Source organism: Flaviflexus huanghaiensis (assembly GCF_014118685.1).
GTDB lineage: Bacteria > Actinomycetota > Actinomycetes > Actinomycetales > Actinomycetaceae > Flaviflexus > Flaviflexus huanghaiensis.
In genome coordinates, this window is the sequence record NZ_JACFAK010000004.1 from 1 (window position 1) to 114,418 (window position 114,418).

Consider the following 114,418-nt stretch of genomic DNA (forward strand, 5'->3'; position numbering starts at 1 on the left):
ATAGGGTAACAGGATCGAGAAGATTGAGCCTGGAGGGGAGCCCACGGTTCGACCGATCTCGCTGATTGATGCCCCTGTCTTCCACATGTCCCACACTTGCTGCCGTCGATCCGACGGGAGTCCTGGTCTACCGATCTTTGCCACATCACACCTCTGAGTACATTTTCGATGGTGTTGCGTTGACCGGTTGAATCCACCCGTTCAAAGTCATGCAGGCGAAAAGAGTACGCGCCAGCACCCAGCGATGAGGACTGCGGAGTCCAAAGCAAACATGCTCACCAGCCGTACGCGGCTGAAAGTCGACAGGAAGAACGAGCCGACGAGAGCTCAAATTCGATATGGCAGAGGGCCTGGGTCGCAGGCGCAAATGCACAGGAACGCCATCTAGAGCTCTGAAAAGTGATCTACTGGATCGCAGGGGTGTTTCACGTGAAACGCCGACTGAGCCGAAAATGGGTTCACAAACAACCGAAGACAGATCGACCAAACACAGGGGATCCTTCGCTACTCGACGAGTGCAAAATCCACAGCTATACGACCGAGAAACAGTAATGCAAGAGCTACTGTCGGAGCCGGAAACAAACTTCTCGACCAAGATGAGTAGCGGGCATTCTAGTACAACTGTACTATATCAGGCACATAACTACTTCTTTTGTGCTACGACAACACGCGTGGCTTCGGAGGTTCCGGGAACGTCGACTACGTGCATATCCACCCATGCGACCTTGTTCTTTTTGAATGTCGGGCGTGCGTCGTCGATTTCGGCGTCCGCGCGTTCACCCTTAAGAGCGACCAGGAATCCACCGCTTTTCAGGACAGGAAAGGCCATGGGCACTAGCTTTTTAAGTGCCGCGACCGCGCGTGCGGTAACCACCTGCACCTGGAACTCACCGTGCAGGTCTTGAATCCGATTCCGATGAATGGTCACGTTAGACAGCTCTAGCGCTTCGGTGACTTCGTCCAGCCAGAAGACCCGACGCTCCATGGATTCAACGAGATGGACATGAACGTCAGGTCGGGTGGCTGCGAGCACGATCCCGGGCAACCCACTTCCCGACCCGATGTCGATTGTCACTGCACGACGAGGAATGAACTCGTTGATCGCCATTGAGTTGAGGATGTGACGGGACCAAAGCCTTGGGAGCTCCCGCGGTCCGATAAGCCCCCGCTCTTCGCCCTCGTCCCACAACATCTGCGCGTAAGCGTCGAGCTTCGTCCAGCTGTCCCCTAAAAGCTCTGGACCATTAGCTGGAGTGTCATCGTTTCGCATCGCGACTACTCGTTTTCTTCGAGGTCTTCGCTTTCGATATTCTTATCGTCGTCGTCAACGTCAATGTCATCATCGTCGGCTGCAATATCGATGACAACGTGACGCTCTGGCCCAACGCCCTCGGAGTCAGACGCGAGGCCGGCGGCCGCGACAGCATCATGCACGACTTTGCGTTCAAATGGGTTCATCGGCTCCAGATGCTTCGCTTCACCAGTCTCGAGAACCTCTTCAATCGCGTCCTTGGCAACGACGAGAACTCGTTCGCGATGATGTGCCCGATAGCCGTCAATGTCGAGCATGAGACGTGAGCGTTCGCCTGTCGCTGTCTGAACCGCGAGCCTCGTGAGCTCCTGAAGAGCGTCGAGAACCTCGCCATTCTTCCCAACGAGACGCTTGAGTCGTGGGTCGGGTCCATCGTCAGTGACGATAGCGAGACTCGCTCTGTCTGCTTCAACGGAGATTTCGATGTCTCCGTCGAGATCAGCGAGGTCGAGAAGCTCTTCCAGGTAGTCTGCGGCGATGTCACCCTCCGCGTCGAGGCGCTTGAACAAACCCTCGCGGTCGTTCGATTCAGGCATGATGTCCCTATCTGTGTCGGTGAAGCGGAGAGCGCTTCAAAGTCTGTTGTGTCTATTTGCCTTTGCGCTTGTCGCGCTGGTTGCGACGCTGCTCAGCCCGCCGAGCCGCCCTCACTGCAGCCCTTTCGGCTGGCGTGAGCCCTCCCTTGTCGACGTCCTCACGTAAGTCTTCGGCGGTATGTTCCACCGCTTCGTCGACGATGTCTTCTGGCGTCAGCTCATCCTGAGCTTTCGCAGCCTCCACCTTGCGTTGCTTCTTTGACTTCTTCTTAGAACGAGCGGCCGGGCTCGCTTCGCTCGTCGACGGAGGCACCTTTTCCGCCTCAGCAGCGGCTTTGGCCTCTTCGGCAGCGACCTTTTTCGCTTCTTCACGGTCCAGTCCGAGCTTCTTGGCTCGACCTTTGCCGACGGGCTGCTGGCGCTGGCCTTTAGGCTCTTCCACTGCGACGGCCGTATCGGTCACTTCTTCAGGCGGAAGACCCTTCTTAATCCGACGCTCACGGTCACGCTTCTGCTTCGCCCTGTATGCATCAGAGCCAGGCGCAGGAGCGTTCGTGATCATGTAGAGCTGCTGTCCGAACGACCACACGTTCGACACAACCCAGTAGATGAGAACGCCGACGGGGAAGGCGATGCCGGAAATAAGGAAAATGACGGGGAACAGCCAGATCATGATCTGCTGCGTCCGGTACATGGGGTTGTCGGAGCTCTTAGCCTCCTCCGGCATGTTCTTCGAGATCATCATGCGCTGGGAGATGAACATCGTCGTTGACATGATGATGACAAGAATCATCGCGACGATGCGGACGGTTAGTTCGTCGCCGCCGCCCAAAGTCGGCTGATTGAACGAAGCTGCGAGCGGCGCCCCAAACACCTGTGAGGATTCGATCTCCATCGCGGCCGCCCGATCGATCGGGCCAATGGCTCCACGACTTCCTTCAGCGATCGGAACGAGGTTGTTGAGCATTCGGAACAGGGCGAGGAAGATCGGGGTTTGAATAAGAAGCGGCATGCACGCAGCAAAGGGAGATGTGCCCGCGTCCTTGTAGATCGCCTGCATCTCCGCCTGCATTCGCTGCTGAGAGTACGTGTCCTTTTTGTTCTTGTACTTCTTCTGCAGCTTCTTCAGTTCCGGCTGTATGAGCTGCTGGGCGCGAGAGGAATTGATCTGCTTCTTGAACAGCGGAAGGATAAGAATCCTGACGACGACCGTGAGGCCGACGATCGACCACACCCACGCCGAGCCGGAGCCGTCGGCGAGGCCGATGGCAGTGAGGCCAGTGTGGATGATATCCATGATCCACGCGATGACCCACATGATGGGGGAGAGAATGGTATCCAAGGCTCAGTTTTTCCTTGTCTCGCTGTCATGCCGCTCTCGCGGCGCTTCTATATTGGTGTCCTGCTGTGCCGGGGGTGGCACGCTGTCCTCGCCTGAGTTGTTCTCTCCGGACGCGGCAGGACGTTTGGCTTCTTCTTCATCCCACAGATTGAGGAGCTCGCCATGGCCGAGCGGCTTGCCGGGCCAGGCCCCTTTCTCAGGGACATAGTCGGCTCCACCTTTGGACCACGGGTTACAACGGAGAATACGCCACGTGGCTACCAGTGTACCCTTGCTCGCACCGTGAACCTGAACCGCTTCCATCGCATACGAGGAACAGCTTGGGTAGTACCGACAGCGAGGGGCAAACCGGGGGGAAATGCTCCGCTGATAGAAGCTAATGACGGCCGAGATCCCGCGGGCGACAGGTGTCATCGCAGTCGCCTTTTCGCCTTGGCCAACGCACTGTCAAGATCTTCCGCAAGCTCATCCGACGGACGTCCCGCGGCGCCCGGGTACACCCGGATGACGAGAGCCGATCCCGGATCCAGGTTATTGAGCCGCTCGCGCATGAGATGCCGTAGCTGTCGGCGTACTCTATTGCGTTGGACAGCATTACCGACGGTTTTGGGTACGACGAAGCCGACCAGGGCAGAATCCCAGTCGGCTATGTCTGCTCTGTCCGGTGACCGGAGGTGAATCATGAGGCTCTGTGCTTTGCCTCGAACCCCTTCTCTGGTCGTGGCCCGAAAGTCTCCGGACGAACGCATGCGGTTATGCGCCGGAAGCACGAGCCCTCAGCAAATCAGGCAGAGAGCTTGGCGCGGCCCTTGCGACGGCGGCCCGAAAGGATTGAGCGGCCGGCGCGGGTGGACATGCGCTTGCGGAAGCCGTGCACCTTCGCGCGCTTGCGATTGTTGGGCTGGAAAGTCCGCTTCACCATGATGATCTCCACTCGGTAGTCGGCTATCGAGTCGATCGATAGTCACATAACCAGAAAAGCCTAGGCAATCGGGAGCGATGGGTCAATAACAGTGCAGGTGAGGTGAGGAGTCTCACCGCACCAGCAGGCACCTGAAAAATTGTCGCCGATCGAATTCACATAGGGTGAAAAACGTCCGTCCACAGCTGTGTAACCACACAGTTGTAGTTCCCCAGTTTACGTTCAGCTGGGGCCAAAAATCCACTCCTCGCTTTGTCCACAACTGTGGATAAGGCTGTGGAGAGAGGGACGTTAATCGCGCGGCGTTCCGGCGAATCTGGCCTACGATGAGGCGAGTGCCTGCGCCCAGCGGTCATCTTTCACAGAAGGAGTTCCTCAATGTCAGATCCTCGCGTTGCCCTTGATGCTTGGACCGCTGCCATTGAACTTCTTCGAGCTGAGGATGAACTTACGGATTCGCAGACGGCTTTCGTCCGCATGGCGCACCCTCTCGCGACTGTCGATGACATCTTCGTTGTCGCGGTGAGCTCGGACTTCATCAAGTCGTGGATTGAAGAAAATGCCGCTCCAGCGATGGAAGGAAAGCTCACTGACATCCTCGGCCGCGAGAAGCGCATTCTCATCTCGGTCGATTCCTCGCTGGGCGAGGCCCCGCTTCAGCAAACTGCACCTGAACCCATCCATTCGCGCGGCTTTTCCCCAGAGACCGTGAGCGGAGGGTCAACCGACTACGTAGAAACCGCCTTTCCCGCGGCCATGTCGTTCGACCCGCACGAGGATGCGCTGTCGGTGGCCTCTGCGGCGGATGCGGCTGCAGATATGCCCCGACGAGGCCCCGGAGCATCGGAGACAGCATTGCGGACCGCGGGTCTCAATCCGCGCTATACCTTCGATTCCTTCGTCATCGGGGAATCCAACCGGTTCGCTCATGGAACGTCGTTCGCTGTCGCTGAGGCGCCCGGACAGACATACAACCCGCTCTTCATCTATGGCGACTCTGGCATGGGCAAGACCCACCTCATGCACGCGATCGGTAATTACGCTCTCAACCTGTATCCGGAGCTCAAGGTCAAGTATGTCTCCGCAGAGGAATTCACGAACGATTTCGTTAATTCTCTCGACAAGAACACGAAGCACCGGTTCAAGGAGCGCTACCGCTCGATCGACATTTTGCTCATCGATGACATTCAGTTCTTCGGCGACAAGGAGGGCACAGTGGAGGAGTTCTTCCACACATTCAATGCCCTTTCCAATGCGAACAAGCAGATCGTCATCTCCTCCGATGTGGCCCCGCATCTGCTGCGCGACTTCGAGGACCGCATGATCTCGCGGTTTGCCTCCGGTCTGACAGCGAACATTCGGCCGCCCGACCTCGAGACCCGCATGGCAATCATCAACCGCAAAGCGGCGAGCGAAGGTCTCTCGGTGCCCCCGGAGGTGTCCGAGTACATTGCGACGAAGATCGTGACGAACGTTCGCGAGACCGAGGGCGCTCTCCGCCGTGTAACCGCCTACTGCGATCTGTCCAAACAGAAACTGACCGTCGCACTTGCGGAGACCGTTCTCAAAGACATCATCGCTGACCCCGATTCCCTCGAGATTACGGCTGGCCTCATCATGGCTCAGACAGCGAGCTACTTTCGTATCAGCATCGACGATCTTGGCTCCCCGGACCGCACGCGGATGATGGTGACCGCACGCCAGATTGCCATGTACCTATGCCGGGAACTAACGGACCTCTCACTACCGAAAATTGGTGACCTCTTCGGCGGCCGCGACCATACGACCGTCATGCACGCCTATCGGAAGATCTCAAACCAGATGGCGCAGAAAGAACAGGTCTTCAGTGATGTGTCGGCGCTAACAGCTCAGATCAAACAGGCCGCCACAAAGAATGCTCGCGGCTAAGACCTCAGCTCTTGTCCACAGATTCTGTGGACAATTTTGGAAAACCAAGCGAAATCTGTGGATAAGTCACGGCAACTGTGGATCTTCACAAAGCTCGAATGGCTCAATCCACAGCTTCCCCGTTTTATCCACCGGACTGTCCAGAAAGTTCCCACAGGAGGAACGTGGCAACCGCAAGCGTAAAGTGGGTTTTCAACATGTTCCACAGGGCCTACTACTACTGCTGAATTTACATATTGATTGAAAATCTGAGCCAACAGACGGCTCAAGAGGCTCACGTCGCAGAATCGCCCACTCACCATCCACGCCTCTGAGAAGTCGCGTAAGGTAATGCTCGTTACCGGTCTTACAGGAAGGACTCTAGGGTGGAGCTGAGGGTCGAACGCGACGTGCTTGCGGATGCTGTCACTTGGGCGGCTAAGACAATTCCAAGTCGTCCAGCCATACCCGTCCTCGCGGGTATCAAGCTTGTCGCTGACAGTGCGGGCACGCTGCAAGTCTCGGCTTACGACCCGGAGACGACTGCTCTGGTCGAGACCGAGGCGAGCGTCGACAGCTCGGGAGAATGCCTGGTGAATGGGCGCATTCTCGCCGAAATTTGTCGTAGTCTGCCGGCTCGACCAGTTGATCTCAAACTCGACGGAACGAAGCTGGATGTCGTGTGTGGCAACGCTCGCTTCTCGCTCCACTCAATGGCACTCGACGAGTACCCGTCGCTCCCATCGACCGATGATGTCATCGGCACTGTCGATGGAGCGGAGTGGTTGGAAGCTGTCACGCAGGTCTCATCCGCTGCCTCTCACGACGAGACGTTGCCATTGCTCGTATCGGTCTGCATTGAAATCGACGGCGAGACCATGACGCTCATGGCGACGGACCGCTACCGTCTCGCAGTACGCGAACTCCCGTGGTCACCGTCGAAGACTGACGTATCGGATCGAATTCTCGTGAAAGCGTCGCGGCTCCTTGAGATCGCGAAGTCTTACGGCTCTGCAGGTCCAATCACTTTTGCTCTTGATGAGGCTGGGGTAGCGAAGATGATCGGCTTTGACGCGGTCGGCCGGCACAGCACGTCCCGACTCATCGACGGCGACTACCCACAGGTCCGTTCACTCTTCCCGAAAGATATCAACGGCTATGCGGTCGTCTCGCGCGCTGACCTCCTCGACGCCATCAAGCGCTCCCGCATCGTCGTCGAGCGCAATTCCGCCGTTCGTCTGACGTTCACAGAAGGCCAGGTGACGGTTGAAGCCGGGCAGGGCGGGGATTCAGCACAGGCCAAGGAAATTCTCCAAGCCAGCCTCAATGGTGAAGACATCACCATGGCATTCAACCCCTCCTACCTCCTCGACGCACTGACGGTGACGAACGCTCCGTACGTACGGCTCTCTTTCACCCATGCGACGAAGCCTGCTGTTGTGTCGCCGCAGGAAGAGCTCGGCGGTGACGACTCTCTCGACTTCCGCGTGTTGCTTATGCCGATTCGCGCATTCGGCGTGAACTGACCTGCGTGCACGAAAGGGTGGAGGGCTGAACAGAGGAGGTTGAGGATAGCGTGTGGATTTCAAATCTGGCGCTCAACGACTTCCGCTCCTACCCGAGTGCGGTGCTCGAATTCGAACCGGGAGTCACTGTCTTCGTCGGAGAGAATGGCCAGGGCAAGACGAACATTGTTGAGGCAATCGCGTACCTGGCAACGTTTTCATCTCACCGCGTCGCAGCCGATGCTGCGCTCGTGCGGCAGGGTGGCCCCGCTGCGGTCATTCGCGCCAAGGCGCATGACGGCGAGAGGGAGACCCTGCTCGAGATCGAGATCATCGCCGGTAGAGCGAACCGGGCCCGGCTGAACCGAGGAACGGTGAAACCACGAGAACTGCTCGGTATTCTTCGGGCCGTTGTCTTTGCGCCAGAGGACTTGCAACTCGTCTCGGGAGATCCCGGGGTGCGGCGACGCTTCCTTGACGATGCTGCCATCCAGCAGCGACCCCGTATGGCGGGGTTGCGGGCCGAATACGACAAGGTTCTTCGCCAGCGAACGGCCCTGCTCAAGTCGTCAGCCGCGGCACGCCGCAGGGGGCACGAGATAGACAAGATCAGTTTCGCGGTGTGGGATGAGAGACTTGCAGAGCTCGGCGCTCAGATCATTGCCCATCGGGCCGAGCTTGTTCGTGATCTTCGGCCGCACGTGAGAGCGATGTACGAGAAAATCGCCCCGGGCCGTGGCGTGCCTCATCTTGCCTATGAGGCGAACGTTGATGAGGCCTCGAAAGCCCTCCTCGCTCCGCACGACGTCGATCGGGGTGAGGGCGACCTGGAACGGGAGGAGAGCCTGCGTGATATTGCAGCCGTGAGGGATCGGCTGCAGGTGTCGATTGCGGCGCTTAAGGATCGTGAAATTGACCGTGGAGTCAACCTCGTTGGCCCTCATCGAGATGATCTCGTCCTCGGGCTTGGCACGCTGCCAGCTAAGGGCTTCGCATCCCACGGCGAGACGTGGTCGTATGCCCTTTCCCTCCGGCTGGCGGAGTGGGCTCTCCTGCGTGAGAGCGACGACTCGGATCCCATTCTCATCCTCGACGATGTCTTTGCCGAACTGGATGTGCGGCGCAGGTCCGCCCTTGCGGAGTTCGTCGTGGGTACGGAACAGGTCTTCATCACCTCAGCGGTCGGAGATGCCATTCCGCCGCAGCTTGACGGTAGCCGATTTCGTGTCCATGAAGGGGTGGTGAGCCGTGATCGTTGAGGAGGCTCGCACTCGTGCACGAGAGGCGACCGGCGATGACGTGTGTCTTGCCGCGCTGGAGCGGGCGAGAGACATGCAGGGGAGACACGGCTATCGCCGGATCGGCAAACCGAAGCCATTCGTTGGCAAGGGTGCTCGCCAGGCTGATCCGGGAGTAAGTCTGGAGATACAGACCCCGGGCCCGGGCTGGGGCGACGTTGGCTCCGGGCCCCGACCATCATGGCGCGACCCGCGCCCCATCGGCGAGACACTCGGTAGCTTGACTGTGGGGGCGGGATGGTCCAGGCAACTCGCGGTTGCGAAGCTTCGCAACTCATGGGAAGAGATCGTTGGGCCAACAGTGGCGAAGCACGCGGTCCTCGAGGATTTTGAGGATGGGGTGCTCACGATTGTGGCGTCCTCCCACTCATGGGCGGTCAACCTAAGGTCGCTCTTGCCACAGGTCGACAAGGCAATTGTCGATGCGATCGGGGAGGGAATCGTCGAGTCCATCACCGTGCGTCATGTGCAACAGGTCTCTTGGAAACATGGTCGACTCTCTGTCCCCGGACGGGGTCCTCGCGACACCTATGACCAGTGATCTTCTGAATAGGCCATTTCGAAAAATAGCGATAGAATGAGACGGGCTCTGATTACGGGCTGACCTACTGGTATCGGGTCCCGGGCCGTGAGAAACGATTCTAAGGACGTTTTCGACGACATCGGACCGCATTGATCTTAACTGAGGAGAATCCTGCACGTGGATGACGAACGCTCGCCCGAGACCCGCCGGCCCGGCACTGTCGATGAGAATCAGGCTTACGATGCTGCCGACATCACGGTTCTTGAAGGCCTCGAAGCGGTCCGAAAAAGACCCGGTATGTACATCGGCTCGACAGGAGAGCGTGGCCTCCACCATCTCGTGTACGAGGTCGTCGACAACTCTGTTGACGAGGCTCTCGCCGGCTACTGCGACCACATCGAAGTGACTCTTCTCGAAGACGGCGGCGTTCAGGTTGTTGACAACGGCCGTGGTATTCCCGTCGCAATGCATCCGACAGAAGGAAAGCCTGCTGTCGAAGTTGTCATGACGGTGCTGCACGCTGGCGGTAAGTTCGGTAACGGTGGCTACGCCGTGTCGGGTGGTCTTCACGGAGTCGGCGTCTCGGTTGTCAACGCGCTGTCCACCCGCATGGAGACGGAGATTAAGCGTGACGGTTCGTACTGGTCGATTAGCTACGAGAGCGGCGCTACGGTCGAGCCGTTGTCGCAGGGCATCCCAACCGACGAGACCGGCACGACTCAGACGTTCTGGCCGAACTCCAACATCTTTGAGACGGTCGACTTCGACTTCGAGACCCTGCGCAAGCGCTTCCACCAGATGGCGTTCCTCAACAAGGGTCTGAGGATTACCCTCATGGATCACCGTCCCGAGGCGGTGCCGGAGGGCGATGAGGTCACCGGCGACAACGAGGGAACGTCCAACGACCCGATCATGGGTCACCGCGAGGTCTCTTACCGGTACGAGGGCGGTCTTCTCGACTACGTCAAGTTCCTCAACGGGATGAAGAAGGTTGAGCTCGTCCATCCCGACCCGATCTATTTCGAATCTGAGGATACGGAAAAGCAGATCTCGCTCGAGATCGCGATGCAGTGGACCGGAGCCTATTCAGAGGCCATCCACACCTTCGCAAACACGATCAACACGACAGAGGGCGGCACTCACGAGGAGGGCTTCCGATCGGCTCTGACAACGATCATCAACAAGTATGCGCGTGAGAAGAGCTTGCTCAAAGACAAAGACCCGAACCTCTCGGGTGAAGATGTCCGCGAGGGTCTGACAGCCGTGATCTCCGTCAAACTTGGTGAGCCGCAGTTCGAAGGTCAGACGAAGACGAAGCTTGGCAACACGGAAGCTCGTACGTTCGTTCAGCAGCAGACGTACCAGCAGCTAGCAGACTGGTTTGATTCCCACCCGAGCGAAGCCAGAGACATCATCCGCAAGGCCACCCAGGCCTACCAGGCGAGGCTGGCAGCAAGGAAGGCGAGGGAGGCGACGCGGCGCAAGTCCGTACTCGAGTCAGCATCGATGCCGGGCAAGCTCAAGGACTGCACTTCTCGCAATCCCGAAGAGTGCGAGATCTACATTGTCGAGGGTGACTCGGCAGGCGGGTCGGCGGTCAACGGTCGCGACCCCAAGCACCAGGCGATCCTTCCGATCAGGGGTAAAATCCTCAACGTTGAGAAGGCACGGCTCGATCGGGCACTCTCATCCGATACGATCCAGTCCCTCGTCACGGCCTTCGGTACCGGTGTCGGTGAAGAGTTCGACCTCAGCCGGTTGCGGTACCACAAGATCATCTTTATGGCCGACGCTGATGTCGACGGTCAGCACATCGCGACGCTCTTACTCACGCTCGTCTACCGCTACATGCGCCCACTCATCGAGGAGGGGCACGTCTATTTGGCGATGCCGCCGCTATACAGGATCAAGTGGACGAACGCCCCGCACGACTACGTCTTCTCCGACAAGGAAAAGGATGAGGCTCTTGAGGCTGGCCGGGCGGCGGGAAAGCGGCTCCCGAAGGACAAGACGGTCGGCGCCGTCCAACGGTACAAGGGCCTGGGCGAGATGAATGACAGCGAACTGTGGGACACAACGATGAACCCAGAGACACGCACCCTCAAACAGGTGGAGATCGGCGAAGCAGCCGCGACGGATGAGACGTTCTCAATCCTCATGGGCGAGGATGTCGAATCCCGCAGGAGCTTCATCCAGCGCAACGCGCACGACGTGCGCTTCCTCGATATTTAAGGGCAGCAGTGAGCGAAGAAAACGAAGTCTACAACCACGGCGCAATCGTCGAGGTCGATCTCCAACGGGAGATGGAGAAGTCATACCTGGACTACTCGATGTCCGTCATCGTGGGCCGAGCACTGCCTGACGTTCGAGACGGGATGAAGCCGGTCCACCGGCGCGTCATCTACGCGATGTGGGATGGCGGCTACCGGCCCACATCGTCGTTCTCGAAGTCGGCAAAGATTGTCGGCGACGTCATGGGCCACTACCATCCGCACGGCGACTCGGCGATCTACGACACGATGGTTCGTCTCGTTCAACCGTGGTCGATGAGGTACCCGCTCGTCGCGGGCCAGGGCAACTTCGGTACGGCGGGTGACCTCGGAGCGGCAGCTCCGCGGTACACGGAGGCGCGGTTGGCGCCGCTCGCAGTCGAGATGGTCCGAGACATCGAGCAGGAGACGGTCGACTTCGAGCCGAACTACGACGGTTCGCTCATGGAGCCAACGGTCCTCACCGCTCGGTTCCCGAACCTGCTCGTCAACGGCTCCGAGGGCATCGCTGTCGGCATGGCGACACGTATTCCGCCCCACAACCTCCGCGAGGTTGCCGCGGGTGCACAGTGGTTCCTTGAGAATCCGGATGTGTCGAAGGAGGAGCTACTCGCCCAGCTCATGCTCCGCGTTAAGGGTCCAGATTTCCCGAGCGGTGCAACAATCCTCGGTAAGAAGGGCATCGAAGACACGTACCGGACCGGCCGCGGCTCGATCCCCCAGCGGGCGGTCGTCGAGGTCGATGAGATCAATGGCCGCCAGTGCCTCGTCGTCACCGATCTGCCCTATCAGGTCAATCCTGACCGACTGCTCGAGAAGATGGTCGAGGGGATCAAAGAGGGGCGGCTACCCGGCATTGCCGACATCCGCGATGAGACGTCGGGTCGAGCTGGCCAGCGCATTGTCATTGTCCTTAAGAGGGATGCAGTAGCAAAAGTCGTTCTCAACAACCTGTACAAGCACACGCAGCTACAGAACAACTTCCCGGCCAACATGCTGGCCCTTGTCGACGGTGTCCCGCGCACTCTGTCACTCGACGGCTTCATCCGGCATTGGGTGAACCACCAGACCGAGGTCATCCAGCGACGAACGATCTTCCGCTTGCGCAAGGCGAAAGAGCTTCTCCATATTCTTACCGCCTACCTCAAAGCGCTCGACAATCTCGACGAGGTCATCGCCCTCATTCGGCGCTCGCCCACGGCCGATGTGGCGCGCGAGGGTCTCATCGAGCTACTGGATATCGATGCTGAGCAGGCGAACGCGATTCTCTCTCTCCAGCTTCGCCGGCTTGCAGCGCTCGAACGCCAGAAGATCCTCGACGACTACGCGAAGGCGGAGGCCGAGGTGCTCGACTACGAGGACATCCTTGCCCGCCCCGAGCGGCAGCGATCGATCGTGTCTGGAGAGCTCGCGGAGATTGTCGACAAATATGGCGATGAGCGGCGAACGAAGATCCTTCCGTTTGATGGTGAGATGTCGGTCGAGGACCTCATCCCGGAAGAGGATGTCGTCGTCACTGTCACCCGCGGCGGATTCACGAAGCGCACGAAGGTGTCTGAGTATCGCGCGCAACATCGTGGTGGCAAGGGCGTCCGCGGCGCCTCGCTTCGCGGCGATGACGTCATCGACCGCTTCGGTGTCGCCTCAACCCATGATTGGCATCTGTTCTTCACGAACCTCGGCCGTGTCTATCGGATCAAGGGGTACGAGATTCCGGAAGGCGGCCGTGACTCGAAGGGCCAGCATGTTGCTAATCTCCTGGCGTTCCAGCCAGGCGAGCACATCGTCACCGCTCTCAACATTTCGTCCTACACGGATGCGGAGTACCTCGTCCTCGCCACTCAGGACGGACTCGTGAAAAAGACGAAGCTTGCCGAGTTCGACTCGCCGCGCGCGGGCGGTCTCATCGCTATCAAGTTGCGTGATCACGTCGATGGTTCGACCGACCAGGTCGTTGCGGCACGTCTCGTTGACGACACCGATGAAGTGCTTCTTGTGTCGAAGAAGGGTCAGTCCATTCGCTTCAGCGCGGACGACGAGAGCCTCCGTCCGATGGGTCGAGCGACCTCCGGCGTGCGTGGCATGAGGTTCAGGGATGACGATTCCCTGCTGTCGATGGATGTCGTCCGCGATGACTGTGAAGTGTTTGTCGTCACCGAGGGCGGGTTTGCGAAGCGGACGTGCGTGTCCGAGTACCGCAGCCAGGGTCGCGGTGGTTTTGGCATCAAGGTCGCGAACCTCGTTGAAGAGCGCGGTGACCTCGTCGGCGCTCTCATCACGCAGCCAACGGATGAAGTGCTTGTCATTATGAACTCCGGCAAGATCGTCCGCTCCGCTGTGTCAGAGGTGTCGTTGACGGGCCGCAATACGCAAGGCGTTATGTTTGCCAGGCCGGACGCGACCGACAAGATCGTCGCCATCGCACGAAATGTCGAGAGCGTCGATCGGCTACCTGGTGACAGTGCGGAATCAGCTCCGTCAGCATCCGATGCGGCGCCGGATCCGCAGATTCGGCCCGAACAGGACGTCGAGCCGGAAGATGGTGCGGTACCGTCTGACGTAGACCAAGCCGACGACGAGGACTGAGAGTGATGAGCATCGACGTAACGAAGAAGCCCGAGGGACGCGAAGCCGACCCGGACCGGACCCGCCCCGGCATCCGCCGCGCTCACATGACGATCTCGAGGATCGACCCATGGTCGGCCCTCAAGGTTTCTTTCCTCCTCGCGGTGGGGCTCGGCATCATGATCGTGGTTTCCGCGATCGTCCTGTGGATGGTCTTCGACGCGATGAATGTCTTCGCCTCGGTTCGTGATCTTCTTGAGACACTCGGTTCGGAACCGCTGCTCGAGCTCATGCAGTACCTGGAGTTCGGACGGGTCGTCTCTTTCTCCATCATCGTGGCTGTCATCGACATCGTTCTTTTCACGTTCCTTGGCGGAATTATGGCGATCCTTTACAACGTCATCGCCATGCTCGTCGGCGGCACTCACATCACCATCACCGATGAGTGAGTGCTCATCACCGCTCTCCGAGGAAAGTTGTTCTGCGAGAAGAATCACGGTATGATAACGGAAGAGCCGTGGCCGTCAGTTGAATTTATCCTGGCGGCCACGATGCATGTAAGTGTCGGGAGGCTCACGGCCTGGCGGTTTTGTTGCTAAGCGGGGCTTGAGTTAACCTTATTTGGCACGCTCCCGGAGCGTACAGAGGGCCTATAGCTCAGTCGGTTAGAGCGCTTCCCTGATAAGGAAGAGGTCGCTGGTTCGAGTCCAGCTAGGCCCACACCCAACTGATTGGTAGATATGAAGAAGTTCATCATCGTCCTCCTCGCAAGTGGTCTCGGCTACGTGGCATGGCTGAAGATTGCGGCGGACCGTGCCAATCAGGCAATATGGGAACAGGTCGCGGATCCAGTTCCGACGATCTAGGGGCTATGGCGCAATTGGTAGCGCATCTGCTTTGCAAGCAGAGGGTTCGGGGTTCGAGTCCCCGTGGCTCCACAATGGGCGCGGCACTTCGGTGCCGCGCTTCGTCGTATTCGCGTTCCCTTGCCCAGCAGCGTGTTGGCCGGCAATTGTGGCCGCATATTCGAGGCGCGCAAGAGATTGTTTTGTCGGCACCGTGGGGCGTGTGGAGGCGTTGGCGCGGGTCCTCATCGCAACTGCGACCCGGCGTCCACGTGACGGACGTTATAGTCGGAGTCTAGTTTGCCGCTAAAGTTGGTATTACCGAACCTAGTGAGGTCCGCGCATGATCGAGTTCCGTAACGTGGGGAAGACGTACCCCGATGGCACTGTTGCCGTCGACAGTTTTACCTACACGGTCGGAGATGGCCGCGTTGTCGCCCTCGTGGGGTCGTCTGGCTCCGGTAAAACGACTCTCCTTCGTATGGTCAACCGCATGGTTGAGCCCACGAAGGGCCAGGTGCTTGTTGATGGTGAGGACGTTGCAACGGTCGGCCGGGTCGCGCTGCGGCGGTCCATTGGCTACGTGCTCCAAGCTGGGGGTCTCCTGCCGCACCGTACGGTCATCGACAACGTCGCGACCGTGCCGGTTCTTCAAGGCGTGAACAAAAAAGAGGCCCGGGCGGCGGCAGCTGAGCTCCTCGAGCGCGTGGGTCTGAGTGTCGCAATGGGACGGCGCTATCCAGCCCAGCTGTCAGGTGGTCAGCAGCAGCGGGTCGGAGTCGCCCGCGCGCTCGCTGGTGATCCGAAGCTCCTTCTCATGGACGAGCCATTCGGCGCCGTCGATCCGATTGTGCGCCGCGACCTTCAGGACGAGCTAAGGCGGCTTCAGCGCGAGATCGGCAAAACAATCGTCCTCGTTACCCATGACATCGACGAAGCATTTAACGTCGCTCACGAGGTGGTTCTCCTGCGGCAGGGCGGCGTCATCGCCCAGTCAGGAACGCCCCAAGAGATCTTTGCGAAGCCGAAGGACGACTACGTCCGGGACTTTATCGGTGCCGACCGAGCTGACCGGAAATTCTCGGTCCATGAGGTTAATGGCAGCAGGATCATCGTCGATGGAGATGGTCGACCGGCGGGGCTGTTGCAATGACATGGCTGTCACACTCGTGGGGACGAATTGGCGAGCTCCTGCTCACCCACCTATCGATTGCCATCCCGCCAATTTTCTTCTCCATTCTCATCGCCGTGCCGATCGGCCGTTTGGCGTTCCGTCACCCGCGAATAGGCGGGCCGCTTCTCTCAGCGGCGACGCTCCTGTACGCGATCCCAGCTTTGCCTCTCCTCATCGTCATCCCTGTCATCTTCGGCACGAGCCTTCGGTCACCCTCGACTATCATCATCGCGCTCACCGCATACGGGGTCGCCCTGCTCGTGCGTAGCGCTGCAGATGGCTTTGCATCGGTGGAGCCGACTGTTCGGGAATCAGCAACGGCAGTGGGGTACTCGACGAGGCAAATGCTGTGGATGGTTGACTTGCCGCTCGCTACCCCCGTTATCGTCTCCGGTATTCGAGTTGTCACAGTCAGCACCATGGGCTTGACGACGATCGGAGCGCTCGTTGGCATCTCGAGCCTCGGAAGCCTCTTTACGGATGGGTTTCAGCGTGCCATTCCCGCTTCTGTCGTCACCGGTATCGTCCTGACCGTGGCAGTCGCCCTCGTCCTCGATGGTCTCGTTCAATTTGTTGGGCAACGAATCACCCCGTGGACTAAAGTCATGGCGGCGAAGGCATGATCGTCGAGGACACGTTCGCGTGGCTGGCCGACGCCAGCCGCTGGTCGGGACCGGGGAGCATCCCCCAACGCCTCGTCGAACACATCGGTATCACGTTCCTCGTCGTTCTCATTGCCGCCCTCATCGCCATCCCCATCGGCATCCTTGTCGGCCACGCACGGAAAGGCAGGGCCGTCGTTGTTAGTACCGCCGGCGCACTCCGCGCTATCCCGTCTCTTGGCCTGCTGACGCTTGCTGGCCTCTATCTGGGGATCGGGCTCAAGGCGCCGATTATTGCCCTCATCGTCCTTGCCATTCCGTCCCTTCTCGCTGGGGCTTATGCCGGGGTCGAGTCCGTCGAGCAGGGGACGGTCGATGCGGCACGGGCGATCGGGATGAGTGAACGCCAAATCATCACGCGGGTCGAGCTCCCGCTCGCATCCCCCGTGATCATCGGCGGGATTAGGGCAGCGACGCTCCAGGTCGTCGCGACCGCGACACTGGCCGCTTATGTCTCCGACTACGGGCTGGGAAGATACGTCTTCGCCGGCCTGAAAGGAGGCGACTATTCGCCAATGCTTGGGGGCGCTATTCTCGTCTCCATCCTCGCCATCCTCCTAGAAGTGATCCTCGCAGGTGTGCATTATGCCTCCCGCAGGCTCTCTGATCCGGCAAGTACAGCAACCGCAAAGGGAATATTATGAGACGCATCATCGCCATGGCAGCAGCACTAGGGCTTGGCCTCGCCGCCTGTTCGGACGACGACCCTCTGGACTCCGGGGAGGAGCAGCAGTCCGCTGCCATTGTCATTGGCTCCCAGGATTATTACTCGAACGAAATCATCGCCGAAATCTACGCCCAGGCTCTCGAGGCCGAAGGCTTTGACGTGGAGCGTGACTTCCGAATTGGCCAGCGGGAGGCCTATATCCCCGACATCGAATCTGGTGCCATCGATCTGTTCCCCGAGTATTCAGGACCGCTCTTGCGTCACTGGGAGGGGGAAACCGATGTTCGGCAGGCCGACGAGGTGCATGACGCACTGAAGAGCGCCGCGCCCGATGGCATCCGCATTCTCGACTACTCTGCCGCAACCGATCAGGACGCGTACTTCGTGACCTCCGAGTTCGCAGAGGAATGGGATCTTGAGTCGCTGGCCGACCTCGCAAACGTTGACGAGCAGGTCATCATCGGCGGCAACTCTGAGCTTGAGACGAGGCCAAACGGGCCCCAGGGACTCAAGGAGTTCTACGGCATCGACGTCGGTTTTACTCCGATTGAAGATGGTGGGGGTCAGCTGACCGTCAACGCGCTGGAAGCAGGCGACATTCAGATGGCGCTGATCTACACGGCAGACCCGAAGATCGCCGATCTCGACATCGTCATGCTTGAGGACACGGAGAACATGTTCCTCGCCTCCCATGTCGTCCCGATCGCGTCAGAGAATGTCGATGAACGAGCGGAGGAGATCATCAACAAGATCAGCGCTGCTATGGATACGGATGCTCTCGTTGCGCTCAACGCCCGGTCCGTCAACGAGCAGTTGCCCGCCTCGACGATCGCGGCCGACTGGCTAGCAGAGCAGGACTTCTAAGACCTAGCGAAGAGTGCAAAAGAGGAGACCCGAACAATCGGGTCTCCTCTTTTGTTCTGCTTATCGGTTGTCCGGCTTGCCGAGATCCGACTCGCGATCGGCGTCAGATAGTCCTGCCTGAGCCGCGGCCTCTGCCTCGCTCAGTGGGGGAGTATCAACGTTCTCGCCCTGAACTGGATCGTTAACGGCGGCCTGTGCCTCGGCCACCGGGTCAACTGGAGCTGGCGGCGTCTGAGGCGCGGCCGCACGAGTTGCGGCATCTTCAGCGGCGATGTCCTCCCAGTAGGCCTCCGCCCACGGGTCCTCGACAGGCTGGCTCCGCTTCCACACGACGTAGCCGATTCCGGCCGCGGAGGCGGCGACGATGACCCAGCCGAAGCGCATGCGGCGCTTCTTCTTTGGTTCGGGAGTGGTCGTCAGTGCCTTCGTCGAGGCTGCTGAGATCGCCTGTGCCCGACTCATGAGATCGCCGTCTTTAGCGGCCTCCTCGCGGGCCGCTTCAGCTGCTGCTCGTAGTCGGGGAAGGTATTCGTGCTCCCACATGTCACCCGCGTGATGGGTAGCGTCCTGCGCCTTGCGGGAGGCGGTCTCAATCTTCGGTGCAGCCCATTTCGCGCCGCGGTCTGCGTAACGCTTAGCCTGCTTGCTCGCCCGCGTTGCGTACACGTTTGCTTCGCTACCGGCCTTCTCAGCGACATGCTTCGCGTGCTCGCCGAGGCTTCCCGCACGAGTGCCGAGCAACTCAGCCCACTCGCTCGCCTGGCGGCTGATCACTTCTCCCAATTCCCCAGTCTGGGATTTCGCCAGCTCTGGAGCGCTCTTCTTCTTGCCGAACATTCGACACCTCCATGTGGATGGTACTAACTCAATGAAGTCTATCTCTCATCAAACACCTCTGCTGGCCTTGCGGAAAGTTGGGTGGCAAATACGCCGCTGGCGCAAGGAGATGTTGGGCGCGGGGCCTGTTCAATGGGAAGATAGTCGACATGAAAGCAACACTGCATACGAATCACGGCGACATCGTCGTCGAACTGTTCCCGAACCACGCCCCCGCGACAGTCGCCAACTTCACCGAGCTCGCCACGGGTGAGCGCGAATGGCAGGACCCGAAGACAGGCGAGCGCACCTCGACACCGCTATACAACGGAGTCGTCTTCCATCGCATCATCCCGGGTTTTATGATCCAGGGCGGTGACCCGCTCGGCACAGGTACCGGTGGACCTGGCTACAACTTCGACGACGAGATCCACCCGGAGCTCACCTTCACCGAGCCCTACATGCTGGCGATGGCGAACGCTGGAAAGATTGGTGGTCGGGGCACGAACGGCTCCCAGTTCTTCATTACGGTCGCGCCGACGACATGGCTCCAGGGCAACCACACGATCTTCGGCCGCGTTGAAGATGCGGAGTCGCGCGAGGTTGTCGACGCTATCGCAGCCGTCCCGACCAACGCTCAGGACCGCCCCCTGGAAGACGTCGTCATCGATTCCATTTCTGTCTCTTCATGACCGATCATCCGGATCCGGTGCCGGCTGACCGCACGCCGGATCCGGATCGACGCCCCCGCCACAGGCGGCCCCTTCCTCTCGTCACGTTGACGCTTATCGCGATCTGCGTGGCGCTGTACGGAGCGGGCCGCCTGTGGTCGGAGATCGACTCCACTCTCGTTTTCGCGCCGTGGCTGGGCGAGTCCCAGCCGTACCGCTTCATTGGCTCCGCTTTCATTCACGCGGACTTCTGGCATCTCATTTTCAACATGTACGCCCTGTGGCTCGTTGGCCAGGCAATCGAGCCGGTCCTCGGTCGGTGGCGTTTCAGCGCTCTCTACCTGCTCTCGGCGATCGCCGGTAACGTTGCGGTTCTCGCGCTGGCCGACCCCACGGGGATGAGCTACTACACCTTCGTCGTTGGGGCCTCCGGCGCCGTTTTCGGGCTTTTTGGAGCCCTCTTTGTTATCGCCCGTGGGCTCTCCCGAAACACGACACCGCTACTCATTTTGCTCGCCATCAACCTCGTCTTCGGGTTCATCGTCGAGGGCATCTCCTGGCAGTCCCACATCGGCGGTCTTCTTATCGGTATGCTGCTTGCCTTCTTCTACACGAAGTCCCAGAACACGTGGACAAATATCGCAGCTGGAGGGGCAGTCGCGGTCATGCTTGCCTTGACGACGTACTTCATTTACGCCTGATAGGACCTACCTCCCACGTCCACCCAATAGGGCGGATTATTTTTTTCCTCAGCGAGAACACGTTTTCTCACAGTCGTCTCTTGTTATCCACAGAGTTGTGCACAGCTGGGGATAGTTTCCTTCCGACACTACATCGGAAACCCTGCAATGACGGGGAACCACATGAATGTAGTTATCCACCTGTGGAGGGAATCTGTGGATAACTCATGTCGGCTTCCACAAGGGTGGATGAGTTTGTAGGGAAAAGTGGTGTGTGATAGTGCCCTTAGTGGGTGTTCGCTACTCTTTGCTCATCGTGAGCCGCCGAGGACGATCCACTTATCACCCCGGGTGCGGATAAAGAGTGTGATACTGCGTAGTCCCATGAAGATGCCGACATAGCCAGCCCACAGGAGCACGAGACCGAGGCGGCCAAGGTCGTTGCCCGGGCTGGCGAGGACGAGAGGAACCGGGACGTACGCAAGAAGCGCGACAAGCATCATTTTTGCGAGGTGAACCATGTCGCCGGCGCCAATAAGCACTCCGTCGAGCATGTAGGCGAGCGCCGCCACCGGCAGACCTATCGCGCACACGATGAGGCCCGCCTGCGCCCAGTCGACAACTGTGAGTGATTCCGTGAACAGGCGGGGGATGAGGGGGGCGCCGAGCGCGAGAACGAGCCCAAAAAGGCCCCCAACCCCGACCCCCCATTGCAAGCACCTCGCAAGTACGGCTCGAACACGGTTTTCGTTGCTTGCTCCCATGGCCTGCCCGACGAGCGCCTGTGCGGCGATCGCCAGCGCATCCAAACCATAGGCAGCGAAGTTCCACACGGAATTGATGATCTGATGAGCTGCGAGGGCGGTCGTGCCGAGCGCGACAGCAGCGGTCACCGTCAGCAGGATTGAGGCCCGGAGGATGAGCGTCCGAATGATGAGGGGTACCGAGTCTCGAAGAGCGAGGAGGACGCCCGCACCAGAGGGAAGGAGCGACGCGCCCACCCTCGTCGCTTCTGAGATGACGACCGAGGAGAGCGCGACCCCCATGAGGGTTTGTGCGATCGCGGTGCCGTAGCCAGCTCCCGCAATTCCGAGACCAGCTGGGTAGATGAGGACGTAGGACAGGGGAACGTTCGCCAGCGCACCGACTGTAGCGACAACGAGGGGCGTGCGAGTGTCGAGCATTCCGCGCACCGTGCCCGTTGCGGCGAGCACGGCGAGCATGCCTGGCAGACCCCACGCACTCGCAGATAGATAGTTTCGGCCCTCGACAAGCACCGCCTCGTCCGGGGCGAACCATCCAAGAATCGTCTCCCCACCAAGGAGAAGGGTTAGTCCGAGGAGAAGCCCAAGGCCGACCGCAAGCCAAATCCCGTCCATCCCCAGCCGCAAAGCGTCTCTGCGCTGGCCCGCACCGAGGTGGCGCGCAGTTGAGGCGGTGGTCGCATAGGCGAGGAATATGCAGACCCCGACGATGGTCGTGAGAATAGTTGACGCAAGTGAGAGGCCCGCTAGTGGATCAACACCCAGCCGCCCGACAAGGGCGGTGTCGACGAGGATGAGGGTCGGTTCAGCGAGGAGGGTCGCGAACGTGGGCAAGGCTAGTCCGAGGATCTGGCGGTCCAGGCGGTTCATCACGACCCCAACTCTAGGACGACCTCAACCTCGGCTTGAAGGCATGGAAGGTCCTGGAGTGTTGGTCAACCCGGTCACCTTCCGTTATCCACAGGTGTGGAGAAAACTGGGGATGATTCTCGCGGGATACCGGCCTCTTCCACGCTTGACATTCTGACGACCATCATTTCTGTGGACAACACGTCATTCTGTCCCCACGTTGTCCACTGATAGATTGGCGTGTCTCCACGGAAAACGTGCAATTGTCCACAGGTTATCCACAGGTTGAATCTGGGTATAGTCCACGTAGACGGAAAAGGAGACATATGAGCGAATCTGGCGGCTTCGAGCGCACCCCGCCGCAGAACGTCGAAGCCGAGATGTCGGTTCTGGGCGGCATGTTGCTGTCCAAGGACGCTGTCGCGGACGTGACGGAGATTCTTAAGTCCGACGATTTCTACCGGCCGTCTCACGGCCTTATTTTTGAGATCATCATGCAGTTCTTCGGCGACGGGCAACCCGCCGACGCTGTGACAGTCGGTAACGAGCTGCAACGCCGTGGAGAGCTCGAGCGAGTGGGCGGCCTACCCTACCTTCACTCTCTCGTTGCCTCTGTGCCGACTGCGGCAAACGCCTCCTACTATGCGACGATCGTCCGCGAGCAGTCGCAGCTGAGAAGCCTCGTTGAGGCGGGGACGCGGATCGTGCAGCTCGGTTATTCAACCGACGGTGCGGAGGTCGACCAGCTCGTCAACATGGCGCAGGCTGAGGTGTATTCGCTCACCGACACCGCTGAGAATCGCGAATATGCAGCGATGGACACGATTGTTAACGAGCTCGTCGAAACTCTCGAGCACAACGAGTCGAAGGGTGGAGAGCTCGACGGTATTCCCTCTGGATTCCGCTCTGTCGACGACATGCTCAACGGCTTCCGTGGGGGGCAGATGATTATTGTCGCGGCTCGCCCGGGCGCAGGAAAGTCGACGTTCGCGATGGACGTGTGCAGGGCGGCCTCGGTTCACAACAACATGCCATCCGTCTACTTCTCGCTCGAGATGAACAGAACAGAGCTGTCGATGCGCGTCCTCGCGGCGGAATCAAGCGTTTTCCTCGACAGAATGATCAAGGGCAACATGACGGCCGACGACTGGGGTCGAGTCGTTCACGGTCTCGAGCGGATCTCGAAGGCCCCCCTCATCGTCGACGACTCACCGAACCTCACGATGGCGGAGATCAGGGCCAAGTGCCGCCGACTCAAGCAGCAGCACGGCATCCAGCTCATCGTCATCGACTACCTTCAGCTCATGACGTCGGGTGCGAAGCATGTCGAGTCTCGACAACAGGAAGTTTCCGATTTCTCCCGGTCAATTAAACTGCTCGCCAAAGAGCTCAACGTCCCGATCATCGCCGTTGCTCAGCTCAACCGCGACTCGGAAAAGCGCGAGTCGAAGAAGCCCATGGTCTCCGACCTGCGTGAATCAGGGTCGCTCGAGCAGGACGCGGACGTCGTCATCCTGCTGCACCGCGAAGACATGTATAAATCACGTGAGGAGCAGCCGAGCGGGCTTGGTGAAGTCATTGTCGGCAAACACCGTGCCGGTCCCGTCGGTTCGATCATGTTGAGCTTTCAGGGCCACTACGCGCGCTTCGTCGAAGCTCCGGAAATCTAGCCACCGGAGGGCGTTGCATCAGCCTCGGGTGAGGCGCCTTCTCAGCGATCGTCCCAACCAAATGGCGAGCGCGCCGACTTCCCGCAGGATCCCTTTGAGTCCGGCGGAATGGTGGGCGGAGACCGCCTGCGGCTTGAATCCAAGGTGCCGCGCCATCATGAGGGTTCGGGGCATGTGGTGCGCGGACGTCACGATCGTCACGGGCATATTCACTGCATGTTGCTCTAACCCCGCAGGATTCGGAGTCTCTGTGTAGGGCTTGCCCACCCACGCATCCGGGAATGCGGGATCTGTGAGAATCGCACCGAGGTGGAGGAGATTCTCCTCGGTCGTTGCCGACTGCGCCTCTTCGATGAGGGCAGAACGTGGTACGCCGTGCTGCTCGAGAAGGGAGGCCATGACACTCGCCTCGGGAACGCGGTCATGGCCCCCGCCGAGACAGAAAACATAGGGCTCGACGCCCTGGGCTGCGACGGATTTCCATCGTGTAGCCGCAACGGCCACTCGGGAGCGCAGTGCGGGTGACGCCTTCCCGTCCCGCACCGTGCTCCCGAGGACCGCGATGATCGGTCTAGTGGGAGTACGCACCCTGCCACACGGTGTCGAATGGCGGATGAGCGACAATCCTGTTCTCGATGCCAGCCGTTACGACGTCCTTCGCAACCTGAACCGCTTCCTTAAGCTCGGTGCCCTTCGCCAGCTCGGCGGTGATGGCGGCCGCCAGCGTGCAGCCAGCGCCGTTCACCCGATGATCGCCGATCTTTGCAGCTCGGTAAACGGTGGCCTCGCTACCGTCCCACAAGACGTCGATCGCCTCGTCGCCCGGGAGGTCGATGCCGCCCTTGACGACAACTGCCTTCGGCCCCGTGTCGGCGATACGCTTCGCCGCTTCGATGAGGTCATCAACCGTCTCGAGTGTGTCCATGCCGGACAGCGTCCGCGCTTCGAAGTGATTCGGTGTCGTTACAGTCGCCTGCGAGAGAACTTCGCGGCGTAGCGCAGCATCGGTGTCGAACGCCTGCCCGGGCTCCTGGCCCTTGCAGATGAGAACAGGGTCAACGACGATGTTCTTCCACGGCTGGGATCGCAGACCCTCGGCAACCGTCTCGATCGTGGCCACGGCTCCGAGCATGCCGATCTTTACTGTGTCGAGATCGAAAGCTGCTGTCGCAGCCGCGATCTGCTCAGCGATGAGGTCAGCAGGAAGTGGAGTAAAGCTGTGGTTCCAATCGTTGTCGGGGTGTAAAGCCACGACGCATGTGATGGTGGCGAGGCCGTACGTTCCCAGTTCGTGGAAGGTCCGCAGATCGACCTGCAACCCGGCGACGCCGGCTGACTCGGACCCTGCGATCGTGTAGGCAAATTTCATGGTGTCCTTTCCGATCACAGCCGATTCATCGTGCGAGGGTTAGAACCCTGTCGGCCCTCCTCGCCCCGGTTGAGAGCTGTGATGTTCTCATAATCCTGCGCGGTGAGCGGTACGTCAAAAATGTCCATATTCGAGACAATTCGTTCGGGCGTGACGGACTTTGGAATGACGACGTCACCGCGGTTGACGTGCCATGAAAGAACGACCTGAGCTGGCGTTGCGCCAACCCGCTCGGCAATTTTCGTGATGACGGGGTCGGTGAGGACCGCGCCGCGGCCAAGAGGGGACCAGGCCTGCGTGACGATGCCGGCCTCAGCGTTCTTCCGGCGAGATTCGTCATTCGTGAAGTACGGGTGGATCTCGATCTGGTTGACAGCAGGAACGACGTCACCGCCTTCGAGGAGGACACCGATGTGCTCCGGCAGGAAGTTGGAGACGCCGATCGACTTCGACCTGCCATCGGCAAAAAACTCTTCGAGAACCTTCCACGTCGACAAATAGTCTCCGCCATAAAGGGTCGGTAGCGGCCAGTGGATGAGGAAGAGGTCTACGTAGTCCGTCTGCAGGTCCTCAAGTGACGTCGCAAACGACTGCCTCGCAGCAGCCGGCTCGTGGTTTGTGTTGTTGAGCTTTGTCGTGAGAAAAATCTCGCGACGAGGAATGCCTGACTCGGCGATAGCTCGGCCTACCTCTGCCTCATTGCCATACATCTGTGCCGTATCGATGTGCCGGTACCCCGCCTCGAGAGCGAGAGTGACGGCTTCGACCGTATCAGCGGGCGTGATCTTGTACGTTCCGTACCCCAGCTGGGGCATCGAGTGTCCTGTATTCATTGTCAATTCAGTGATCATGCTCCTATTGTCCCCCGCCCTGGGCGAAGAGGACAGTGGTGAGCTCTTCGGGGAACAACAGGAGGGACATAAAGGAGATGTAGGGACAGATCACTCGGTTTTCCAATCTTCCGTCGAGATCCGGTGATCCGGCCGAGCTGGTACCGCTAGCGCCGTTGGGGATGGCGCTTCCTCTCTAGGTCAGAGCATCTCAAATGAGCATCTGCGACCCCACGCCCGAGGCACGGGTGATTCGGGGCAGGATCAGGCCTTCGGATTGTCATGGGAACGCGACCGAAAATGGATGCGCCGTGGTAGCGGAACCGCAGGGTATTCGACAGGCCAACACGAAACATCGGTGCTACAGTCATCGAACCAGTCGACTACTTTAAGGTGTCCGGGAAGGACGCTTTTGAGAACCGTTTGGAGTCCCATGGACAGTCACAAGCCCAGTCCGCCTGTTGCGGGGATCTATGACCTTGGATTCGCGACGCTGTCCGTGTTCGTTGACTCAGAGGGTGCAGTCGTCGCGTCCGGCTTTAGCGGCCTCGACGAGCTCGCGGCGGGACGACCCTATATCGAGGGGACCTTGCCCGAGCATGTGACGGATGCGCTTGACGCATGGAAGGCCGGACACTTTGCCCCGCTTATGGATGTGCCCGTGCGGATCACCGGCACTCCCCGAATCATCCAGATGAGGAGCGCGCTACGCAGCGTCCCGGCTGGCGAGGTTATCACCTACACCGAGTTGGCGAGCAGGGCAGGCCTGCCGGGGCTGTCTCGGCTTGCTGGGCGTGCCTGTTCCGAGAACCCCTGCCTGGTTTTCGTGCCCTGCCACAGAGTTGTTGCTGCCGCCAACGTCGGCCCGCCCGTTATTGCCGGCTCCTATGCCGGAACCGGTGCGGTCAAGAAGCTTCTCCTGGAACATGAAGGAGTGAGCGTGCGCGACCCCGCCTCGCGCGATGACGCATCGGGCTTTTAAGTCCTGCTGGGCATAATGAGCCCATGGAGACCGACACATACCGGATCGCAGCCGACACGTACCTTGACCACCGCATGAGCGTCCCGCTCGACAGGAGCGGGGCCCTGCCAGGAACGATCACCCTCTTTTCTCGAGAGATCGTTCGGCACGGCAAGGAAAACGCACCGCGCCTCGTCTTCTTTCAGGGCGGACCGGGATCACCCGCCCCGCGGCCCGAGCCGGTCTCGGGATGGATCGACTGGGCTCTTGACCACTACCGGGTCGTCCTTATCGACCAGCGCGGCACAGGAGCATCCGATCCTCTCGACGCAGCGGTCATCGGTGATGAGAGAGATCCGCAGGCACAGGCCGACTTCCTCTCGTGCTTCCGCGCGGATTCGATTATCGATGACGCGGAAGACCTGCGCCGGACATTGCAGGAGGACGAGCCGTGGCACGTGCTCGGCCAGTCATACGGCGGATTCATCAACACCGCCTACCTCTCACGGGCTCCGCACGGACTTGCTTCTGTCATGATCACTGCCGGCCTTCCGTCGGTCACACGGCACGCAATCGACACCTATCGCGCCACGTGGCAGCTAACAGAGAAACGCAACGCGGCGATGTACAGAACATTTCCTGGTCTCGCACAACGGGTGTGGGACGTCGCAGTCCACCTGGATGAGCACGACGAGAGGCTCGCGACTGGCGAACGGCTGACCGCTGCACGGTTGAGGATGCTGGGACTCGTCCTTGGCTACTCCTATGGGCCGCAGTCACTTCACTTCCTCTTCGAAAACCCATTCGTCACAATCAACGGGCAAAAGCGCCTCTCGTCGAGATTCCTCCTTCAAACATCTGACCGACTGACCTTCGGACCCAATCCGCTGTACGGGGTCCTCCACGAGACGATCTACGCCGGTACCGCCCCGGGTCCGACGAACTGGGCCGCGCACCGGGCACGCGCCGAGTTCCCACAGTTTGCCCTGCCGGGCACGGGGGAGTCGCCGTTCGCGACAGAGCGGGAAGCACGAGGCGCGGGAGCGGATTTCCTCTTCTCGGGAGAGCATGTCTTCCCGTGGCAGATGAGAGAAGATCCAGCCCTCGCGCCGCTCGCTGAAGCGGCTGATCTCCTCGCCACCCGCAACTTCGACTCACTTTACGATTCAGCTGCGCTCGCGGAGAACACCGTCCCCGCGTCCGGGTGGATCTACTGGGATGACATGTTCGTCCCCGCCACGCTCTCACTCGAGACCGCGGAACAGATCGCCAGTTTCGAGCCCATTATGACGAATGACTACCACCACGATGGATTGCGGGCTGACGGCGCCAAGCTTCTCGAGAGAATGCACGCGCTCAACTCCCGCCGAACCGGAAGCTGACAATTTCGCGTCGCGGCCTGGGGTGCCTAACGCCTCGAGCCGTGACGTTCTCGCGCGAATCGACATGATATGCGGTCAACCTGTGTTGGACTTTCTTCAGGTGCAACATCACGCGCGAGAAGGGTGGGACACGATGGCGCAGAAAGTTCCTCAAACGACTGTCGACCGGCTTGCGAGCGTCGTCCCCGAGAACCTGGCGCCTGGGGGCGTGCCTGTGTATGTCGGCGAGGAGCCGGGCGGCATTGAGCTGTACCGCTGGGGCAGCCTCGTCATGCGACTGCCGGCCACCGATCGCGCGTCGGCGGGGATTGAGAACGAATACCGCTGGATCGAGCGCGCGACCGGCGATCTTGTTCGGGTTGGCATCGCCGTGCCTACCCCCCGATTTCGGGGAGCGCCGACGAGGAGTTTTGAGCGGCCCTGGCTCCTCGTCAACGGTACAGACGGGGCGGCGCTCGCCGAGGTGCCAATCACGGAACGGGGTCGCATCGCTCGAGACCTCGCTGTCGGGCTCGCCGCTCTCCACGCGGAAGCTCCGGATGATGCTCCGCAACGACTCGTTCTGAAGTCCCAGAGAAACGCGTTCGAGGAGCATGTGCGGGGGCGTCCGCAGGAAGAACGGCTCAGAGAATTGTTCGTTCGTGGCGTTGTCGCCAAACCGTGGAGTGCGGCTCCCATCTGGTGCCATGGAGCGCTCGTTCCACATGGACTTGTGACTTCCGCTGGGCGGCTCAAGGCCATGACCGGGTTCGGCGGACTTCACGCAGGCGACCCGGCGATCGATTATGCGGCCTTCCATCTCGGCTTCACCGCGCAGCAGACGAGTCATGCGCGCGTCGTTCTTCGCGCGCTGGCCGCGGCAGACGATGATGCGCTGTGGCTGAGGGCGCGAGCGTGGGCGGCGTACGTCGTAGCGAGGCTCCTCGCCGACGGCGATCCGCATGGGGTTGACGCGCTCCGCCTCCTCACCGCGGACACTTAAGCCACGGTTTCGTTGTGTGTGCCTGTTGACGATTCGCACTGTCAGTGAGGTCACCGAAGCGCCCTCGAGACCGGCTCGCGTCGTAAGCTGAAGTAATGGCTGAAATGTCCCACCTCGTGCGAGAGCTGACAGATGACGATCTGGGAGAGATCTTTGACGAGCGGACGATCGAGCGTGGACGCGGATATAGCCGCGATGGTCGTGTCGAATCGATCTCCGACGACGGCCAGATCGTCGCGCGCGTTCGCGGTAACGGGAGGAGTTACCTCGTTGTCATTGAGGACATCGACCCGTTTGAGGGACGGTGCACGTGCCCGGTCGGCCACTTGTGTAAACACATGGTCGCGACGTTGCTCGTGCTCGGTGCTGGCGGTGACATGGGGTGGCGGGGTCTTCTCACCGCCATCACCGCCCAGCGCCAGCCGACGGGAGCAACACTCGGCCTTGGCCTCGGTACCCGGAACGAGGGAGTGCCGCTCACCCCGTTCCGCAGGACGGGGGAGCACTGGGTGGTCCTGCCATGGCCAGATCTGACGAACACGAGCTGGAAGTCAACGACAGACGGGCTTCATGACGAACAGGTTGCCGTGCTCCGTCACCTTCATCGCACAGCTCGTCGGACTCGTCCATGGAACTCGCCCTCGGACATTCTTCTGTCCGATCTCGGATCGGAGGCGCTACCGTTCCTGCGGCAGGCCACGAGCGCCGGGATCACGCTACTCGATCCGGACATGCAGCCCGTCGAGCTAGCGGACGAGGGGTGGCGGGTGCGGCTCGAGATCGAGGGCGACGACGATCTCACGGCACGCCCCGTCGCTGCGCGCCCAGATGGCATCCGTGCCTACGCACTCCCTGGTGTCGTTCCGGCGATCGCCCTGTCCCAGGGTTTGATCGCGCCGGTCGACCCTTCTGTGCCGACCCAAATCCATTCGATGATCGCAGCACGAGGCACCATTCACGTCGACGGTGCAGAGCGCCTCGAATTCGAGGCGGATTTCATCCCGGCCCTCGGCGACGTCGACCTGCACTCGCCAGACGGATCTTTCACACCGACAGAATTCTCTGACCCGAGACTCCACCTCCATGTGACGAGGGCTGGCTCAGCGTTCCGGCTCGAGTGGCAGCAAGCGAGACGAGCCGCCGGACGTCGACAGCCCCTCGTCACGAGCTTGACGCCGGGTGCCTGGCTCGAGAACGACGCCACGATCGTCGACACAGTCTGGATGGACGCTGGCTTGCCACCGCACAGGGCAGTTCCGGCACCGCGCCACATTGGGCCGGAGCATCTTGGGGCTTTCCGAGAGATCGTCGTGCCTGCCTTGGAGGGCAGTGGTATCGGCGTTACCTTCGGGGAGCGGGGCGACATCACGTTTGTCAGCTCCTCGCCCGAGCTGAAGGTCAACGCTGCGAGCGAGCGGGACTGGCTCGACCTAGCCCTCACCGTCGAAGTTGAGGGACACGAGGTGCCCCTTCCGGTCCTCTATGCCGCCCTCGTTGGGGGTCAGCCCTATCTTGAGTTCGGTGACATCCTCATCAGACTCGGCGAAGAATTCGACCAGCTCCGGGCGCTCCTGCGAGAGGCTGCGATGCTCGGCAGGGTGCGGGGCAAGACGATCAGCGTTCCCGCTGCACAAGCCCATGCACTCAGTTTTCCGGACGATCTCCTTGAGGGAATATTGGCGGATAGGCTTGGCCGACTCGCTAGCCTCGGGGAGCCGGTAACAATCCCCGCGTCCTTGAACGGAAGATTGCGGCCGTACCAGGAATCCGGCTTTTCGTGGCTCGTTCGTCTTGCGGAGGCAAAGTACGGCGGCATCCTCGCCGACGATATGGGGCTGGGGAAGACGATCCAGATCCTTGCCGCAATCGCTCACCTCAAGGAGAGAGGCCAGCTTGGTAAGCCCGTTCTCATCGTTGCTCCTACCTCGGTCGTCTCGACGTGGGCGAGCGAAGCCGCGCGCTTCACGCCGGGCCTGACAGTGCGTACGGTCGGCGCAACAAGGAAGAAGCGGCAGGCGCGGGTTGGCGACATGGCAGATGCTGACATCATCGTCACGTCCTACACGTTGCTGCGACTCGAGGGTGACGAGTACGGCGACGTTCAGTGGGCTGGGCTCGTCCTTGACGAAGCGCAAGCCGTGAAGAATCCGCGGACGATCGGCTATCGGACGATTATGTCTCTCCACCGAGAATGGGCCTTCGCCGTGACCGGAACGCCGGTTGAGAACACAATCGGCGACGTTGCCGCGCTCTTCGCTCTCGCTAGCCCTGGGCTGTTGCCACCTTCGGAACGGTTTGCGGAGAAGTTCCGCAGACCGATCGAGAGGAACGGGGACCCTGCAGCCCGGGCTCTTCTACAGAAGCTCACGAGACCATTCCTTATGCGGCGGCGCAAGGATGACGTTGCGCGAGATTTGCCTGAAAAAGTGTCGACAGTCCTAGCAGTTCCCATGGATGAGAGTCACGAGAGGCGGTACGTCAAGCAGCTGGAGCGTGAGCGGCAGGAGGTCCTTGGCCTCATCCGCGACCCGGACGGTAACCGCATCTCCATCCTCGCTTCACTCACGCGCCTTCGGCGTCTCGCCATCGATCCCGGCCTTATCGAAGAGAGCAAGACCCCGGCCGCAAAGACAGCGGTGCTCATGGATCACCTCCACACGCTGCTACCTGCCGGCCATCAGGTTCTCGTGTTCTCGCAGTTCACGAGCTACCTCGCCCGCATCGCTCGGCAGCTTGAGAACGAGAAAATTCCCTACGCCTATCTCGATGGCGCAACACGAAACAGGGACGGGGCGATCGAGTCGTTCAAATCGGGGCAGAAACCCGTCTTTCTCATCTCCCTCAAGGCGGGCGGAGTTGGCCTCACACTCATCGAAGCCGACTACGTGTTTGTCATGGACCCGTGGTGGAACCCGGCGGCCGAAGAGCAGGCGATTGACCGTGCCCACCGCATCGGCCAGGACAAACACGTCCACGTCTACCGGCTCGCCTCAGCTGGCACGATCGAAGAGAAGGTCCTCGCCCTTCAGGAACGCAAACGAAAACTTGCGGGGTTCATCGATGAAGGAGTTGGCGTGCCGATCAGTGCAGATGACATCCGCGCACTCATCGAAACCTAGTTCGAACATGCGCCGTCGTGGAAGCGAGGTGCGCCCAGCTCTCCGCGACCTCGTCACGTCATCGGGTTGTCGTCGATCGGGCGCAGGAGGTAGGCGGCCGCGTCCTGGTCTGTTTCAGCGCGAAGCCGCGGAAGCGATGTGTGTTCGGGTCTAAACCCGCGCTTGTTGCCATAGAAGCCACGGATTGCCTCCATATCGGCTTCGATATCCCACGTCGGGTAGTACGTCGGTCCCGTACCGAAGGTCTTCGTCACTGAATCGACGAAGCCGAAGGTCAGCGGCAGATTGTTTTCGTAGGCCATGCGGTAGAAGCCCGACTTCCAAAACTCCTGCTTCGAGCGTGTGCCCTTCGGGGTAATGCACAGGGTAAACGTCTCAAGTTCAGAAGCTGACTGGGCGATGCCGGATGTGATGCCGGTGGATCTGCGTCGATTGACCGGGATCCCGCCGAGCCAACGAACGATTGACCTCAACACCGGATACTTCATGACCTCGTCCTTGACGAGGAAGTTGAAGGAGCGTCCCTCGAGCCACATGATGATGACCATGAATACCGCGTCCATGTTCGACGTGTGGGGAGCACCGAGCACGATCGATTTTGCTGGCCACTGCTGAATGTCGGCCTTCCACGGTGTCGGCGCTGTCAGCGCCTTCGCGATCCACCTCTTGATCGCCCTACCTGCCACTGCGCACCGCCGTTGAGTAGCTCCATACCTCAGACGAGGTGCCGACGGGGCGCTGACCCTCGGGGCGGCTGTGGCCGGTCCTGAAATTCTCCGAATCCCGCCACTTCTCGAATGAAGCCTCATCGGCCCAGCGGGTCATGACGAGCCACGTCGTGCGGTCGTCTTCGGGGCGCAACAGTTCGAAGCCTTCGAAACCCGGAACGTCGTTCATTGCGTCCGCTCGTGGAGCAAAGCGTTCGGCGAGAGCATCGCCGGAGTCAGCTGGCACGTCGATGGCGTTGATCTTTACGACAGTCATGATCAATCCTTCCCGGTGCTAGGTTAACCTGCTCTCCATCAAGTCGAGGAATTGATCTTCGGGCAGGGCTCCGGGAACGAGGGTGTCGTGGACGATGAAGGTCGGGGTCCCGGTGATACCAAGAGAGAGTGCCTGCTCTCGCGAAGCCATGATGTCCGCCAGCGAATCGGCATCCGCCATGTCCGACTGGAATTTGTCTACGTCAGGTACACCAACTCGTCGAGCAACATCGTCGAAATAGGTTCCGTCGTATGCTGCGCCCACTTCGTCGTACACGTCCTGATACAGGGCGTCCCGGTATTCCCAGAACAGGTCCTGCTCACCGGCCGCCCGTGCAGCGAGTGCCGCGAAGACAGACGCGTCGCCCCGAACAGGGTGATCGCGATATTCGATGCGCACCTGGCCTGACTCGATGTAGGGCTCGAGAGATTCTGAGACCTCAACGTGCCACTGGGCGCAGTACCAGCACCGGTAGTCGGCATACTGGACGATGACGATGTCTGCATCAGCATCCCCGCGAGCATACGGATCATCTGGGTCGCGTGTCGCCTGCTCGAGGAGCAGCTCCTGCGACGCTTCGGCATCGAGAGGGTCGGTAGGCAGGCGCCCGGTCCCGTCACGTGGCGGCGTCGAGTCGCGCCCCGCTCCCTGCCCGCCATCGCCAAGCCCTGGCCCCCGAGGTGGGACTGTTTGCGCGGGAGCCCCAACCGTCGTCTCGGGGACGGCCGCATCGTCCTTGCCACCCAGGGCAAAAACCAGCCCAATCGCGAGAGCAATGACGGCGACGAGGAGGACGGAGATGATAACGAGGAGGCCCCGATTCTTCGGGGCCACCCCATCGGAATCGGATGTCATGCGAGCCACGCCTGCATCTGAGCAATAGCATCGTCCGGCTTCGCGAGGCATGCCGCGAAGGTGTCGAGGTCGACGTTACCGCCCGAGAGGACGACGCCGACGCGTGAGCCGCGCTCGATCCGACCATCTGCAACAAGCTTCTTGATGCCGGCGAGACCGAGTACGCCGGTCGGCTCTGCGACGAGCTTGAGCCGGTCGGCGACGAGCTTCATCGATGTGAAGATCATGTCGTCAGGGACGGAGACGATGCCATCAACCTTGGCCTTCATGATCGCGAACGTCAGCTCGGTGATGTGACGGACCCGTGCCCCGTCAGCAATCGTCATGGGCGAAGAGATTGTCACGATCTCGCCCTTCTCCAGCGACCGCTGAGCATCGTTGGCCGCCTCAGGTTCGACACCCCAGACCTTGACGTTCGGGTTAAAGACCTTCGCTGCAAGAGCGGAACCGGAGATGAGACCGCCGCCGCCGACCGGGACGACAACATCATCTAGGTGGCCGACCTCGCGGACAAGCTCCATGACAGCGGTGCCGTGGCCCGCGATGAGCTCGCCATCATCGAAGGAGGGAATGACCTCCCAGTCGCGCTCTTTCGCGATCTCGGCGGCCATGGCAATACGGTCGTCCTCCTCAGGGTCATACATCATGACCTCGATTCCGTACGATTTCGCCATGTCGACCTTGACCTTCGGCGAGTCTGTCGCCATGAGAACGACGGCAGGAATCTCCAGCTGGTACGAGGCGAGCGCCATCGCCTGACCGTGGTTGCCTGAGGAGTAGGTGACGACACCGCGGTCCTTTGAGACGAGGCCGCGCTCGCTGCGTGCGAGGATCGCGTTGAACACGCCGCGAGACTTAAACGACCCAGCTCGCTGCTGGTTCTCGCACTTGATGAGGACCTCGACGCCAAGATACTTGTTGAGCAGTCGCGACCCCACGACACGGGTCTCGTGGGTGTATGGCTTGATTCGGGCTGCCGCTGCGGCAACATCTTCGAACGTGGGCATATCAATCATTTCTTCTCCTTCAGAGCAGGAAGCTGAATGCTGGGGTGTCTGGCTCGAGCTTCTCTATTTCCAGCGGCGACGCCTTCATCCTCTCCAGGAGGGAGGAGATGCGGGTCGGGGCGTCGATCTCGATTCCGACAAGTGCCGGACCGGTTTCGCGGTTGTTCTTCTTCGTGTATTCGAAGAGGACAATGTCCTCATTGTCGGACAGAACGTCATCGAGGAAGTGGCGCAACGCGCCCGGCTGCTGCGGGAACGAGACGAGGAAATAGTGGCGCAGTCCCTCGTGGACCGCGGAGCGTTCGATAATGTCGTCGTACCGGGACAGGTCGTTGTTTCCACCCGACACGATGCAGACGACGGGACTGTCCTCAGCGGAGACAAGGCCGAGGGCAACGACCGTCGATGCGAGTGCTCCAGCGGGTTCTGCGATGATCCCATCCGACTGGTAGAGCTCGATCATTTCCGTACATACCGCACCCTCCGGGACCTGGATAACGTCGTCAACCATGTCTCGGATGATAGGGAAGGTAACATCACCCACCCGTGCGACAGCAGTGCCATCGACGAACCCGTCGATATCGTGCATGTAGACAGGTTCGCCCGCCCCAAGGGCCATCTTCATTGATGCGGCGCCAGCCGGCTCCACGCCAATGATTGTTGTGTCGGGGAAGTTCTCGCGGACCCAAATGGCGGTGCCAGCGGCAAGTCCGCCGCCCCCAATGGGGACGATGACGGTCTTCGGCAGGATTGACACCTGCTCGAACACTTCTGCGATGACGGTGCCCTGACCCGCGATCGTTCGGGGGTCGTCGAACGGGTGAACGTAGATCGCGCCGGTTTCCTTGGCGTAATCCTTCGACGCCGCAGCGGCTTCGTCGAACGACGATCCGCTGATGATCTGTTCGATCCAGGCGCCGCCGATGTCCTGGATGCGGCGACGCTTCTGGCGCGGGGTCGTCGAAGGGAGGAAAACCTTGCCATGGATGCGTAGCTGCCGGCAGGCGAATGCGACCCCCTGGGCATGATTGCCTGCGGATGCGCAGGCAACGCCCAGCGCACGCTCTTCGTCCGTTAGTGTGGAGATGAAGTTGTACGCGCCGCGTACCTTGTACGAGCGACCGACCTGGAGGTCTTCTCTTTTGAGGAGCACATCACCCTTCAACAGGCCCGACAGCCGCAGGGAAAGCTCGAGCGGCGTGCGTCGAACCATGGGTCCAAGACGCCCCGCCGCGGCGGTGACGTCGGTTCCTGTTGGCTGTCGCATACCTCCATGGTGCCACGCGGAAACTCGCACAGGTTGGCACTTCGTCCCAAATGCACCGGATAGCAGTAAAGAGAAGATCACATGGATATCGACCCGATAGAGCAGATCTTCGAGTTCGAGCGGAAGTTTTTCGTCTCTTCCCTGCCGGACATCGTCGAGCACGCCAACCACACTCTCATCATCCAGGGCTATGTGTTCGCGGAAGAGGGCTATGCGATTCGCGTTCGCGTTACAGTCTCCGACACGATGGTCTCCTTCGATGACTTCACCAGCGAAGTTGACCGCTTCGGTGCATACGAGAGGCGAGTTTTGGCGGGAGTTGTCGGAACCCTCAGTGGCGCGTGGATTACGGTCAAGTCCCCGCCGATATCTGGCCAGCGCTACGAACTGGATCAGCAGCTCGAGCCGAGCGTCGCCGTCTCGATCCTCCAGAGATGCCACCGCATCGTTATCAAGAACCGCCACTCGCTCTGGCTCGGAGAGGACGGCTGGGAGATCGACGAGTTCGGGGGTCAGAATACGGGCCTCATCATTGCAGAATGTGAACGCACGGGCCCGGTTGTCGGCCTCACCATTCCGGATTTCTGCGAAACAGAAGTGTCATCCGACCTTCGGTTCACCAACGATTATCTGTCCCGCCAGCCGTGGGTGGGGTGGGGAGCCCAGTTTCTTGCCGAGCTCGCCGCCAAGGGCCCCTACTTCGAGGAGAACTGATGGTCCGTCACATCGTCTGCATGGGAGTATCCGCGACGGGCAAGTCGACCGTCGGCGCGCTACTTGCGCAGCGTCTGGGCGGACTCGACTTCCTCGAAGGCGATGATCTCCACAGCGAGGCCAACAAGGACCGAATGGCGCGTGGCATCCCCCTCACGGACGAAGACCGGGCCCCGTGGCTTGCGAGGATTAGGGACTGGATGAGCGGGCACGGCGGGGCGGGCAGGTCAACCGTTGTCGCATGCTCAGCGCTGAAGAAGAGCTACCGTGACGTGCTGAGGGAGGCGGAGGGTGCCGTCATCTTCGTTCACATCGTCCCGCCGGAGGACATCCTCCGAGAGCGGATGAGGGAACGTAGCGGCCACTACATGGGACCCGAACAGCTCGATGATCAGCTGGCGACCCTTGAGCCACTCGAACCGGACGAGGAGGGTTTCACGGTAGATAATCTGTCACGTCCTGAGGAAGTCGCTGACGAGATCGCCACCCGCATCACCGCGCAGTAAACTGAGGACAATAAGCGAAAGGCGCACATGAACTTCCTGTTGAACGTCATCTGGCTCGTATTCGGAGGCTTCCTGCTGTTCCTCGAATACATCTTCTTCGGGATTGTTGCCATCATCTTCATCGTCACGATCCCGCTCGGAATCGCTTGCTTCAGAATTGCCAGTTACGTGCTGTGGCCGTTCGGCAAAGTTGTGGTCGCCAAGCCCGAGGCGGGCACCGGTAGCACCATCATGAACGTTCTCTGGTTCCTTATCCCAGGCTGGATGCTTGCGCTTGGCCACCTCGGGACAGCGCTTTTCCAGGCCATCACGATCATCGGGATCCCGCTAGCCATCGCCAACATCAAGATGATCCCCATCACGTGCTTCCCGTTCGGGAAGGACGTCCTGACCCAGGAAGAGGCGAGGTACCGACGAGAGCGGGTGCTACTCGTCGGCCCGCCAGCCTAGGTGTGATGTAGGACGGTCATCGACGGCTGCGCCAAAAAGGCGAGTGTCGCAATTGTGAATGCGTTCATTGCCGACAGGGCATGGTCGCGGTCGACGCCGAACTCTTCCGCGAGCCAATCAGCAGCGACCTCGAGTGACCAGACGTCGACATCAAATACGTCGACCTCGCCAAGGCGGTCGAGCGTGTTCTGGTCTATCGTCGTCCCCTTCTCGTGGTTGACAACGATGGCAATCTCCGAGTGGACGCCGCGCAACGGTGTCACGCGGGAGCCGGGATCCTCATCGAACTTTCGGTAGATGCCGGCGGAATCGAGCGGCACGCCCGCTAGGGACGCGAGCGGGAAGGTTGTTGACACCGCCATGTCGAGCGCGTCCGCACATTCGCGGACGAGCGGCTCGGTCTCGTTCGCGAGTGAGATGATTTCAGAGGCCGAGTCGAGTGCACCGCAACCGCTCGAATGATCGTCCGGTCCGGTGTGGATTCCCGGCTCCAGTCCCGCGGCGGTCAGTCGCGCAGCGAGTTCACCGGCTCCCCACATGGGGTCGGTGATACCTCGGGTCGCTGCGAGCCCAATGAGGAGGCTCAGGCTAGCGCCGGGCGCACAGGGAGAGATCGTCGCATACGGGGTTGTCGGGCGCCGGCCGTCGATGCAGCGCCCAGGCAGGAGATCATCTGTTTTGATGTAAAGCGACCCATCGGCGTCTGCGAGCGCGAGTGGACCCAGCGCCGGATGGTCGGGATCAGGCGCAATCGACCCGCGGGCCAGCTTCGCGAACTGCTCCATAAATCACTTCCATCCTAGAGTCATGAGGAAACCGACAAGCATGACGCCGAAACCGACGAACAGGTTGTAGTTGCCGTTGCCGAAGGGGATCGGCCAGTTTCCGCTCGTCACGTAGGCGGTGACGACAATGATGAGGCCGAGCAACATGAGACCCACCATGAGAGGCGCCCACCATCTCGGCGATGATTCCGGCTCCCGGCCCTTCGCGATTTCGACCTCTCTCTGGGCGCGCTTCTTCTCGACTGCGGCCTTACGGCGTCTGGACTCGGGCATGTTCGCTCCTTCGGATAGGCTGGCATAATCTTAACCGCACGGCCCGTGAATTGAGGAGGCGGCAATGGTCAGGAGCGCCCCTGCCAAACGATCCGTCTTGTCGCGCGTGCTCGGTGTCGTCGGCGAGCTCCTCCTCACCGGCGGAATCGTCGTCTTCCTCTTTCTCGTTTGGCAGCTGTGGTGGACTGACGTCATGGCGAGCCGTGAGCAATCCCAGCTCCTGTCCGAGTTCTATGAGCGCACCGAAGGCGAGGGGGACAGCCCCGGCGTTCTAGCTCCCGAATATCGTAGCGACCCGCCCTCGGCGGACTCCAACGCAATTCGAGACGGCATCGACACGAATACGATTTGGGCGGTACTCCACGTGCCAGCATTCGGTGACGACTTCCAGGTCGGTATCGCTGAAGGCGTCGATCTCAAGAAGGTGCTCGACCGAGGTAGCCTCGGGCACTACCCCGAGACCCAGCTACCGGGCGAGCTCGGCAACTTCGCTGTCGCAGGCCACCGGCAGTCGTACGGCGCGCCCCTGCGCCATCAGCCCAGCCTACCGATCGGCTCCCCCCTGATTGTGGAAACTGCTGACACGTACTATGTCTATCGGGTGACAGACCACGAGATTGTCGCCCCGAGCGCGACCGAGGTCCTCGCACCGGTCCCGAACCAGTTGGGTGCACCTCCGAACGGACACTTCATGACCCTCACGACATGCCATCCCCCATTCGTGTCGAACATGCGCTGGGTGACGTTCGCCGAGCTCGACTATTGGGCTCCGCGCTCGGAGGGCACCCCGAAGGAGATGCTGTAATGTACTCGGCTCTGTTCAGGCTCCTGCCGGGACCAACGTGGGCAAAGATCGTCCAGGTCCTCATCCTCATTGCCGCCGTTATCATCGTCCTTTTCACCTGGGTGTTCCCGTGGGTGGCTGACAATCTTCCGATCACAGACAACACGGTGGGCTAATGAGCAAAATTCTGATCGTCGACAACTACGACTCGTTCGTTTACACAATCGCGGACTACCTCCAGCAACTCGGTGCCGATGTCGTTATCGTTCGCAACGATCAAATCGACCCGGAAGAAGCCGCCAGTTACGACGGCGTCCTCATCTCGCCCGGCCCGGGAGCACCGGCGGAGGCAGGCGTCTCCCTCGAGATGATCCGGTACTGCGCCGACGAGCGGAAACCTCTCCTCGGAGTCTGCCTCGGCCACCAGGCGCTTGCAGAAGCTTTCGGAGGGACCGTCTCCCACTCACCGGAGCTCATGCATGGCAAGACCTCCCACATTGTTCACACTGGCGAGGGTGTCTTTGACTCTCTGCCAAGCCCCCTCGAGGTCACCCGCTACCACTCACTCGCGATCAAAACCGGAACGCTCCCTGAGGACCTCTCGGTGACAGCCAGCGTCTTGAGCGCACGCGGTGAGGTCATCATGGCTGTCCAGCACCGCAGCCTTCCACTGTGGGGAGTGCAATTCCACCCCGAGTCCGTCCTCACCCAGGGCGGTCATCGTATGCTCGCCAACTGGCTGGCCATGACCGGTGATGACAGCGCGGTGCGGGCAGCGTCAGGTCTCGCACCCCTCATTAACCGCGGCTGAATCTTGCGCCCATCGCACGTCGACATGAAGCGGCGGCCGAATAAAATCGACCGCCGCTGATGCCCTAGCTACCGCCGTGCCTCGGATTCGTTGTCGTCGGCCCCGTTGTCCTTGACCCCGGGTGCGGGCTGCCTTCGGTTGTGGGCTCCTCGTCTTCTGTCGGCTCCTCCGTGGGCTCCTCCGTCGTCGGCTCGGGGGTCGGAGACGGTGTCGGCGCGGCGACGGCCACGGTGATCGTGATCCGCTGACCCTGGTCGACGATCGAACCTTCGCGGAAGTCCTGCCCGATGACGGTGTCGGGATCGGCCTCATTCGTTTGGGAGGTCTCGATCCGATAGCTCAGACCGCGAGCGTCCAACTCAGCTGTTGCGATATCGATGTTCATGCCGAGCAAATTCGGTACGGTCACTCGCCCCGATGAAACCTCGGCGTTGATGACAGTGCCGCGGGCGACCCGCTCGTCCGGTGCAGGGTTGGTCGACACGACCTCGCCCTGGCTGAAGCCGGGAGTGTTGTCAATCGTTGTCGTCGACCCCCACGTGAGGCCCTCAGCTTCGATCGCGCGACGGGCCGCGTCGACACTGAGGCCGGTCACGTCGGGGACGGTCGTCTCGCCGACACCAGCAGAGAACACAACCTCGATCGTTGAACCGGTTTCGACCGAAGTGCCGACAGGCGGGTTCGCTGACACGAACAGCCCCGCCTCGACATCGTCAGTTTCGACAGGCTCCCCGATCGTCATGTCCAGGTCGAGCTCTCGCAACTCTGCACGGGCCTCCTGCTGGTTCATGCCCTGGAGATTCGGAACCTCGACTAGCTGGACTGTCGGCGTCGGTTCCTCGGGCTGATCCTCACCGGCGAATACCTGGTAGGCGATGAAGCCGAGGACGATAAGAAGGAGGACGATGATGGCCCAGAGCCAACGGTTGTTCCTCTTCCCGCTCTGAGCGGGAAGCTGGCCCGTTTGGTAGGGGGCATAGGCACCGGTCGCCGTGGCCGTATCCGCAGGTGGAACTGCCGCCGCGCCCATGAGGGCCGTCGCCGCAGTCGCCGGAACGGCGTACGCCGTGGTTGCTGGCGCGGTCACCTGCTGCCCACGCACAGCGGAGAGCAGATCGCGGCGGAACGCGGCTGCTGTCTGATAGCGGTCGTCCCGGTCTTTCGCGAGTGCTTTGAGAACAACGCGATCGATCGTGTCCGGAATGTCGGCAGTGACGGAAGACGGTGGCGCCGGGGATTCCGACACGTGCTGGTACGCGACCGAGATCGCTGTATCGCCTGTGAAGGGCGGTTTGCCGGTCAGCATCTCGTACAGGAGGCAGCCAGCTGAGTACAGGTCGGAGCGGGTGTCGACGAGTTCGCCACGGGCCTGCTCGGGCGAGAGATACTGGGCCGTGCCGACAACAGTGTTCGTCTGCGTGACCGTCGAGTGGGCGTCGGCCATGGCGCGGGCGATCCCGAAGTCCATGACCTTGACCGACCCATCCGGGGTCAGCATGATGTTGCCCGGCTTGATATCGCGGTGAATAATGCCTTCTCGGTGCGAATACTCGAGGGCGGAGAGAACTCCCGCTGCGACGTGAGCAGCCTCGTCGATCGGAATCGGATCCCCATCCGCGAGCAAATCGCGCACCGTCTGACCATTGACGTATTCCATGACGATGAACGGCAGAGCGACCTTGCCCTGTGGGGTGTCGATGTCCTCCTCCCCGGTGTCATAGACGGCGACGATCGACGGATGGTTGAGAGCCGCGGATGATTGGGCTTCCCTGCGGAACCGGGCGAGGAAGGTCTCGTCCGTCACCATGTCAGAGCGCAGGATCTTGATCGCAACCGTCCGGGACAGCCGCGTGTCGTAGGCGATGTACACCTGCGCCATGCCGCCACGCCCAATCAGCCGGCCAACCTCATAGCGGTCAGCCAACATCCGGGGGAGTTGATCCACCATGTTCAACCTTTCCTATTCCGCCAGCGCAGCCTGGAACACTGTGCGCGCCATCGGGGCGGCGAGAGAGCCGCCGTCGGTGCCAAAACCTTGATAGCCACCATTCTCCACGACCACGGCGATGGCGACCGCCGGATCGTCGGCGGGGGCGAAGCCGATGAACCAGGCGTGCGGCGGAATTTCTGTCGAGATCTCTGCCGTGCCCGTCTTCCCTGCGACATCGACCCCGGGAATCTGAGCCCGGAAACCGGTGCCATTCGCGACAACATCGACCATCATCTCGGACATCTTCTCAGCACTGTCTTCGCCCATGGGGACAGAGAACTCCGCGGGATCGCTTACCCTCAGCACGTCGAGGTCCGGGGACAGCGTGCGTTCGACAAGATAGGGCCTCATGAGCGAGCCGTCATTCGCGATGGCGGAGGCGACCATCGCCATCTGCATCGGCGTCACTCGCACGTCATATTGACCGAACGCACTCTGTGCAAGTTCCGCCTGCGTTGTCGCGTCCGGGAACCTCGACGGGGTGACCGACATCGGGATCGACAGATCCCTACCGAAGCCAAACGCCTCAGCCTGTTCCCGCATGACATCCTCCCCCATCTCGACCGCAGCGATCGCAAAAGGCGTGTTGCAGGACTGACGGAGGGACTGGAGGAGCGTCGCCTCCCCGGAGCCGTCGCCGCAGGCCGCCGCACCCGGGTTACGGATCGTGTGCGATGTGCCGGGAGGGGAGTATTCAGTGGGGGCGTCAATGAGATCACCGGGCTCGTAGCCGTGCTCGAGCATCGCCGTAGCTGTCACAACCTTGAAAGCGGAGCCGGGGGCGTAGAGGTCGCCCGCAATTGCGCGGTTAACGAGAGGACGCGATTGGTCGCTCGACAGCGCCTCGAAGTTCTCCCGCGCCGCAGCCGCATCATGCGTCGCCAGAAGGTTTGGATCATAACTTGGCACTGACACCATCGCGAGGATTCTGCCAGTTGCAGGCTCCAGCACGACGATCGATCCGCGCTGGCCAGCGAGAGCATCAACAGCGGCCTGCTGAATCTGCGGATCGAGAGTAAGCTCGACACCGCCGCCGCGAGGTTCGTTACCTGTCACGAGATCCCGGAGGCGTTGGAGTGCGAGCGACTGCGAGGATCCGCCCAACACGTCATTCTCAAACCGTTCGATCCCCGTCATCGAGTTGAATGCGACCGAGAAATAACCGGTGGAGTGGGCATATAGCTCGCCCTGACCGTAGGTGCGAAGGAACTGGTAGACATCATCGGCTGGCTCGGACGATGCGACGGTCTGATCGGCGACGATGATGGGCCCGCGCTCACGGCCGTACTCCTCATAAATCGTCCGCACATTTCTGCTGTCTGCTGTGAGTGCGGGGGCTCTCACGAACTGGATCATGGTGACGGCAACCATAAGGGAAAAGAACAGGAGCAGGGCAAGGGTGGCTATGCGCCGGATCGGCTGATTCATGGCACCCTCATCGCCTCGGTGTCAGCGCGGTCGGCGTCGGTCAGCTCAGGCTTATGATCGTCCCTTTTCGCCAGCCCTTCGCCATCCCATGCCGACGGCAGAGGCTCCGACGGGGTGTTCGGTTGCCGGGAGGCATTGGAGATCCGCAGGAGGAGCCCGATGACAATCCAGTTGAGGACAAGGGAGGATCCCCCGAGGGCAACAAGAGGCAGGGTGAGTCCCGTGAGCGGAATGAGACGGGTGACGCCTCCGACGACGACAAACACCTGCAGGGCAATCATGAAGGACAGGCCAGCCGCGAGCAGTTTGCCGAACCCGTCCCGGACGAACGCTGCCGCCCGCAGGCCACGAATGACGATGACGAGGTAGAGGGCAAGGACGGCGAATACGCCAGCCAGACCGAGCTCTTCGCCGATACTCGCGATGATGAAGTCGGAATTTGCCTGCGGCACAATGCTCGGATAACCCTGCCCCAATCCGGTGCCGAAAAGGCCGCCCGACGCCATTCCGAAGTTGCCCTGCACGACCTGATACGAGCCGAACGCTGCATCATAGACATCCGGATCCATGGCGTTGAGCCACACGTTAAAGCGTGCCGTGACATGGGGGAACAGCTGGAAAACAACGAAGCCTCCGCCGAGTGCGAGCAGACCGCCTATAATCATCCAGGACAGGCGGTCGGTCGCTACATAGAGCATCGAGACGAACAGCCCGAAGAAGAGGAGGGACGTGCCGAGGTCTTTCTGAAAGACGAGGACAGCGATGCAGACGAGCCAGGCAAGCAGGATCGGCGCAAAGTGCCGAAGCTGAGGTAGCCGCAGTCCGAGAACCTTCGGCCCGGCCAGGGCGAGATTGTCGCGGTTGACGACGAGATAACCGGCGAAGAAGATGGCGAAGAAGATTTTCGCGGCTTCAGCGGGTTGGAAGGAGAAACCCGCGACGTAGATCCAGATCCGCGCACCGTAGATTTCCCGTCCGAGCCCTGGCACGAGGGGCAGGACGAGCAGAATGGCGCCGATGACGAGAGATGTGTACGTGAAGCGGCGAAGGACGCGATGGTCCCGGATTGTGATGACGGTGAGGACAGCGAGGGCGATGCCTAGGAGGGTGAAGACTGCCTGCGACCCCCACTTAGATGAGTCGGTGGCGATGTCGATCCGTTCGATCATCCCCAGGCCTATTCCGTTAAGAGCGAGGGCCGCCGGGAAGAGGACCGGGTCCGCATAGGGGGCTGTCCAGCGAATGAGGAGGTGGGCGACGAGCGCGGCCGCGGAGAAGATGATCGATGTCGTCACCATATTGTCCGGCATCGTGCCATGTGCGCCGAGGTGGACAAGGGAATAGGCACCGAGACCGATCGTGACCGACACGACGGTAAGAAGCAGTTCGGGGAGTCTGCCTGGACGAGCCGTTCGCTGCACAGCCGTCATGGGGAAGTCTCCTCAGGCTGGCTACCGCTATCGCTCTGGGCGGGCGGTGACTCCTGCTCTGTCGAGTCGTCAGTCGGCTCAGGCGAGCTTTCGTCCATGACCTGTTCCCGAAGGAACTGGGACTCCAGGTCGGCAACGAAGCGTTCCGCGTCCCGGCGCGACGGCTGGGTGACAGGTTCGCGCAATCTGCGCTGGGCTGTCTCCGTCAGATCGTCGATCGCGAGGCTCGAGCGTTCCTCCAAGTGAGAGAGCTCGACGGGGCCGAGTGTCTGCGGGACCCCTCGGTAGATTGCGACATTTCCGTCTGCTTCGTAGACGTAATACTGCGATTGCGTCCAAAACCAGCCACCAAAAAGGGCTCCGGCGGCGAGCACAAGGAAGCCGATGATAACGGCGAGCCGGGCTGGCCACCTGCGCTTCTTATTGCGTTCGTCAGCGCCACTCTCCTGTCGCTCCTCAGTTCCGGGAATACGGGAAGCGGCTGCACCGACGATGATGGGCGCTGTGTCCGGCGCCGTGGAGTTCGTCAAATGTCGATCGTCGAGGATATCGGCGAGGACGACTGTGACGTTGTCGGGTGCGCCCCCAGCGAGAGCCAGCTCGATGAGTCGGTTCGCGCACTTTTCCAGATCGGCGCAATGGAGGAGCGTGTCGGCAATCGTCTCATTGGACACGACGCCGAAAAGACCATCGGAACAGAGGAGCCAGCGGTCACCGACAACGGCTTCCCGAACGGATTCGTCGAGTTCGACCTCGCCCTCCGTGTCACCGAGAGCTCGCATGATGACGTTCTTCTTCGGATGGTTCTCCGCCTCTTCGGGCGTGATCTGACCATGGTCGAGAAGATACTGGACGAGCGTGTGGTCCTTTGTCACCTGAATGAGGGATTCCCCGCGCAACAGGTAGGCGCGGGAGTCGCCGATGTGGACCATGCCAAGCTTGTTTCCTGCGCGAAGGATTGCGATGCAGGTCGTGCCCATCCCTTTGAGGGACCGGTCCCTGCCGGCGAGGTCGGTGAGTTCCTCGTGCGCTTTCGTGACTGCCTTGCGCAGGAGTGGGAGGAGATCATCGGCTTGATGGACATCGTCGAGACTCGCGAGAGTTGAGACTGTGATGCTCGAGGCGGTGTCACCACCGGCCGCGCCTCCCATCCCGTCTGCGAGGACAAGCAGATGGGGACCGGCGTACCCGGAGTCCTGGTTGCTTTTGCGGACGGCACCGATATCGGAGCGGGCTGCGAATCGAAGCTGAACTGACATGATCCCCCTACCGCTGCATCGTCATTGTCGTCTGGCCTACCGTGACGGCGTCGCCCGGTTTCACCAGGGTTGGTTGCTCGATGCGTGCCCCGTGAACGAAGGTTCCGTTTGTCGACTGAAGGTCCTCGACATACCACTGTCCTTCAGAATGGAAGAAGCGCGCATGCCGGGCAGAAGAGTACGAGTCGTCGAGAACGAGTGCTGAATCGGGGGAGCGACCAACGATGATCGACGAACTCCCGAGAGGCACGGTTGTACCTGCGAGCGGGCCCGCAGACACGACGATTTTCGTCGGCACGCCCCGCTGGGGCTTCGGAGCCGACGATCTCGGCCGGGATCGTGACACGGGTGAGACCTGGGATTGGCGGCCCCGTGCGGAGACACCGTAGATGTCGCGGCGCAGAGTCGCCATGACGGCCAGCACGAAAACCCACAGCAGGACGAGGAAACCGATGTGGAGGATCGCGAGGACAAGGCCGCTCATGCGTAGCTCTCTGGATCGGTCCAGAACATGATCCTCGTTCTGCCGATCGTCACGGTATTGCCGTCGACGAGGGTCGCGGCTGTGATGCGATGACCCTCGACGAACGTTCCGTTGGTGGAGTCCAGGTCCGTTGCAATGACGCCGCGCGGGGTCACTCGAAGCTCGAGGTGGTGTCGTGAGACCCCGGTGTCATCAACGATGATGTCCGCATCGGAGCCGCGGCCGATGATCGTCACCGGGCCCGTCAGAAGGTAGCGCTGACCCTGAACGTCGATGATCGGGTTGGCGGGGGAGGGGGTGGAGGTGGTCACGGGTGCTACAGCTCCTCGCACAGTCTGGGAGGTGACGCCGACGATGCCGGTGGTGGCCTCCTGGTCGGAGGTGAACGAGACTTTGAGCGGCCCCAGGAACGTATATCCCTGCGAGGTCGCGTACTTGATGGCGTGATCGATGAGCTCCTCGGCAATCGCATCACGGCCCCACTGGTCGAGCCGTGCCGAGTCCTCGGGAGAGAGGGTCACTGTGAACACATTGGGGCTGATCGTGCGTGAGCGGGAGTAGACCGCAGTGCCCTCATCAATTGCGCGATTGATGGCCGATGCAATCTCGACCGGCTTGACCTCGGACTTAAAAGCTCGGCCGAAGACTGAATTGACGGCATTTTCGATGCCGCGTTCGAATCTGCCGAAGACACCCACGTTCATTCCCTTCCCGAGATAGTAGGCCGGATAGCGTTACTAACAGAGTAGTGGTTTTTCGCCACCCGGCTTGGATCGCAGCATTCTCGGGACGGTTCTCCTTCGCCCGATCTCACTGATGTGTTCATTGATTCTACCGTCCGTGCAGGTCAACGCACGCGGAGCGTTGATATCGGAAATGCCGATGGCTCGCCACCTCTGCGTGTTGCCGCGTATGTGGCTTCACAGGTACCCGGCTTTGAGCGCGACGTACGTGCACGCTACACTGGGCGGGCTGGAAGCAGCACGCGCAAGTGGCGGAATAGGCAGACGCGCACGGTTCAGGTCCGTGTGCCCGAGAGGGCGTGGGGGTTCAACTCCCCCCTTGCGCACAAGAGGAACGGCGACGATCGGTCGCCGTTTTCCTTTTGCTGGCCCCGTCGAGGTGTCTCGACCTCGGCGCGCATAAGCGAACGGCTTCACTTCTCTGGCGACGGGCCCGTTTTTCATCAGCCAGGAGCATCATTCATGGGGGAGAGCATGCCGACCGTCACTGTCCTCGATAGACTGTCATTAACCATATGTGAGGAAGGTTAATGATGAACATCGAGGATATTGGCCCTAAACCGCACGCTTTCGATATCGAGACGGCGACGCGGGAGAACGAGAACTACAGGACAACGGTCTGGACAGGGAAGTACCTCCAAGTAACGCTTATGTCCATTGAGCCCGGCAGCTCGATCGGCCTTGAGAAGCACCCCGACACCGACCAGTTCCTTCGGGTTGACGCTGGTGAAGGCAAATGCGTCATGGGAGATTCCGAGGACGACCTCGACTTCCAGCAGGCCGTCTCCGACGGCTGGTCGATCCAGGTCCCCGCTGGCAAGTGGCATGACGTCATCAATACCGGCGATGAGCCGCTACGTCTCTACACGATTTACGCGCCGGTTCATCACGCGCACGGCATCATCCACAAGACAGCGGAAGATTCTGAACGCGATGAAGAAAACGGCGTTGACGTCCCACCGGAGTGGACCGTCCAGCCCGAATCGTCGGGCGAGGACGAGCACGCCTGAGGACCTGTTGACATAGAGGAATGCCCCCAGTCACTGGGGGCATTCCTCTATCTCAATCAGCGCGTGATCGCTTTGAACTCTTCGGTTTGAGACTTGATCCCCCGCTCGGCGGCGAAGCGCTCAATGGAGGAGGCCCCGAAGAAGCCTGCGAGCTCCGGTAGCGACTTGATGACGTAGGCTGCGTCCTCGGGCTCGGCGATGGGACCGCCGTGGCAGATAACGAGGATGTCGGGGTTGACCTCACGGCCAGCCGCGATGATGTCGCGAATTCGGTCGACCGAGTCGTCGAGGGTGAGAGCGGTCTGAGCGCCAATCGTGCCCTTCGTCGTGAGGCCCATGTGAGCGACGAGGATATCAGCACCCGCTCCTGCCATGGCTCGGGCGTCATCTGGCGTGAAGACGTACGGGCAGGTCAGCATGTCGAGCTTGTGCGCCTCGCGGATCATCTCGACCTCGAGGCCATAACCCATGTCGGTTTCCTCGAGGTTCTGGCGGAAAACGCCGTCGATGAGGCCGACTGTAGGAAAGTTCTGGACGCCGGAGAAACCCTGGGCTTTAAGTTCGCGCAGGAAAATTGGCATGGTCCGGAACGGGTCTGTGCCGCACACGCCCGCGAGGACGGGCGTGTGTTTGACGACGGGAAGGACCTCCGAACCCATGTCGACGACGATCGCGTTGGCATCCCCATATGGCATGAGACCGGAGAGGGACCCCCTCCCCGCCATCCGGAAACGGCCCGAGTTGTAAATGATGAGGAGGTCGGCTCCGCCAGCTTCGGAGAATTTTGCAGTGATGCCGGTGCCGGCCCCAACGCCAAGAAGTACCTCGCCCCGAGCGACTTTCTCCTCAAATCCGGCGAGAATCTCCTCGCGAGTCAGGGTGTTCATCAGTTGGTTCCTTTCGAATCTTCAATGAGCTCAATAAGAGCCTGGGCGGCAGCCTCAGCGAAAACGGGATCGTTGATATCGGTGTCGAGCGATTGGACGTTGACGTGCTCGTTGTCGAGGTTGCCCTCAAGTGCCTCGAACAGGGCCCGGTCGGCGTCCCGGTCATAGAACGGTCCGCCTTCGACTGCTATCGCCGAGACTCCCTTGAGAGGAAGAAGGACGACCGTCTCGCGGGTGGCACGGTTGAGCTTTTCGGCAAGCTTCTCGCCGAGTTGCCTGTTTTCTTCGGCCGTTGTCCGCATGAGCGTGATCTGCGGATTGTGAGGATAGAGATTGCGGCCCCTGTAGTGGGCGGGCACCGTGTCTGGGCTACCGAAGTTCACCATGTCGAGCGCGCCGACCGACACGACCTGCGGGACCCCTGCATCGACAGCTGCCTCATGGCGATGGGGGCCAGCGGCGAGAATGCCGCCGAACAGCTCATCGCACCACTCGGTTGCGGTGAGGTCGAGCACCCCGACGAAGTAGCCGTCGCGGATGAGCTGCTCCATCGACTTCCCCCCAGCGCCGGTCGCATGGAAGACCACAACCTCGTAGCCCCTGGCCTCAAGGATCTCCTGCGCCCTGTTAACGCACGGAGTGGTCACACCGAACATCGTGGCCGCAATGTGGGGCTTGGCGGCCACCTCGTCCACCTTCTCGGCCGAGAGCATGCCGACCATGGCGCCGACCGCGTTCCGCAGGATGGTCTGGAGAATGGAATTGAGACCCTGGACGTCAACGATCGATGGAATCATGACGATATCGGAGGTGCCGACATATTCGGCGACAGTGCCGCCCGCCATGGTCGACACCATGACTTTGGGAACCCCGACCGGGAGCTTCCGCATTCCAGCCGTGGCAAGGGCGGTGCCTCCCGATCCGCCAAGTGAAAAGACCCCGTCGATCGTCCCGTCCTCGTACAGCCGGGGGATGATCGATGTGACGCCGAGGGTCATTGCTGCCATCGCACGCCCGCGATCCTCCATGAGGTCGCTTAGCTCAGCGCCTCCTTCGGCCGCGACCTCGGGGGCATCGATGTCAACGGGTATAGATGCGGGCTTGGTGCCCGCGTGGATCATGAGCGTGTCCACGCCCTGCTGCTCGAAAAGATGCCGACAGAAGTCGAACTCTCTACCTTTAGTGTCAAATGTTCCTACGATTGCAACGGTTGCCACGATCCTGCCTTCATCTTTGAACGACCTGATCAACCAATGTTAACTGAATCACTCCGTCGGTCAGAGTGAAACTCGCTCCACCCTGAGGCCGAGTCGGCGCTCATCGCCACCACGTGTCGGACGCGCCAACCGGCATCCGCCTCTTGTGGCGCGAGCGCTGGTAGTACCACTCGATCTTCTGTGCGGCAGCTGACGACACCTCGCGGCCCTCAAGGTAGTCATCGATATCGTCATAGGACAGTCCAAGCTCGTCCTCGTCGGTTCGGCCAGGATCATTGTCGAGCAGGTCCGCTGTTGGGACTTTGTTCCACAGGAACTCTGGTCCGCCGAGCTCTTGTGTCAGCAGTCGAACCTGGCGCTTGGTCAGTCCCGAGAGCGGCATAACATCGGCCCCACCGTCCCCAAATTTCGTGTAGAAGCCAGTGACCGCTTCCGCGGCTTGATCGGTGCCGATGACGAGCAGCCCGGCATCTCCCGCCACCGCATATTGCGCCATCATCCGTAAGCGGGCTTTCGCATTGCCCTTATTGAAGTCGGACATGCGGCTGTCCGCGCCGAGATCGTACTCTTTCTCGAAGGCGTCCACTGCCGGGCCGATGTTGAACGTTATACGACGGTCCGCGCCGATGAAGTCGAGGGCTGCCTGAGCATCCGCTTCGTCGTGCTGAACGTGGTGGGGGAGGCGGACCGCCACAAATTCGGCGGAGAGCCCCTGCTCCCGGGCCCGTTCGACAGCAAGTTGTCCGAGCCTGCCACCGAGCGTTGAATCAACGCCCCCTGAAATTCCGAGCACGTAGCCCCTGGCATTGGCGGCGATGAGGTAGTCGGTGAGGAACTCAACGCGTTGTTCGATCTCCTCGTGAGGATCGATCGTCGCTTTGACGCCGAGCTCGCCGATGATCTTCTTCTGGAGTTCACGCATGTCCGCAGACTACTACGCCGGTCTCGGCGGTGTCTGAGAAGGCGCGCGACCGTCCTGTGGATAACCTGTGGAGTTCGTGGGAATAACAACGTTTTCCTGTGGACAACTCAACTGGTTCTGGGGATGAAGCTGTGTGTAACGTCCGGAGGACTCTGGTCTTCAGGTGTTGACCAGCCAGCTCTCGGATCACTCGCCTAGACGGTCCCAGTTCGCGTCGATTCCACGGAGCCGATCGAGCTCGCGGCGCTCCTTCTTCGTTGGCCGGCCTGCGCCTCTGTCACGGTTGAAGAGGGGAGGGATGAACACCCGCGGACGCTCAGGGGTGCGGTCAATGTAGCATTCCTGAGCAAGAGGGGCACTCGTCCGCTTGAGGATAAGTCCCGTGACCTCGAGGATGCGGTCCATGCCCTCGATCCGCAGTCGCACCTCGTCTCCCACCTTGACCTTGTGGCTTGCCTTGACCGGGCTACCGTTGACGCGAACATGTCCGGCCCGGCAGGCGTTCGTTGCCAACGTCCGCGTCTTGAGTTGGCGGACGGCCCACAGCCACACATCGACTCTGACGCTCTCACTCATAGCGCCAGTCTACGTCCAGGACTGTGCGCGGCCACAGACGCGGGACAGCTCGAGGCAATCCCCGCTTCTGCTCAAGCATCTCCGCGTTGTTGGTGGTTGCGACTCGTCATGCTCGCTCGACGACGTCGGCCGTGAACCGGTCTGCCTCATCGTTGCTCGTGACGACGGCGATGTAGAACGTGTCCCCCATCCCCTGCCTGTACTGGCCAGGATTGCGATCGACGAGCCGGATCTTGTCTTCCCACCGCGCGCCGAGTTCCTGTGGGGTGTGCCGATAGTTCACGCCGTCACGCCGCGAGACGTAGGCGGCGATACGCTCTGTCGGCTCGCCGTGTTCAGTGTCAACTGACAGTCGGTCATCGAGGTTCGCGACCTCGGCTGCGTAAATCTGATACGTATCAATGTCGCCCGCGAAGTTGTACATGTCGAGCGTGAACGCCGGAGGCGCGCTCCTGGAGACGCGGACGATTCGCGGCGCCGCGCCCGGCGGAAACGCTACCTGGACGTGGAGGAAGGTGAGCCGCGCGTGAAGGGCTTCTGCGGCCCGGCGGCCAAGATCGACGACGATGGGAGGTAGCGGCGCCACGGTGCGGTAGGCGTATTCCCTTTCAGAGATCGAGGGCCAAGCCGTCACCCCCTCGAAGAGGACCTTTCGGTCGTGACTGATGATGGCATCCCACGAGTACACGGGTCCTGCCGAGTCACCGACAGGCAGGCCAAAGTCGGCGATGATCTGGAGCGAATGGCTGTCGGAGGCGCCCCATGCTATGCCGCTGATATTGAAGTCCCGGCGGAGCTTTGCGTCCTGGCTCAGCCAATAGCTGTTGTTTGATTCGAGGTGACCTGGCTTTCCAAACTTGTGGGCGATGAAGGCGACCGTGCGATAAACCGCATCGTAGTCATCCAATGTCGGCACCTGGTGGTAGTGGTGCAGATGAGATGTCAGGCGCGGGTCGAGCCCGCCGGCATGAGCATCACCGATACCCACGACCCGCACACCCGCGAGCGCGAGGTGTTCACACAGGTTGACATTGATGTGGGGGAAATCGGGAGAGATGAAGATAAACGTGCTCATATCGCCTCCGGTCGACTACCTCAATCCTATGTCGAGGCGTTGGCCGGAGGCGATGAGCCCGGGCCGAGAGGGGCCGTAGCGAGCTGTGCATCCTCATGCGCAAGGTGTTGGCCGCCCACCCGCATCCCGCCTGTCAGCTTACTTTGCGAGATGCTCGCTTGCTGGCAGACCTCCTCTTGTAAAGGATCTTCTCGTCGATTGGAGCATCGTTCGATGCTCGGTGGTGGCGATAGTAGTCCGCAGCCTGGGCCTGACGCTCGGCCTCCATTCCCGACGATATCGGGGCACGCCAATGCTCCTGGGTATAACCGAACGCGGCGACGAGGTCGAGCGCATGCGGCCTGATCTTTGTCAGCAGTCGGTTGATGTAGTCCGGAAGGGTACGCGCTCGGCCAAGGGAGAGGTGTCCGTTGATGAGATACCAGGACAGGTTCTTCTCAATCGTTGTGAGAGCGAAAAGGTCACGAAGCCGGACAAGGACAGCCCTCGTCTCGTCGTCTTCAATCTTGTCTAGGCCCTGGTTGAAGGCCGTCAGAAGGATGAGATCGACGTGGGCTTTCGCGGCCTCGATGAGCTCGATCTGGTGGGAGTTGACGAGTGCGGCAGCGTCCGCCTTCGGCATGTTTGGAGCTTGGCGAAGATTAAGGCTCAGCTCCTCCACCATCGTTTCCGCACGCGTCGACAGCAGATCGAGTTGAAGCTCGGGGTCGCGAAGCGATGCCGCGGTGCGGCGCACCGAGCCGAAGTCGGAGGCGGATTGCAGGAGACGTCGCCACGGGGTGTGACGGGTTGAGAACGTCTCGGCGCGGGAGGCGATGAACTTCGTGACATCACCCGCGTCCATCCCCTTGAGGGACTTCGCGTACTCGCCGAGCAGGCGCTTGCCGACGAGCTGAAGCAGCACGTGGTTGTCGCCCTCGAAAGTGGCGTAGACATCGAGGTCGTCATGAAGGCCGACGAGACGGTTTTCAGCCATGTACCCGGCACCGCCGCATGCCTCGCGGGACATCTGAATTGCCTCGAGAGCCAGCCATGTTGAGTTCGGCTTGAGGGCAGCTGCCATTGTCTCCAGGTCTTCACGGTTCTCTGCCGTATCGCCCTCGCCGCTGAAGACCTCGTGGAAAGCGTGGAGAAGATCTTCTTGGGCGAATGCAGCGGCGTATGTCCGTGCAAGAAGCGGGAACAGACGATGCTGGTGGAGCTGATAGTCGAGGAGCGTGACCTCGTTGACACCCGTGAAGTCTGCGAACTGGCGGCGCTGGCTGCCATAGGTGATGGCGATGCCGAGGGCGAGCTTGGCCGCGTTGTTCGCAGCCCCCGACAGTGATACGCGGCCCTGGACGAGGGTCGTCAGCATCGTGAAGAAGCGTCGGCCGGGCGATTCTATCGGGGAGGTGTACGTCCCATCCGCCGCGACGTCGCCGTAGCGGTTGAGAAGATTCGTGCGCGGCACCCTGACGTTGCTGAATGCAAGGCGGCCGTTGTCGATGCCGTTGAGGCCGCCCTTCTCCCCGTCATCTTCGACGCTGATGCCGGGCAGAACCTCTCCGTTGTCACGGACGGGCACATAGAAGCAGTGGACGCCGTGGTTGACGCCATTCGTGATGAGCTGGGCGAAGACAACCGCAGCGTGACCGTGGAGGGCCGCGTTGCCGAGATATTCCTTCGTGGCCGCACGGAATGGCGTGTTGATGACGAACTCCTCCGCTTCCTCGTCGTAGACCGCGGTGGTACCGACCGCGGATACGTCCGAGCCGTGCCCGATCTCCGTCATGGCGTAGATGCCGGGAATTTCGAGGCTCATTGTCTTCGCGAGCCACCGCTTGTGGTGCTCCTCCGTGCCGAGGTGAAGGATTGCGGAGGCGAAGAGGCCGAACTGGACGCCCGCCTTGATCTGGAGTGACGGATCCCCAGCGACAAGCTCCTCAAAGGCGGCGAGGTTGCCACCCGGGTCATTCATGCCACCGAGGGACTCCGGCAGCATCTGCGCCGACCAGTTCCGCTTGGCAAGCTCCTTGAGCCGTGCCAGCGTCAGCTCCCGGTGGTCGGTACGAGACATATCGAGCGGCCGGGCGAACATCGGATCGGCCGCAATCTCCCGACCCCAGGCCCGCATGTGGGCCCAGCGGCCATCGAGAACGCGGGTCAACCCTGGCACATCGATGCGGTGGACGTCGGTGACGTGAAGGTCGGACTCGGCTGGCGTTGCGTTGACGTGGTCAGCGGCGATGGGTCCAGCGGTGTTGGCCGCAACGTCCGCGCCGTCAGAAGTTTCCCCGGAGGGCACCGGGGGAATCGTTGTCGTCATAGATGACTCCCGAAAGGATAGAAGTAAGGATGAAGTCGGTGATTTGCTGTCTGTTCATGGTTCTGTCTGAATCCATCCACCACCGGAAGGCGGCGTTGACGAATCCGATGACTCCGGCTGACCAGGCGTGAAGCCGATCCTCGGGAAGCCGCCCCGCCATCGACTGAGCGACGAGATCCGCGCAGTCATCGAGGAACTGCGAGAGCCCCTCGGAGGGCTGGGTGACAAAGTTGTAGACGTTGACTGAACTGGCTGCCGCGTCGACGTACATCCGCACCATGGTGCAGATGGATTCCTCGGGCGTTGATCCGGCTCGCACCCCCTCGATGAGCCGGTCTCGCATACGGGTGAGGATCGATTCGCCGAGCGCCTGCTTAAGATCGTCCTTGTCCTGAAAGTATCTGTAGACAATCGACTTCGACGTGCCGCTCGCGGCCGCGATGGCCGCCATCGTCACGTCTGGCCCATCCGTGTGGATGAGCCGGCGAGCAACGTGGATGAGATCTGCTCGCCGCTGTTCGCGGTGATCAGCCCAGCGCGTAGTTCGCCTATCAGTCGGTGTGGTGGGGTTCACAAAACCGACGGTATCAGATACTCTCGGTTCTGCATACCTCGACTTCATGATCGGAGACCCCGTGAATCAACCACGCAGAGCGGCCATTGTCGGCGGCAACAGAATACCGTTCGCCCGCGCTGGCAAAGCCTATCGGAACGTCAGCAACCAGGACATGCTGACGGCGGCTCTCGACGGGCTGGTCGCCCGTTTCTCTCTCCAGGGAGAACTGCTCGGCGATGTCGCCGCAGGTGCGGTCCTCAAGCACGCGAAGGACTTCAACCTGACCCGGGAGGCGGTCATTGGATCCGCTCTCGACTCTCGTACGCCCGCCATCGATATGCAGCGCGCCTGCGCCACCGGTCTTGACGCCGTCGCTTTTGTCGCGAACAAGGTTGCTCTCGGCCAGATCGAGGTCGGCGTCGGCGGCGGTGTTGACTCGACATCGGATGCTCCTATCGAAGTGAGCAATAGCTTGCGGAGCATCCTCCATCGTGCGAATGCGGCACGGACGACGAAGGACCGGCTCAAAGCGCTCTCCGCTATCCGACCCGGCCATCTCAAGCCCTCCGCGCCGTTTGCCGCGGAGGTTCGCACTGGTCTCAACATGGGCCAGCACCAGGCGCTTTCGACGGAGCGCTGGAATGTCACCCGCGAGGAGCAGGACGAGATCGCCTTCGAGTCCCATAAGCGGCTCGCCGCAGCATATGACAGGGGCTTCTTCGATGACCTCATGACCGGGTACCAGGGTCTCGCGCGCGACGAGAACCTGCGTGAGTCGACCATGGAGAAGCTCGCCTCCCTCAAGCCGGCCTTCGGCGGCCCGGACGGGACGATGACGGCCGGCAACTCGACGCCGCTGTCCGACGGCGCCTCAACAGTGCTCATCGCATCCGAAGAATGGGCAGAGAAGTACGGCCATCAGCCACTCGCCTACATTCGCGATGTTCACACCCGGTCCGTCGACTTCACGTCCGGTGCGGACCTGCTGTCGGCACCGGCCTATGCCGCCCCGGAGATGCTGGCCCGCAACAATCTCAGCCTGGATGACATGGATTTTGTCGAGATTCACGAAGCGTTCGCTTCCACGGTCGTCATGATCCTCAAAGCGTGGGAGGACGAGGACTTTTCGAGGGCGGAACTCGGGCTCGACGGCGCCTTCGGCACCGTGCCGCGGGATCGGCTTAACGTCCACGGTTCCTCGCTCGCCGCTGGCCACCCGTTCGCGGCGACCGGCGGCCGCATCGTCGCCACGCTCGCAAAGACCCTCTACGAGGCTGGTCCCGGCAAGCTCGGGCTCATCTCGATCTGTGCTGCCGGTGGGCAGGGCACGGTTGCCCTCCTCGAATCCGCTCGCTGAAAGGCAATCATGAAGCTCGATTACACGACGTTTGTCCGCTCTGCTCCGGGCAGGTTTATCGCAGGGAAAACCGGCCTGCCACAGCCGACCGACCTGCCGCGCTTTGAGCAGAGGCCACAGCCTATCCTCAGCCCGGTCCTCGTCCTCGGTAGCTCCGATGCCGCCGAGGAGCTCGCCGAACAACTCCTCGCGTGGGGCGGGGATGTGCGGCGGCACGGCGATGATCTTGACAAGATTGGCACGATCGTCGTCGTTCTCGACGAGATCGCGGCCCCAACCGACACGGCTGACATCCTCCGCGGAATGCCAGCCGCCTTCAAGAAGATGAAGGTGGGAGGCCGTGTTGTCACGGTCTCCCGCACGTCCACGAGCGCCGACCCGGCGGTCAACGCCGCTAGAGCGGGCGTCGAGGGCTTCATCCGCACGCTCGCGAAGGAGGCCCGCTATGGCACGACCGCGAACGGAATCCTCGTCGACGATGGCGTGGCCTTAACTGAATCGTCCGTTATTGGCGCCCTCCGGTTCTTCCTCGCTGCGAAGTCTGCCTTCATCTCCGGTCAGACGTTGCGCGTGACTGCAGCCGGCGCGGGTGTCCCCAGCACATGGGAGGCTCACCTCCAGGGCAGGGCTGTCCTTGTCACCGGCGCCGCCCGCGGCATCGGTGCATCGATCGCGCGCACTCTAGCGCGCGACGGAGCGAAGGTCATCGTTCTCGATGTCCCCGCCGCCGGTAGTGCGCTCGCGGACCTCGCGAATGAGATCGGGGCAATCCCGATCCAGATGGATATCACGGCGCCGGATGCCGGCCAGCGCATCGTCGATGAGCTGACGAAGCGGGATCTTGTCCTCCACGCCCTTATCCACAACGCGGGAATCACGCGCGACAAGTACTACGTCAACATGGACGAGGAACGTTGGAACTCTGTCATCGATGTCAACATCGCCGCCCAGCTCCGCATCAACGATGCTCTGCTGGCCTCGGACCGTCTCGGTGACAGCTTCAGGCTCGTCTCGCTCGCCTCGACATCGGGGGTTGCTGGTAATGCTGGGCAGGCGAACTATGCCTACTCGAAGTCGGCCGTCATGGGCATGGTGGCGGCCCTCGCCCCCATCCTTGCCGAGCGCGGCGGCACCGCTAATGCAGTCGCACCCGGGTTCATTGAGACAGAGATGACGAAGAGGATCCCGCCGATTCAGCGGGAGATATTCCGCAGGTCAAACTCCCTCAAGCAAGGCGGATTGCCGATCGACGTGGCCGAGACGGTGTCGTTCCTCTGTAGCTTGCCAGCAGGCGGATACATCGGGCAGACGTTGCGTGTGTGCGGGCAGAATCTCGTGGGGCGCTGACCATGAGGATCACGCACGAGACACTGCCATCTTTCGCTTCGACCTTTGGGGCGGCCGCTCGCCAGGCGGTTCGCATGAAGGTGCGGCCGGTTCGAGCTGTATCCGTGCCGGACACGGAAGCCCACGCGAGCGTGACAGCGGATCCCGCAATCCATGCCGACTTCGTTCACCTCATTGGCGATACGGTTACGGATCACCTGCACCCAGGCTACGTTCACAACCTCGGATTCCCGCTCACGATGTCGCTCCTCGTGCGCAAAGAGTTCCCGCTGCCGCTACTCGGCATGATTCACCTGACGAACCATGTCAAGCAAACCCGGGGCATCGGACTGGAAGAGGAGATGGAGATGGTCGCGTCGATCAGCAATCCCCAGCCGCACTACGCCGGGACGACCCTCGACTCTGTCGTCCGGTTTCTCATCGGCCGCGCCGAGGTCATGGTCGATACAGCCCGTTACCTCGTCCGCGGCTCCGATCTCGGCGGACCGCGGCCAGCCAGGCCCGAGTGGGAGGAGTTCGCTCCCGGCACGGCGACCGCCCAGTGGCGGCTCGATGCTGACACTGGGAGGCGCTACGCGAAGGTATCGGGCGACGCGAACCCGATTCACCTCACGAAGCTCACGGCAAAGCCGTTCGGATTCAACAAGCCGATCGTCCACGGCATGTATTCCGCATCCCGCGCGTACTCGGCCACCGGTGTTGGAAACGACGGCCCGCGTGAATGGTTCGTCGAGTTCGAAGCACCGATCCCGCTACCTGGCACAGTCCAGTTTGCAACGACGCGGTCGAATGGCCGCATCGACTATTCGGGATGGCGAGCTCCACGAAGCGGAAAGCCTGCCCGGCGCCACTTCACTGGCTATGTCGAGTGACAATTCGGAGGAAAAAGCGAAGTTCTGTCTAACTTGCGTCAACTCTGGTTAGATTATCGGTATGTGGAAGTGGTGGGCTGCGGCAGCGCTGGTGCTGTCGATCGCGGGATGCGCGGCCACCGATGAGCCGTATGTCCCACCCACCGCAACCGCGGACCTCGACGCGACTCCGGGCCCGGTTAATGCTGAGATTTTCTCCGTCATTGAACGGGCCGAGTCCGCAGTCGGCGGTAGCGCTGTTGCTGTTGAGTCGCGGCTCCGCGCGTATACGGTTTCCGTTGTCGCTGATGGGGAGCTTACCGAAGTGACGTTCGTCGGCTCGGGGATCATCATGAATCCGATCGGTGATGCAGACAAGAAGCTGGAGTCGTTCCTCGAATCGAAGGTGGTCACGCTCGCCGATGCGATCGATGCAGCGGCGAACGCGTACCCCGGCAGGGTTGTCGCTGCCGAGATCGATCTCGAGGGCTCACCCAGCTATGTCGTCACTATCGAGTCCGACAACGAGACGATCCCAGTCACGGTGGACGCCTCGAGCGCGGAAGTCAGTATTCCGTCCGATTTGCCGTGATGGCCCGACGACGGTCAGCCCAGTCGCGACACTGGTCCTAAAAGCCTGGCTTGTGCCGTATATAGACTTGGTGCATGGCAAAAGAGGAACTTAAGAAGGGATGCCCCGACATCCCCCTCGCGGCCTGCAAGAAACTGGAGGAGATCCACTTCATCCTCGGCAAGCGCTGGACAGGACCGATCGTCGATACGCTCAGGCAGCGACCCGCGCACTTCAATGAGCTCTCCCGGGTGCTCGAGGTCTCCCGCCGCACGCTCTCTGCCAGGCTAAAGGAGCTCGTCTCCATCGGTGTTGTCGAGCGCACGGAGGACGACGGGGAGATCACGTACACTCTCACGCCCGCAGGGGAGGAGCTCCTGCCCTCACTTGACGTCATGCGTGAATGGGCGATCCGCCACCTTCATACCACTGGGGCGTAGTCCGCTACACTGTCTGTCGGAGTGGAGCGATCCACTCCGCGCGCGATGCGCGGATCACGGCGGTGGCAGCGCCGGATCATATCTGAAGTCGTTGTCCAGAGGTATCCATGTCTGCCCGTTTCGCACCCGTCCGCCGGGGTCCTTACGATCTCATCGTCGTTCTGTTTGTGTCGTTCCTCCTGTTGTCCAACATAGCGGCGACGAAACTTATCGAGATTGACGTTGCAGGCGCGACTCTTGTCTTCGACGGGGGCGCCATCCTCTTCCCCTTGACGTACATCCTTGGCGACGTCATATCCGAGGTGTACGGATTCAAGCCAGCGAAGCGTGCGATCTTACTCGGCATGGCGGTCTCGATTCTCGCGTCCCTCGTCTTCTACCTCGTCCAAATTGCCCCGCCCGCAGCCGATTACGACAACCAGGCGGCGTTCGAAGCTGTGCTCGGCTTTGTTCCACGTATCGTCGCAGCCTCCGTCATCGCCTACGCCGTCGGCCAGCTCATCAACGCGTGGGTTCTGGTCAAGATCAAAGAGAGGTACGGGGAGAAGAACCTGTGGGTCCGCCTCATCGGATCGACGCTTGTTGGCACAGCTGCCGATACAGCGATCTTCTGTGTCGTCGCGTGGGCAGGCGTCATGCCGGTTGCGACAATCTTCAATCTCATGATCGTCGGCTACGCCTATAAGGTTGCTGTCGAACTCATCCTTCTGCCAGTCACCTACCGCGTCGTCGCCATCGTGAAGCAGAGGGAACCGAACTACGAGGAGATCGCGTGACATTCACTGTCGAAGCCCGCCTGGACGGCCTCGGCCGGGCGGGAACCCTCACGACCCCGCACGGCGTCATCGAGACCCCGGCCTTCATCCCCGTCGGCACGAAAGCTACCGTCAAGGCGGTCCTTCCTGAGACGGTCAAGGAGCTCGGGGCGCAGGCGGTCCTCGCCAACGCATATCATCTATTCCTCCAGCCTGGCTCCGACATCGTTGACGCAGCAGGCGGACTCGGCCGATTCATGAACTGGCCGGGACCCACATTCACCGACTCCGGCGGGTTCCAGGTAATGAGTCTCGGGACCGGGTATCAGAAGGTCCTGTCCGAGCAGTTCGCGGGCAAGGGTCAGAAGGGCCGGGACGGATCGGACCTCGAAGTCGCTGAAAACAAGATTCGCCGCGCCCACGTGGACGACGATGGTGTGACCTTCCGGTCACACTTGGACGGGACTAAGCACCGCTTCACATCAGAGGTGTCCATGCGGATCCAGCACGAGCTCGGGGCCGACATCATCTTTGCCTTCGACGAGCTCACAACTCTTCTCAATTCCCGCTCGTACCAAGTTGAAGCCCTCGAGCGGACGCGGGAGTGGGCGGTGCGCTGCCTTATCTCCCACAAGAAGCTGACAGAAGAGCGGGCCGGTAAGCCCTATCAGCAACTGTTCGGCGTCATCCAGGGCGCTCAATATGAGGACCTGCGCCGGAAAGCGGCACGGGACCTTGGTGCGATGGAGGTGGATGGCCAGTCGTTCGACGGGTTCGGCATCGGCGGGGCGCTCGAGAAGGAAAACCTCGGCACGATTGTCGGGTGGGTGAGTGAGGAGCTTCCGGAGAACAAGGCGCGTCACCTGCTTGGCATCTCCGAACCAGACGACCTGTTCGCGGCTGTTGAGGCCGGCGCCGACACGTTCGACTGTGTTAATCCCTCCCGCGTGGCCCGCAATGCTGCGATTTATTCCCCGGACGGTCGGTTCAACGTCACCCGTTCAGAATTCAGGCGAAACTTCACCCCCCTCGTCGAGGACTGCGGTTGCTACACGTGCACCCATTACTCGAAGGCCTATCTCCACCACACGTTCAAGGCAAAGGAGATGATTTCTTCGACGCTCGCGACAATCCACAACGAGTACTACACCGTCCAGCTTGTTGATTCGATTCGACGTTCCATCATCGACGGCACATTCGACGACCTCAAGAGCGAGACCCTCGGTAGGTTTTACGCGAAGAAGGCATAAGAACCCGCCCGGGTGAAGCTCGACCGAATGAAAAAACGGGGGGGTAGTGTCCGATCCGAAGTGGGATTGTCTGTACTCATGGCGGCAGAAGACGAGATCGTTCTTCGGGTACCTGGGAGAGAACTCGTCGAGCGACTCTCGAAGTGCTTGATGTGGACTGCGATGAGAGAGTTGAACTGTCGCAACGTCGGCCAGGTCAACGTCGCACCCCAGTTGCGCATTCCGTTCGAGTAGCGTGAGAGCGTGCGGCAATAACCGGTGGCACGGAGCCGTGGCCGGAACTCTGCACGCTAACGACACCGAGGTCGCCCGGACCTCCTTTGAGACTTGGGCCGAATTTACGATGGGAGTTACGTCATGACGACGCAATCCAGATCCACCACCCCCGCATGGCCGAAACTGCGCGTAGAAGACTGGGGTCCCACACGCCAGACCCTCCACATGTGGACCCAGGTTGTCGGTAAGGTCCGGTTAGCTCACGCGCCGCTTCTCAATCACTGGTGGCAGGTGCCGCTATATGTCAGTCCACGTGGTCTGACGACGTCGTCGATCCCTTACGGCACGAGAATCTTCGATATCGAATTCGACTTTATTGAACACCGCTTGGTCATCCGTACCGACGACGGCGCGTCACGCCACGTGGCGCTTGAACCGAAGCCTGTGGCCCAGTTCTACACCGAGGTCATGCACGCTCTCGAGGAGCTGGACCTCCCAACACAGATCAGTGCCAGCCCCAACGAAGTAGATCCGGCGATCCCTTTCGAGCAGAACTACGACGACGCATCATACGACGCCGAAGCAGCTCATCTGTTCTGGCGGCAACTCGTCCAAGCCGACCGCGTCATTAATGAATTCCGCGCCCACTTCATCGGCAAGGTCAGCCCCGTGCACTTCTTCTGGGGCGCCTTCGACCTCGCGTGCACCCGCTTCTCCGGACGTACCGCTCCCACCCACCCGGGCGGCGCACCCAACTGCGGTGACTGGGTCATGGAGGAGGGATACTCCCGCGAACTGAGTAGCTGCGGATTCTGGCCCGGTGGTGGGGATGAGGGGGCGTTCTACGCCTACGCATATCCGGAACCGCAGGGTTTTGCCGACTATCCCATCAAGCCCGAGGGGGCGTTCTTCAGCAAGCAGGAGGGTGAATTCCTCCTGCCCTATGAGAAGGTGCGCACGGCGGCGGACCCCGACAAGACACTGATGGAGTTCCTCCACACGACGTATTCTGCGGCGGCCGACCTCGCCGACTGGGATCGGGCCGCGCTGGAGCAGGAGCCAACACGCTGGGACCACCTCCGGCGCTGAGCGACCCTCGTCGACGACCAGTGATTCGAAGGTCCGGTGTAGCGCATGGGTAAGAGGGGACCTGGGCCTCCGGCCATAGAGGAACAGTCCTACTCCAACCTGGCTCTGCGCTTCCCAACATGTGACGCTCGCGGGAGAGGGCTCTCCGGCGAGCCGCGTCCGGGATATTCGTCAGGGCGGGAGTTTGCTCTCGTATGAAGCGTGTCGATACTCGTCTCGTGCGCCGTTGTAGGGCAGGCGATGTCTCATGGGGGCGTGAATCTGTCGATGCCAACCTGAGGGTACCGACCGCACCTAAAAAAAGACGGGCACGCGATGTCTCACGACGCGACGACCGGGGATTGTCGTGTCATCAAATCTTCGATCCACTCTGGCAGTTGACGCTCTCGGGATGTTAGGCTTTCGAGAAAGATAACGATATATCGTTGCTCTATCGGAAGGGAATGAATCCATGTACGCGCACGACGAACAAATGAACTGGCGACAGCCCGGCTTCAAGCCATTTTTCGGAATGGCCCAGCAACTACAGGGCATGATGTCACCTCCAGCACAGCGGGCACGGCGCGGGGACGTACGTGCGGCAATCTTGCAACTGTTGCGTGAGGAGCCGATGCACGGTTATCAGATTATCGGCGAACTGACCGAACGCAGTGGTGGCGCCTGGAGTCCGTCCGCCGGGTCGGTTTATCCAACGCTCCAGCAACTCGCCGACGAAAGACTCGTGGTCGCCGAAACGGTCGGCGGGAAAAAGGTGTATCACCTGACGGACGCCGGTATCGCGGCTGCGGAGCGGTACGGGGAACGCCCGTCGCCCTGGGATGAAGCCGCCGACACACCGGTCAACGGGACCGGCTACCACCGTGCCGCCTATAGGCTGGTACAGGCGATCGTTCAGGTCGGCACCTCCGGTTCACCCCGGCAGATGGCGGCCGGGGTGGAGATTCTATCCGAAGCGAGGAAACGCCTCTACGCGTTGCTTGCTGAAGACTGAAGCGTTTCGCACAGTGCCGTGAGGCGATGACCGGGGGATAAATGACAGACGCTGACCTTCGCGCGCGTTACCGCAAAATCGTGTTTTTCTTCGCGCGTGTGGTCGCGAATTTCGTGTGGTGGGAGATCGTCCTGCGTCGCCTCGGCTTGGGCGCGTGGTCGAACCGGACACGTGCTAAGCGCGGACGCCGCACCGCCGTGCGATTTCGTCGCCTTGCGGTGTCGATGGGCGGGCTGATGATCAAGGTCGGGCAGTTTCTTTCTGCCCGGCTCGACGTCCTACCAAGAGAGATCACCCAGGAGTTGTCTGGGCTCCAGGATGAGGTACCGCCCGAACACTTTGAGGATTTGCGCCGAGTTGCCGATGCTGAGCTCCCGCACCCCCTCGAGGAACAGTTTGCTTGGGTCTCCGAGACGCCGCTTGCGGCGGCCTCGCTCGGCCAGGTCCATCGTGCCAGACTCCACCCGCACGACGCGGCCGAGTATGGATTCACCGACGTTGTCGTGAAAGTGCAGCGGCCCAACATTCGCGAGATCGTCGAAACTGATCTTGCTGCTCTGCGGCGGGTCGGCGGGTGGATGCAGCGGTACCGGCCAATCCGTGAACGGGCGGATGCGCCGGCCCTCGTCGAGGAATTCGCGGCAACGACCTTACAAGAAATTGACTACCTTGCAGAAGCAAGCAATGCGGAGACGTTCGCCGCGAACTTTTCGCACAACCCGCAGGTTTCTGTGCCTTCTGTCGTATGGGACCTAACTGGGCGTCGTGTGCTCACTCTCGAAGACGTTTCAGCAATCAAGCTGGGGGACAACGATGCGATCACCGCGGCGGGCGTCGACCGCGCTGAGGTCGCGAAGGTCCTTGCCGACACCTACCTCCAACAAATCCTCACCGACGGGTTTTTCCACGCAGACCCGCACCCGGGCAACCTGTTCGTTACCCCGTGCAGTGAGGCAGGTCCGGGAGAGCCTAAGTGGATCCTGACATTCATCGATTTCGGCATGATTGGCCGCGTGCCGGAAAATTTGCGAAGCGGATTGAGGGAGTTGCTCATCGGGGTCGGTCTTCGCGACAGCTCTCGTATGCTTGCTGGTTTGAAAGATCTCGACGTGCTACTACCCACCGCGGATCTGGCAAAGATCGAAGAGGCGGCGGAAAAAGTTTTTGAACGGTTCGCGGGGCTGCGCATGGATGAACTGCAGCAGATTCCCGAAGAGGAGATGGTGCGCTTCGCACTACAGTTCCGCGAGCTACTTTTCGAGTTGCCTTTCCAAATCCCGGAGGATCTCCTACTTCTGGGACGCTCGATCGGCATCCTGTCCGGGATTTGCACAGGCCTTGACCCGGAGTTCGACGTGTGGGCGACGATCACGCCATACGCGACTCAGCTTTTGAAAGATGAGCGTGAGAGCACGCCGCAGACGATCGTCAACGAGGTGATGACACTCGGGAAAGTCGCCCTCGGCCTGCCCCGGCGCGCTGACACGGTCCTCCGACTTGCTGAGCGCGGCGAGCTCAGGGTCGCAACACCGGTCTTGTCCGCGCAGATGCGCCAGCTGCAACGATCGGCAATACGTATCAAGTCAGCCATCATTTTCGCTGCGCTTCTTGTTGCCGGAGCGGTGCTCTCGACGCCGGAGCCCGTCGTCGGGTGGGTCCTCATGGGGCTCTCCGTCATTCCGTTGGTCGCCTCGTTCTTCGGCGGTAGGCGTGGAACCATCACGTGATCAGGGTCCCTTCGATACACGCCTCAGACTGTCAAGGACGGCGATAAGGGGGTATTCTCCTCGTCCGACAGGTCCCCGCGCGAGCTTGTCGGAGATCCGCGATGCGCACAGCGAACCATACTCTGGCGACCGTGCCAGGGGTAGATGTTCCACACAGAAATTCATCCCCGGACCGTCGTGACGTCAAGCCTGAGAACTGGACTCAGGTAGGGTAGGCGACCTTCATCGACGTCGCTGGATCCTGTTGAGACCCGTGCACTAAGTGATATCGGTTGTGAAAGGCCCGTTGCTATCGCGCCAAGTCCGTCACCTGAATGAGGAACTTGATGCTTCTAACGGCCGAGCACCTGCGACCAGCTCGCTCCCGCACGCCATGGGGTTGATGATCACCACTCAACTCGTACCGCATCTGCACTGAATTCTGCAGAGCTCGCTGTGTACTTCTCCGTCGCGCGTGTGCGATTGCACCATAGGGCCGTAGACTCGCGGGGAAGCGAAGGGGATGCCTTGCAAAAGTTAACCGCTAGGCCTACTCACACTCTCGACAGAAGGATGAGACGTTTTGGTCTGGATACATCTACTCATCGTGTTGCTAGCAATCTTTCTGGGTGCCCGCTATGGCTCCATAGCGATCGGGTTTGCGGGAGGCTTGGGTGTCATCTTCCTTGGGATCACCGGTGCTTCCGTTACTCAGGACGATATTCCTTTTGATGTCATTGGAATCATCATGTCCGTCATCGCTGCTATCGCCGCGATGCAAGCTGCGGGCGGTATGGATTGGCTTGTCTCGTTGACGGACCGTTTGCTCCGCAAGAATCCGAAACGCATCACTCAATTGGCGCCGGCAGTCACGTACTTCCTTACGCTGTTCGCGGGCACGGGGCACACCGCATTTGCTGCGTTGCCTGTGATCGCCGAAGTGGCGAAGGAAAATAAGATCCGCCCATCTCGTCCGCTCTCCATCTCCGTCGTGGCGTCCCAGATGGCGATCACGGCGAGCCCGATATCGGCAGCCGTTGTTTTCATGGCGTCAATCCTGGAGCCGATGGGTGTGGGGTACCTCACCCTGCTGAGCATCTCCATTCCTTCAACATTCCTCGCTGTCATGTTGACGAGTTTCTTGGTCAACTTCCTCGGCAAGCCGCTCGAACAGGATCCCGTTTATCAAGAACGGATGGCGCGAGGACTGGTTCAGTTCAGAGGTGCGCACGAGTACGTCGGCAAGAAGGGTGCGAAAACGTCGGTGTTCATCTTCCTGGCGGCCATCATTTTGGTCGTGGTGTACGCAGCGTCGATTTCAGAGAATCTGCAGCTCATTGAGGATCCGACACTCCCTCGGAACGAGGCCATCATGTCGATCATGTTGGCGACCGCAATGGTGATCACCATCGTCACCAAGATCAAGCCTGCCGTCATTCTCAATATGCAGACCTTTAAGTCTGGAATGTCGGCTTCAGTTTGTGTTTTGGGTGTTGCCTGGTTGGGTACGACATTCGTCAATGAGCATATTGAGAGAATAGAAGCGCTAGCTGTAGTTCCTAGTGAGGTTGTGAACGCGGTCTGAGGGAGTCTGTCCTGCGATTCCGGTGTGGGGTCGGTGATGATTGTAGTGGTGGAGCCAGGTGCTGTATGTTGCGGCCCTGGCCTCGTCGCTTTCGTATAGCTGGGTGTAGGCCCACTCGGTGGCGAGAGTGCGGTTGAATCGTTCGACTTTCCCGTTGGTCTGGGGCCGATACGGCCGGGTTCGACGATGTTTCACTTGTGGTCCGAGCGCGGCTGCGAACGCTCGGGAGCGGTAACAGGACCCGTTATCGGTCATCACCGCCGCAACGGTCACTCCGGCCTGGGCGAAGAACATGCGCGCTCGGTGCCAGAACGCGGCTGCTGTCTCTTTCTTCTCGTCGGCAAGGATCTCGGAGTAGGCCAGGCGTGAGTAGTCATCGACCGCGTGATGCAAGAACGCGTAACCCACTCCATGGCGACGGTTACGCTTGCCGTTGGCGCGTCCGAGCATGCGATGTCCACCACCGTCAGGGATACGGCCGAGTTTCTTGATGTCGACATGCACGAGCTCGCCCGGACGCCGTTTCTCGTAGCGCACGGGTCGAGGCTTACGGACCGGCAGCCCTGTTGCTTGATCGACATGCGCCAGCAGCGGCATCCGGTACCGGGCAAGGACGCGTTCGATCGTGGACCGCGGTATACCCAGGTGGTAGCTGATCCGGTGCGGACCCCACCGGCGGGTGAACCGCAGGCTGATAACACGATGCTCGCGCCGCTTCGCAAGCCTCATGGGTGAGTGATGCGGGCGCGAGGAACGATCCACGAGAGGTTCACCCGCGCGGTATCGGGACGCCCATTTCGACGCGGTTGCAGGCGAAACCTGGAACCGCTCCGCTGCGCGTCGGATCGACCATCCCTGATCGACAATCAGAGAAGCCAGGCGCTGCCTGCCCACAGGTGTCAATGGTGCGTTAGCGTGGGACATGAAGACCTCCGGTTACTGGATGCGAGCGTGGTAACCCACATCCTGCCGGAGGTCTTCATCTAACTCGAGCGTTCACAACCTCCCGAGGAACTACAGCTAGCGGGCAATACGCTGGAGAACTATCCCTGGACTCTCGCGATCGTTTTGTTCTTCGCAGCAGCACTCCTCTACTCGCAGGCAGCGACAACCAAAGCACTCATGCCAGTGGCACTCACACTTGGAGTTGGCCCGCTGGGTGCTATCGCTGCATTCCCCGCAGTTTCTGCCTTGTTTGTGCTCCCGACATACCCCACGTTGTTGGCTGCAGTGGAGATGGATGACACCGGATCGACGCGAGTGGGGAAAGCCGTCTTCAACCATCCGTTCATGATCCCCGGGATTGTCAACATTGCTCTCGCCGTTGCTCTGGGATTCTTCTTCGGCAGTCTCATTTTGTAAGGGTCTCGATGATGAGTCCGATTCGTGAAGCGTGAACATGTCGGTGCTCACCACTGCGGCGTGGGGAGCGGGCCAGATGTGGAAGGTCGATCACGGAACGTCAAGGTGAGAGCTGATCCTATGCGGACCCCTCCAGCGAGTAATCCGCAATGGGTGGATGTGTCTGTCTCGTTTGTCAGGCAGTCCTGTGGGGCGGAGCTTCGGTACTGTCTGCGTGATCCAGGCGGCTATCTCACCAAACTACGGGGATGCTCGAGGAGATTTTGCGGATAAACGGGACGACGAGCACACGAATACGGCTAGGTGCTGCATGCGTGCCGCTGGCGGGTACTCGGACTGAGTACGACGGACCTCGTTTCTACCGATCAGTGTGAACGGAGTTCGCGAAGCCGCTCTTCCAGCGCGCGAGCAGTCGCGGTGTCGAGGGTTATCCCGAGGTCAGCGACGGCATCAATGACTTGTACGACTGTGAGATCTTCGCGCTCCGTCTCTCGGTTAGGCCGGCGGATCGTGCGACCACTGCTTGTGATCGTCACATGCCCCTCCTCAGTGAAGCGGCTGACAATGAGCATCGTCTGGAACGGGCCAGCACCGGCTAAAGTCGAGGTGACATGGTGGCCACTGCGGACATCGGCAGGAACAACCGGCAAGAGGTCGGTGACGTGCAGGATATTGTCATCTCGCCGTAGCACCCAATGCTCGATGCCTTCGTCTTTGACGATGCGGCGGATCTCGAGTGCGCCAAAGAACTCGTCGCGTCGCGCACAGTCCTCGCGGGGGATCGGGCCTGTCAGGGACAAGCCAAAGCCCGGGTCCATCATCCAGCGTCGCCCATCGAGCTCGACGTCAAGGGTCATGTGGGTGCGCTGGTTCTCGGGCGAGCGTACTCGGCCGAGCCGACGGCGCACTAAGAAACCGAGCCGTTCGAGGACGCCAGCCATGAGCTGAACGTGCTCGAAGCAGTAGCCCCCGCGACCCTCCCGCATCATGCGACGGGCGACGGACTCTGGTTCCACGCCGGGATGTCTGCCGAGCAGCACGTCGAGGTTGCTGAAGGGGAAGGTCATGACATGGCCGAGGTGGATGCGCTCGAGGACATCCACACTGGGTTCGGTCGTCTCGACACCGATGAGCTCGAGGTAGAGGTCGGGATCGTAGGCGCCGATTCCCCAGTCGCTCATGTGCGGTGTGGCGGACATGAGCGGTTCTCCTCCTTAGTCACAGCATGACGGGGCGGCCAAGACTGTGGTCACGGTGGGTATCGGGCCCGAGTTGGTCGGCCAGCCGCGCCACCGAACTGCCTATCATCCCCTCTTCAGAGTGTAGGGTAGCTCGCTCTAACGGGGCGGCCGCGGGTATCGCCGGATCCGGAAAATGAGGGGCGGCAGGACGGCAGTATGAACATGGCCTCCTCCTCATCCCTGATACCGTGACGATGGGGCAGCGCCCGATAGCTAAAGCCGCTACGCAAGGGCCGATACTCGGCGCGACAGGGGCCGTTTGTGGAAAGTATTGCCTCTACGCAGGCTGAATGACGTCGCGACCGAGCGACGACGCTTGTCACGGGCGTAGCTTCCTCGCACGGGTTGTCATCCCTCTCGTCGAACCCGGCAAGCAGGGCGAGCTCCCTTTCGATTTCATCAAGGCTTTGAGGACTCCTCCAGCTCGAGACCCATCGTCAGACCGCCGCACTTGTCTCCGCTAGGTGGCTGCTAGGGGTTGCCCCTCAGCGATTTAGTCGTTGCGCCGATAGTCAGAGGTGAGGATCCTTGTTTCGATCGGTTGCGATGCGCTCGCGGCGACGAGACACAGGATCAGGCCGAAAATCACAGTGCCAATGAGGACCGGTATCCTCGTGAACTCGAAGCTCAGGTCCGGTGTGTTGGCGACCATCGCCTGCATCGTGAGGAACCCGAGCGGGATGACGATACCGAACGTCACCGTGACGGGCAGAAGGACTTGACCATGGCGCGCGCGATTGAGCACGCTGCGCGGGGTCCCCATCCTCGAGAGCGCAACGGTCTGATCGGCCCGGTCAACCGCGAATGCGGCCTGGTTGATAAGGGTGGACGTCGCGGCGACGATAAGGCCGATGACAAGTGTGACCAGAGCGCCCGTTCCGATGTCCTTCAGCTGAAGATTAGTCAGAGGGTCGTCGGGCACCTCCGGAATGCCTGACACGAATGCTGCGATAAACCCGATGAAAGCCAGTGCGGAGATGTTTCGCCACGCATCGCGGGGCTGGGAGATGAGCCGACGTGACGCCAACAGGGTTGAGGGGCTCGACGCTCGAGTGAACGGCCGCGCGACAAGCTGGATGATCCAGGGACCGATGAGATTGACGGTGAAGAGGATGACAATAAGCATCCCGGAGATTGTCGCGATGAGAATCGCATCCGATTCGCGCAGATTGAACGCTCGGGACACGACGATAAAGGCCACGACGGCGGCAACAAACGCGATAACTCGCCAGAACTTGAGGGCTTTCGGTGTCTCTCGGTGGGCGACACCGAGGGGGCTGATGACAACCCGTTGTAAACCGATCGCCGTTGACAATCCGGACAGGGCAACGATGAGAACGATGACGGCGCCGTTGGCCCAGAGGGGTCCAACCATCTCCCCGGACGAGAGCGGTTGACCTTGGAAGGACACAAACTGCCACAAGGGCAGGCTGAGCAGGAACAGCATCGTTCCCAGCGCAGCGCCAGCAAGAGTGAGGACGATAGATTCGATCACTGACATGAGGACGACTTCGCCGCCAGTCATGCCGATGAGGCGAAGCGACGCGAGTCGACGGGCTCGGCCCGACGCACCGAGCCGCGCCGCGCCGCCTCCGAGACCAAAGATCGGTACGACAAGGATTGCAGAGGCGACGGCAGCAAGATAAACATACGTCTCGGCAAACTCCCTCGCGGTCCTGTTACCGTACTCGCTGAGGGTCGCGACATCGACGAGCGCCTGCGGTGGGCTGGCCATCCGGTCGACAAACATGCTCGTCCCGCCAGTGACGGTGAGTGCGAGCAAGGTCGTGACAGCGAAGGCGGTGACAGCGAGAACATCGAGTCCAGAGCGGTTGGTCTTGATCCGCGACAGCGCAAGTCGCGAGGACAGTGCGATCATTGGCCCACACCCAGCTTCCGATCATCGTGGACAACCGCGTCCCTGATCTCAACGAGCCGGTTGCACCACTTCGCGACCTCCATATCGTGCGTGACGACGATGAGAGATGCGCCCGACATGCGGCAGACCGTCGTGAGGATCTGCATGACCTCATGGCCGGTCGCCTGATCGAGGGCGCCCGTCGGCTCATCTGCGAAAACAACGGCCGGGTGATGAACGAGGGAGCGGGCGATGGCGACCCGCTGGGCCTGTCCACCCGACATCTCGCCAGGCTTCCTCGACTCCATTCCCGACAGTCCGAGGCGGTCAAGCCACCGCGTGGCCTCTCGGAGAGCTTTCGACCGCTTCCACCCGGCGAGGAGCAGTGGGAAGGCGACATTCTCAGCCGCGCTAAGTTCATCGACAAGCTGTCCGTCCTGGAAAACGAAGCCGAACCGCTCCCGTCGCAGACGGGACCGGGCGCTGTCACGAAGCCCAGTGATGTCCACCGGTCGCAGCCAGACCGTTCCCGAATCTGGGCGCAAGATTCCGGAAAGGACATGGAGGAGAGTGGACTTTCCTGAACCGGACGGACCCATGATCGCCACGGACTCACCGGGCTCGACAGTGATCGAGACATCGGCGAGCGCGCTCACCGGGCCATATGTCTTGACGAGGTGCGTCGACCTCAAAGTTTCTTTCATGGCCACAATTCCACTCGCACGTCACGCTGGGCACCATCCACCTGCATCCCGAACCGGAGTGGACCTAGCTCTACTCCCGTTGGGGCGGGGCCCTATTAGGATAGGGCTATGCGCGCCAGTCCACTCAATATCGCCATTGCCCTTGGTGTGCTCGGCATCATTGCAGCCCAGATCTTGTTCGGCCAACCCTACGCGGCGCTCTTCATCGCGTTCGCCGTCGTTCTCACTCTCGGCCTGCAGAGAGGCCAGGAACGAGAGCAGCCACGACCAGTCGAAGACCCGGCCGAATTGCGGCGCTCGCGGAGGGAGATCGTCGGCGCGTTCGAGATCGAGCGCCGGCGCATCGAGCGTGACTTGCATGACGGGGCTCAGCAGTACCTCGTGGCGGCGACGATGAAGATGGGTGAGGCATCGCTGGCGCTCGACCCCCACAGTCCTGAGGCTCACATGTTGAGTGCGGCGCAAGAGGATGCGGGGCGGGCGATGAAAGCGCTACGGGAAACCGTCCATGGCATCCACCCGCAGGTCCTCACGGACATGGGACTGGAGGCCGCAGTCCGAGACCTGGCCGGGCGCTTCGACGGAGTCGAGGTCCGCTGCCCCTACCGGCTCCCATCCCTTCCCTCCGGCATCACCGCGTCCGGGTACTTCTTCGTTTCCGAAGCTTTAACGAACGCGACGAAATACGGTGGCCCTGCCGTCGTGCTTCTTGCAGCGGACAGTTCTCTTCACATCACCGTCACCGATCGCGGCCCCGGCGGTGCTGTCATTCGACCCGGGCATGGGCTGTCGGGCATGAGAGAGCGGCTCGCAGCATTCGGCGGCAGCCTCGATGTCTCAAGCCCGCAGGGTGGGCCCACCGAGTTGCGGGCACGCATGCCACTCCTGCTCAACGTCGGGGAATCGGGGTATGTGTGCGACTGATCATCGCTGACGACTCCGCGCTCCTGCGGGAGGGCCTCATCGGCCTCGTGGAACGGCAGGGCCACAACGTTCTCGCATCTGCAGAGGATGCTCCTGGGCTCATCGACGCTGTCCGGGCGGCGGTGACCGAGGGTGTCACTCCTGATGTCGTGATCGCGGATGTGAGGATGCCGCCGGGAATGGCGGCGGACGGTCTCGATGCTGCGGTCAGGCTTCGCGACGAGTATCCGAACCTTGGAATCATGATCCTCTCCCAGTACGTGGCCCCGGCCTATGCGTCGCGGTTCTTGGGCCGGGCTACCGGCGGGTTTGGGTATTTGCTCAAGGACCGGGTGGCGAAGGTCGGAGACTTCCTGCGCTCGCTCTCCGTTGTCGCCGCGGGCGGCATCGTCATTGATCCTGAGGTCGCCTCCCAGCTGGCCCGGGCCCGCTCTGGACCGTTGGACTCGCTCACTCCGAGGGAGCGGGAAGTTCTCGCGCTCATGGCGGAGGGACTATCGAACACGCAGATCGCGGAGCAGCTTCACCTCTCGGCGGGTGCTGTCTCCAAGTATGTTGCCGCCGTCTTCCTCAAGCTGGGACTGCCGGTCGGTGAGGAAAACCGTCGCGTCCGAGCCGTCCTCACCTATCTCACCGCGAATGGGTGAGTGTCAGTCGTCGATGTCAGGCAGATGCCAGATCGGGACACCGTCGAGGCTCACGGCAGCTGACTCGGTCGTGAGGTCGAGGCTGACTGCCAGCTCACGTTCGGCACCAGTGACGCGATAGGTCATGGTCGTGTTGCTGAGGTTTGCCGTCTCCATCTGGGCAGTCTGTAGCCACTCATGCTCCCTGCGCAGATTCGTTCCCCAGCGGTAGACGTTGAGGATCTGTGAAGAGGAGGGATCGATGGCGTCGGATGGGTGCGCCGGTAACTCGGGCCGGAGGGGGTCATCCGCAGCAAAGCCATCGGCCTTCGTGCCCAGCCAGCCGAACTCGTCACCGGCGTAAACCGAAGGGATGCCGGGAAGCGTGAAGAGCAGGACCGCTGCCATTGCAGCCCTGCGTCGCCCAAGCGTCGATGTAATCCGCTCAACGTCGTGATTGCCGATGAAGGTGTTCGGCGTGAACGACTCGAGGAGCTGCGAATGGCGTTGCAGTGTCCATTCGAGCTCGAAGAAGTTCTCGTCCTTGAGGCTCGACCAGATTGCTTTCCACAGCTCGTACTGGGTGACCGAATCGAGCCTGTCCGGGCCGGTGAAGCGTGGATAATCGCCGTGAATAACCTCCCCTAGGAACCACGCGTCGGGGAATGCCTCCTTCACGGGAGGGACGATCTGTTCCCAGACAGACGGGTCCATGCGGTACGCCGCGTCCATGCGCCATCCCGTGGCGCCGCGCTCAAGCCAGTGCAGGAGGGTGTCGATAATGTAATCGATGACGGCGGGGTCAGAATGGTCGAGCTCGAGGAGCGATCCGTGCCCCTCAAACAGCCTGGGTGAACCATCGGCGTTCCTCGCCACATGATCGTCGAGCGCATGACCCTTCGCCACGTGGTTGAACACCCCGTCGAGGACGATGCCCATGCCAAGTTCTCCCGCGGCCGCGACGAGATCGTCGAAGTCCGCCTCCGTTCCGAGCCGCGGATCGATAGTTCGATGGTCAAGAGTGTCGTAGCCGTGAGTGACCGAGGTGAAGATCGGTCCGAGCAAGAGGGCATCAGACAGGCCTGCCGCATGGTCGAGCCATGGCATAAGCCGCTGCAAGCGGTGTTCACCGGTTTCGGGGTCTGACCAGTCGCGAATTGGTGCTGCCGTGGCACCTAGGGGATACACCTGCCATAGAATGTTCATACCCCATCTTCGCCCATTCGCTACCAACCGTAAAGAAGACGCTGACGGCCTAGGCGTTGAGGAGCTCGTGCCCTAGACTGTCCGCGGAAGTAATGTCGTCTAGGACAGGCAGGTCAGGTCGTGATTTCGAGCAGGGCCGCGGCCCTCGTAGCCGTTGGCCTCCTTATCGCCGCGTGCGGTGCCGAACCCGAGCCAGACGGGGCGGAGGGAACCGTCGTCATGAGTAGTGCGACGTCCGACGAGATGGAGGACAGGGCGGCTGCCTCTCAGCAGACGGTCGAGGTCACTGTCCCTGAGGATTGGTATGACGTTGAGCCCCGCGAGGGTTTTGAATACCAGTACCTGTGGGACGGCAATGACTGGGACGATGTCCTCGCCCAGAATTTTGAGTCAGAACCCTACACGTTCACCGCGGAATTCTTTGTCGACCTCCTGAAGCCTGCCTTCGAGACGAAGTCGACCATCGCAGTGCGGGACGAGACTGCTGACGTCGCTGGATATCCGGCGATCATCATCGACATCGTCTACAACTCTGGCTCTTTCACATCCTTCACCTACGTCGACGTCGACGGGCAACTGTGGGAGTTTACCGCCAACTCACTGACCCCAGAGGGGCTTAGTCGTGGCGAAGAGATCAATGCGTCAGCGGAGTTCGGCATAGATTCTCGGAGTATGCAGCCGTCAGAAGATGGCTGAGGATGGTCCTCACGCCAGGCTGGCGACGGCTACGTCAGAGCGCGTTCTTCCACACGTCGAGTGCATCATCTGAGAACAGGACGACCCTCGCGAGAGTAACCGGTCCGGTGTACGAGGACAGAGCCGCGAGACCGATGGTAGCGACCTCAGCCATGTCCCATCCGTAAACCCCGGCGGAGAGGGCGGGGAAGGCGATCGATTTGGCGCCAATAATCTCGGCCGCTCGTAGACTTTCTGTGAAGCACGAGCGGAGTAAAGCAGGGTCAGTCTCGCCAGCGTTTCTATTGGGGCCGACCGTGTGGATGATCCACTGCGCCGGCATCTCAAAGCCGGGCGTCGCGACCGCCCTGCCAACGGGAAGGCCATCCACCCAGAGTTCTCGAAGTCCGCGGCAGGCGGTGGACAGATCCGGGCCGGCCGCGCGATGAATTGCGCCATCGACTCCGCCGCCGCCCATAAGCGATGAATTGGCGGCATTGACGACGGCGTCGACTCGCTCGTTCGTGATATCCCCGCTCGTGAGTTCGATCTTCATGGGCCAACCCTAGCTACTGGCGAGGCCCGCTGGAATAGGCGGCGGATAAGAGGGGAAGAGCCCCGCGATAACGTGATCCTTACACGCCGGGAACGGCGGCGAGACTGCCGGGCCATGCCAGGTGTCGAGAGGGCCATACCGTCGCATGAGCTTCAGGTCAGGAACGGAGGACCTGCTGTCAGGACACCTTCTTTGGGCGGGGCCACGGGAGTTCAAAGAACAGCCACTTGAGGGGCGGAATACGGTTTGCGAGATGAACGGTCACGGCGGGAATGACCAACGCGACCGCCATCATGATCACAAATTGCCCGGCCGCACCGGTGTTGACATGAGCACTGAACGACCACGCGTAAATGAGGAGGAGTGGGTAGTGCATGACGTAGAAGTAGAGCGAATTCCGGCCAATGAACTCGATCGGCTTCGTCCATGCCGATGAGGTGATGGCGGGCGCGAAGCCCAGAATGAGGCCGATGAAGGCGAGCGGACCCCAGATGAACTCGAGCCGATAGCGCACGGGTGCGATTCCGGTGACGTAGATGTAGGCGGGCACGATGAACATGACGAGCAAGACGATCGCGACAGACGGCTTGCGGCAGAAGTTCGTGATCGCCTCCCGGTACTGCATGGCAACCGCACCGAGGAAGAAGAACGTCATAAGGTTCGCAAAGCGGAGTTCCGTTGTGCCTGCGACGAAGTTGGCCATGAGCTGGGTTGCACTGATCGTGAGGCCAAGGACTGCGCCCGACCATAGTGGCAACCGCAGCCACCTCAGCACCTGGGCGATGAGGTAATAGAAGAACAGGTTCCTTAGATACCACAGTGGCGTCTGATTAGGATTCTCAGGCCACACGATGCTCATCGGGATCGTGGAGAGGGTTCCGTCATCCCGGTATAGCCAGAGAACGACAACGAAGACGGCGATCCATACCGCGTAGGGCCATGCCAGTTTGGTGAACTTCCCAGGTAGAAAACTTCGCCAGCCTCTCGCGATAGAGCGGGGCACGAGCATCCCGGAGAGGAACATGAGCAAAGGCATGCGAATGAGAACGAGCACCTTGTTGGTGACGACCATCCACTCGGCGCTGGAGAAAACCTGCTCAACGCGACCGATAGCTTCCGTGTGGCCATAGATGACCGCGATGATGGCGAGGCCGCGCACCACGTCCATCCAGATGGCGCGTCGCGATACATGCGTTGCTGGTTCAGTAAGTTGAGCGGTCGTCACGATGGCCACGCTACCAGCGGTTTTGGGATGCTGATAGGAGGTGAGAGCCGGTTAACTGGCCGCGTCCTTCTTCTTCTTTCGGCGAGCCTTCTCAATTTTCAGCTGTGTACGTGGGTCAGCGATGACGCGTGCGAAGTGGGCTGCTTCACGGTCAAGGACGTCTGAGATGTCATGCCCGCGGCCCTTCCGGTTCGGGGTTGGGAGTTCCTTCAGCGCCTTTTTCACGCCCTTACGGTCGAGGCGGTCGATGACGGCGTCGATAATCCCGTATTCCAGTGCGTTCGTCACTCCGAGCAGGTCGGAGGATGCCATGAGTTCATCGGCGACCTCCGTTCCAATCTGGCGTCTCAGCAACTCGTGGGTGCCGAAGTCTGAGGGAAGGCCAAGCTTTGAGTAGGCGGTGGTGAAGCGGGATCGATGAGTGGCGAGCCGGTAATCGCATGCGAGAGCAATTCCAAGCCCGGCTCCCGCGCACGCACCGTCGATGAGAGCAACGGTGGTCGATGACGAGAAGATCAGGTCCTCGATGACATTCCCGCCACGACGCACAGTATCCTCGACGGCCCCGACGTCATCCTGAGCCTGCTCAGCGAGAGCCGCGACTGTTGCCAGGCTACCTCCCGTTGAGAACCCACCGTTCTTGCCGGTGAGGACGATGATTCCATTGGGTGCGTTCTCGATGGCGTGGGTGAGCGCGTCAACGAGAGGCGGATCCATGGCGTTTTTCGTCAGCGGATCATCCAGGGTGATCCAGAACTGGTCTTTGTTCTGGACGGCGGTTACCCGAGAATCGCGAGTCGGGGTTTTCACAAAGCCCACCTTAACCCGTTTCACCGACCGCTGGTGCATCGCTCCGGATACATGCCAGCTACCTGCCTAGAGCACGGTCGGTCCCGGCGAACGTTGCAGGTCTGCCACAGCCGGGATCCCCGGCAGCGACTGTGCTGACCGCACGCCATCGAGAACAGCGAGGCGCACCGCTTCGGCAGCAAGGTAGCAGACCCCGTTGACCGGCGCCTGGACGGTGCCGGTCGAGACGGCGAAGAGCGTATCCCCGTCGTCCATCGTGTGGACGGGACGAATTGACCGCGCGAGACCGTCGTGGGCGGCAGAGGCGACCTTCGATGCCTGGGGCTTCGTCAGAGCCGCGTTCGATGCGATGATGCCGATTGTCGTATGCGTGATCCCCATGTGCTGTCCCGCGTACATGTCCGTCGGAAGGAAGCCGGACTCGGTGTGCGTGCCAGCGATCTTCTCCGACTCGTCGTAAATATCACCGAGAGCATTGACGACAACGGCGGCTGACACGATGAGATCACCGCTACGCACGGCCGACTGACCGAGACCTCCCTTCATCAGACCGCCCTCAACACCGAGGTACTTGCCGATCGTCGCTCCTGTTCCCGCACCAACGTTCCCGCGGCTACGGTCCGCGCTCGCGGCGTGAACCGCGCGACGTCCGAGCTCTGGGGACGGGCGAGCGCCTCCGGTGACCGGCAGGTCGAAGATGACGGCGGCGGGGACAATGGGGACAAGACCGAAGCCGGTGTCGAGGCCTCGGCCCTGGCTCTCAAGTTCCGTCATGACCCCATCAACGGCAGCAAGTCCGAACGCGGAGCCCCCGGTGAGAACGATGGCGGTGACGTGCTGAACCGCGGCCGTTGGATCAAGCACGTCAGTCTCCCGGGTACCGGGAGCAGAGCCCCGCACATCCACTCCGGCTGTTCCTCCGGTGTCGATGACGGCGACGGTCACGCCCGTCCCAGCTTCGCTCGCGTGTCCGAGCCGCAACCCACCGGCGTCGATGAGTGCCCCATTATCGAGAATCTCCATGCCCTGACCTTACCGAGTGAAGGTACCGTTGGTGAGGTGAAGATGGTCGAATTGGATCTGCCGGTCAATGCGGCTTTGCCTGCGCTGGGGCGGGCGATAAGGGACGCGGGCGCGGCCGTTCTGTCCGCTCCTCCAGGCACGGGCAAAACAACCCTGGTTCCGCCATACCTGGCATCCATGACCGATGGCGTCATCCTCGTCTCCCAGCCCCGACGCATGGCGGCCAGGGCGGCCGCCCGGCGCCTCGCCGGGATTCTCGGGGAGCAGGTGGGCGAGAGTGTCGGCTATTCGGTCAGGGGAGATACAAAACGTTCACGGGCAACGCGCGTGGAATTCGTGACAGCGGGCGTTCTGCTGCGTCGCATCCTGTCTGATCCCGACCTGGATGGCGTTGGGGCCGTCGTGCTCGATGAGGTGCATGAGCGGCACCTTGACTCCGACCTATCAGCGGCGCTTCTGCTCGATATTCGGGACCTGACCGGCTTGCGGCTCGTCGCCATGTCTGCCACCATCGCCGCGGATGTGTGGGCCGGGCTTTTGGGTGCCCCGGTTGTCGAGGCTTATGCCCGCACCTACCCCGTCCAGGTGTCATACCGCCCCGGTCCGGCTCCGCTCGGTGCGCGGGGAGTAGAACGGGACTTCCTCTCCCACCTCGCATCTGAAACACAGCTGGCCGCCGACGAAGACGAGGGTAGCGTCCTCGTCTTCCTCCCTGGCCGCCGCGAGATTGAGACCGTCGCCGGCATGCTCAACGGCCGTGTCAGCGTGTTGCATGGTTCCGTGCCAGCCCGCGAACAGGATGACATTCTCGCGGGTGGGCGCGGACAGGAGATCGTGCTCGCGACGTCCATAGCCGAATCTTCACTCACGGTTCCCGGGGTCACACGCGTTGTCGACAGCGGGCTTGCTCGAGAACCCCGCACACGTTATCAGTCAGGAATCACAGGTCTTGTCACCGTCTTCGAATCACAGGCAGGTGCTGCCCAGCGCGCAGGGCGCGCCGGTAGGCTTGGCCCCGGCCAGGTGCGGTTGCTCATGAGCCAGACGAGCTGGTCGCGGCTGGCACCCTTTCCGGAGCCTGAGATCCGCACAGCTGATCTCACCGATTTTCTGCTCTCTGCGCTCCGTTGGGGCGGCTTGGAAGATCTTCGGTTGCCGGACCCGCCCCCAGAGCCCGCGATCCGCTCGGCCGAGCGCATTCTTCGCAGGCTTGGTGCGATCGACGAGGGAATCACCGATTTCGGGCATGCGGTCTCTCGTATCCCCGCCAACCCGCGCACCGCGGCGGCACTACTCCGGCTCTATGACAGGATCGGTACGAGGCGACTAGCGGAGATCATCGCTCTCCTTGAAGAGGACCAGCCCGTTCCCGGCGCGGATCTTGCTGCGGCATGGCGAGACATGGTCCGTAAACCCACCCCGTCGTGGCGCCAATCGGTCCGGCGCTTAGCAGGGCTCGTGCCGGACGCTCCGCGGGCCGACATGACAATAGATGAAGCACTGGGTGAGACGGTGGCTACCGCATACCCGGACAGGATCGCATTGCGTCGCTCCGACACCTACCTCACAGCGTCTGGGACCGGTGCTGTCCTACCTCAAGGGTCGCCGCTCACCGGCTCCGAATGGCTTGCGATCGCCGCCCTCACGGACTCTGGGCGAGCGGATGCAATGATCCGCTCCGCCATCCCGATCAGCCGGGACCTTGCCGCGACGGTGGGCGGTACGGAGGAGACCGTGCACGAGATCTCGGGCGGAAGGGTCAAGGCCTGGCGAATACGCCAGCTCGGATCAATCGAGCTGAATCGGACGCCTACCGACATTGTCCCGGAACAGGCCCGCCCGCTCATCATCGCCTCCCTCACGAAGGTCATGTCCTGGTCGGAGGCGGGGATTCGTCTCCGTGAACGGCTTGCGTTTCTCTATCGAACACTTGGTGCCCCATGGCCAGATGTGGGGGACGCGGCGCTCATTACTCGCGCCGAGGAATGGCTCGGTCCGGAGCTGGACCGATGGGTGACGGGCGCTCCGATTCGAGCGGATCTGACCGAATGCTTGCGTAGGCTCTTGCCGTGGCCGGAGGCAACTGAGCTGGACAGGCTTGCACCGGCAAGGATCGAGTCGCCAGCTGGCGGCACCGCGAGAATTCACTACGACGCGGAGAAACCCTATGCCGCGCTCAAGCTCCAGGAGTGCTTTGGATGGCAGGGATCGCCGCAGCTTGCCGGCGGAGTGCGGCTCCAAATCCACCTACTCTCACCCGCTGCCCGGCCTCTGGCCGTGACCGATGATCTCGCCTCCTTCTGGCGAGGAGCTTATTCTCAGGTCAGGGCCGAGAACCGCGGCCGTTATCCCAAGCATCCGTGGCCGGAGGACCCGGTGACGGCCACTCCGACGAGGAAGACGAAGAGGAGGGCCCCGTGAGTTCATTTCGGGAACTGAAGTTGCAGGCAGAGGACGCTGTTCGGGAGATGCGGGACTGGCTTGTGAGGGACGGTCAGAACCCCTCCGACGTCGAGGTTCTTGGACGCATCAACGGTCCCGGTGTCACGTTTTTTGCAATGCAGTTCCGTTTACCGGGTGTCGAGGACTGGCTCCTCGGTGTCGCCGGTGGATATCTCGGTAGCTCGCTCTCCCTGACCGGGCACACGCTGACGGCATATGAACCGGTGACCGATCGCTTCGGTCAAGACGCAACGGATCTCATCACGGCGATGGACCGGGCTCTGACGAGCGGGGCGGTAGCGGACGGTCGGAAGGTATCCGAGTTCTTGACCGCGACGTTGCTACTTCGCGAGCCGATTGATGCCGATGCTCTTGGCATGAGACTGGGCGGAACGGTGTCGGACGGAACCGTGCACCTTGGACCCTCCCAGATACAACCCGCGCCGGTTGTCGAGGATCTCACCGAGATCGCGGAACGAGCCTATTTGTGGCCGCGAGCGCTCGAGCAGACATCTCAGCATCGGGCAAGTCTCATGATCCGTAGCGTCGGCGAGGACACCTTCGCGCGGGCCCGAGACCACACGATGCTTGTCGCCTCCCTTATCGATGACCGCGTCCTCGGCATCTTCGCGAACGGCACAGTCTATGAGCCAGGCTTCTACCGACAGGTCGTCGAGACGACTCCCTCGGACTCCCCGCCAGTGCTCGCACTCGTCCACTTGGGTCTCGCGAAACGTCGTGGCATGCTGTTCGGCTTCACGGAAGGGCTCGCCGACGTGGGCAAGGACGAATTCCTTCTCACCGGTGCAACTCCCGAGGAGCTTCAACAGGTCCTTCTGGAGCTCGCCTCACATGTGCTCGTCACGGGGATCGTCATCCCCGACGGAACGGACCTCACCCTATCGACCGGCGTCTCGCTCCACCTCAACCGTCAAGGCTCCGGAGAGAAAGCCGTCCTGGTTGGCGCACTGTAGGACTCCCTACGCCGTCCTCTCAGACCGCGAGGTGGCCCTCGAGGCCAAGACAAGACATTCGACGTGGTCAGTGTGAGGAAACATATCGAAGACCTGGGCACGGTCCGCGCTGAATCCCATGACCTCGAGGTCCCGTGCCGCAGTGCTGAGATTGCAGGAGGAATAGAGGACTCTATCGATGTCGGACGTGCGAACCCAGTCCGCGAGATCTCCCATGCCGCGGCGAGGCGGGTTAACGATGAGGAGTTCTGGGGTCGAGGTTTGTTCACGAGCCCACGCGCCGGCATCGGCGGCGATGAACATCGGCGGTCCGCCAGCGGCTTTGACTGCTTCCGCTGACACTTCGACTCCGCGAACGGTGCGTCTCGGGCGGGCGACAGACTTCGCGAAGCCGCCGACTCCACTGTACAAATCCCAGACGGATGACGGGTCGATCTCATCGACCCACGCAGCGGCTGTCGCATAGAGGACACGCGTGATCTCGGTGTTCGTCTGAAAGAACCCCTGCGGGCGGAGCTTGAGATCGAGAGGTCCCAAACTCATGTCGAAGAGGTTCGGCCCATGAAGGTGGATCTCGGTCGGTCCTTCCGGAAGCGCGACGTGCTCGGGGAGGAGGTTGGCGGTGGCGATAACGAGAGGAATACGGTCAATGAGCCACGGCAGGTGACGGCGTATTGACGGAATCGAGGCGTCGGACCGTAAAACGAAGCGCACCATAAGCGTTCCCGAAGGGTTCGCTGTGACGAGAATGGACTTCAGCTCGCCTGCGCGATTCGGTACCGAATAGGGGACGAGCCCCGCGCGGGTAATGAACTCGGTGAGCGGGCCGTGAGCATTCGTGATGACAGGCTCGTAAAGCAGACAGTCTCGCAGGTCCTGGCCGTAGCCGTTCCGCAAAATTCCGAGAGTCGGCTGCTCGGTTGATCCAGCCACGATAATTTTCGCCCTGTTCCGAAAGCCGTACTCTGCGCTGGCGACAGGCGGAAGCCATTCCGCACACGCGAGTTGGCCCTCGGCGATCGACTGCTTGACAGAAAGCTGGTGAGCATAGGGAACGTCCAGGTGCGTGCACGACCCGCAGAGCCCCTCGTTGAAGTAGGAGCAGCGCGTCATACCGCTGAGAGCCGTCACTCGGGCATTCTAGCCGACGAAGTTATATGGGCTGCGGGCTGAATGTGCTGGGGCCCCGCTCAGAGAGCGGGGCCCCAGGCAAGTTGGGCGGTTGGTTAGACCGTTGGTGGGTTAGTCGGACCAGAAGTCCGCGGGGAGCGTTCGATAACGTTTCCATCCGCGTCCAGGTGACGGCCTGAGGCGGCCTTCGCCTCGTCGACGTCCCACACCTTCGTGAGTCGGACAGCCTGGTCAAACTCGGTGTTGATTTCCTCCTGGATGTCAGCCGCGTAGGGGGTCATCCTCGACACGAGCCATGTGACGAGCAGAGCGGTGAGGAATGCGGGAACCATCTCGTACAGGTCGAAGATGCCGCCGCTGATGTTGCCCCAGACGATGACGATCGTGGCACCGGTGATCATGCCCGCCATCGCACCGCGTGCGGTCAATCCCTTCCAGAACAAAGAAAGGATGACGATCGGGCCGAACGAGGAGCCGAAGCCCGCCCATGCGAAACCGACAAGGTTGAGGACCGTGTCGTTCGGTGTGATCGAGATCAAAGCAGCGACGACTGCGGTGATAAGAACGGCGATGCGGCCAGCACGGACGCCGCCCGTACGGGACATCCTCTTTTTCGTGATGCCGGAGTAGACATCCTCCACGAGTGCAGACGAGCTAACGAGTAGCTGGGAGGAGATCGTCGACATGATGGCGGCGAGCACGGCGGCGAGAATGAGGCCGCCGATGAGGGGATGGAAGAGGGCCGCGGTCAGCGCGATGAAGACCGTTTCTGGATCATCGAGCGGATTCGTGTCGGGCCTGAAGTATGCGATTCCGACAATCGCGGTGAGGATAGCGCCGCCGACCGAGAGAATCATCCAGCTGATGCCGATTCGACGGCCATAGATGGCGTCCTGCGGAGTGCGAAGCGCCATGAAGCGAACGACGATATGGGGCTGGCCCACATAGCCCATGCCCCAGCCGATTGCACCGAGAACCGCCATGATAGTGAGGCCGCCGAACGGGTCGAGACCGTTCGCCAACCCCGACCCTGCGAGTGTCTGATCATTGACGAGCGACGCAACGTCGCCCGGGCCCCCCACCTCAATCGTGACAGCGACAGGAACGATGAGAAGCGCCGTCATCATGAGAAGACCCTGCGCCATGTCCGTCCACGCAACGGCGATGAAGCCGCCAGCGAATGTATAGACGACGACGATAGCGGCGACGAGAAGCATGCCCCAGATGTAGTCCCAGCCGAACGCTGACTCAAAATACTTACCCGACGCGACGAGCTGGGAAGAGATGTAGAAGATGAAGAAAATGAGGGTAATGATGCCGGCCGTAATGGTCAGACCTCGACCCGTGCCCGCGAGGCGAGCATTGAAAAAGGAGGGGATCGTGATCGAGTTGCGGGCGATCTCTGTGTACGAGCGGAGCCTCGGGGCGACAAACTTCCAGTTCAGCCACTGGCCGATGGTGAGGCCAACGGCGATCCAGCCCTCAACGAGGCCCGCTGCGTAGATCGCTCCTGGCAAGCCCATAAGCAACCAACCGGACATGTCGGAGGCGCCTGCTGACAGCGCTGCCGGAATCGGATGGAGCTTGCGGCCTGCAAGCATGTAGTCGGTGTAGTCCTGCGTCTTCCTGTATCCCCACACGCCGATGAGGATCATTGCAAGGAAATAGGCGATCAGTGCGATCGTCTGTCCTGTTATTTGACTCATTATCTTCCCTTTCTCAGGCGCGGCAGTGCGCCGAGTGGTGCCTTTCCTGAACGGCTGTGCCTTGGCCCAAAGTGACCGCTGGAAGAGACCTGTGCCACTTCTTGATATCGAGATACTAGCCGTATCATCCGCGTCGCACGACGCTTTTGCCAAGTCGCACCTGAGGAAACTCTATGCCGCGTGGCCGTGAGTCGAGTGATGGTCTCAGAATCTCATGCAAAAAATGGTTGCAAATATTCGTAAAACAGACCAAATCGGGCAAAGTTCCTCCGCGACGTTCTATGACGGGTGAAGTATTCCTCTAGACGACGTGCTTGTTGTGTCCATCTAGTCCTTCAGTCCTAGGAAAACGTGCGCATGGTTTGAACGTGCGCGCCACCTCCCCGTCCTTCGAACGGCAGGGAAAAGGGCCGGGACCGCATGGTCCCGGCCCTTTCCCATGAGATTAGTTATCGACGTTGAAGCGGTCCTTCACCTCGGGGTTCTCTTCGAGCCACTCGGCGACAGTTTCCGCATTGTCACGGTCAGCGTTCTCGTTGAGGGCGTAGTTCTCCACGTCGGAGAGCTCCTCAGCGGTGAGAGTAAAGTTCGAGAGCATGTCGGCGACCTCAGGGTAGTCGTCCATGAATCCGCCGCGTCCGAATGCCTTGATGTCTTCGGCCGCGCCGTAGGCCGCCTCCGGATCCTCAAGGTCGCGGATGTCGTAGGCGCCGTACGCCCAGTGCGGCGACCAGAGGGTGACGACGATGTTGCGACCATCGGCGATCGCACCATCTAGCTCGGCCAGCATGGCAGCGGTCGAGGAGATCTTGAACTCCATGTCTTCCAGGCCATAGGTCGGAATGACTTCTTCCTGCGTGAGGCGGGTGATGCCAGCGCCGCCGTCGATGCCGATGATCTCGTTGTTGAAGAGATCCGCATTCTCGGCGAGCTCCTCAATCGACTCGATCGGCGCATCACCGTTAACGGTGAGTGCAAGCTTGGCATTGTCATACCAGGTGCCGAGGTCTTCGATGTCGTCGCCATACTGCTCGATGTAGGTGGCGTGGGTGACGGGTAGCCACGCGTCAAGGAGCAGATCCATGTCGCCGGTCGATAGGCCTGTGAAGATGACGCCAATCTCGCCGTTAACGAGCTCAACATCGTAGCCCTGCTCTTCGAGGGCGATCTCTGTCATGTGGGAGACGACAACGCCCTCATCCCAACCGGCGGGAACGCCGATCGAGATGGTGCCCGGCGCCGCCGCGTCGCCGCCGTTGCCGGCAGTCTCTTCGGCGCTATTGTCGTCGCCGCCGCAGGCGGCGAGCAGTGACATGGCGATGGCAGCGGTAAGTGCCGCACCAGCCTTCTTTCGAATCATCATGTGTTCATTCCTTCTCTTCGTGGGGATCATTTGCGAGCGATTGGTTACGGAGCTGGGTTGACGGTGAAGCGCTCCTTGACGTCGGGATTGTCCGCGAGCCATTCGGCTACGGCGGTGAATGTGTCGCGGTCTGCGTGAGTGTTCATGACGTAGTTACCAGCGCTGCTGAGATCGTCTTCGGTCAGATGAACGCCGCCGATCATCTCCGCGACATCGGGATAGTCCGCGGTGAAGCCGTCCCGAGCGAAGGTGTGCAGCTGATCAGGCTCACCAAAAGCCAGCTCAGGGTCCTCGAGATTCTTGATGTCGTACGCGGCATAGGCCCAGTGCGGCACCCAGAGAGTGAAGGCAATGTCGCGGCCTTCCGCCATGGCACCGTCAAGCTCGGCCAGCATGGCAGCGGTCGAGGAGATCTTGAACTCCATGCCTTCCAGGCCGTAGGTCGGGATGACGTCTTCCTGGGTGAGGCGGGTGATGCCAGCGCCCCCGTCAATGCCGATGATCTCGTTGTTGAAGACGTCCGCGTTCGCCGCAAGCTCTTCGAGCGAGTCGATTGGCGCATCGGCGTTGACGGCGATATTCGAGATGTTCTCCTCGTACCAGTAGCCGAGGTCCTCGGTCGTATCGCCGTAGGCGTTGACGTAGTTGGCGTGGAGGGTCGGTAGGGCCACCTCCATGAGCAGGTCGAGGTCGCCGGTCGAGACGCCAGCGAACATCATGCCGATATCGCCGTCAGTGAGAGAGACCTCGTAGCCCTGGTCCTCGAGCGTCACGGCGGTCATCGTCGAGATGAGGACGCCCTCATCCCAGCCAGCCGGCACACCGATGGCAATCGTGTCAGATTGCGCCTGAGTCCCGTCGACATTCGTTGCCTCGTCGCTTCCGCAAGCCGTTAGCACTGCGGAAACGGCGATCGTCGTGGTCAGTGCAACGGTCCGTGTGGTCCGTGAGATCATAACTTCCTTCCCCGCATCAGCGGGTTGATGTGTGTTCTTCTCGTGGAGCTACGTACTGGGACTGGAAGGTTCTCCTTAACCTGCTAGCTGTTCGTGCTTGGAGGTGCCAAATGCGGCGGTCACGCGGTCGAGGTACATCGCGAGGATGACGACCGAGAGACCGGATTCGGCTCCGAGGGAGATGTTGACCTGGGTGACGGACGTGTAGACGTCCTGCCCGAGACCACCCGCACCGACCATGCCAGCGATGACGACCATGGATAGAGCGAGCATGATGACCTGGTTGACGCCGCCCATGATCGTCGCACGGGCGAGCGGGAGCTCGATCTGACCGAGAATTCGGCTCGGATGGGCGCCGAAGGCGTGTGCCGCCTCGACAACCTCCTTGTCGACCTGCTTGATGCCGAGCTCCGTGAAGCGGACTGCGGGCGCGATGGAGAAGAGGATGGTGGCGACGATCCCGGGGACGACACCGATGCCGAACAGCACGACGAACGGGATGAGGTAGACGAACGCGGGCATCGTCTGCAAAAAGTCGAGGATCGGTCGAACAGCGGTCGACACTCCCCGATTCTTGGCCGCGAGGATGCCGATCGGGATGCCGATGACGACGGCGATGATCGACGCAACCAGGACGAGAGCGAAGGTCGACATTGCGTTGGTCCACTGGTCCACGCCGTAGATGATGGCGAAGCCGATGACTGAGCCCAAGGCCAGCCGCCATCCCTTCGTCGTGAAGGCGATGAGGGTGAGGAGCGCTCCGATGGTCCACTCGGGCAGACTCTCCGAGGCGGGAATGACCGCGCCACCCGCTGTCACGTGATCGACGAGGAACCACTGATCGATGGCGAACGCGAGAAAGAGAGTGGCAAGGACGATGAGACCGACCCTCGTGCCCTTCCAAAAATAGACGCCGGCCGCGATGGCAGCGAAAACGAGGGCAACAACCCACCACGGGACCGCGAGGCTCCCGCCCGTCACAAACTCGCTGAGGATGTAGCCGAGCGCGACTGCCGTCGCCGCCGCAACACCGGCTTTCCAGCCTTTCCACAGGGCGAAAATGATGATGAGGATGACACCGATTGAAACGAAATCTGGCGTCCTCAAGAGGTTCGCAAGGAACCGGTACATCGGTAGGAGAAGATCATCAGAGAGCCAGTTGAAGAGGCCCTTGAGGTTTGCGGTTAGCCAGTCAACGGCGGAACGAGCCCAGGACCCGAGAGGAATCGTGAAGAGGAGTTCGTTGGACATCAGTTCTTCTCCTCCGAAACGGCGGAAGGTTCTGAATCGACCGTCGAGGGCCCGCTCGCTGCTGAGGCGGCGCTGAGGTCAACGGGCATGACGACGTCATCCTGGCCGAGCGCGCGAAGCAACGTGACATTGGGGATGACGCCGAGCAGACGGTTGTCGTCCGAGACGACTGGAACGGTCAGCCTGTCACCCGCTGCCGGGGCCACTACTTGGTTGAGAGGGGTGTCGGGGCCGACACCGGGGTGCGTGGGGTGGATAAGATCCTCGATCGTATTAAGGTGCGGGTTCTTGCGCAGTGCAGAGACAATTTCATCGACGTAGACCGAGCCGATGAGCTGACGGGAGCCGCCCTCTGTGACCCAGCCACCAGGCGAATCGATCTCAGCGAGCTTCTTCAGCACAACGTTCGGGCCGTCACCCCGGTACAGGCGGGTGAGCGGCTTGACCATAATCGAGGAGGCCGTAATGACACGGGAGCGGTCGACGTCCTGAACGAAACGTTCAATGTAGTCGTTCGACGGATTGGTGAGGATCTCTTCGGCCGTACCAATCTGGTCGATCGAGCCGTTCCGCATGACGGCAATGCGGTTGCCGACAAACATCGCCTCGTTGAGGTCGTGGGTAATGAAAATGATCGTGCGGCGCTTGACTTCCTGGATTTCCAGAAGCAACTCCTGCATGTCCCGCCGGATGAGCGGATCGAGTGCAGAGAATGCCTCATCCATAAGAAGTATTGGCGCATCGGCCGTGAGGGCACGTGCCAGACCGACACGTTGCTGCATACCGCCCGACAGCTCGGACGGATAGTTGTTCTCCCAACCCTTGAGTCCTGTTGTCTTGAGGGACTCTGCAGCGCGTTCCATACGCTCCTCCCGCTTGACGCCGGCGATCTCCAAGGGATAGGCAGCGTTATCAATCACGGTCCGATGAGGGAGCAGAGCGAAGTGCTGGAACACCATCGACATGGAATCGCCGCGGAGCTTGCGGACCGCAGACTTCGACATTGAGGTGATTTCGTCATCCCCAATGAAGATTTTCCCACCCGTGGCGGGGCCGAGCGCATTGAGCGTCCGGAGGAGGGTGGACTTGCCGGAGCCGGACAGGCCCATGACGACAAAGATCTCGCCGGGCTCCACCTCGAAGCTCACATCATTGACAGCGACCGTCACATCGTCGGGAATCTCGTCCAGGCTCGCGCCTTTTTCGAGCAACGTCGTCGCCTTGGCCGCGTCCTTTCCGAATACTTTGTAGACGCTTTCGCACCGAAGGCCCTTCATCTACCATCTCCACTCGTACGGTTCATGTTCTCTTACTCATTCGTGAACTGGGGCACAAAAATCACATACCTCACAAGTCTTCACCAGAGTCCCAGCATCAAGGCGTCACTTCAAGTAACGCTTTTGTAACGAATCGGAGTGTCAATTCTGGGATATCCCTGGTGTGCCAGGCTTTGCGGCGGTAACGGAGGGCGTCTAAAATGCGCAAAATGTGATCCAGAAAACGCATGTTCATGCGGTTTGTGAGAAAAAATGCGCGAGTTATGCGCGCGTTGGGAAACGTCGCGGCGTGGTTTGTGGTGAGAATTGAGCCTGCCATGCGAGCCCCCGAGGTCAATATCCGGGCTTGAGGCCCTTGATTGACTTTATTATATGCATGTCGATCAGGGTTGCGGGGAACTCATTGTCGAGCCGAGTAGGTTGACTGCTTCTGCTTCGCTGTGCGCACATATCTTCAGATGCTCGTCGAGAAAGGGTAAAGGAACGGACGCTCGGGAGAATTCGCCGAGCGCCCGTTTAGGTTTGCGGCGCAGGGCGAGCCGAAGGACGAAAACTCTAGGGCGCACTGAACCCATGGGTGATAGGTGCCCGTGGTGACAACCGCAAGAACGCAGCGAAATGACGGGCTCGAATGTCGAGAGCCGTCGCGTGCCTGTGGCGGAGCAGGCCGTGCAACGGAAGCGTTGTCGGCCTGAGGCAGTTTTGCCGTGACGGATTATGACCCCGCTCAAGCCGCATGAAGGCTTGCCCATCCCTCGAATTCAAACTGACTCCGATGGCGAAGCGGCCCTGCGGGCAAAAACGGATCTGCCACCAACACGAAATGTCCAACCAGGAACCGAGGGCGAACCGACCCTGAGGATAGAAAACCGCGCCACCACACACCCGGATCCCAGCAATACGCTAAGCCCTAGAAGCGGAACTTCAACACCGACTTAATGGTGGCACGGCAACCAAAGGTCAGGTTCAATCCAACACGAAAGAGAGTCCGACGAGCAGAAATCCCCCTCAGGCTGCCTGAGAGGGATGTTCGCTGGAGGAATATACCTGGCGCGCCCGGAGGGATTCGAACCCCCAACCTTCTGATCCGTAGTCAGATGCTCTATCCGTTGAGCTACGGGCGCCTGTCACTGGGACATCAATCATCATAACGCGCTTTCTCCGGTCGAGGCGAATTCCGCACGGATGAAAGCGGTCACGATTTCCACGCGGTCAGTCAGATGGCGTGCTGAGTGTGAGGCCAGCATGCTGTGTCAGCCGATTGCGCCGAGGACCTTTGCGCGAAGCGGGCGGATCGCGATCTCCCACGTGCCGACGAGCTCCTCGACATCGCCCTTGAACTGGCGTTTGAAGTGAAGGACTCCGGCATCAGACGCGTTCTCAGAGAAATCGCCAGTAATTCCGAACGTGTTGTAGCGCTCGATGCCGTTAGCGAGCGCCCACTCAAGCATGGCGCGGTGGACGAGATAGATTCCGTAATACGACTGATATTCGCGGTATGAGCCGGATAGGAGGTAGACGAGTTCATGAGGGCAGGCGATGAAGAGCGACCCTGCCAGGACGATCTCGTTGCCGCCCGTCTCTCGATGTGCGCGCGTTTCCGCGGCGCGGCGCTCGAGCACGTCAACTCGCGACTTCGCCTCGTTTCGGGCAGTGCGCTGCTTTTTCGCGAGATTCTTTCCCTCGGCTTCGAGTTTCGCCTCCTGCTCGTCGATCGAGGTGATTTTCTCATGGAGGCCACTGAGCTCGGCGTCGATCCCTGCGAGGTAAATGTCGCAGTTGAGGACAGCGACCGGTGCGAAGACTTTGTCCGGGCTCACTCGCTTCATCCCCTGATAAAACGCCATCGCACCTGTCGAGATCTCCTGCATCTGTGATCTGTCGGATGTGTGGTCGAGAATGTCGGCGAGAATGTGGAAATCATCCGCGTCGAGGAACTTGACCTCAACTCCGGGCGTCCCGGCTCGATTGAAGCCGGTGCGGACGACCTGGTCGACTGACTTCGTCAGATCCTTGAATGACATGCCTGCAATGTTCTTCGTGTAGAAGAAACGCGCCTGGATGTCTGAAGATTCGTAGAACTCCTTCTGCAGGTTCGTGATCCCCAGTTCCGCCATCGCCGCCTTGAACGTCGCAGCGACAGGATTCGGCCCCGTCGGGGCGATGTCGTCATAGAAGCGTTCGGGCAGTAGTGGGTTGAATCGGAGCGCCAACATCCGCCTGTCCTTCTTGAGGTGGTCGATGAGTCCTTCGAAAAAGAACGTGACGAGACGCATGTTCGAGTAGTCCATGACCGGGCCGTAGGCGATGTTCGCTCGCGTGAAGACCTTCTTCCACGGCTGGTGGCGGACGAGGGCGGCCGCGACAACTCGCTCTTGCCCGTCGATTGTATCGACGACCCCGACCTCCTCGATCGTCGTGCCCTCGCTACGGCGCTGCTCAGCGTAGAGCGGCAACTGCGGGAACAGCACCCGCTCCTGCTGGTCAACGAAGCGGGCGTAAGCGGACTGGGAGAGACGGGTAAATCGCATATGCCTATTGTGCCTAGGTTGCGATCAAAACGCAGTGTCGGATGGGTTCGGGTACGTGCGGATGAGGCTCCGGAGCTGATTGATGTCCGCCGCATAACGGTAGGCGTACCGTTTAATGCTCGGATCCTTCCGGTAGGAGAGAGGGTGAACGGGACGTCGGCGGAGCATGAGCTTGATGAGGTGTCGACGGAGGCTCTTGTCGCGAACCCAGCGCAGGATCGTCAGCGGAGGGACGAAAGCATAGATGCCCTCGCGGTCGCCGACCCGTGGAGTGAGCCTGGTGTCATCAATGAAGTCGGCGACCATGGCGCGGGTGAGGTTGACGCCTCCGACCGCCGCATAGTACGAGCCTCGTCCCCACCGTGGATTGACATCGAGCACGTAGGGTTCGCCGGTGCGTGAGTCGACCTTAATGTCGATCGCGAAGAACCCTCGTAACTCGAGCTTGGCGATAACCTTCTCGGCCATGCGGCGCATGTCGGGGTTGTCGATGACGTGGATGATCCCCGCGTTGCCGATGAACGAAGCCTGGTGCAGACCGAGGATCTGGCGACCAATGGATATGCCGGTCACGGTGCCGTGTGAATCGACATATCCTGAGGCAATCCAGGAATACGTGTCATCGCCAACGACCATGTCTTGGACGAGCATCGTTCCCGTGAATCCAGCCTCCTCGATCATGGTGAGGATCGATAGTGCCTCCCGCTCATCATCAGCTGTATAAACCTTTCGCTGGCCAGCGAACTGCAACCGTCCGAAGGCTGTGCCTCCCTCCTTAGGTTTGATGACGGCAGGGAAGGTGATCTCGGCAAGGCCACCCGACCAGTCAGACCTGTCGGTCGAGAGGTCAGCCTCGATGGTTGCGACCGTGGCCATCCCCAGGGACGTGAGGACCTCATTAAGGACAGCCTTGTCAGACGCCCGCTCGACGATGCTTGTCTCCGCGAGGGGAATGACATAACCGGCGGCCTCGAGCTCAGTCCGATGTCGAAGCACAAGATCGACATCCCGGTCCATGAACGGCATGAGAATCGGGGTGCGATCCGTGTCTGCGATCTCTTTGAGTGTGCGGACCATGACATCATCGTCAAGCGTGCCGCCGCGGCCGACATAGACGTTGTCGATGATTGACGAGTAGGAGATCGAGCCTCTTGACTGGCCCGACACCGTGACCGACTTACACCCGAAGGCCTCGTGGAACATTCGCGCACACGAGTAGGTTCCGACATCGGTGCCGAGAAGTACGGGCATGAGCTCCGGCCGGGAAGAAGAAGTCATATTCTGAGTCTGCCACAGCGGATACTGCGTCATGCCAGCCGCGCTTTCGCTGTCGGTCACAATGGCTCGGTCACTGCCGAACCATCCATTAACATGTTGCACAATCAACTAAGAGACGGTGGCTATGAGCAACGACCTTTCAATCGATCTGTGGACGGATCTCGTCTGTCCCTTCTGCTACATCGGCGAAGCCCGCCTGCAGCATGCGCTGAAGGAAGAGGGCGTGACTGCGGAAATCCACATCCGCTCCTTCGAGCTTGACCCAGGGATCAAGGAGCCGGTGAGCAGTATTGACCGGCTCGTCCAAAGCAAGGGCATGCCTCGCGAGGATGTCGAGCGGATGGAGGGGCAGCTCAAGGAGATGGCGGAGGGCGAAGGCCTCACCTATTCGACCGATCGACTCATGGGGACGACGGTTCCCGTTCACCTCCTCGCCCAGTACGCCAACAGGCAGAGTCTTGAGACCGGTGAGAAGTTCTTCCGGGAGATCCAGGCCGCCTACTTCGCGGGCGAGATTAACCCGTTTGACGACGGCGAACTCGTCGACTTTGCAGAGCGTTGCGGTCTTGACCGCGACGGAGCAGCTGGAGCTCTCAAGGACAGAGAGCTACTCAACGTCGTCCGCGGTGACCAGCAGATTGCGCACAAGCTCGCAGTCTCTGGCGTGCCCTACATTCTCCTCAACAAGAAGCTCGCCATTCCAGGCGCTGTCGCTCCGGAGCGCTTCCGGGACGCGATCCGACAGGCGGTCGCGCTGTGACAGATTTCGATTTCAGTCAGATCATGACCATCGATGCAAGCGGCGATGTGTGCGGCCCCGACGGTTGCCTTCCCACCGAGGGGAAGGATGAGACAACGTCCGAGCCTGCCGCCGACGGACAGGATGCTTAGGGCGTCTCTGCTACGAGCCGCGTTGGTGCGCGGAGGATGCGGCGCACGGCGAAGCGAGTAAGCGTCAGCGTTATGACGAGGAACGTGACAGCGTAGAACCCGCCGAGCGACACCGAGCCAGCAAAGGCCGCCTCTGTCGCCCAGAGGATGACGAATTTGCTTCCGGGTAGCAGGAGGAGGATGGTGACGCCCGCGATGACTCTCGCTGACAGCGTGTGCGCGCCCGTCAGGCGGGAAACCGCCCGCCGCTTGGCTACCAGGATGATCTCCAGTGCAACTTTCATGAGGAGTGCCGTCAAGAGGGTCATCGAGAAGGACTCGGAGATGACCTGGGGGAGGAGCTGGACGAAGAGGCCGAGGACGACAACGTAGACAAGGATGTCGACGAGGTCGACAGCCCGGATTTTCATGCGATCGGCGACCATGTCACCTCGATCCAGTGCGCGTCCAGTGGCCGGCCGGCCGGGAGGACTGTGCGATTAATGTACTCCTATCCGTGACTCGGCTGAACCCCTATGTGGGAGTGCTTGCGCCCAGTTCCTCCTCGGCGGACGGCGTCGGCTGCGGTGTTTTCTCCCGCGCGTTTTGTGGGACCCCCCGGAGGCATATGAGGCTAGGCTTCTGTACCAAAGCACGAGGGGCACATCATGTCGAATAGTTTCAATGGCACCAGTATTTACGCGGCGATCCCCGAGAGGGGCCAGCAGGGCGTGCCTCTCGCAGCCGGCGATTTGGTCGATGTGCGGGTGCTCGCTCGGGAGCGCTTCGCTCTCTTTGCTGAACGACCCGGTGGTCGCATCATCCACGCCAACCTGCCTGACGCACGAGACTTTCCGGAATGGCCGTCCCTCATGTTCCGCTGCCTCATTGTCGGTGAAACGGTCGTCCGCGTCGTTGAAGAGCTTCCCGACTGGCTGCTGTTCGGCCCCCGCGGAAAGGCAATTGAGGACCTCATTGACCAGTACCTGTTCCTCGATGACCAGGGCAAAGAGTCGTACCACAGGGTTGAGCGGCTCGGTCGCGCTGCGTTGCGGGAGTACGCGAAGGAGGAGAACACTGGAGATGCGTTCATCGAATCCATCTTCGATGGAACCGTGTTCGGCGGCGAATACGGCATGGCATGCCGTGCCCTCTACTATCTCGCCAACTCCCAGAGCGCGCAGGGACCTCTCGCGCTCGCGATCGCCATTGTTCTGCGTGACGGTCTGGGAGAATCCGCCTACGAGCGGATCGTCGAGCCTTACCGTGAGGCCGACATACCATTCATGGAACGCGTCGACGAGGCCTAGACCTTCCTCCCGGACTGCGGAGTCTCCGAATCAGGGTCCAATCCTTCCGCGAACTGAGACATGTAGAGGCGGTGATAGGCGCCCTCTGATGACAGCAACTCGGTGTGCGTTCCCTGCTCGACGATCGACCCTTGCTCCATGACGAGGATAAGGTCCGCCTGCCTGATCGTCGACAGCCTGTGGGCTATGACGAACGAGGTCCTGTCGGAGCGGAGCGCCGCCATGCCCTGCTGCACGAGGAGCTCCGTCCGAGTGTCGACCGAGGAAGTTGCCTCATCGAGGATGAGGAGCGCGGGGTCGGCGATGAAGGCACGCGCGATTGTGATGAGCTGACGCTCGCCGGCAGAGACATTCTCGCCCCCGTTCTCGATGAGAGTCTCATAACCGTCGGGGAGGGTATGAACAAAGCGGTCAACGTAGGTTGCTTTGGCAGCCTCGATGACCTCCTCGTCGGTCGCGTCGAGGCGCCCATAGCGAATGTTGTCCATGATCGTCCCGCCAAACAGCACAGCATCCTGGAGCACCATGCCGATCCGTGATCGCAACTCACCGCGCTCAAGCCGAGATGTATCAACGCCGTCCAGGCGAATCTGGCCGCTTTGAATCTCGTAGAACCGCATGATGAGGTTGACGAGCGTCGTTTTGCCAGCCCCGGTTGGTCCGACGATGGCGATGACTTGGCCGGGCTCGGCTCGCAAAGACAGATCAGAAATAAGAGGCTCGTCAGGCAGGTAGGAGAACGCCACATGATCGAACTCGATCATTCCTCGCACAGGCTCTGAAAGTTGCGCCGGCTCCCCATCCGCCGAGCCGCTAGCTGCGACATCGGGTTCCTGCTCGTCCGCGTCGAGTAGCTCAAAAACGCGCTCGGCTGAGGCGACGCCGGAGATAAGCATATTGGCCATGCCGGCCACCTGTCCGAGCGGCTGATTGAACTCGCGAGAGTATTGGATGAATGCTGTGACGGCACCAAGAGTCATGTCACCGTTGGCGACTCTGAGTCCTCCGATGACGGCGATGCCAACGTAGCCGAGGTAGCTCACCCACTGCATGATTGGCATGATCATGCCGGAGTAAAACTGGGCTCTGAACGACGCTGTGTAGAGCTCTTCGTTTCTCTCGTCGAAGCGGTCCGCCATTTCGCGTTGACGTCCGAAGGCGGTGACGAGATCGTGGCCGGTGAAGGCCTCTTCGATGTGACCGTTAAGTCGGCCAGTGTTACGCCACTGGTGGGTGAATAGACGTTGCGACTTTGTGCCAATAATGCCGACAACGATCGCGGACAGCGGTAGTGCGACGAGGGCGATAAGGGCGAGCTGCCAGGACAGCGAGAACATCATGATGATGATTCCGACGATCGTGAGCACCGCATAGATAACGGAGGTGAAAGCCTGCTGGAGCGCGGCTTGGACGTTGTCGACATCATTTGTCGTGCGGGACAGGATGTCGCCCCGAGAGTTCGTGTCAAAATAGGACAGTGGCAGCCGATGAATCTTCTTCTCGATATCATCCCTCATCCGGTAAATGACCCGCATGACGACGTCGTTGAGAAGCCGGCCCTGGAGCCACATGAAGACCTGGGCGACCGTGTACATGCCGAGGACGATCCCGATGAGAACGGCGAGGCGGCCGAAGTTAATGCCCTCACCGGGAGTGAAATCCATGCCTGACAGCATCTCGGCGAACTGCGTCTGCCCTGCCGTCATGAGGCCTTCGATGACCTGCTCCCGTGTTGTTCCTTCTGGCATCTGGGCTGAAATCGCTCCGCTGAAGATGACGTCCATCGCATCGCCGAGGATCCGTGGCGCCCAAACGGACAGGACAACGGCGATCGCGACCATGACGAAGACGATGGTGAGAGTAGTCTTCTCGGTCGAAAGCTGGCGGAGTAGTCGCATTGCGGTCGGCCAGAATGCCCTGGCTCGGCGCGGCGGGGCACCGTCGCCCCACATGCCCGAATCAACCGAGTCCTGGAACTCCTCGATCTCCTCTTCGGTCAGCGCGCCCTGATCATCGATGCTCATGCGATCTCCTCCCGACTGATCTGCGATGCGACGATCTCCTGGTACGTGGGTGAGGAGGCAAGGAGGTGCTCATGCGTTCCGCGGGCAAGGATCCGACCTTCCTCGAGGACGAGGATCTGATCGGCGTCCGTAATGGTTGTGACACGCTGGGCCACGATGATGACGGTCGCTCCCTCCGTGTCGGCGCTCAGCGCGGCTCTCAGCTTCATGTCGGTTGTGACGTCGAGAGCCGAGAACGAATCGTCGAAAAGGTAGATGCGGGGGCGGGCGACGAGCGCGCGGGCGATGCAGAGTCGTTGCCGCTGGCCACCGGAGACATTCGTGCCCCCTTGGGAGACTGCAGACGAAAGCCCGTGTGCTGCGTTGTCGCCCGACCCCGTGACTCGCTCACTGACAAAGCCACGTGCCTGAGCTGTGTCGAGCGCTGCCCACATGTCGTCGTCGGTCGCCTTCGGCGCGCCGAAGCGAAGATTGTCGGCGATGCTTCCGGAGAAGAGATAGGGGCGCTGCGGCACAAATCCGATCGCTTCGCTCAGATGGTCGCGCCCCAGTTCAGTAACGGGTACGCCGTCAATGAGGATCGTCCCTTCGGTCGCGTCGTACAGGCGGGGTATGAGGCTAACGAGAGTGGACTTGCCCGAACCTGTCGAGCCGATAATCGCGGTTGTCTTGCCCGGCTCAGCGGTGAAGGAAATCCCGGCGAGGACGGGTGCTTCCGCTCCCGGGTAGGAGAAGGTGACGTCCCGAAACTCGACCGACCCGCGCCGCTCTTCGGGCTCCCGCGGAGAGACCGGCTCGCGCACGGAGGTGGTGGTGTCGAGGACTTCGCCAATGCGGGCGGCACAGACGATCGCTCGCGGGAAGATCATGAACATAAAGGAGCCCATCATGACCGCCACGAGAATCTGCAGAAGATATTGCATGAATGCCGTGAGGGCGCCAACCTCGACAAGTCCCGAATCGACTCGTTGCCCGCCAAACCACAGCACAGCGGCTGTGGCGAGGTGGAGGATGAGGGTGACGATCGGGCCCATGAGGACGAACAGGCGACCGATATGGACGGAGATGTCGGTGAGCACCCTATTCGCATCCGCAAACCGTGCTGTCTCGTGCAGTTCTCGCCGGTATGCGCGGACGACACGGATTCCCATGATTTGCTCCCGCATGATCCCGTTGATCGCGTCGATCGCGTCCTGCATGCGCTGAAAAAGGGGCATAAGCAGGGACACGAGGATGAGGAGGATCGCCAGGAGTATCGGCACGGACGTCCATACGAGCCACGACAGGCCCGGGTCTTCCCGCACGGCCATGACAATCCCGCCGACCGACATGATCGGGACCATGACCATGAAGTTGAGTGTCATGAGGACCGTCATTTGAACCTGCTGCACATCGTTCGTGCTTCGGGTGATGAGAGTTGGCGCACCGAACTTTCCCACCTCTTCAGAGGAGAAAGAATCGACGTGCAAGTAAACGGCCCTGCGCATGTCCCTCCCCACCGACATCGCGACCTTTGCACCGAACCAAACGGCGGTGACGGCGGTGACAAGCTGGACGAGGGCGACGATGAGCATGGTGCCCCCCACCCGCCAGATATGGTCGATGTCTCCAACTGCGACCCCGTTATCGATGATGTCGGCATTGAGGCTCGGCAGGTACAGCGTCGCCAGAGTTGTGGCGGTCTGGAGGACCACGACGGCCACAATCTGCGGCCCGTACGGTGCAGCAAAATGTCGGACCAGCTTCCAGAGCATGGGACCCCTTTCATCGAGCGGGGAGGATGAGAGCTGCTGGCTGGGTTCCTGGAGGAGCGACAGCGACTGTCAGCTGGGCGGGTGTATCCGTCGTTAGTGCAAGAACATTCTGCGCCCGGCAACGCCCATAGTCCACTCCCCGCTTAGGCTCGCCTTACTGTCCGGCATTATTGGCGCCAACGGATGTTCGTCGATTTCGCACGGCCCGCTACCAGTAGACACCGAACTAACGATTCACATAACGATACAGAGGGGGCTATTTTGACAAAAGAGAACCCCCTCAATCGTTGGTATGTCAACGATTAAGGAGGCTATCGCGGAGATGGAGGGATTTGAACCCTCGAGGGGCTATACACCCCTACCTCCTTAGCAGGGAGGCGCACTCGACCTGACTATGCGACATCTCCAGGCGCTATGAGCTAGCTTGATCCATTTTACAGGTCCGGCACCCTATTCGCTAATGACTTTTTGGTGTGGACCGCCATACCATCCTCGGCACCGAGGGATGCGAGCCGTTTCCATGGGTTCTCATGAGATGTCGATGTGATGACGCACAGCGTCGAGGATCCCCGACCGTGCCTCATCGCCGAGCTGAACGATGTGTCTGGCCTGGTTCTGGATCTCGCCGATGCGGCTGAGGAGCTGCCCGACCTCCTCCTGGTCCGACAGCGGGATCATGGGAATTTCCATATCCTCCAACGTAATCCGGCTCATCGCAGACTCGACGCGAAAGCGTTCGTTCCATGTGCCTGTCAGTGCAAAGGCGAGGTAGTCCGGTGCGAGAGCTGACCGATCCGTCACTCGCAGGTGCTCAACCCCGAGGCTCACGCGACGGTCACCGCCCCAGTCGACCATGGCAAAGATCCCGTGAACGGTCGTGAGAAGCACGTCCCCGGGTTTAGTCTCATCGGTGGAATTGAGGGCCGGGTTCTCGCACTGGGTTGGGAGCGCCTGATCGCGCAGATGCTGGTGGCGGACGACAGACGGATCCGTCTTTGCAGTCCGCCCCGCCCGGTTTGGCACCCTCTCCACGACGCCCACGTCCAGCAGCTTGCCCACCGTTGTGATCTGAGGCTTGGGAAGTCCATCGAGCGCGATCGGTGGGAGCTGCGACGCAGCCAGGCTTTCGAGGGTTGCCGACAGTGCGGCGGCGGTATCGATGGCCGCCTTCTTGACCAGCGTGGGATCGACATCGTCGAAGCCTGTCCACGGCGCGGGTGTGAGATCGGAGCCATCGGCGAGAAGAGTCGTGATGTCGATGCGCGCATGGGGTGCGTCGATCCGTCCTTCGCTCAGCCATGAGGGCACGACATCCCGAGGTTCCGTCACGTCGCGCGCGTCAATGAAAAGGACGGAGCGGGCCGGACCGGGGTTTCGGAGCACCCAGAGTGCGGGAGGGGTAGCCGTGTAGGAGAGCGTTCGGCTCGGCAGGCTGACAATGGCCTCGACACACCCAGCTGTCAGGAGATTCGCGCGGATATCCTTTTCGCGGCGTCCTCGCCGCAGCACAGCATGCGAGGTAAGCACGTACGCCCTCCCCTCCGGAGCCAGGTGGGCGAGGGCATGCTGAATCCACAGAAGCTCGCTCCCCATCGAGGATGAGATCCCGTATGAGAACCGCGGGTCGGCCAACATGTCCGTCGGATCAACACGCACGCCTAGCGGAGGCTCGACGATAACAGCGTCCGCCACGAGGTCTGGAACCGGATCCTCTGCGAGCACATCGCCCAAAGTGAACGAGACGTTGACGCCGCTCAGCATCGTCCGCAGGCATGCGACGATGAGCGCTCGCGGGCTGATCTCGGACCCGATGAGAGAGGTGGCGCGATGATGGGCGGCGACCAGGACAAGGGCGTCGGCGATGCCGCTGGCGGGATCGTAGACCGTGCCTTCCACGTCCCGCAAGAGCGCCGCGAGGAGAGCCGAAGAACTGGACCCGACGCTGCCGTGGACGTTGCCGAACCTGTCCGTTCGGGAGAATCGCGCAATGATCTCATCTGCGTAGTCGGCGATCCGCCCGACCTCCGCGGAGCCGATCGCGGTGAGGAGCGGATCGACGGATGCTGGACTGATTCCCGTGAGGAGGTCGGCGAGATCGACCCGCAGAGCCACGCGGTTCTTTTCGTCGGTGGGGTAATGACTGCGGAGTTCAGCCTCAGCGGCATCGAGAAGCGACAGCCGTTCGTTTCGGTGCGCGCCCGCGATCTCATCAAACTCGTCGGGCAGGTATTGGCGAATCCCGAACAGGAGAAGGACGAGGATCTGCGCACTGTCAGCCTCCAGGATCCCTCTCAACACGTTGAGGGACGCCCAGATCGTCGCGACCGTGTCTTCCGTGACCGTGTAGTCGCGTGCGGTCAGCCAGGAGATGATCTCGTCGCGAGAGAAGAGGGGGCGAGAGTCGGTGCCTCCGACAGGTTCGGGGAAGTCGTCATATCGCTTGCGCCAATTGCTGACGACCGAACGGCTGACCGAGGCGAGCTCGGCGATGTTCGTCGGGGAGAGTAGCTGGTCAGACATTATGCCGCCTTCACATAGGTGGAGAGAACTTCGTCGAGGATGATGACTCCAGAGGCAGCGGCCACGAGGAGTGGAGAGAGGCCGCCGCGCCAGGAGGCCACGGTCACGGGAGTACCCCCACCGACAAGGCCGCGGACCTTCTCGGCGAAGCCGTGATCGCCGGTGACGAGGACGATCTCGCTGAACCGCTCACCGAGCTGCTCGTCCTCAAGGACCTCGATGAGTGCGTCGTCGGCAGCGTCTGGGCCATGGCCCGTGCCGACCACCCGTGCGCTACTCCAGGCGAGCTTGGTGTTGAGGTGGCCCTGCCCGCAGGCTCCGACAATCACCTGCTCGTCAGGCCGAATGTCGAGGACGAGCTCGATGATCGTTCGGCCCCATGCCGCTTCGTCAACGGTCATGGCCGCTCCTCCGATCACGTTCTCAAGATCGGCGAGGATCGCTCGACGATTGCCGTAGTAGGTTGTCTTCTTTCGGGACATTGTCGTTGTGAACATTGTAGCCTCCATCGGCTGTTGTGAATCAAGTTGTCGACGTTTATCTCCAGTGTAGGTGGAATGCCGGACAAAAATAAGTGAATTTAGTTCACAACTAAGCAGGAGGTGCGTTAGGTTAACCGCGCTGATCGTCGAAGCGCGCTCTGACAGCCGGAATCGAAAGTTCTCGAGCGCTCCGGGATGAGAGGTATCGAAGGCGAGTGGCGGGGCGCGGCGCCTGCTTGCCGACCCGGGCCTTGATCGGGCGCGAGCGCGGCCCTCGACGACAAAAAGCCCTGAGCCGGGCGTCACGCACCGGCTCAGGACCATGGCGGAGGGTGGGGGATTCGAACCCCCGATGCGGGGTCGCCGCATAACGGTTTTCAAGACCGTCTCATTCGGCCGCTCTGACAACCCTCCAAGCCCGCTCATTCTACTGATTCCTTTCTCGACTTGCACATCGCTGTCACAATGAGGTCGTGGTCGAAACGATGCGTGCGATAACAGATGAGTCCCTCGATATTCGAGAGGTTCCGGTCCCCAGCCCACTGAAGGGCGATGTCCTCATCCGAGTCGACTTCGCCGGGATCAACCGGGCTGATCTCAGCCAGGTGGCTGGGAGCTACCCCCCGCCTCCGGGCGCCTCGAACATCCTTGGGCTCGAAGTTTCCGGCCACCGAGTCGACACGGGCGAGCGGGTCATGGCGCTGCTCTCCTCCGGCGGTTATGCCGACTATGTTGCGGTGCCTGGAGGACAGGTTATGCCGGTGCCGGACACCATCGACCAGGCCCATGCCGCCGCCATTCCCGAATCCCTCGCAACGGCGTGGTCGAATCTCGCCGACGTGCTGAGAGTCGGTGACGGCACCACCGTTCTCATTCAGGGCGGGTCCGGGTCACTCGGAACGATTGCCGTGCAGCTCGCCCGCGAGCTCGGAGCAACGGTCATTGCCACCGCGGGCGGCAGGAAGCGGTGCCGGGCCATTGAGGGCCTGGGTGCGACAGCAGTCGATCACGACGATGGCCTTGTTGAGCAGGTGAGAGAGCTCGCGCCGGACGGTGTGGATGCGATACTCAACATTATGGGAGCAGACGTTGGCGAGCTTCTTCCCCTCCTTGCGGTCGACGGCAGGATTGCTGTGATCGCCCTCCAGGGTGGCGCTGTCTCCGACGTGAATCTGGGACGGATGATGGTCAAACGGCTCTCCATCCATGGCACGACCCTCCGTGGGAGGCCCACACAACAGAAGGAGTCGATCGTTCGCGCAGCGGCCGACTTCGCTCTGCCACGGTTCGCAGACGGCAGGATGACCGCACACGTTGCAGAGAGCTTTCCCCTCGAGAAGGTCGCGGCCGCATTCGCGTACGTCAAGCAGTCAAAGCCATTCGGCAAAGTCATCCTCGACGTGGGTACGGGTAGAGGATGAGGCCTACGGTCGGCTGAAAGTAAAGCGGCCCGCCGAGTGCATCGGCGAGCCGCTGAGACAGTGCATGTTAAAGAAGCCGCTCGAGCACGATGGCGAGCCCATCGTCTGTAACTGACGCTGTCCGAGCATCCGCAGCAGCGTGGACGCGATCGTCCGCTTCCCCCATGGAAATGCCGGTGCCAGCCCAGCCGAGCATCTCAATGTCATTATCTCCATCGCCCACCGCGAGCACGTTTGACGTCGGCATGCCGTATTCCTGGCGAAGCTTCTCGAGTGCGGTTGCCTTCGAAACACCGAAGGGTGAGATGTCGAGCCAGGCCGTCCAGCCAACCGCGTACTCGACGCCATCGAGTCCGAGACCATCGATCCTGTCCTGAAGTTCCTCAGCGCTCAGCGTTGGCGCACGGACGGTCAGACGCGTCGCGTCATCGCCCGCCAGCTGGTCGGGCGGAAGGATGACCGAGTTGCCGACGAGCTCGCCGCGGGGGAACGGCGCCGATAGGCGACGGGGGCCACGAGCCGGTTCGACGGCGAGAAGCGCCTCCGGAACGTACGTCATGATCGTCTCGATCTCGCCTGCAGGGTTGAACGTCGTGTAGTCGATGAGGCGGGCGCCGGGGAAGATCCCGGGCTCGACAACTCCCACCTCCCGGGAGAGCGTGATCGCACCGTTCGCGCAGACAGCCATCCCGTTCGGTAGCACAAGCTGTTCGGCGACGATCATCGTTGCGTCGATGCCGCGGCCGGTAGCGATGACGATGTGGGTGCCAGCCTGAAGGTGGGCGTGGACAGCCTCCGCCACTCTCGGGGACAGTGACGTGTCGTGCCGTATTGTCGTTCCGTCGAGGTCGAGAGCGACGAGCAGGTCCGGGCCCGCACTCGGCAGGCCCGACATCGCCTCGTGAAGTTTGGTCGCGTCGGCGTGACTGAAGGGTCTCACTTCGGCGAGATCACTTCTCTGCCGCCAAGGTAGGGGCGCAATCCCTCGGGAACGTAGATGCTGCCATCCTCGCGCTGATGGTTTTCGAGGATCGCGACAAGCCAACGGGTCGTGGCAAGGGTCCCGTTGAGAGTGGCGGCGACCTGTGTCTTTCCCTCTACCCGCTCCCGAACGCTCAGTCGACGAGCCTGGAACGTCGTACAGTTCGACGTCGACGTCACCTCCATCCAGCGCTCTTGGCTCGGTAGCCACGCCTCGCAATCGAACTTCCGGGCAGCGGAGCTACCGAGATCACCGGCAGCGGTATCGATGACGCGGTAGGGAATCTCGACTTTCGCGAGCATCTGTTCCTCGAAGTCAAGCAGTCGAGCATGCTCTTCTTCCGCCTCGGCGGGAGTGCAGTAGGAGAACATTTCGACTTTGTTGAACTGGTGGACGCGAATGATGCCGCGGGTGTCCTTGCCATAGGATCCGGCCTCCCGGCGGTAGCACGTTGACCAGCCGACGTAGCGCTTCGGACCGTCCGACAGGTCGAGGATCTCGTCAGCGTGGTAGCCGGCAAGCGCCACCTCGGACGTGCCCACAAGGTACAGATCATCCTCCTCAAGGTGGTAAACCTCGTCCGAATGCTCACCAAGGAAGCCAGTGCCCCCCATGATTTCCGGCTTGACGAGCGTCGGGGTGATCATGAGCGAGAAGCCGTTCGCTTCGGCGAGGTCGGCGGCGGCAGTCAACAGGGCGAGCTCGAGCCGAGCCCCGATGCCCGTGAGGTAGTAGAAGCGCGAGCCTGACACCTTCGTGCCGCGCGCCATGTCAAACCCGCCGATGCCCTCGGCGAGCTCGAGGTGGTCTTTCACCGGGAAGTCGAATTCGGGAACGGTGCCGACGTGCTTGAGGACCCTGTAATCATCCTCACCACCCGCGGGGACACCGTCGATAATGATATTCGGGATCATGAGTCCGATCTGCTCGTACTCCGCATTCGCCGCCGCAGCGGTTTCCTCGAGCTCTTTGACCCTCGCGGCCAGCGCCTGAGCATCAGCCAGAATTGCGGGACGTTCCTCGGGGCTTGCCTTGCCTACCGTGCGCGATAAGGCCTTCTGTTGCGCACGTGTTTCTTCGGCGATCTGGAGAGTCGAACGGCGAGCCTCATCGGCCGCCAACAGCCTGTCCACGAGCGACTCATCAGCGTGACGAGCGCGCTGGGACGCCCTGGCCGCCTCGGGGTTCTCTCGGACATAGCGAATATCGATCATAGGAATAGTCTAGCCCGGAGCGCTAATGTTTCCGATATGACCTGGGATTCGTGGCTGGCCATTGCCGCCCTGCTCGTGGCGGTTAGTGCCCTCACGATCTCCATCGGCAACCGCCGTGCGCTCGCGGCTCAAAACGTCAAACTCCCCGACTCGATCATGGAGGAAGTGACAAGCGACGATCTGAGATCTCGTCCTCTCGTTGTTATCTACAACCCGGTCAAGAACGTCAACCTCCCAGCCTTCAAACTCATGGTCGAAGACATGGCAGCGGAGACGGGATATTCCGATGTTCGGTGGGTCGAGACGACGATCGAACATCCCGGGGATGATCAGGCTCGGCAAGCGGTCGCCGACGGCGCCGGCATCGTCTTCGCCGCCGGTGGGGACGGCACAGTGCGCTCGGTCGCTGCAGGACTGACCGGAAGCAATGTCGCTCTCGGCATTATTGCCCTCGGCACAGGGAACCTCCTCGCCCGCAACCTTGACCTGCCGATCAGCTCGCCGGAGGCGATGGTGCGGACGGCGCTGACCGGCGGCACACATCCCATGGACATCGGATTCCTCGAGGCCGACCCGCTGACCGAGGATGAGATCGAGCAGATCCGCAAGAGAGACGAGGTCGCCGTCTCTGTTCCCGGTGGCGAGCACGCCTTCGCCGTTATCGCCGGACTCGGCTTCGATGCGGCGATGGTTGGTGACGCTGATGATGGGCTGAAGTCAAAGTTCGGCTGGGTTGCCTACATTGCCTCCGCAATGAAAAACATGGCGACGACGAAGATCCGAGCGAAGGTGACGACCGGTATCGCGCACGAGTTCGTCATCGACGCCCGATCTGTCATGTTCGCGAACGTCGGTCGGCTACCTGGCGGAGTTGTCCTTGCACCGGAGGCAAGGCTCGACGATGGCTGGATTGACCTCGTCATTATCGATACGAAGGGCGGACTCGTCGGCTGGGCGGACCTGGTCCGAAGGATGGGGCTAGCAGGTATGGGAGTGACGCACGACGGTCTTCCTGAGACCGGGAAAATTGATTTGAAGAAAACCCGGGCCGCCAGCGTCGTCACCCGTGATCCCGAACGCGTTCAGGTTGACGGCGATGCTCTCGGCTACGCTTCGACGATCAGGGCACGAGTGGAACCAGGAGGGCTACTCGTCCGTTTCTGATCAGTCAGTCGGTAGGAGGCTCGCCACCCAGGCACGGGCTGCGACAAAGTCCTGATCGGCTGTGCCCGGTCGGAGGGTGATGGGAATCTGCGTTGCGCTGGGGTAGGAGCCGAAGAACTGCACGCGTGGGCACGTCCTATGCAGGCCGATGAGGACCGCCTGGATCCGCTCGTCCTCGACATGGCCTTCGCAGTCAATGGAGAACTGGTAGCGGCCGAGAGAGTCGCCGACTGGCCGAGATTCGATTCGGGACAGGTTGACCCCGCGGGTCGCGAACTGCTCGAGCATCGCTAGTAGGGCGCCAGCCTCGTCCGAGGGCAACTGAACCTGAAGTGTTGTCTTATCCGACACCGTGCGCTCCGGCAACGGCACGTTCTCTGGGCCGACGCAGATGAAGCGGGTGACAGCATCCGGATTATCCGCCACACCTTCAGCAAGGACAGTGAGACCATACTGCTCGGCCGACAGGGGGTTGCACAGGGCCGCGTCGAAGCTTGTGTTGCCATCCGCGATCGCCGCAGCGGCCGCCGCTGTCGACGTCGCCGCGACATGGGCAACGTCGCCAAGGTTCTCAGCGATCCAGTTCTGGCACTGCGCCCAACCATGCGGGTGCGTTCCGATGCGTTTGACATTCTTGAGCCGGGTCCCTTCGGGAGCGGCGAGAACGAAGGTGATCGGTACGAGCATTTCCGCGGCGATCCGCAGAGCGGTGCCGTTCGAGAGGGAGTCGATGGTCGCGTTGACTCCGCCCTCAACCGAGTTCTCAATGGGGACAACGGCGAAATCGGTTTCGCCGCGGCGCACCATGCGCAGTGCGGCAGGGACGTCAATCGCGGGCACATGTTCTGACTCGTCGTCCGAGATCTGCATGAGCGCCATCTGCGTGAATGTGCCGCGAGGGCCCAGGTATGAGAACCGCATGGGCCCATTGTAGTCCTGGCACCGATCTCCCAGACCGCTGTCCATATAGGATCGTCCCATGAAAGTGCCAGCAGTCCTCGCCGCGATGCTCGCGTGCGCGCTGGCCTTCCTTACGCCATCGGTAGCGGCCGATTCCTCGGACCGGCCGACGGTCGTCATCGGCACAGGCGGCGTCATGTGGGAGTTTGTCGACGAGTCGACTCCGAACCTCTTCGACTTCGCCGAGCACGCTGATCTTGCTGCGCTCAATGTTCGCGGCACCCACCCGCGGGCGTGCCCTGCGGACGGCTGGTTGACTCTAAGTTCCGGTGAGCGTGCAGGGGACGGCGTCACTGACTCCGGAGCGTGCCGCCAGCTCGAAGAGCCAGTCGGCGGGTTCGTCCCACATTGGGACGAGTACGTGGAGGCTGCGAAAAGGTCCGCGTTCGACCCGACGCTCGGCAGGCTCGGGGAAGTGACGGATTCGATGGAGACTCTCGCCCTTGGACCGGGGGCTGCGATTGCCCTCGCGGATACGAGGGGGAGGATTGGGCACTACGGAGCCGTCGAGGAGCTGACAGAATTAGCACCCGGCAAGGACCTTGTCGTCATCGATGTCGGTGCACTCACTGAAGTGGAGCCGAGAGTCTTCGCTGAAGTTGATCGTCGACCGACGGGAGACCCAACTTCCGTTTACTTTGTCAGACCCGACTGGGACGAGAGCACAATCAGGGCGGGCATGAGGGACCTCGACGCTCGGTTGGGAGAGGTGCTGGACGACATACACAAAGCGCTACCTCGTGCGGACATCATCCTCGCCTCTCTCGCTGATTACGGTGAGCCCTCAACTCTCCAAGTGCTTATGCGCAGCTCGAACGACCCTGGCCTGCTCACCTCGCAGACGACCCGGCGGGCCGGGCTCGTGACGAGCACCGACCTCACCGCGACTCTGGCTGGCACCGATAGCGCGGACATCGTAACCCTAGAGGGAGGCTCGCCCGCCGACAACCGCGCTACAGTCACTAACTTGGCGCAGGTCAATGAGTCGATTCGGTCCGCCACAGGCCCAACGTTTGTTGCATGGGGAGTTTTGTGGGGACTCACCTTCATCGCCGCCCTGCTGTTTCGCAGAGGAAGAGCCCTCCATATCTCCGCCCTTGCGGCCGCAGTTTTTCCCGCAGCGAGTGTGGCGATGAATCTGTTCCCATGGCACGACGCTAACCGGCCGACGCTTGTCCTCATCGTCGGCACTCTTCTGCTGAGCGCGGCTATCGGAACCGCCTCACACGCGGCCCGCCGACGCGGTAGCGCAGTCCCCGCAGCTATGATCGCCGCGCTGACAGTGCTCGCCTTCCTCGCTCCTGTTCTGTTCGGGAGCACCCTTGCACTCGACTCGGTCTTCGGAGCACAACCCCAGGTGGGCCGCTTCTACGGGATGACGAACATGATGTTCGCAATCTCTGGAACCGCAGGCATCATCCTTGCGGGAGTCGTGGCAGTCATGGTGGAACGCCGCCGCGCAGCACTCTCAATCGGCCTTCTTGGAGCCGCCATCATCATCATCGACGGCTCGCCCTGGCACGGCGCGGACTTCGGTGGACCGCCGGTGTTGACGGTTGCCTTCCTCCTGCTTATTCTCCTCGTTCTCGGACGGCCAATGACGGCATGGAGCGCCCTCGGCATTGTCGTAGCCGGGGCTGTCATCACCGCGTCCTTCGTGACCATCGACTATCTGCGGCCGCCCGCTGAGCGCACCCATCTCGGGGAGTTTGCCGCATCCATTCTTGACGGATCCGCCATGACCGTTATCGGCCGGAAGGCGCTACAGGTGGCCGGATTATGGCCCGTCATCCTCGTCCTTGCCCTCATCATCATCGCGGCCTACGCATTCTTGCGGACTCGGGGAGTGCGGATGACGAACCCGGTCGGCACGGATCGAAGCGTGTGGACATGGGTTGTGGCAGCCCTCGTCATCGTGCTTGGCGGTGGGATGCTGATCAACGACTCAGGCCCGATCATCGTCATCGTCGGTGCACTCGTTGCCATCCCACTCATTGCTTCAGCGGTCATGCCAGACCGGCACGCACGTAGGCATGTCACGCCTGCGGTCGGCGATTAGACGGCGCGCACGCGGTAGGCGTTGAACGGCTCTGCGGGACGCTGACTGCTGGGGTCCACTCGCAGGTGCGAAGGAATGCGAACGCCCCTCAGCCGGCGAAGATTAACAGCGAGTGACACATCCCGGTACTGCGCGGCGCGGTGAAGTTGCCCTGAGAAGTCATTCCCAGTCGGACGATGCTGAAGATCGCACGGAACCTCGAGAAGAGTCATACCGGCGACGAGCATGTCGATCGTCATGGCCGTTTCGACGCCCCAGCCGCGAGCGAGGGGCTTTGCAGCCTCGTACGCTTCACGGGTCATGCAACGCTGACCAGACAGCGGCTGCATGGGGGACCAGCCTGTCATTGTCGAGATCGCACGCCGAGCCATACCGGTGACGAGACCGTGCCCGCCCGCTCCGCTCTGCTTTGGCAGGACTGCGATCGTGCAGTCCGCCTCGCCGTGTAACACCGGGTCGACGAGCGGTGCGGTCTGGACTGCAGTCTCCCCGAGATCGGCGTCGATAAACATGAGAAGACGGGGCTGGCGCCCCTCCGCATCCCTCATTGCCACGACCGACGAACCCGTCTCGAGTGCGGAGGCCTTGCCGCGGTTGACGGGATGCCGGACGACCGTGGCACCAGCCGCGCGTGCGGCTGATTGGGTGTCATCGGTCGACCCATCGTCGACGACGACGATGAGATCGACGTGCGGTATTGCGCGCGCAGATCGGACGGTCGACGCAATGAGATCGACCTCGTCCTTAGCCGGAATAACGACGGCCACGTGCACGCGAGAGGAGTTCACAGGCTGAGCTTACCGCCCTTAAGCTGAGAGATTGACAACAGTTGAGAAACGGCGTCAACCTCCCGCTTGTCGGACATTGCTGTCACCGGAGCGTCACCTGCCGGGAGACGATCCCGGAACGGGCGCGCTTCTGTTCGGGGGAGAGCGGCTCGGTCGATGCGATCGCCGCGGAGAACTCGGCGTCGAATTCAGCCATCGGTCCCGCGAGCTCGTCAGCCTCCGTGCCCGGGGCAAGCTGCCACACGGGGATCAACAGGCCGCATGCGCGGAAGGCGCCGACGAACCGCGCGTCTTTGTCGAATCCTTCGGAGCGGGCGGTCTGGAGCCGTGCGAGACCATCGAGCACCCTGTCCTGATCCTCCGTGCGAATCCAGCGAACGAACTCGTTGGCCATTCGCACCCAGTAGGCGCCGCGGACGGAGTCGACGGCAACGGTGGGGGAAACATTGTCGCGGGTCTGTTCGATCGCCTCGCGCACCTCGTCACGGTCTTTTTCTTCGTCGCTCACCCAGTACGAGAATTCTTCGTAGAGGTCAAGTTCGAGCTCTTCATCGACGAGGATGTCCTGAAGGCGCGGGCCCGGCTCGGGAAGTGGGGCGGACGGGATTGTCTCACCCGGCTCAAGTTCGAGCGCCTCGAGGATCAGGGCGGCGAGATCACGCGAGGCATCGCCGGAACCCGTGACGGTCTGGATGGCGACGAGAAGTTCACCGTTCTTGCGGCGCACGGCCGCGGAGAGGTTGGGGAGGAGGGTAACGAGAGTGATCTCCCGGCTACCGTAGTCCTCAGTCGTCGTCACCGTCGTCG

The 114,418-nt window shown here is 61.1% G+C and carries 108 protein-coding genes, 6 tRNA genes and 1 pseudogene (1 of these 115 cut by a window edge); 53 read left to right on the top strand and 62 right to left on the bottom strand.

The genetic code is table 11. The features are described from left to right. Positions 1-643: 643 nt before the first annotated feature. The 6 genes from rsmG to rpmH are packed head-to-tail and all read right to left on the bottom strand — an operon-like array spanning position 644 to position 4,112. Positions 644-1,270 carry a 16S rRNA (guanine(527)-N(7))-methyltransferase RsmG gene (gene rsmG, locus H7E91_RS03805; RefSeq protein ID WP_182353786.1) on the bottom strand — a complete coding sequence of 209 codons (627 nt, stop codon included), beginning with the start codon at positions 1,268-1,270 and terminating at the stop codon, positions 644-646. Between the two features lie 5 nt (positions 1,271-1,275). Further along, complete coding sequence (locus H7E91_RS03810; protein WP_182353787.1) at positions 1,276-1,848, bottom strand: Jag family protein; 573 nt, start codon at positions 1,846-1,848, stop codon at positions 1,276-1,278. A gap of 52 nt (positions 1,849-1,900) precedes the next feature. Further along, positions 1,901-3,190: a membrane protein insertase YidC gene (yidC, locus tag H7E91_RS03815; protein ID WP_182353788.1), complete on the bottom strand. Its 1,290-nt coding sequence runs from the start codon at positions 3,188-3,190 to the stop codon at positions 1,901-1,903. A gap of 3 nt (positions 3,191-3,193) precedes the next feature. Next, complete coding sequence (gene yidD / locus H7E91_RS03820) at positions 3,194-3,604, bottom strand: membrane protein insertion efficiency factor YidD (RefSeq protein WP_182353789.1); 411 nt, start codon at positions 3,602-3,604, stop codon at positions 3,194-3,196. Then, positions 3,601-3,939, bottom strand: coding sequence for a ribonuclease P protein component (rnpA, locus tag H7E91_RS03825; RefSeq protein WP_194309130.1), 339 nt, complete (start codon positions 3,937-3,939; stop codon positions 3,601-3,603). Before rnpA ends, yidD begins: the two co-directional genes overlap by 4 nt. Positions 3,940-3,974: 35 nt before the next feature. After that, complete coding sequence (gene rpmH, locus H7E91_RS03830) at positions 3,975-4,112, bottom strand: 50S ribosomal protein L34 (RefSeq protein ID WP_182353927.1); 138 nt, start codon at positions 4,110-4,112, stop codon at positions 3,975-3,977. A gap of 378 nt (positions 4,113-4,490) precedes the next feature. On the opposite strand from rpmH, the gene dnaA reads away from it, so the two are divergent. From dnaA to H7E91_RS03895, 14 genes are all read left to right on the top strand, one after another. Next, complete coding sequence (gene dnaA / locus H7E91_RS03835; protein WP_182353791.1) at positions 4,491-6,020, top strand: chromosomal replication initiator protein DnaA; 1,530 nt, start codon at positions 4,491-4,493, stop codon at positions 6,018-6,020. A 365-nt stretch (positions 6,021-6,385) separates the two neighbouring features. Continuing rightward, on the top strand, positions 6,386-7,525 hold the full coding sequence (gene dnaN, locus H7E91_RS03840; RefSeq protein WP_182353792.1) for a DNA polymerase III subunit beta: 1,140 nt from the start codon (positions 6,386-6,388) through the stop codon (positions 7,523-7,525). Between the two features lie 50 nt (positions 7,526-7,575). Continuing rightward, on the top strand, positions 7,576-8,763 hold the full coding sequence (recF, locus tag H7E91_RS03845) for a DNA replication/repair protein RecF (protein ID WP_182353793.1): 1,188 nt from the start codon (positions 7,576-7,578) through the stop codon (positions 8,761-8,763). Continuing rightward, positions 8,753-9,343: a DciA family protein gene (locus H7E91_RS03850; RefSeq protein ID WP_338401721.1), complete on the top strand. Its 591-nt coding sequence runs from the start codon at positions 8,753-8,755 to the stop codon at positions 9,341-9,343. The genes recF and H7E91_RS03850 overlap by 11 nt, the downstream gene beginning before the upstream one ends. 159 nt (positions 9,344-9,502) lie before the next feature. Beyond that, the gene (gene gyrB / locus H7E91_RS03855) at positions 9,503-11,557 is read left to right on the top strand and encodes a DNA topoisomerase (ATP-hydrolyzing) subunit B (protein WP_338401722.1); all 2,055 of its coding nucleotides are present in this window, start codon (positions 9,503-9,505) and stop codon (positions 11,555-11,557) included. Positions 11,558-11,628: 71 nt separating this feature from the next. Continuing rightward, entirely contained in the window at positions 11,629-14,181 is a 2,553-nt protein-coding gene (gene gyrA / locus H7E91_RS03860) for a DNA gyrase subunit A (protein ID WP_194309137.1), read from the top strand. Positions 14,182-14,186: 5 nt separating this feature from the next. After that, positions 14,187-14,609: a DUF3566 domain-containing protein gene (locus H7E91_RS03865; RefSeq protein WP_241698373.1), complete on the top strand. Its 423-nt coding sequence runs from the start codon at positions 14,187-14,189 to the stop codon at positions 14,607-14,609. Between the two features lie 197 nt (positions 14,610-14,806). Next, a tRNA-Ile gene (locus tag H7E91_RS03870) sits at positions 14,807-14,880 on the top strand. A 20-nt stretch (positions 14,881-14,900) separates the two neighbouring features. After that, complete coding sequence (locus H7E91_RS11690; protein WP_241698374.1) at positions 14,901-15,026, top strand: DLW-39 family protein; 126 nt, start codon at positions 14,901-14,903, stop codon at positions 15,024-15,026. Further along, a tRNA-Ala gene (locus H7E91_RS03875) sits at positions 15,026-15,098 on the top strand. Before H7E91_RS11690 ends, H7E91_RS03875 begins: the two co-directional genes overlap by 1 nt. Before the next feature lie 250 nt (positions 15,099-15,348). Beyond that, positions 15,349-16,158 carry an ABC transporter ATP-binding protein gene (locus H7E91_RS03880; RefSeq protein WP_182353795.1) on the top strand — a complete coding sequence of 270 codons (810 nt, stop codon included), beginning with the start codon at positions 15,349-15,351 and terminating at the stop codon, positions 16,156-16,158. After that, a complete protein-coding gene (locus H7E91_RS03885) occupies positions 16,155-16,802 on the top strand; it encodes an ABC transporter permease (RefSeq protein WP_182353796.1) in 648 nt (215 codons plus the stop codon). Before H7E91_RS03880 ends, H7E91_RS03885 begins: the two co-directional genes overlap by 4 nt. Then, positions 16,799-17,485, top strand: a complete 687-nt coding sequence (locus H7E91_RS03890; protein WP_182353797.1) for an ABC transporter permease — start codon at positions 16,799-16,801, stop codon at positions 17,483-17,485. Before H7E91_RS03885 ends, H7E91_RS03890 begins: the two co-directional genes overlap by 4 nt. Next, complete coding sequence (locus H7E91_RS03895; RefSeq protein ID WP_182353798.1) at positions 17,482-18,372, top strand: ABC transporter substrate-binding protein; 891 nt, start codon at positions 17,482-17,484, stop codon at positions 18,370-18,372. Before H7E91_RS03890 ends, H7E91_RS03895 begins: the two co-directional genes overlap by 4 nt. Positions 18,373-18,432: 60 nt before the next feature. Here the strand turns inward: H7E91_RS03895 and H7E91_RS03900 are convergent, their stop codons facing one another. Then, positions 18,433-19,209 (bottom strand): hypothetical protein, encoded by a 777-nt coding sequence (locus tag H7E91_RS03900; protein WP_182353799.1) that lies wholly within the window; start codon positions 19,207-19,209, stop codon positions 18,433-18,435. A 149-nt stretch (positions 19,210-19,358) separates the two neighbouring features. On the opposite strand from H7E91_RS03900, the gene H7E91_RS03905 reads away from it, so the two are divergent. Next, positions 19,359-19,880 (top strand): peptidylprolyl isomerase, encoded by a 522-nt coding sequence (locus tag H7E91_RS03905; RefSeq protein ID WP_182353800.1) that lies wholly within the window; start codon positions 19,359-19,361, stop codon positions 19,878-19,880. Beyond that, the gene (locus H7E91_RS03910) at positions 19,877-20,560 is read left to right on the top strand and encodes a rhomboid family intramembrane serine protease (protein WP_182353801.1); all 684 of its coding nucleotides are present in this window, start codon (positions 19,877-19,879) and stop codon (positions 20,558-20,560) included. The genes H7E91_RS03905 and H7E91_RS03910 overlap by 4 nt, the downstream gene beginning before the upstream one ends. Before the next feature lie 290 nt (positions 20,561-20,850). Here the strand turns inward: H7E91_RS03910 and H7E91_RS03915 are convergent, their stop codons facing one another. Next, complete coding sequence (locus H7E91_RS03915) at positions 20,851-22,173, bottom strand: MATE family efflux transporter (RefSeq protein ID WP_182353931.1); 1,323 nt, start codon at positions 22,171-22,173, stop codon at positions 20,851-20,853. 305 nt (positions 22,174-22,478) lie between these two features. Between H7E91_RS03915 and dnaB the strand changes: the two genes are divergently transcribed. Next, complete coding sequence (dnaB, locus tag H7E91_RS03920) at positions 22,479-23,822, top strand: replicative DNA helicase (RefSeq protein WP_182353802.1); 1,344 nt, start codon at positions 22,479-22,481, stop codon at positions 23,820-23,822. Between the two features lie 18 nt (positions 23,823-23,840). Here the strand turns inward: dnaB and H7E91_RS03925 are convergent, their stop codons facing one another. The 3 genes from H7E91_RS03925 to H7E91_RS03935 are packed head-to-tail and all read right to left on the bottom strand — an operon-like array spanning position 23,841 to position 26,042. Beyond that, the gene (locus H7E91_RS03925) at positions 23,841-24,410 is read right to left on the bottom strand and encodes an ElyC/SanA/YdcF family protein (RefSeq protein WP_182353803.1); all 570 of its coding nucleotides are present in this window, start codon (positions 24,408-24,410) and stop codon (positions 23,841-23,843) included. After that, positions 24,394-25,191, bottom strand: a complete 798-nt coding sequence (gene thiD, locus H7E91_RS03930) for a bifunctional hydroxymethylpyrimidine kinase/phosphomethylpyrimidine kinase (protein WP_182353804.1) — start codon at positions 25,189-25,191, stop codon at positions 24,394-24,396. Before thiD ends, H7E91_RS03925 begins: the two co-directional genes overlap by 17 nt. Positions 25,192-25,205: 14 nt before the next feature. Beyond that, positions 25,206-26,042, bottom strand: a complete 837-nt coding sequence (locus H7E91_RS03935; RefSeq protein WP_182353805.1) for an aldo/keto reductase — start codon at positions 26,040-26,042, stop codon at positions 25,206-25,208. A gap of 412 nt (positions 26,043-26,454) precedes the next feature. Between H7E91_RS03935 and H7E91_RS03940 the strand changes: the two genes are divergently transcribed. The 4 genes from H7E91_RS03940 to H7E91_RS03955 all read left to right on the top strand — a co-directional run bounded on the left by H7E91_RS03940 (position 26,455) and on the right by H7E91_RS03955 (position 32,465). Then, the gene (locus H7E91_RS03940; RefSeq protein ID WP_182353806.1) at positions 26,455-27,003 is read left to right on the top strand and encodes a methylated-DNA--[protein]-cysteine S-methyltransferase; all 549 of its coding nucleotides are present in this window, start codon (positions 26,455-26,457) and stop codon (positions 27,001-27,003) included. Between the two features lie 23 nt (positions 27,004-27,026). Next, positions 27,027-28,364: an alpha/beta fold hydrolase gene (locus H7E91_RS03945; protein WP_182353807.1), complete on the top strand. Its 1,338-nt coding sequence runs from the start codon at positions 27,027-27,029 to the stop codon at positions 28,362-28,364. 133 nt (positions 28,365-28,497) lie between these two features. After that, entirely contained in the window at positions 28,498-29,346 is an 849-nt protein-coding gene (locus H7E91_RS03950) for a phosphotransferase (RefSeq protein ID WP_182353808.1), read from the top strand. 95 nt (positions 29,347-29,441) lie between these two features. After that, complete coding sequence (locus H7E91_RS03955; RefSeq protein WP_182353809.1) at positions 29,442-32,465, top strand: DEAD/DEAH box helicase; 3,024 nt, start codon at positions 29,442-29,444, stop codon at positions 32,463-32,465. Between the two features lie 53 nt (positions 32,466-32,518). On the opposite strand, the gene H7E91_RS03960 is transcribed toward H7E91_RS03955, so the two are convergent. From H7E91_RS03960 to ilvA, 5 genes are read right to left on the bottom strand one after another with little or no spacing between them, the layout of a single operon-like run. Next, positions 32,519-33,151: a 1-acyl-sn-glycerol-3-phosphate acyltransferase gene (locus H7E91_RS03960; RefSeq protein WP_206680355.1), complete on the bottom strand. Its 633-nt coding sequence runs from the start codon at positions 33,149-33,151 to the stop codon at positions 32,519-32,521. Next, positions 33,141-33,449, bottom strand: a complete 309-nt coding sequence (locus tag H7E91_RS03965; protein WP_182353810.1) for an antibiotic biosynthesis monooxygenase family protein — start codon at positions 33,447-33,449, stop codon at positions 33,141-33,143. Before H7E91_RS03965 ends, H7E91_RS03960 begins: the two co-directional genes overlap by 11 nt. 18 nt (positions 33,450-33,467) lie before the next feature. Next, entirely contained in the window at positions 33,468-34,304 is an 837-nt protein-coding gene (locus H7E91_RS03970; protein ID WP_241698384.1) for a DsbA family protein, read from the bottom strand. Continuing rightward, positions 34,301-35,320: a pyridoxal-phosphate dependent enzyme gene (locus tag H7E91_RS03975; protein ID WP_182353812.1), complete on the bottom strand. Its 1,020-nt coding sequence runs from the start codon at positions 35,318-35,320 to the stop codon at positions 34,301-34,303. Before H7E91_RS03975 ends, H7E91_RS03970 begins: the two co-directional genes overlap by 4 nt. A gap of 10 nt (positions 35,321-35,330) precedes the next feature. After that, entirely contained in the window at positions 35,331-36,578 is a 1,248-nt protein-coding gene (gene ilvA, locus H7E91_RS03980; RefSeq protein WP_182353813.1) for a threonine ammonia-lyase IlvA, read from the bottom strand. 81 nt (positions 36,579-36,659) lie between these two features. Here ilvA and H7E91_RS03985 point away from each other — a divergent pair, with 81 nt between their 5' ends. From H7E91_RS03985 to H7E91_RS03995, 3 genes are read left to right on the top strand one after another with little or no spacing between them, the layout of a single operon-like run. Next, positions 36,660-37,292: a CYTH domain-containing protein gene (locus H7E91_RS03985; protein ID WP_182353814.1), complete on the top strand. Its 633-nt coding sequence runs from the start codon at positions 36,660-36,662 to the stop codon at positions 37,290-37,292. Next, positions 37,292-37,798, top strand: coding sequence for a gluconokinase (locus tag H7E91_RS03990; protein WP_182353815.1), 507 nt, complete (start codon positions 37,292-37,294; stop codon positions 37,796-37,798). The genes H7E91_RS03985 and H7E91_RS03990 overlap by 1 nt, the downstream gene beginning before the upstream one ends. Before the next feature lie 27 nt (positions 37,799-37,825). Further along, a complete protein-coding gene (locus H7E91_RS03995) occupies positions 37,826-38,248 on the top strand; it encodes a YccF domain-containing protein (protein ID WP_182353816.1) in 423 nt (140 codons plus the stop codon). On the opposite strand, the gene H7E91_RS04000 is transcribed toward H7E91_RS03995, so the two are convergent. Both H7E91_RS04000 and H7E91_RS04005 read right to left on the bottom strand, forming a co-directional pair. After that, positions 38,245-39,033, bottom strand: a complete 789-nt coding sequence (locus H7E91_RS04000) for a hypothetical protein (protein WP_182353817.1) — start codon at positions 39,031-39,033, stop codon at positions 38,245-38,247. The two genes, H7E91_RS03995 and H7E91_RS04000, sit on opposite strands and share 4 nt — an antisense overlap. 3 nt (positions 39,034-39,036) lie before the next feature. Beyond that, positions 39,037-39,306 carry a cell division protein CrgA gene (locus H7E91_RS04005; protein WP_182353818.1) on the bottom strand — a complete coding sequence of 90 codons (270 nt, stop codon included), beginning with the start codon at positions 39,304-39,306 and terminating at the stop codon, positions 39,037-39,039. A 64-nt stretch (positions 39,307-39,370) separates the two neighbouring features. On the opposite strand from H7E91_RS04005, the gene H7E91_RS04010 reads away from it, so the two are divergent. The 3 genes from H7E91_RS04010 to H7E91_RS04020 are packed head-to-tail and all read left to right on the top strand — an operon-like array spanning position 39,371 to position 40,901. Then, the gene (locus H7E91_RS04010; protein WP_182353819.1) at positions 39,371-40,111 is read left to right on the top strand and encodes a class E sortase; all 741 of its coding nucleotides are present in this window, start codon (positions 39,371-39,373) and stop codon (positions 40,109-40,111) included. After that, entirely contained in the window at positions 40,111-40,266 is a 156-nt protein-coding gene (locus tag H7E91_RS04015; RefSeq protein ID WP_182353820.1) for a hypothetical protein, read from the top strand. The genes H7E91_RS04010 and H7E91_RS04015 overlap by 1 nt, the downstream gene beginning before the upstream one ends. After that, entirely contained in the window at positions 40,266-40,901 is a 636-nt protein-coding gene (locus tag H7E91_RS04020) for an anthranilate synthase component II (RefSeq protein ID WP_182353821.1), read from the top strand. Before H7E91_RS04015 ends, H7E91_RS04020 begins: the two co-directional genes overlap by 1 nt. Before the next feature lie 64 nt (positions 40,902-40,965). Here H7E91_RS04020 and pknB read toward each other — a convergent pair whose 3' ends face one another. Genes pknB through H7E91_RS04050 form a run of 6 tightly spaced genes read right to left on the bottom strand, consistent with a single transcriptional unit; the run spans position 40,966 to position 48,196 of the window. Then, on the bottom strand, positions 40,966-42,849 hold the full coding sequence (gene pknB, locus H7E91_RS04025) for a Stk1 family PASTA domain-containing Ser/Thr kinase (RefSeq protein ID WP_194309131.1): 1,884 nt from the start codon (positions 42,847-42,849) through the stop codon (positions 40,966-40,968). Positions 42,850-42,861: 12 nt separating this feature from the next. After that, positions 42,862-44,319: a peptidoglycan D,D-transpeptidase FtsI family protein gene (locus H7E91_RS04030; protein ID WP_182353822.1), complete on the bottom strand. Its 1,458-nt coding sequence runs from the start codon at positions 44,317-44,319 to the stop codon at positions 42,862-42,864. After that, positions 44,316-45,749, bottom strand: a complete 1,434-nt coding sequence (locus tag H7E91_RS04035; protein WP_182353823.1) for an FtsW/RodA/SpoVE family cell cycle protein — start codon at positions 45,747-45,749, stop codon at positions 44,316-44,318. Before H7E91_RS04035 ends, H7E91_RS04030 begins: the two co-directional genes overlap by 4 nt. Beyond that, entirely contained in the window at positions 45,746-47,008 is a 1,263-nt protein-coding gene (locus H7E91_RS04040) for a PP2C family protein-serine/threonine phosphatase (protein WP_182353824.1), read from the bottom strand. Before H7E91_RS04040 ends, H7E91_RS04035 begins: the two co-directional genes overlap by 4 nt. A 7-nt stretch (positions 47,009-47,015) precedes the next feature. Next, positions 47,016-47,492 carry an FHA domain-containing protein FhaB/FipA gene (locus H7E91_RS04045; RefSeq protein ID WP_182353825.1) on the bottom strand — a complete coding sequence of 159 codons (477 nt, stop codon included), beginning with the start codon at positions 47,490-47,492 and terminating at the stop codon, positions 47,016-47,018. Continuing rightward, positions 47,489-48,196 carry an FhaA domain-containing protein gene (locus tag H7E91_RS04050; protein WP_194309132.1) on the bottom strand — a complete coding sequence of 236 codons (708 nt, stop codon included), beginning with the start codon at positions 48,194-48,196 and terminating at the stop codon, positions 47,489-47,491. Before H7E91_RS04050 ends, H7E91_RS04045 begins: the two co-directional genes overlap by 4 nt. Before the next feature lie 281 nt (positions 48,197-48,477). Between H7E91_RS04050 and H7E91_RS04055 the strand changes: the two genes are divergently transcribed. Both H7E91_RS04055 and H7E91_RS04060 read left to right on the top strand, forming a co-directional pair. Further along, a tRNA-Leu gene (locus tag H7E91_RS04055) sits at positions 48,478-48,561 on the top strand. Positions 48,562-48,765: 204 nt separating this feature from the next. Then, positions 48,766-49,245: a cupin domain-containing protein gene (locus H7E91_RS04060; RefSeq protein WP_241698376.1), complete on the top strand. Its 480-nt coding sequence runs from the start codon at positions 48,766-48,768 to the stop codon at positions 49,243-49,245. 56 nt (positions 49,246-49,301) lie between these two features. Here H7E91_RS04060 and H7E91_RS04065 read toward each other — a convergent pair whose 3' ends face one another. The 7 genes from H7E91_RS04065 to H7E91_RS04095 all read right to left on the bottom strand — a co-directional run bounded on the left by H7E91_RS04065 (position 49,302) and on the right by H7E91_RS04095 (position 56,804). Then, positions 49,302-50,132, bottom strand: a complete 831-nt coding sequence (locus tag H7E91_RS04065) for a phosphoenolpyruvate hydrolase family protein (RefSeq protein WP_182353827.1) — start codon at positions 50,130-50,132, stop codon at positions 49,302-49,304. Beyond that, entirely contained in the window at positions 50,132-51,349 is a 1,218-nt protein-coding gene (locus H7E91_RS04070; RefSeq protein WP_182353828.1) for a Tm-1-like ATP-binding domain-containing protein, read from the bottom strand. Before H7E91_RS04070 ends, H7E91_RS04065 begins: the two co-directional genes overlap by 1 nt. Before the next feature lie 100 nt (positions 51,350-51,449). Continuing rightward, on the bottom strand, positions 51,450-52,271 hold the full coding sequence (gene nadE / locus H7E91_RS04075) for an ammonia-dependent NAD(+) synthetase (RefSeq protein ID WP_182353829.1): 822 nt from the start codon (positions 52,269-52,271) through the stop codon (positions 51,450-51,452). Positions 52,272-52,457: 186 nt separating this feature from the next. Continuing rightward, the gene (locus H7E91_RS04080) at positions 52,458-52,847 is read right to left on the bottom strand and encodes an RNA-binding S4 domain-containing protein (protein ID WP_182353830.1); all 390 of its coding nucleotides are present in this window, start codon (positions 52,845-52,847) and stop codon (positions 52,458-52,460) included. Positions 52,848-52,953: 106 nt separating this feature from the next. Continuing rightward, entirely contained in the window at positions 52,954-53,922 is a 969-nt protein-coding gene (locus H7E91_RS04085; protein ID WP_182353831.1) for a hypothetical protein, read from the bottom strand. 133 nt (positions 53,923-54,055) lie between these two features. Then, positions 54,056-56,230, bottom strand: a complete 2,175-nt coding sequence (locus H7E91_RS04090; RefSeq protein WP_182353832.1) for an acyl-CoA dehydrogenase family protein — start codon at positions 56,228-56,230, stop codon at positions 54,056-54,058. After that, on the bottom strand, positions 56,187-56,804 hold the full coding sequence (locus tag H7E91_RS04095) for a TetR family transcriptional regulator (RefSeq protein WP_206680344.1): 618 nt from the start codon (positions 56,802-56,804) through the stop codon (positions 56,187-56,189). The genes H7E91_RS04090 and H7E91_RS04095 overlap by 44 nt, the downstream gene beginning before the upstream one ends. A 61-nt stretch (positions 56,805-56,865) precedes the next feature. Here H7E91_RS04095 and H7E91_RS04100 point away from each other — a divergent pair, with 61 nt between their 5' ends. The 12 genes from H7E91_RS04100 to H7E91_RS04155 all read left to right on the top strand — a co-directional run bounded on the left by H7E91_RS04100 (position 56,866) and on the right by H7E91_RS04155 (position 68,944). Then, positions 56,866-58,143: an acetyl-CoA C-acetyltransferase gene (locus tag H7E91_RS04100; RefSeq protein ID WP_338401723.1), complete on the top strand. Its 1,278-nt coding sequence runs from the start codon at positions 56,866-56,868 to the stop codon at positions 58,141-58,143. Between the two features lie 9 nt (positions 58,144-58,152). After that, complete coding sequence (locus H7E91_RS04105) at positions 58,153-59,490, top strand: 3-oxoacyl-ACP reductase (protein ID WP_182353835.1); 1,338 nt, start codon at positions 58,153-58,155, stop codon at positions 59,488-59,490. Positions 59,491-59,492: 2 nt separating this feature from the next. Further along, positions 59,493-60,362 (top strand): MaoC family dehydratase, encoded by an 870-nt coding sequence (locus H7E91_RS04110; protein WP_182353836.1) that lies wholly within the window; start codon positions 59,493-59,495, stop codon positions 60,360-60,362. A 61-nt stretch (positions 60,363-60,423) separates the two neighbouring features. Next, the gene (locus tag H7E91_RS04115; RefSeq protein ID WP_182353837.1) at positions 60,424-60,933 is read left to right on the top strand and encodes a PepSY domain-containing protein; all 510 of its coding nucleotides are present in this window, start codon (positions 60,424-60,426) and stop codon (positions 60,931-60,933) included. A gap of 74 nt (positions 60,934-61,007) precedes the next feature. After that, positions 61,008-61,352 (top strand): winged helix-turn-helix transcriptional regulator, encoded by a 345-nt coding sequence (locus H7E91_RS04120; RefSeq protein ID WP_182353838.1) that lies wholly within the window; start codon positions 61,008-61,010, stop codon positions 61,350-61,352. 107 nt (positions 61,353-61,459) lie between these two features. Next, a complete protein-coding gene (locus H7E91_RS04125) occupies positions 61,460-62,128 on the top strand; it encodes a queuosine precursor transporter (protein WP_182353839.1) in 669 nt (222 codons plus the stop codon). Next, positions 62,125-63,357 carry a tRNA guanosine(34) transglycosylase Tgt gene (tgt, locus tag H7E91_RS04130; protein ID WP_182353840.1) on the top strand — a complete coding sequence of 411 codons (1,233 nt, stop codon included), beginning with the start codon at positions 62,125-62,127 and terminating at the stop codon, positions 63,355-63,357. The genes H7E91_RS04125 and tgt overlap by 4 nt, the downstream gene beginning before the upstream one ends. A 60-nt stretch (positions 63,358-63,417) precedes the next feature. Further along, positions 63,418-63,591: a hypothetical protein gene (locus H7E91_RS04135; protein WP_182353841.1), complete on the top strand. Its 174-nt coding sequence runs from the start codon at positions 63,418-63,420 to the stop codon at positions 63,589-63,591. 123 nt (positions 63,592-63,714) lie between these two features. Then, entirely contained in the window at positions 63,715-64,662 is a 948-nt protein-coding gene (locus tag H7E91_RS04140; protein ID WP_182353842.1) for a DUF5996 family protein, read from the top strand. Between the two features lie 451 nt (positions 64,663-65,113). Further along, entirely contained in the window at positions 65,114-65,653 is a 540-nt protein-coding gene (locus H7E91_RS04145; RefSeq protein WP_182353843.1) for a PadR family transcriptional regulator, read from the top strand. 41 nt (positions 65,654-65,694) lie between these two features. Next, entirely contained in the window at positions 65,695-67,380 is a 1,686-nt protein-coding gene (locus H7E91_RS04150) for an ABC1 kinase family protein (protein ID WP_182353844.1), read from the top strand. A gap of 586 nt (positions 67,381-67,966) precedes the next feature. Then, positions 67,967-68,944 (top strand): anaerobic C4-dicarboxylate transporter family protein, encoded by a 978-nt coding sequence (locus H7E91_RS04155; RefSeq protein ID WP_206680345.1) that lies wholly within the window; start codon positions 67,967-67,969, stop codon positions 68,942-68,944. Here the strand turns inward: H7E91_RS04155 and H7E91_RS04160 are convergent. Beyond that, positions 68,906-69,868 (bottom strand): IS481 family transposase, encoded by a 963-nt coding sequence (locus tag H7E91_RS04160; protein ID WP_182353846.1) that lies wholly within the window; start codon positions 69,866-69,868, stop codon positions 68,906-68,908. The two genes, H7E91_RS04155 and H7E91_RS04160, sit on opposite strands and share 39 nt — an antisense overlap. Before the next feature lie 108 nt (positions 69,869-69,976). On the opposite strand from H7E91_RS04160, the pseudogene H7E91_RS12260 reads away from it, so the two are divergent. Together H7E91_RS12260 and H7E91_RS12265 are read left to right on the top strand one after the other, a co-directional pair. After that, a pseudogene (locus H7E91_RS12260) lies at positions 69,977-70,087 on the top strand (anaerobic C4-dicarboxylate transporter family protein); the annotation flags it as partial. 78 nt (positions 70,088-70,165) lie between these two features. Continuing rightward, complete coding sequence (locus H7E91_RS12265) at positions 70,166-70,306, top strand: hypothetical protein (RefSeq protein WP_277814773.1); 141 nt, start codon at positions 70,166-70,168, stop codon at positions 70,304-70,306. A 365-nt stretch (positions 70,307-70,671) separates the two neighbouring features. On the opposite strand, the gene H7E91_RS04170 is transcribed toward H7E91_RS12265, so the two are convergent. The 3 genes from H7E91_RS04170 to H7E91_RS04180 form a co-directional block, all read right to left on the bottom strand. Beyond that, positions 70,672-71,505 (bottom strand): arylamine N-acetyltransferase family protein, encoded by an 834-nt coding sequence (locus tag H7E91_RS04170; RefSeq protein WP_182353847.1) that lies wholly within the window; start codon positions 71,503-71,505, stop codon positions 70,672-70,674. A gap of 535 nt (positions 71,506-72,040) precedes the next feature. Next, the gene (locus H7E91_RS04175) at positions 72,041-73,426 is read right to left on the bottom strand and encodes a hypothetical protein (RefSeq protein WP_182353848.1); all 1,386 of its coding nucleotides are present in this window, start codon (positions 73,424-73,426) and stop codon (positions 72,041-72,043) included. Beyond that, positions 73,423-74,109: an ABC transporter ATP-binding protein gene (locus H7E91_RS04180; protein ID WP_182353849.1), complete on the bottom strand. Its 687-nt coding sequence runs from the start codon at positions 74,107-74,109 to the stop codon at positions 73,423-73,425. Before H7E91_RS04180 ends, H7E91_RS04175 begins: the two co-directional genes overlap by 4 nt. Before the next feature lie 108 nt (positions 74,110-74,217). On the opposite strand from H7E91_RS04180, the gene H7E91_RS04185 reads away from it, so the two are divergent. Further along, entirely contained in the window at positions 74,218-75,033 is an 816-nt protein-coding gene (locus tag H7E91_RS04185) for a sensor histidine kinase (RefSeq protein WP_182353850.1), read from the top strand. Then, positions 75,024-75,680, top strand: a complete 657-nt coding sequence (locus tag H7E91_RS04190) for a LuxR C-terminal-related transcriptional regulator (protein WP_182353851.1) — start codon at positions 75,024-75,026, stop codon at positions 75,678-75,680. Before H7E91_RS04185 ends, H7E91_RS04190 begins: the two co-directional genes overlap by 10 nt. 3 nt (positions 75,681-75,683) lie before the next feature. On the opposite strand, the gene H7E91_RS04195 is transcribed toward H7E91_RS04190, so the two are convergent. Continuing rightward, positions 75,684-76,865 carry an alpha-amylase family glycosyl hydrolase gene (locus H7E91_RS04195; protein WP_182353852.1) on the bottom strand — a complete coding sequence of 394 codons (1,182 nt, stop codon included), beginning with the start codon at positions 76,863-76,865 and terminating at the stop codon, positions 75,684-75,686. Between the two features lie 120 nt (positions 76,866-76,985). Between H7E91_RS04195 and H7E91_RS04200 the strand changes: the two genes are divergently transcribed. Beyond that, the gene (locus tag H7E91_RS04200; RefSeq protein WP_182353853.1) at positions 76,986-77,561 is read left to right on the top strand and encodes a hypothetical protein; all 576 of its coding nucleotides are present in this window, start codon (positions 76,986-76,988) and stop codon (positions 77,559-77,561) included. A gap of 34 nt (positions 77,562-77,595) precedes the next feature. Here the strand turns inward: H7E91_RS04200 and H7E91_RS04205 are convergent, their stop codons facing one another. The 4 genes from H7E91_RS04205 to H7E91_RS04220 all read right to left on the bottom strand — a co-directional run bounded on the left by H7E91_RS04205 (position 77,596) and on the right by H7E91_RS04220 (position 81,154). Beyond that, a complete protein-coding gene (locus H7E91_RS04205) occupies positions 77,596-78,096 on the bottom strand; it encodes an O-acetyl-ADP-ribose deacetylase (protein ID WP_182353854.1) in 501 nt (166 codons plus the stop codon). Between the two features lie 178 nt (positions 78,097-78,274). Further along, complete coding sequence (locus H7E91_RS04210) at positions 78,275-79,321, bottom strand: acyltransferase family protein (protein WP_182353855.1); 1,047 nt, start codon at positions 79,319-79,321, stop codon at positions 78,275-78,277. Between the two features lie 51 nt (positions 79,322-79,372). After that, a complete protein-coding gene (locus tag H7E91_RS04215; RefSeq protein WP_182353856.1) occupies positions 79,373-80,131 on the bottom strand; it encodes an enoyl-CoA hydratase-related protein in 759 nt (252 codons plus the stop codon). A gap of 66 nt (positions 80,132-80,197) precedes the next feature. After that, the gene (locus H7E91_RS04220) at positions 80,198-81,154 is read right to left on the bottom strand and encodes a P1 family peptidase (protein ID WP_182353857.1); all 957 of its coding nucleotides are present in this window, start codon (positions 81,152-81,154) and stop codon (positions 80,198-80,200) included. 42 nt (positions 81,155-81,196) lie between these two features. Here H7E91_RS04220 and hrpB point away from each other — a divergent pair, with 42 nt between their 5' ends. Together hrpB and H7E91_RS04230 are read left to right on the top strand one after the other, a co-directional pair. Then, entirely contained in the window at positions 81,197-83,575 is a 2,379-nt protein-coding gene (hrpB, locus tag H7E91_RS04225) for an ATP-dependent helicase HrpB (protein ID WP_182353858.1), read from the top strand. Continuing rightward, entirely contained in the window at positions 83,572-84,570 is a 999-nt protein-coding gene (locus tag H7E91_RS04230) for a hypothetical protein (RefSeq protein WP_182353859.1), read from the top strand. Before hrpB ends, H7E91_RS04230 begins: the two co-directional genes overlap by 4 nt. Before the next feature lie 6 nt (positions 84,571-84,576). Here the strand turns inward: H7E91_RS04230 and H7E91_RS04235 are convergent, their stop codons facing one another. From H7E91_RS04235 to H7E91_RS04275, 10 genes are all read right to left on the bottom strand, one after another. After that, entirely contained in the window at positions 84,577-85,701 is a 1,125-nt protein-coding gene (locus H7E91_RS04235) for a class I SAM-dependent methyltransferase (protein WP_338401726.1), read from the bottom strand. 95 nt (positions 85,702-85,796) lie between these two features. Further along, a complete protein-coding gene (putP, locus tag H7E91_RS04240) occupies positions 85,797-87,407 on the bottom strand; it encodes a sodium/proline symporter PutP (protein WP_182353860.1) in 1,611 nt (536 codons plus the stop codon). A gap of 445 nt (positions 87,408-87,852) precedes the next feature. Continuing rightward, entirely contained in the window at positions 87,853-88,770 is a 918-nt protein-coding gene (locus H7E91_RS04245) for a glycine betaine ABC transporter substrate-binding protein (RefSeq protein ID WP_241698377.1), read from the bottom strand. A gap of 44 nt (positions 88,771-88,814) precedes the next feature. After that, on the bottom strand, positions 88,815-89,726 hold the full coding sequence (locus tag H7E91_RS04250; protein WP_182353861.1) for a glycine betaine ABC transporter substrate-binding protein: 912 nt from the start codon (positions 89,724-89,726) through the stop codon (positions 88,815-88,817). A 75-nt stretch (positions 89,727-89,801) separates the two neighbouring features. Then, complete coding sequence (locus H7E91_RS04255) at positions 89,802-90,977, bottom strand: ABC transporter permease (RefSeq protein ID WP_241698378.1); 1,176 nt, start codon at positions 90,975-90,977, stop codon at positions 89,802-89,804. Continuing rightward, positions 90,977-92,254: a quaternary amine ABC transporter ATP-binding protein gene (locus H7E91_RS04260; RefSeq protein ID WP_182353862.1), complete on the bottom strand. Its 1,278-nt coding sequence runs from the start codon at positions 92,252-92,254 to the stop codon at positions 90,977-90,979. Before H7E91_RS04260 ends, H7E91_RS04255 begins: the two co-directional genes overlap by 1 nt. Positions 92,255-92,637: 383 nt before the next feature. After that, positions 92,638-93,006, bottom strand: a complete 369-nt coding sequence (locus H7E91_RS12215; RefSeq protein WP_422111029.1) for a transposase-like zinc-binding domain-containing protein — start codon at positions 93,004-93,006, stop codon at positions 92,638-92,640. A gap of 296 nt (positions 93,007-93,302) precedes the next feature. After that, positions 93,303-93,378, bottom strand: a tRNA-Arg gene (locus tag H7E91_RS04265). Positions 93,379-93,507: 129 nt separating this feature from the next. Continuing rightward, complete coding sequence (locus H7E91_RS04270; protein ID WP_182353863.1) at positions 93,508-94,785, bottom strand: peptidoglycan bridge formation glycyltransferase FemA/FemB family protein; 1,278 nt, start codon at positions 94,783-94,785, stop codon at positions 93,508-93,510. 24 nt (positions 94,786-94,809) lie between these two features. Next, positions 94,810-96,063 carry a carboxylate--amine ligase gene (locus tag H7E91_RS04275; protein WP_182353864.1) on the bottom strand — a complete coding sequence of 418 codons (1,254 nt, stop codon included), beginning with the start codon at positions 96,061-96,063 and terminating at the stop codon, positions 94,810-94,812. A gap of 124 nt (positions 96,064-96,187) precedes the next feature. On the opposite strand from H7E91_RS04275, the gene H7E91_RS04280 reads away from it, so the two are divergent. After that, positions 96,188-96,823 carry a DsbA family oxidoreductase gene (locus H7E91_RS04280; RefSeq protein ID WP_182353865.1) on the top strand — a complete coding sequence of 212 codons (636 nt, stop codon included), beginning with the start codon at positions 96,188-96,190 and terminating at the stop codon, positions 96,821-96,823. Positions 96,824-96,950: 127 nt separating this feature from the next. Here the strand turns inward: H7E91_RS04280 and H7E91_RS04285 are convergent, their stop codons facing one another. Then, positions 96,951-97,379: a hypothetical protein gene (locus H7E91_RS04285; RefSeq protein ID WP_182353866.1), complete on the bottom strand. Its 429-nt coding sequence runs from the start codon at positions 97,377-97,379 to the stop codon at positions 96,951-96,953. 222 nt (positions 97,380-97,601) lie between these two features. Between H7E91_RS04285 and H7E91_RS04290 the strand changes: the two genes are divergently transcribed. Continuing rightward, positions 97,602-98,243, top strand: coding sequence for a hypothetical protein (locus H7E91_RS04290; RefSeq protein ID WP_182353867.1), 642 nt, complete (start codon positions 97,602-97,604; stop codon positions 98,241-98,243). On the opposite strand, the gene H7E91_RS04295 is transcribed toward H7E91_RS04290, so the two are convergent. From H7E91_RS04295 to H7E91_RS04320, 6 genes are all read right to left on the bottom strand, one after another. Next, positions 98,240-100,267, bottom strand: coding sequence for an ABC transporter ATP-binding protein (locus tag H7E91_RS04295; protein ID WP_182353868.1), 2,028 nt, complete (start codon positions 100,265-100,267; stop codon positions 98,240-98,242). The genes H7E91_RS04290 and H7E91_RS04295 overlap by 4 nt on opposite strands. Next, on the bottom strand, positions 100,264-102,021 hold the full coding sequence (locus H7E91_RS04300) for an ABC transporter ATP-binding protein (protein ID WP_182353869.1): 1,758 nt from the start codon (positions 102,019-102,021) through the stop codon (positions 100,264-100,266). The genes H7E91_RS04295 and H7E91_RS04300 overlap by 4 nt, the downstream gene beginning before the upstream one ends. 317 nt (positions 102,022-102,338) lie before the next feature. Continuing rightward, positions 102,339-102,428, bottom strand: a tRNA-Ser gene (locus H7E91_RS04305). A gap of 121 nt (positions 102,429-102,549) precedes the next feature. After that, a complete protein-coding gene (locus H7E91_RS04310; protein WP_182353870.1) occupies positions 102,550-104,541 on the bottom strand; it encodes an N-6 DNA methylase in 1,992 nt (663 codons plus the stop codon). After that, positions 104,541-105,038, bottom strand: coding sequence for an NYN domain-containing protein (locus H7E91_RS04315; protein WP_182353871.1), 498 nt, complete (start codon positions 105,036-105,038; stop codon positions 104,541-104,543). Before H7E91_RS04315 ends, H7E91_RS04310 begins: the two co-directional genes overlap by 1 nt. Before the next feature lie 308 nt (positions 105,039-105,346). Next, positions 105,347-105,437 (bottom strand) — tRNA-Ser (locus H7E91_RS04320). Positions 105,438-105,496: 59 nt separating this feature from the next. Between H7E91_RS04320 and H7E91_RS04325 the strand changes: the two genes are divergently transcribed. Next, positions 105,497-106,444, top strand: coding sequence for a zinc-binding dehydrogenase (locus H7E91_RS04325; protein WP_182353872.1), 948 nt, complete (start codon positions 105,497-105,499; stop codon positions 106,442-106,444). Positions 106,445-106,511: 67 nt separating this feature from the next. Here the strand turns inward: H7E91_RS04325 and H7E91_RS04330 are convergent, their stop codons facing one another. Beyond that, the gene (locus H7E91_RS04330) at positions 106,512-107,384 is read right to left on the bottom strand and encodes an HAD family hydrolase (protein WP_338401727.1); all 873 of its coding nucleotides are present in this window, start codon (positions 107,382-107,384) and stop codon (positions 106,512-106,514) included. Beyond that, positions 107,381-108,640 carry a serine--tRNA ligase gene (gene serS / locus H7E91_RS04335; protein WP_182353873.1) on the bottom strand — a complete coding sequence of 420 codons (1,260 nt, stop codon included), beginning with the start codon at positions 108,638-108,640 and terminating at the stop codon, positions 107,381-107,383. The genes H7E91_RS04330 and serS overlap by 4 nt, the downstream gene beginning before the upstream one ends. A gap of 36 nt (positions 108,641-108,676) precedes the next feature. Here serS and H7E91_RS04340 point away from each other — a divergent pair, with 36 nt between their 5' ends. Continuing rightward, the gene (locus H7E91_RS04340) at positions 108,677-109,804 is read left to right on the top strand and encodes a diacylglycerol/lipid kinase family protein (protein ID WP_182353874.1); all 1,128 of its coding nucleotides are present in this window, start codon (positions 108,677-108,679) and stop codon (positions 109,802-109,804) included. On the opposite strand, the gene pheA is transcribed toward H7E91_RS04340, so the two are convergent. Continuing rightward, on the bottom strand, positions 109,805-110,725 hold the full coding sequence (pheA, locus tag H7E91_RS04345) for a prephenate dehydratase (RefSeq protein WP_182353875.1): 921 nt from the start codon (positions 110,723-110,725) through the stop codon (positions 109,805-109,807). A gap of 58 nt (positions 110,726-110,783) precedes the next feature. Between pheA and H7E91_RS04350 the strand changes: the two genes are divergently transcribed. After that, positions 110,784-112,823, top strand: coding sequence for a hypothetical protein (locus tag H7E91_RS04350; RefSeq protein ID WP_182353876.1), 2,040 nt, complete (start codon positions 110,784-110,786; stop codon positions 112,821-112,823). Here the strand turns inward: H7E91_RS04350 and H7E91_RS04355 are convergent. Beyond that, positions 112,820-113,611 carry a glycosyltransferase family 2 protein gene (locus H7E91_RS04355; protein WP_338401728.1) on the bottom strand — a complete coding sequence of 264 codons (792 nt, stop codon included), beginning with the start codon at positions 113,609-113,611 and terminating at the stop codon, positions 112,820-112,822. The genes H7E91_RS04350 and H7E91_RS04355 overlap by 4 nt on opposite strands. Before the next feature lie 82 nt (positions 113,612-113,693). Next, positions 113,694-114,418, bottom strand: the 3' portion of a protein-coding gene (locus H7E91_RS04360) for a DUF5926 family protein (RefSeq protein WP_182353877.1). It continues 130 nt past the right edge of the window; only the last 725 of its 855 coding nucleotides appear in the window; its start codon lies off the right edge, out of view — the gene reads right to left on this strand; its stop codon occupies positions 113,694-113,696.

Coding starts and splice junctions, on each gene's coding strand:
- rsmG (WP_182353786.1), bottom strand. CDS start 1,270: ATGCGAAACGATGACACTCCAGCTAATGGTCCAGAGCTTTTAGGGGAC.
- H7E91_RS03810 (WP_182353787.1), bottom strand. CDS start 1,848: ATGCCTGAATCGAACGACCGCGAGGGTTTGTTCAAGCGCCTCGACGCG.
- yidD (WP_182353789.1), bottom strand. CDS start 3,604: ATGACACCTGTCGCCCGCGGGATCTCGGCCGTCATTAGCTTCTATCAG.
- rnpA (WP_194309130.1), bottom strand. CDS start 3,939: ATGCGTTCGTCCGGAGACTTTCGGGCCACGACCAGAGAAGGGGTTCGA.
- rpmH (WP_182353927.1), bottom strand. CDS start 4,112: ATGGTGAAGCGGACTTTCCAGCCCAACAATCGCAAGCGCGCGAAGGTG.
- dnaA (WP_182353791.1), top strand. CDS start 4,491: ATGTCAGATCCTCGCGTTGCCCTTGATGCTTGGACCGCTGCCATTGAA.
- gyrA (WP_194309137.1), top strand. CDS start 11,629: ATGGAGAAGTCATACCTGGACTACTCGATGTCCGTCATCGTGGGCCGA.
- H7E91_RS03865 (WP_241698373.1), top strand. CDS start 14,187: ATGAGCATCGACGTAACGAAGAAGCCCGAGGGACGCGAAGCCGACCCG.
- H7E91_RS11690 (WP_241698374.1), top strand. CDS start 14,901: ATGAAGAAGTTCATCATCGTCCTCCTCGCAAGTGGTCTCGGCTACGTG.
- H7E91_RS03880 (WP_182353795.1), top strand. CDS start 15,349: ATGATCGAGTTCCGTAACGTGGGGAAGACGTACCCCGATGGCACTGTT.
- H7E91_RS03885 (WP_182353796.1), top strand. CDS start 16,155: ATGACATGGCTGTCACACTCGTGGGGACGAATTGGCGAGCTCCTGCTC.
- H7E91_RS03890 (WP_182353797.1), top strand. CDS start 16,799: ATGATCGTCGAGGACACGTTCGCGTGGCTGGCCGACGCCAGCCGCTGG.
- H7E91_RS03895 (WP_182353798.1), top strand. CDS start 17,482: ATGAGACGCATCATCGCCATGGCAGCAGCACTAGGGCTTGGCCTCGCC.
- H7E91_RS03900 (WP_182353799.1), bottom strand. CDS start 19,209: ATGTTCGGCAAGAAGAAGAGCGCTCCAGAGCTGGCGAAATCCCAGACT.
- H7E91_RS03905 (WP_182353800.1), top strand. CDS start 19,359: ATGAAAGCAACACTGCATACGAATCACGGCGACATCGTCGTCGAACTG.
- H7E91_RS03910 (WP_182353801.1), top strand. CDS start 19,877: ATGACCGATCATCCGGATCCGGTGCCGGCTGACCGCACGCCGGATCCG.
- H7E91_RS03915 (WP_182353931.1), bottom strand. CDS start 22,173: ATGAACCGCCTGGACCGCCAGATCCTCGGACTAGCCTTGCCCACGTTC.
- dnaB (WP_182353802.1), top strand. CDS start 22,479: ATGAGCGAATCTGGCGGCTTCGAGCGCACCCCGCCGCAGAACGTCGAA.
- thiD (WP_182353804.1), bottom strand. CDS start 25,191: ATGAAATTTGCCTACACGATCGCAGGGTCCGAGTCAGCCGGCGTCGCC.
- H7E91_RS03935 (WP_182353805.1), bottom strand. CDS start 26,042: ATGATCACTGAATTGACAATGAATACAGGACACTCGATGCCCCAGCTG.
- H7E91_RS03940 (WP_182353806.1), top strand. CDS start 26,455: ATGGACAGTCACAAGCCCAGTCCGCCTGTTGCGGGGATCTATGACCTT.
- H7E91_RS03945 (WP_182353807.1), top strand. CDS start 27,027: ATGGAGACCGACACATACCGGATCGCAGCCGACACGTACCTTGACCAC.
- H7E91_RS03950 (WP_182353808.1), top strand. CDS start 28,498: ATGGCGCAGAAAGTTCCTCAAACGACTGTCGACCGGCTTGCGAGCGTC.
- H7E91_RS03955 (WP_182353809.1), top strand. CDS start 29,442: ATGGCTGAAATGTCCCACCTCGTGCGAGAGCTGACAGATGACGATCTG.
- H7E91_RS03965 (WP_182353810.1), bottom strand. CDS start 33,449: ATGACTGTCGTAAAGATCAACGCCATCGACGTGCCAGCTGACTCCGGC.
- H7E91_RS03970 (WP_241698384.1), bottom strand. CDS start 34,304: ATGACATCCGATTCCGATGGGGTGGCCCCGAAGAATCGGGGCCTCCTC.
- H7E91_RS03975 (WP_182353812.1), bottom strand. CDS start 35,320: ATGATTGATATGCCCACGTTCGAAGATGTTGCCGCAGCGGCAGCCCGA.
- ilvA (WP_182353813.1), bottom strand. CDS start 36,578: ATGCGACAGCCAACAGGAACCGACGTCACCGCCGCGGCGGGGCGTCTT.
- H7E91_RS03985 (WP_182353814.1), top strand. CDS start 36,660: ATGGATATCGACCCGATAGAGCAGATCTTCGAGTTCGAGCGGAAGTTT.
- H7E91_RS03990 (WP_182353815.1), top strand. CDS start 37,292: ATGGTCCGTCACATCGTCTGCATGGGAGTATCCGCGACGGGCAAGTCG.
- H7E91_RS03995 (WP_182353816.1), top strand. CDS start 37,826: ATGAACTTCCTGTTGAACGTCATCTGGCTCGTATTCGGAGGCTTCCTG.
- H7E91_RS04000 (WP_182353817.1), bottom strand. CDS start 39,033: ATGGAGCAGTTCGCGAAGCTGGCCCGCGGGTCGATTGCGCCTGATCCC.
- H7E91_RS04005 (WP_182353818.1), bottom strand. CDS start 39,306: ATGCCCGAGTCCAGACGCCGTAAGGCCGCAGTCGAGAAGAAGCGCGCC.
- H7E91_RS04010 (WP_182353819.1), top strand. CDS start 39,371: ATGGTCAGGAGCGCCCCTGCCAAACGATCCGTCTTGTCGCGCGTGCTC.
- H7E91_RS04015 (WP_182353820.1), top strand. CDS start 40,111: ATGTACTCGGCTCTGTTCAGGCTCCTGCCGGGACCAACGTGGGCAAAG.
- H7E91_RS04020 (WP_182353821.1), top strand. CDS start 40,266: ATGAGCAAAATTCTGATCGTCGACAACTACGACTCGTTCGTTTACACA.
- pknB (WP_194309131.1), bottom strand. CDS start 42,849: ATGGTGGATCAACTCCCCCGGATGTTGGCTGACCGCTATGAGGTTGGC.
- H7E91_RS04030 (WP_182353822.1), bottom strand. CDS start 44,319: ATGAATCAGCCGATCCGGCGCATAGCCACCCTTGCCCTGCTCCTGTTC.
- H7E91_RS04035 (WP_182353823.1), bottom strand. CDS start 45,749: ATGACGGCTGTGCAGCGAACGGCTCGTCCAGGCAGACTCCCCGAACTG.
- H7E91_RS04040 (WP_182353824.1), bottom strand. CDS start 47,008: ATGTCAGTTCAGCTTCGATTCGCAGCCCGCTCCGATATCGGTGCCGTC.
- H7E91_RS04045 (WP_182353825.1), bottom strand. CDS start 47,492: ATGAGCGGCCTTGTCCTCGCGATCCTCCACATCGGTTTCCTCGTCCTG.
- H7E91_RS04050 (WP_194309132.1), bottom strand. CDS start 48,196: ATGAACGTGGGTGTCTTCGGCAGATTCGAACGCGGCATCGAAAATGCC.
- H7E91_RS04060 (WP_241698376.1), top strand. CDS start 48,766: ATGATGAACATCGAGGATATTGGCCCTAAACCGCACGCTTTCGATATC.
- H7E91_RS04065 (WP_182353827.1), bottom strand. CDS start 50,132: ATGAACACCCTGACTCGCGAGGAGATTCTCGCCGGATTTGAGGAGAAA.
- nadE (WP_182353829.1), bottom strand. CDS start 52,271: ATGCGTGAACTCCAGAAGAAGATCATCGGCGAGCTCGGCGTCAAAGCG.
- H7E91_RS04080 (WP_182353830.1), bottom strand. CDS start 52,847: ATGAGTGAGAGCGTCAGAGTCGATGTGTGGCTGTGGGCCGTCCGCCAA.
- H7E91_RS04085 (WP_182353831.1), bottom strand. CDS start 53,922: ATGAGCACGTTTATCTTCATCTCTCCCGATTTCCCCCACATCAATGTC.
- H7E91_RS04090 (WP_182353832.1), bottom strand. CDS start 56,230: ATGACGACAACGATTCCCCCGGTGCCCTCCGGGGAAACTTCTGACGGC.
- H7E91_RS04105 (WP_182353835.1), top strand. CDS start 58,153: ATGAAGCTCGATTACACGACGTTTGTCCGCTCTGCTCCGGGCAGGTTT.
- H7E91_RS04110 (WP_182353836.1), top strand. CDS start 59,493: ATGAGGATCACGCACGAGACACTGCCATCTTTCGCTTCGACCTTTGGG.
- H7E91_RS04115 (WP_182353837.1), top strand. CDS start 60,424: ATGTGGAAGTGGTGGGCTGCGGCAGCGCTGGTGCTGTCGATCGCGGGA.
- H7E91_RS04120 (WP_182353838.1), top strand. CDS start 61,008: ATGGCAAAAGAGGAACTTAAGAAGGGATGCCCCGACATCCCCCTCGCG.
- H7E91_RS04125 (WP_182353839.1), top strand. CDS start 61,460: ATGTCTGCCCGTTTCGCACCCGTCCGCCGGGGTCCTTACGATCTCATC.
- H7E91_RS04140 (WP_182353842.1), top strand. CDS start 63,715: ATGACGACGCAATCCAGATCCACCACCCCCGCATGGCCGAAACTGCGC.
- H7E91_RS04145 (WP_182353843.1), top strand. CDS start 65,114: ATGTACGCGCACGACGAACAAATGAACTGGCGACAGCCCGGCTTCAAG.
- H7E91_RS04150 (WP_182353844.1), top strand. CDS start 65,695: ATGACAGACGCTGACCTTCGCGCGCGTTACCGCAAAATCGTGTTTTTC.
- H7E91_RS04160 (WP_182353846.1), bottom strand. CDS start 69,868: ATGTCCCACGCTAACGCACCATTGACACCTGTGGGCAGGCAGCGCCTG.
- H7E91_RS04170 (WP_182353847.1), bottom strand. CDS start 71,505: ATGTCCGCCACACCGCACATGAGCGACTGGGGAATCGGCGCCTACGAT.
- H7E91_RS04175 (WP_182353848.1), bottom strand. CDS start 73,426: ATGATCGCACTGTCCTCGCGACTTGCGCTGTCGCGGATCAAGACCAAC.
- H7E91_RS04180 (WP_182353849.1), bottom strand. CDS start 74,109: ATGAAAGAAACTTTGAGGTCGACGCACCTCGTCAAGACATATGGCCCG.
- H7E91_RS04185 (WP_182353850.1), top strand. CDS start 74,218: ATGCGCGCCAGTCCACTCAATATCGCCATTGCCCTTGGTGTGCTCGGC.
- H7E91_RS04195 (WP_182353852.1), bottom strand. CDS start 76,865: ATGAACATTCTATGGCAGGTGTATCCCCTAGGTGCCACGGCAGCACCA.
- H7E91_RS04205 (WP_182353854.1), bottom strand. CDS start 78,096: ATGAAGATCGAACTCACGAGCGGGGATATCACGAACGAGCGAGTCGAC.
- H7E91_RS04220 (WP_182353857.1), bottom strand. CDS start 81,154: ATGGAGATTCTCGATAATGGGGCACTCATCGACGCCGGTGGGTTGCGG.
- hrpB (WP_182353858.1), top strand. CDS start 81,197: ATGGTCGAATTGGATCTGCCGGTCAATGCGGCTTTGCCTGCGCTGGGG.
- putP (WP_182353860.1), bottom strand. CDS start 87,407: ATGAGTCAAATAACAGGACAGACGATCGCACTGATCGCCTATTTCCTT.
- H7E91_RS04245 (WP_241698377.1), bottom strand. CDS start 88,770: ATGATGATTCGAAAGAAGGCTGGTGCGGCACTTACCGCTGCCATCGCC.
- H7E91_RS04250 (WP_182353861.1), bottom strand. CDS start 89,726: ATGATCTCACGGACCACACGGACCGTTGCACTGACCACGACGATCGCC.
- H7E91_RS04255 (WP_241698378.1), bottom strand. CDS start 90,977: ATGTCCAACGAACTCCTCTTCACGATTCCTCTCGGGTCCTGGGCTCGT.
- H7E91_RS04260 (WP_182353862.1), bottom strand. CDS start 92,254: ATGAAGGGCCTTCGGTGCGAAAGCGTCTACAAAGTATTCGGAAAGGAC.
- H7E91_RS12215 (WP_422111029.1), bottom strand. CDS start 93,006: ATGGGCAAGCCTTCATGCGGCTTGAGCGGGGTCATAATCCGTCACGGC.
- H7E91_RS04270 (WP_182353863.1), bottom strand. CDS start 94,785: ATGCGATTTACCCGTCTCTCCCAGTCCGCTTACGCCCGCTTCGTTGAC.
- H7E91_RS04275 (WP_182353864.1), bottom strand. CDS start 96,063: ATGACTTCTTCTTCCCGGCCGGAGCTCATGCCCGTACTTCTCGGCACC.
- H7E91_RS04280 (WP_182353865.1), top strand. CDS start 96,188: ATGAGCAACGACCTTTCAATCGATCTGTGGACGGATCTCGTCTGTCCC.
- H7E91_RS04285 (WP_182353866.1), bottom strand. CDS start 97,379: ATGGTCGCCGATCGCATGAAAATCCGGGCTGTCGACCTCGTCGACATC.
- H7E91_RS04290 (WP_182353867.1), top strand. CDS start 97,602: ATGTCGAATAGTTTCAATGGCACCAGTATTTACGCGGCGATCCCCGAG.
- H7E91_RS04295 (WP_182353868.1), bottom strand. CDS start 100,267: ATGAGCATCGATGATCAGGGCGCGCTGACCGAAGAGGAGATCGAGGAG.
- H7E91_RS04300 (WP_182353869.1), bottom strand. CDS start 102,021: ATGCTCTGGAAGCTGGTCCGACATTTTGCTGCACCGTACGGGCCGCAG.
- H7E91_RS04310 (WP_182353870.1), bottom strand. CDS start 104,541: ATGTCTGACCAGCTACTCTCCCCGACGAACATCGCCGAGCTCGCCTCG.
- H7E91_RS04315 (WP_182353871.1), bottom strand. CDS start 105,038: ATGTTCACAACGACAATGTCCCGAAAGAAGACAACCTACTACGGCAAT.
- serS (WP_182353873.1), bottom strand. CDS start 108,640: ATGATCGATATTCGCTATGTCCGAGAGAACCCCGAGGCGGCCAGGGCG.
- H7E91_RS04340 (WP_182353874.1), top strand. CDS start 108,677: ATGACCTGGGATTCGTGGCTGGCCATTGCCGCCCTGCTCGTGGCGGTT.
- pheA (WP_182353875.1), bottom strand. CDS start 110,725: ATGCGGTTCTCATACCTGGGCCCTCGCGGCACATTCACGCAGATGGCG.
- H7E91_RS04350 (WP_182353876.1), top strand. CDS start 110,784: ATGAAAGTGCCAGCAGTCCTCGCCGCGATGCTCGCGTGCGCGCTGGCC.